This window comes from Streptomyces jumonjinensis, from assembly GCF_009600885.1.
Lineage (GTDB): Bacteria > Actinomycetota > Actinomycetes > Streptomycetales > Streptomycetaceae > Streptomyces > Streptomyces jumonjinensis.
In genome coordinates this window covers 1-91,474 of the sequence record NZ_VCLA01000117.1, presented here as the reverse complement: position 1 = coordinate 91,474, position 91,474 = coordinate 1, and the positions used below count along the sequence as shown (strand labels likewise).

76 protein-coding genes and 1 riboswitch are annotated in these 91,474 nt (G+C 70.7%); of the genes, 23 read left to right on the top strand and 53 right to left on the bottom strand.

The window, feature by feature from the left end:
• The 5 genes from FF041_RS13720 to FF041_RS13705 form a co-directional block, all read right to left on the bottom strand.
• Positions 1 to 2,889, bottom strand: a 2,889-nt coding sequence (locus FF041_RS13720; protein ID WP_153523091.1) for an ATP-binding protein, incomplete at its 3' end; no start/stop codon positions are given.
• A 60-nt stretch (positions 2,890 to 2,949) separates the two neighbouring features.
• Positions 2,950 to 3,120, bottom strand: coding sequence for a hypothetical protein (locus FF041_RS37835; RefSeq protein ID WP_194292016.1), 171 nt, complete (start codon positions 3,118 to 3,120; stop codon positions 2,950 to 2,952).
• Positions 3,121 to 3,415: 295 nt separating this feature from the next.
• A complete protein-coding gene (locus FF041_RS13715; RefSeq protein ID WP_153523090.1) occupies positions 3,416 to 4,036 on the bottom strand; it encodes a hypothetical protein in 621 nt (206 codons plus the stop codon).
• A gap of 48 nt (positions 4,037 to 4,084) precedes the next feature.
• Entirely contained in the window at positions 4,085 to 4,687 is a 603-nt protein-coding gene (locus FF041_RS13710) for a GNAT family N-acetyltransferase (protein WP_153523089.1), read from the bottom strand.
• A gap of 22 nt (positions 4,688 to 4,709) precedes the next feature.
• Entirely contained in the window at positions 4,710 to 6,932 is a 2,223-nt protein-coding gene (locus tag FF041_RS13705) for an MMPL family transporter (RefSeq protein WP_153523088.1), read from the bottom strand.
• A 224-nt stretch (positions 6,933 to 7,156) separates the two neighbouring features.
• On the opposite strand from FF041_RS13705, the gene FF041_RS13700 reads away from it, so the two are divergent.
• Entirely contained in the window at positions 7,157 to 8,071 is a 915-nt protein-coding gene (locus tag FF041_RS13700) for a hypothetical protein (protein WP_407698152.1), read from the top strand.
• 402 nt (positions 8,072 to 8,473) lie between these two features.
• On the opposite strand, the gene gatB is transcribed toward FF041_RS13700, so the two are convergent.
• The 9 genes from gatB to FF041_RS13655 all read right to left on the bottom strand — a co-directional run bounded on the left by gatB (position 8,474) and on the right by FF041_RS13655 (position 19,632).
• Entirely contained in the window at positions 8,474 to 9,985 is a 1,512-nt protein-coding gene (gene gatB / locus FF041_RS13695; protein ID WP_323391840.1) for an Asp-tRNA(Asn)/Glu-tRNA(Gln) amidotransferase subunit GatB, read from the bottom strand.
• A gap of 16 nt (positions 9,986 to 10,001) precedes the next feature.
• Positions 10,002 to 10,241, bottom strand: a complete 240-nt coding sequence (locus FF041_RS13690; protein ID WP_323371897.1) for a hypothetical protein — start codon at positions 10,239 to 10,241, stop codon at positions 10,002 to 10,004.
• Positions 10,238 to 11,731, bottom strand: a complete 1,494-nt coding sequence (gatA, locus tag FF041_RS13685) for an Asp-tRNA(Asn)/Glu-tRNA(Gln) amidotransferase subunit GatA (RefSeq protein ID WP_153523086.1) — start codon at positions 11,729 to 11,731, stop codon at positions 10,238 to 10,240. The genes FF041_RS13690 and gatA overlap by 4 nt, the downstream gene beginning before the upstream one ends.
• A 7-nt stretch (positions 11,732 to 11,738) precedes the next feature.
• Positions 11,739 to 12,035, bottom strand: coding sequence for an Asp-tRNA(Asn)/Glu-tRNA(Gln) amidotransferase subunit GatC (gatC, locus tag FF041_RS13680; RefSeq protein WP_153484617.1), 297 nt, complete (start codon positions 12,033 to 12,035; stop codon positions 11,739 to 11,741).
• 408 nt (positions 12,036 to 12,443) lie between these two features.
• Complete coding sequence (locus FF041_RS13675) at positions 12,444 to 14,612, bottom strand: putative bifunctional diguanylate cyclase/phosphodiesterase (protein ID WP_153523085.1); 2,169 nt, start codon at positions 14,610 to 14,612, stop codon at positions 12,444 to 12,446.
• A gap of 316 nt (positions 14,613 to 14,928) precedes the next feature.
• Positions 14,929 to 17,136, bottom strand: coding sequence for an NAD-dependent DNA ligase LigA (ligA, locus tag FF041_RS13670; RefSeq protein ID WP_323391839.1), 2,208 nt, complete (start codon positions 17,134 to 17,136; stop codon positions 14,929 to 14,931).
• Positions 17,137 to 17,166: 30 nt separating this feature from the next.
• A complete protein-coding gene (locus tag FF041_RS13665; protein WP_323391838.1) occupies positions 17,167 to 18,180 on the bottom strand; it encodes a methionine synthase in 1,014 nt (337 codons plus the stop codon).
• Between the two features lie 182 nt (positions 18,181 to 18,362).
• Positions 18,363 to 19,061 carry an SDR family oxidoreductase gene (locus FF041_RS13660; protein ID WP_153523084.1) on the bottom strand — a complete coding sequence of 233 codons (699 nt, stop codon included), beginning with the start codon at positions 19,059 to 19,061 and terminating at the stop codon, positions 18,363 to 18,365.
• Positions 19,062 to 19,092: 31 nt separating this feature from the next.
• On the bottom strand, positions 19,093 to 19,632 hold the full coding sequence (locus FF041_RS13655; protein ID WP_153523083.1) for an LOG family protein: 540 nt from the start codon (positions 19,630 to 19,632) through the stop codon (positions 19,093 to 19,095).
• Between the two features lie 118 nt (positions 19,633 to 19,750).
• Between FF041_RS13655 and FF041_RS13650 the strand changes: the two genes are divergently transcribed.
• Both FF041_RS13650 and FF041_RS13645 read left to right on the top strand, forming a co-directional pair.
• The gene (locus tag FF041_RS13650; RefSeq protein WP_153523082.1) at positions 19,751 to 20,548 is read left to right on the top strand and encodes an alpha/beta fold hydrolase; all 798 of its coding nucleotides are present in this window, start codon (positions 19,751 to 19,753) and stop codon (positions 20,546 to 20,548) included.
• A gap of 364 nt (positions 20,549 to 20,912) precedes the next feature.
• The gene (locus tag FF041_RS13645) at positions 20,913 to 21,764 is read left to right on the top strand and encodes a helix-turn-helix domain-containing protein (RefSeq protein WP_153523081.1); all 852 of its coding nucleotides are present in this window, start codon (positions 20,913 to 20,915) and stop codon (positions 21,762 to 21,764) included.
• Positions 21,765 to 21,892: 128 nt separating this feature from the next.
• On the opposite strand, the gene mnmA is transcribed toward FF041_RS13645, so the two are convergent.
• Positions 21,893 to 23,014: a tRNA 2-thiouridine(34) synthase MnmA gene (gene mnmA / locus FF041_RS13640; RefSeq protein ID WP_153523080.1), complete on the bottom strand. Its 1,122-nt coding sequence runs from the start codon at positions 23,012 to 23,014 to the stop codon at positions 21,893 to 21,895.
• 60 nt (positions 23,015 to 23,074) lie between these two features.
• Here mnmA and FF041_RS13635 point away from each other — a divergent pair, with 60 nt between their 5' ends.
• Positions 23,075 to 23,821: an N-acetylmuramoyl-L-alanine amidase gene (locus FF041_RS13635; RefSeq protein ID WP_153523079.1), complete on the top strand. Its 747-nt coding sequence runs from the start codon at positions 23,075 to 23,077 to the stop codon at positions 23,819 to 23,821.
• Positions 23,822 to 23,942: 121 nt separating this feature from the next.
• Here FF041_RS13635 and FF041_RS13630 read toward each other — a convergent pair whose 3' ends face one another.
• From FF041_RS13630 to FF041_RS13575, 12 genes are all read right to left on the bottom strand, one after another.
• Positions 23,943 to 25,106 carry a cysteine desulfurase family protein gene (locus FF041_RS13630; RefSeq protein WP_153523078.1) on the bottom strand — a complete coding sequence of 388 codons (1,164 nt, stop codon included), beginning with the start codon at positions 25,104 to 25,106 and terminating at the stop codon, positions 23,943 to 23,945.
• Positions 25,107 to 25,290: 184 nt separating this feature from the next.
• The gene (locus tag FF041_RS13625) at positions 25,291 to 26,145 is read right to left on the bottom strand and encodes an SRPBCC family protein (RefSeq protein ID WP_153523077.1); all 855 of its coding nucleotides are present in this window, start codon (positions 26,143 to 26,145) and stop codon (positions 25,291 to 25,293) included.
• Between the two features lie 149 nt (positions 26,146 to 26,294).
• Positions 26,295 to 27,140 carry a thioesterase family protein gene (locus tag FF041_RS13620; protein WP_153523076.1) on the bottom strand — a complete coding sequence of 282 codons (846 nt, stop codon included), beginning with the start codon at positions 27,138 to 27,140 and terminating at the stop codon, positions 26,295 to 26,297.
• Between the two features lie 111 nt (positions 27,141 to 27,251).
• On the bottom strand, positions 27,252 to 27,914 hold the full coding sequence (locus FF041_RS13615) for a trimeric intracellular cation channel family protein (protein WP_323391837.1): 663 nt from the start codon (positions 27,912 to 27,914) through the stop codon (positions 27,252 to 27,254).
• Between the two features lie 83 nt (positions 27,915 to 27,997).
• Positions 27,998 to 29,146, bottom strand: a complete 1,149-nt coding sequence (locus tag FF041_RS13610) for an ABC transporter ATP-binding protein (protein WP_323391836.1) — start codon at positions 29,144 to 29,146, stop codon at positions 27,998 to 28,000.
• 14 nt (positions 29,147 to 29,160) lie between these two features.
• Positions 29,161 to 30,315 carry an ABC transporter ATP-binding protein gene (locus FF041_RS13605; protein WP_228388187.1) on the bottom strand — a complete coding sequence of 385 codons (1,155 nt, stop codon included), beginning with the start codon at positions 30,313 to 30,315 and terminating at the stop codon, positions 29,161 to 29,163.
• The gene (locus FF041_RS13600; RefSeq protein ID WP_350802646.1) at positions 30,312 to 31,310 is read right to left on the bottom strand and encodes an ABC transporter permease; all 999 of its coding nucleotides are present in this window, start codon (positions 31,308 to 31,310) and stop codon (positions 30,312 to 30,314) included. Before FF041_RS13600 ends, FF041_RS13605 begins: the two co-directional genes overlap by 4 nt.
• A gap of 136 nt (positions 31,311 to 31,446) precedes the next feature.
• The gene (locus FF041_RS13595; protein WP_153523074.1) at positions 31,447 to 33,216 is read right to left on the bottom strand and encodes an ABC transporter substrate-binding protein; all 1,770 of its coding nucleotides are present in this window, start codon (positions 33,214 to 33,216) and stop codon (positions 31,447 to 31,449) included.
• Positions 33,217 to 33,468: 252 nt separating this feature from the next.
• Positions 33,469 to 34,473, bottom strand: coding sequence for an ABC transporter permease (locus FF041_RS13590; protein ID WP_153484636.1), 1,005 nt, complete (start codon positions 34,471 to 34,473; stop codon positions 33,469 to 33,471).
• Positions 34,474 to 35,170: 697 nt separating this feature from the next.
• On the bottom strand, positions 35,171 to 35,959 hold the full coding sequence (locus FF041_RS13585; protein ID WP_323391835.1) for an enhanced serine sensitivity protein SseB C-terminal domain-containing protein: 789 nt from the start codon (positions 35,957 to 35,959) through the stop codon (positions 35,171 to 35,173).
• Between the two features lie 116 nt (positions 35,960 to 36,075).
• Positions 36,076 to 36,849: an enhanced serine sensitivity protein SseB gene (locus FF041_RS13580; protein ID WP_153523073.1), complete on the bottom strand. Its 774-nt coding sequence runs from the start codon at positions 36,847 to 36,849 to the stop codon at positions 36,076 to 36,078.
• 318 nt (positions 36,850 to 37,167) lie between these two features.
• Positions 37,168 to 37,839: an AAA family ATPase gene (locus tag FF041_RS13575; RefSeq protein WP_153523072.1), complete on the bottom strand. Its 672-nt coding sequence runs from the start codon at positions 37,837 to 37,839 to the stop codon at positions 37,168 to 37,170.
• A 214-nt stretch (positions 37,840 to 38,053) separates the two neighbouring features.
• A riboswitch (glycine riboswitch) is annotated at positions 38,054 to 38,150 on the top strand.
• Between the two features lie 174 nt (positions 38,151 to 38,324).
• On the opposite strand from FF041_RS13575, the gene gcvT reads away from it, so the two are divergent.
• From gcvT to FF041_RS37830, 5 genes are all read left to right on the top strand, one after another.
• Positions 38,325 to 39,440 carry a glycine cleavage system aminomethyltransferase GcvT gene (gene gcvT, locus FF041_RS13570; protein WP_153523071.1) on the top strand — a complete coding sequence of 372 codons (1,116 nt, stop codon included), beginning with the start codon at positions 38,325 to 38,327 and terminating at the stop codon, positions 39,438 to 39,440.
• Positions 39,441 to 39,683: 243 nt separating this feature from the next.
• A complete protein-coding gene (gene gcvH / locus FF041_RS13565; RefSeq protein ID WP_153523070.1) occupies positions 39,684 to 40,061 on the top strand; it encodes a glycine cleavage system protein GcvH in 378 nt (125 codons plus the stop codon).
• Between the two features lie 47 nt (positions 40,062 to 40,108).
• Complete coding sequence (gene glyA, locus FF041_RS13560) at positions 40,109 to 41,368, top strand: serine hydroxymethyltransferase (protein ID WP_153523069.1); 1,260 nt, start codon at positions 40,109 to 40,111, stop codon at positions 41,366 to 41,368.
• 192 nt (positions 41,369 to 41,560) lie between these two features.
• Positions 41,561 to 42,928 (top strand): L-serine ammonia-lyase, encoded by a 1,368-nt coding sequence (locus tag FF041_RS13555; RefSeq protein WP_323391834.1) that lies wholly within the window; start codon positions 41,561 to 41,563, stop codon positions 42,926 to 42,928.
• Positions 42,929 to 43,211: 283 nt separating this feature from the next.
• Entirely contained in the window at positions 43,212 to 43,487 is a 276-nt protein-coding gene (locus FF041_RS37830; protein WP_194292015.1) for a hypothetical protein, read from the top strand.
• Positions 43,488 to 44,474: 987 nt separating this feature from the next.
• Here the strand turns inward: FF041_RS37830 and FF041_RS13550 are convergent.
• The 7 genes from FF041_RS13550 to FF041_RS13510 form a co-directional block, all read right to left on the bottom strand.
• Entirely contained in the window at positions 44,475 to 46,691 is a 2,217-nt protein-coding gene (locus FF041_RS13550; protein WP_194292014.1) for an AAA family ATPase, read from the bottom strand.
• A 1,429-nt stretch (positions 46,692 to 48,120) separates the two neighbouring features.
• A complete protein-coding gene (locus FF041_RS13535) occupies positions 48,121 to 49,140 on the bottom strand; it encodes a thiopeptide-type bacteriocin biosynthesis protein (RefSeq protein ID WP_153523067.1) in 1,020 nt (339 codons plus the stop codon).
• A complete protein-coding gene (locus FF041_RS13530) occupies positions 49,122 to 50,345 on the bottom strand; it encodes a lanthionine synthetase C family protein (RefSeq protein ID WP_153523066.1) in 1,224 nt (407 codons plus the stop codon). The genes FF041_RS13535 and FF041_RS13530 overlap by 19 nt, the downstream gene beginning before the upstream one ends.
• The gene (locus FF041_RS13525; RefSeq protein ID WP_153523065.1) at positions 50,342 to 53,401 is read right to left on the bottom strand and encodes a lantibiotic dehydratase; all 3,060 of its coding nucleotides are present in this window, start codon (positions 53,399 to 53,401) and stop codon (positions 50,342 to 50,344) included. Before FF041_RS13525 ends, FF041_RS13530 begins: the two co-directional genes overlap by 4 nt.
• A gap of 87 nt (positions 53,402 to 53,488) precedes the next feature.
• The gene (locus FF041_RS13520; RefSeq protein WP_153523064.1) at positions 53,489 to 53,683 is read right to left on the bottom strand and encodes an FxLD family lanthipeptide; all 195 of its coding nucleotides are present in this window, start codon (positions 53,681 to 53,683) and stop codon (positions 53,489 to 53,491) included.
• A 52-nt stretch (positions 53,684 to 53,735) separates the two neighbouring features.
• A complete protein-coding gene (gene fxlM / locus FF041_RS13515) occupies positions 53,736 to 54,959 on the bottom strand; it encodes a methyltransferase, FxLD system (RefSeq protein ID WP_153523063.1) in 1,224 nt (407 codons plus the stop codon).
• A gap of 263 nt (positions 54,960 to 55,222) precedes the next feature.
• Positions 55,223 to 55,816 (bottom strand): ATP-binding protein, encoded by a 594-nt coding sequence (locus FF041_RS13510; RefSeq protein ID WP_323391833.1) that lies wholly within the window; start codon positions 55,814 to 55,816, stop codon positions 55,223 to 55,225.
• Positions 55,817 to 56,000: 184 nt separating this feature from the next.
• On the opposite strand from FF041_RS13510, the gene FF041_RS13505 reads away from it, so the two are divergent.
• From FF041_RS13505 to FF041_RS13475, 6 genes are all read left to right on the top strand, one after another.
• Complete coding sequence (locus FF041_RS13505) at positions 56,001 to 57,491, top strand: helix-turn-helix domain-containing protein (RefSeq protein WP_153523062.1); 1,491 nt, start codon at positions 56,001 to 56,003, stop codon at positions 57,489 to 57,491.
• On the top strand, positions 57,488 to 58,192 hold the full coding sequence (locus FF041_RS13500) for an HAD family hydrolase (protein ID WP_153523061.1): 705 nt from the start codon (positions 57,488 to 57,490) through the stop codon (positions 58,190 to 58,192). The genes FF041_RS13505 and FF041_RS13500 overlap by 4 nt, the downstream gene beginning before the upstream one ends.
• A 512-nt stretch (positions 58,193 to 58,704) precedes the next feature.
• Positions 58,705 to 60,138, top strand: coding sequence for a tyrosine-type recombinase/integrase (locus FF041_RS13490; protein WP_153523060.1), 1,434 nt, complete (start codon positions 58,705 to 58,707; stop codon positions 60,136 to 60,138).
• A gap of 230 nt (positions 60,139 to 60,368) precedes the next feature.
• Positions 60,369 to 61,184 carry a hypothetical protein gene (locus FF041_RS13485; RefSeq protein ID WP_153523059.1) on the top strand — a complete coding sequence of 272 codons (816 nt, stop codon included), beginning with the start codon at positions 60,369 to 60,371 and terminating at the stop codon, positions 61,182 to 61,184.
• 254 nt (positions 61,185 to 61,438) lie between these two features.
• Entirely contained in the window at positions 61,439 to 62,713 is a 1,275-nt protein-coding gene (locus tag FF041_RS13480) for an MFS transporter (RefSeq protein ID WP_153523058.1), read from the top strand.
• Positions 62,714 to 62,827: 114 nt separating this feature from the next.
• A complete protein-coding gene (locus FF041_RS13475) occupies positions 62,828 to 64,276 on the top strand; it encodes an MFS transporter (protein WP_153523057.1) in 1,449 nt (482 codons plus the stop codon).
• A 208-nt stretch (positions 64,277 to 64,484) separates the two neighbouring features.
• Here the strand turns inward: FF041_RS13475 and FF041_RS37825 are convergent, their stop codons facing one another.
• From FF041_RS37825 to FF041_RS13425, 11 genes are all read right to left on the bottom strand, one after another.
• Positions 64,485 to 65,393 carry a phosphatase PAP2 family protein gene (locus FF041_RS37825; protein ID WP_228388186.1) on the bottom strand — a complete coding sequence of 303 codons (909 nt, stop codon included), beginning with the start codon at positions 65,391 to 65,393 and terminating at the stop codon, positions 64,485 to 64,487.
• A 95-nt stretch (positions 65,394 to 65,488) separates the two neighbouring features.
• Positions 65,489 to 66,448 carry a hypothetical protein gene (locus FF041_RS13465; protein WP_153523056.1) on the bottom strand — a complete coding sequence of 320 codons (960 nt, stop codon included), beginning with the start codon at positions 66,446 to 66,448 and terminating at the stop codon, positions 65,489 to 65,491.
• Entirely contained in the window at positions 66,445 to 66,786 is a 342-nt protein-coding gene (locus FF041_RS13460) for a PadR family transcriptional regulator (RefSeq protein WP_153523055.1), read from the bottom strand. The genes FF041_RS13465 and FF041_RS13460 overlap by 4 nt, the downstream gene beginning before the upstream one ends.
• Positions 66,787 to 66,939: 153 nt before the next feature.
• Complete coding sequence (locus FF041_RS13455) at positions 66,940 to 67,266, bottom strand: WYL domain-containing protein (RefSeq protein WP_153523095.1); 327 nt, start codon at positions 67,264 to 67,266, stop codon at positions 66,940 to 66,942.
• A 34-nt stretch (positions 67,267 to 67,300) separates the two neighbouring features.
• On the bottom strand, positions 67,301 to 68,149 hold the full coding sequence (locus tag FF041_RS13450; RefSeq protein ID WP_153523054.1) for an ABC transporter permease: 849 nt from the start codon (positions 68,147 to 68,149) through the stop codon (positions 67,301 to 67,303).
• Positions 68,146 to 69,051, bottom strand: coding sequence for an ABC transporter ATP-binding protein (locus FF041_RS13445; RefSeq protein WP_407698151.1), 906 nt, complete (start codon positions 69,049 to 69,051; stop codon positions 68,146 to 68,148). The genes FF041_RS13450 and FF041_RS13445 overlap by 4 nt, the downstream gene beginning before the upstream one ends.
• 47 nt (positions 69,052 to 69,098) lie before the next feature.
• Positions 69,099 to 69,938: a DUF4097 family beta strand repeat-containing protein gene (locus tag FF041_RS13440; RefSeq protein WP_153523053.1), complete on the bottom strand. Its 840-nt coding sequence runs from the start codon at positions 69,936 to 69,938 to the stop codon at positions 69,099 to 69,101.
• A gap of 42 nt (positions 69,939 to 69,980) precedes the next feature.
• Positions 69,981 to 70,481 (bottom strand): hypothetical protein, encoded by a 501-nt coding sequence (locus FF041_RS13435; RefSeq protein WP_194292013.1) that lies wholly within the window; start codon positions 70,479 to 70,481, stop codon positions 69,981 to 69,983.
• A gap of 159 nt (positions 70,482 to 70,640) precedes the next feature.
• Entirely contained in the window at positions 70,641 to 70,781 is a 141-nt protein-coding gene (locus FF041_RS37820; protein ID WP_194292012.1) for a hypothetical protein, read from the bottom strand.
• Positions 70,782 to 70,899: 118 nt separating this feature from the next.
• Complete coding sequence (locus FF041_RS13430; protein ID WP_153523052.1) at positions 70,900 to 71,919, bottom strand: CopD family protein; 1,020 nt, start codon at positions 71,917 to 71,919, stop codon at positions 70,900 to 70,902.
• 158 nt (positions 71,920 to 72,077) lie between these two features.
• Entirely contained in the window at positions 72,078 to 72,299 is a 222-nt protein-coding gene (locus tag FF041_RS13425) for an EF-hand domain-containing protein (RefSeq protein WP_323371910.1), read from the bottom strand.
• A gap of 103 nt (positions 72,300 to 72,402) precedes the next feature.
• Here FF041_RS13425 and FF041_RS13420 point away from each other — a divergent pair, with 103 nt between their 5' ends.
• Positions 72,403 to 73,059 carry a GNAT family N-acetyltransferase gene (locus tag FF041_RS13420; protein ID WP_153523051.1) on the top strand — a complete coding sequence of 219 codons (657 nt, stop codon included), beginning with the start codon at positions 72,403 to 72,405 and terminating at the stop codon, positions 73,057 to 73,059.
• 88 nt (positions 73,060 to 73,147) lie between these two features.
• Here the strand turns inward: FF041_RS13420 and FF041_RS13415 are convergent, their stop codons facing one another.
• The 7 genes from FF041_RS13415 to FF041_RS13385 form a co-directional block, all read right to left on the bottom strand.
• Entirely contained in the window at positions 73,148 to 73,816 is a 669-nt protein-coding gene (locus FF041_RS13415; RefSeq protein WP_153523050.1) for an ADP-ribosyltransferase, read from the bottom strand.
• Between the two features lie 122 nt (positions 73,817 to 73,938).
• On the bottom strand, positions 73,939 to 75,132 hold the full coding sequence (locus tag FF041_RS13410; RefSeq protein WP_153523049.1) for a YncE family protein: 1,194 nt from the start codon (positions 75,130 to 75,132) through the stop codon (positions 73,939 to 73,941).
• A complete protein-coding gene (locus tag FF041_RS13405; RefSeq protein ID WP_323391831.1) occupies positions 75,132 to 75,932 on the bottom strand; it encodes a polysaccharide deacetylase family protein in 801 nt (266 codons plus the stop codon). Before FF041_RS13405 ends, FF041_RS13410 begins: the two co-directional genes overlap by 1 nt.
• Positions 75,933 to 76,408: 476 nt before the next feature.
• Complete coding sequence (locus FF041_RS13400) at positions 76,409 to 76,930, bottom strand: ATP-binding protein (RefSeq protein WP_153523047.1); 522 nt, start codon at positions 76,928 to 76,930, stop codon at positions 76,409 to 76,411.
• A gap of 274 nt (positions 76,931 to 77,204) precedes the next feature.
• Positions 77,205 to 77,981, bottom strand: a complete 777-nt coding sequence (locus FF041_RS13395; RefSeq protein ID WP_153523046.1) for an enoyl-CoA hydratase/isomerase family protein — start codon at positions 77,979 to 77,981, stop codon at positions 77,205 to 77,207.
• A gap of 114 nt (positions 77,982 to 78,095) precedes the next feature.
• Positions 78,096 to 79,343, bottom strand: a complete 1,248-nt coding sequence (locus FF041_RS13390) for a L,D-transpeptidase (RefSeq protein ID WP_323391841.1) — start codon at positions 79,341 to 79,343, stop codon at positions 78,096 to 78,098.
• Positions 79,344 to 79,589: 246 nt separating this feature from the next.
• Positions 79,590 to 80,801 (bottom strand): L,D-transpeptidase, encoded by a 1,212-nt coding sequence (locus tag FF041_RS13385; protein WP_407698150.1) that lies wholly within the window; start codon positions 80,799 to 80,801, stop codon positions 79,590 to 79,592.
• Positions 80,802 to 81,129: 328 nt separating this feature from the next.
• Between FF041_RS13385 and FF041_RS13380 the strand changes: the two genes are divergently transcribed.
• The 3 genes from FF041_RS13380 (at position 81,130) to FF041_RS13370 (ending at position 87,445) form a co-directional block, all read left to right on the top strand.
• Positions 81,130 to 82,986 carry an ABC transporter ATP-binding protein gene (locus tag FF041_RS13380; protein WP_153523044.1) on the top strand — a complete coding sequence of 619 codons (1,857 nt, stop codon included), beginning with the start codon at positions 81,130 to 81,132 and terminating at the stop codon, positions 82,984 to 82,986.
• Positions 82,983 to 84,875, top strand: coding sequence for an ABC transporter ATP-binding protein (locus FF041_RS13375; protein ID WP_153523043.1), 1,893 nt, complete (start codon positions 82,983 to 82,985; stop codon positions 84,873 to 84,875). The genes FF041_RS13380 and FF041_RS13375 overlap by 4 nt, the downstream gene beginning before the upstream one ends.
• 539 nt (positions 84,876 to 85,414) lie before the next feature.
• Positions 85,415 to 87,445 (top strand): M4 family metallopeptidase, encoded by a 2,031-nt coding sequence (locus tag FF041_RS13370; RefSeq protein WP_323391830.1) that lies wholly within the window; start codon positions 85,415 to 85,417, stop codon positions 87,443 to 87,445.
• A 283-nt stretch (positions 87,446 to 87,728) separates the two neighbouring features.
• Here the strand turns inward: FF041_RS13370 and FF041_RS13365 are convergent, their stop codons facing one another.
• Positions 87,729 to 88,145 carry an ATP-binding protein gene (locus FF041_RS13365; protein WP_153523041.1) on the bottom strand — a complete coding sequence of 139 codons (417 nt, stop codon included), beginning with the start codon at positions 88,143 to 88,145 and terminating at the stop codon, positions 87,729 to 87,731.
• A 239-nt stretch (positions 88,146 to 88,384) separates the two neighbouring features.
• On the opposite strand from FF041_RS13365, the gene FF041_RS13360 reads away from it, so the two are divergent.
• From FF041_RS13360 to FF041_RS13345, 4 genes are all read left to right on the top strand, one after another.
• The gene (locus FF041_RS13360) at positions 88,385 to 89,248 is read left to right on the top strand and encodes a helix-turn-helix domain-containing protein (protein WP_153523040.1); all 864 of its coding nucleotides are present in this window, start codon (positions 88,385 to 88,387) and stop codon (positions 89,246 to 89,248) included.
• A gap of 15 nt (positions 89,249 to 89,263) precedes the next feature.
• Positions 89,264 to 89,467, top strand: coding sequence for a DUF397 domain-containing protein (locus tag FF041_RS13355; RefSeq protein WP_153523039.1), 204 nt, complete (start codon positions 89,264 to 89,266; stop codon positions 89,465 to 89,467).
• A gap of 78 nt (positions 89,468 to 89,545) precedes the next feature.
• Positions 89,546 to 90,238 (top strand): response regulator, encoded by a 693-nt coding sequence (locus FF041_RS13350; protein WP_153523038.1) that lies wholly within the window; start codon positions 89,546 to 89,548, stop codon positions 90,236 to 90,238.
• A 59-nt stretch (positions 90,239 to 90,297) separates the two neighbouring features.
• The coding region (locus tag FF041_RS13345; RefSeq protein WP_153523037.1) for a sensor histidine kinase at positions 90,298 to 91,474 on the top strand (1,177 nt) is incomplete at its 3' end.

Below are 91,474 nucleotides of genomic sequence, written 5' to 3'. Positions count from 1 at the left end.
CGGGGTCAGCCCCAGCGCCGGCCCGGGACGGTCCTTGGCCGGGGCAGCGGCCGGACCGGGGGCCGGACCGGCGGTCAGGGAGAGACGGGCGTGCTGCGCCAGCAGGGCTATGTCCTCCGCCAGCGGACGCGCGCCCAGCACGCGGGCGCTCTCCCCCGCCAGCCGCAGCAGCTCTCCGGCCAGCTCGCGGTCCGAGGGCAGGAGGGCCTGCGCCCGGCGTGCCCGTACCATCGCCCGCTCATGGGGGAAGTCGACGCTCTCGAAGGCCAGGGCCGCCTCCGCCCAGTCCCCGGCGGTGTCCCGGCCCTCCGCGCGGCTCAGTTCGGCCCGTACCCAGCGCTCATGGGCCGCCCAGACGGGTACGGCGGCGGCGAGCGGGCGTGCCCGCTCGCGGATGAGGTCCAGTGCCCCGGCGCGGCCCGCTTCCGCCGCGGGCAGGCCCCGGGTGTCGGCCTCCAGCGCCGCAGCGGCGCGCAGCAGCGGCCAGGCGTACCGCTGGCTGCCGGGCGGGAAGCCGTCCCGCGCCGCCCGCTCGAACTCGGCCCGGGCCTCCGCTATCCGCCCCTGCGCCGCCGCCACGCCGAGCCCGACGACGGCCAGCGGCAGCGAGGACTGCGGCATCGGATCGTGCTCCCCGAAGTGGGCGCGGGCCGCCGTCAGCCATTCGCCAGCCCCGGCCACATCGCCCCGGGCGAGCGCGAGGTGGGCGAGCTGGACGGCGGCGAAGCCCCGGGGCTTGGGGCTCAGACCGACCCGTAGCGCCCGCTCGGCGGCGGTGACGGCCTCGTCCCAGCGGCCCAGGCTGTAGTACGACTCGGACAGGTTGCCCAGAATCCACGCCTCGTAGTCCACCAGACCGTAGTGGTCGGCGAGCTCGATGCCCTCGGCCATCACATCCACGGCGTCCTGTGAGCGGCCGACGTTCTCCAGCAGGGCCGGGAGGTTCACATGGACGCGGCCGATGAGGGTGGGCAGTCCGAGGGAGATCGCCCGCTCCCGGACGGCGTGGAGCTCGGCTATCCCGGCGTCGATGTCGCCGGCGTCGGCCATCAGCACACCGAGCACGACCCGGGACCGCAGCTCGATCTCCTCCTCGCAGACCATCCGGGCGTACTCCACGGCGCGCTCGGCCGTCGCCAGGGTGTCGGGGCCGGGGGCGTGCAGCCGCTGCCAGCCCGCGGCCTCGGCGAGCACCTCCGCGTGCACGGCGGAGGGCGGAAGCCCGCGCACCAGCTCCTGCGCCTCCGCCAGTTCGGCCCAGCCGTCGCCCCGGCCGAGGGCGGAGACCAGCCGGGAGCGCTCCACGGCGAACCAGGCGGCCCGGAGCGGGTCCCCCTCGGCGGCGGCGAGCCGCTGACCGCGCTTGGTGATCTTCAGCGCCCGCTCCCGCTCGCTGCTGAGCCGCCCCGCGACGGTGGCCTCCGCCATCAGATCGAGAAAGCGCAGCGGGGTGGTCTCGGGGTCGCAGCCGCACGCCGGATACGCCTCCGCGTAATCGAGGGGCCGCAGTTGGGCCCGGATCTCGTCGGGGACGCACTCCCAGAGCTCCATGGCCCGCTCCAGCAGCCGGAGCTGCTCGGCGTAGGCATGGCGCAGCCGGGCCGCGACGGAGGCGCGGAGCACGGCGGGCAGGGCTTTGACCGGGACATGGGCCTGGTACCAGTAGCTGGCGAGGCGGGTGGCCCGCTCGTCCCTGCGCACCAGCCCGGGATCGGCCTCCAGCGCCTCCGCGTACCGCCGGTTGAGCCGGGAGCGCTCGCCGGGAAGGAGGTCGTCGCTGACGGCCTCGCGCGCGAGGGAGTGCCGGAAGCGGTAGCCGTCGCCGTCCGCTGTGGCCAGCAGGATGTTCGCGCCGACCGCGGCCCGCAGCGCCTCGATGAGGTCGTCCTCGGAGAGCCGGGCCACGGCGCGCAGCAGTCCGTACTCCACGGTGGAGCCGCCCTCGGCGACGATGCGGGCGACGCTCTGGGCGTCCTCGGAGAGCGCCTCCACGCGGACGAGCAGGATGTCGCGGAGCGAGTCGGAGAGTCCGCGGGTGCAGCCGTCCGCCATGCTGCGGGCGAGCTCCTCGACGAAGAAGGCGTTGCCGTCCGAGCGCTCGAACACGCGGTCCACCATGGCCGGTTCGGGTTCGGCGTCGAGGATGCCCGCGAGCTGGCGGTGGACCTCGGTCCGGCTGAACCGGGTCAGCTCGATGCGCTGGACCGTGCGCATCCGCTCCAGTTCGGCGAGGAAGGGCCGCAGCGGGTGACGGCGGTGCACATCGTCGGAGCGGTACGTCGCGACGAGGACGAGCCGCCCCCGGCGCAGCGTGCGGAAGAGATAGGCGAGCAGATGGCGGGTGGAGGCGTCCGCCCAGTGCATGTCCTCCAGGACCAGCACCACCGTACGGTCGGCGGCGATCCGCTCCAGCAGCCGCGCGGTCAGCTCGAAGAGGCGTGCCAGGCCCTCCTCGTCGTGCCTGCCGTGCTCGCTCCGGTGGTGCTCGCCCAGCTCGGGCAGCAGCCTGGCGAGCTCGCCCTCCTGGCCGGGGGCGGCGGCTGCCAGCTCTCCGGGCAGCCGGCGGTCGAGCGCCCGCAGCGCGCTGGAGAAGGGCGCGAACGGCAGTCCGTCCGCGCCGATCTCGACGCATCCGCCGACCGCGACGACGGCGTCCCTGCGGGCCGCCTCGGCGAGCAGCTCCTCGATGAGCCGGGTCTTGCCGACGCCCGCCTCGCCGCCGATGAGGAGGGCCTGGGGCGCTCCGGCGGACCGGACGCCCGCCGGGGCGTCCGCCGGGGCGTCCGGTGTGCCCGAGGCATGGATGAGCGCGTCGGTGAGCACGGACAGCTCACCGGCACGCCCCACGAACACGGGGCTGACGGATCTTGTCTCCACGGCGTCGAGCATGGCACAGCGGTCTGACAGCGCGGCAGCCGCCGCCGGGGCGATGGTGATCGGAACCCCTGGTCAGGCGGCCCGGGCGAACCGTTCACGGAGGCCGCTCACCCGGCCCTCCCCGTCCTGGGCCGGATGCTTCGCGGCACGGCGGGCCCGGCGTGCCTGCCGGGCCAGTCGGCGGGTCTCGGCCCGCTCGATCAGCTCGGCGCTGCGCAGCTCCTGAAGGCGGTACTGGAACATGTCGTTCTCCCTGGGGTCCGGATCGGTCCGGCGTTCTGCCGGATCACCAATCTCGTCCACCAGGCGGGCGGGCCGCATCGGGAGGCTGCCGCATCTTCGCGGGGGCGGGGGCCTTAGGACGCCGGAGGCGGCGGGGTCCCCGGGGCCTCGCCGCCCTAAGGCGGCCCTGGCCAGGGTCTTTCGTCCGGGTAAAGGCCCGGGTCGGGCCCGGTCGGGGTCGGGTCAGGCCCGGGTCGGGGTCGGGTCAGGCCCGGGTCGGGGTCGGATCGGGCCGGGTAAGGCCCGGGGACACGGCTTAGGAGCCGCCCTGGGGGAGCGCCAGGATGAGGTCGAAGTACATGCTGACGGAGGCGAGGATTCCGATGCCGCCGAGCACTGCTCCGGCGACGGCGCAGGCCCGTACCCAGCCGGGTCGGCCCGGCCGGGTGAGCACGGTGACTCCGACGATCAGCGCGAGGAGCGCGAAGATCCCGTTCACCAGGGCGGTGGTGTGCCAGGCGTCTCCGTAGACGGCGGAGATCTGCTCGGCGACGCTCCCCCCCTGGGAGCTCTCCAGCTGGCCGAGGAGGGTCTGGCGCTCCGCGGCGACCTGGCCGACCCAGCTTCCGCTGAGACCCACGACGCCGAGCGCGGTGGCGACGACGCCGGCCGCGGCGGACAGCAGACCGGAGGACTCCCGGGGCTTCTCCTCCGGTATCCCACCGTCGTCGGCGTCCTCGATGCCCTCGGCGCCGTCCTCGTCAGCGGGCGCGGCGGGGGCGTCAGCGGAGGCGTCGGGCCCGGCCGTCCGGTCCGCCGCGGCGGCGCCCGTGGCCTCCGGTTCCGCTACCGCTACCGCTTCCGTCGGCCGGGCGGTGTCCTCGGCGTCCTTCCGGTTCGTCGCGTCGGTGTTCTTCTCGGTCTCCGTGGGGTTCATTCGGCGCACGCTAGGCGGCCCGTCTGAGAGTCCCCTTAACAAAGAGCCTCAACGAGCGTCCGCCGCGATCGCGCGCGACTTCCGCCACTCGGGCCCCAGCACCGACCAGACCTCCATGTCGTGCCGTACGCCTCGGTAGGCGTAGGACTGGCGCAGCACGCCGTCCCGGGTCATCCCCAGCCGCTCGGCGACCTTGACGCTGGCGCCGTTCTCGCTGGAGACGACCCATTCGACCCGGTGGATGCCCCGCTCCACAACGGCCCAGTCGATGATCACCCGGGCGGCCCGGGTGATCAGTCCGCGCCCCACGGCGGCCGGCTCCAGCCAGCAGCCGACCTCGCAGGTGCCCGCAGCCGCGTCGAAGGTCCTGAAGAGAACCCCGCCGACCAGCGTTCCCGCCAGCCAGATGCCGTAGAGCCGTCCGCTGTCGGCGGCCTGCCGGTCCGCGTACAGCTGGAGGTAGCCGCGCGCCGAGTCGAGGTCGGCGACGACGTCCGGGAGGCCGATGTACTCGCCGATGTACTCCCGTCCCCGGTCCATATGGGCGAGGAACTCCTCAGCCTTCCAGGGCTCCAGAGGACGCAGTTCCGCGCTCTCGTCGCCGGCAGAGGCCGAGGTCGGACGCAGGGGTCCCAGGGGTATGGCGAACATCGTGGTCTTTCCTCCGGAGCTGTCACGGCACAAGCTGTTCGTTCCCACTTGTGCGCTGCTCAGGAATCCTCGCATGTCCCTCGCGGCGGGGCGCTTCGACGCTGATCCGGGGCAGCCGTCGCGCCAGCGACCGCGGCAGCCACCAGTTCGCTCCGCCGAGCAGATGCATCAGGGCGGGCACCAGCAGCGTACGCAGCACGAAGGCGTCCAGCGCCACGGCGGCGGCGAGCGCGATGCCGAACATGGCGATGACCCGGTCGCCGGTGAGGACGAAGGCGAGAAAGACCGCGATCATGATCACGGCGGCGGAGTTGATCACCCGGCTGGTCTCGGCGAGTCCGACCCGTACCGCCCTGCGGTTGTCGCCGGTCGCGAGCCACTCCTCGTACATCCGGCTGACCAGGAAGACCTGGTAGTCCATGGAGAGTCCGAAGAGCACGGAGACCATGATGACCGGCAGGAACGGTTCGATCGGGCCCGCGCTGCCGAGGCCGATCAGTTCGCTGCCCCAGCCCCACTGGAAGATCGCGACGACGACGCCGAAGGCGGCGGCCACGGCCGCCGCGTTCATCACGGCGGCCTTCAGGGGGACGGCTATCGAGCGGAAGGCGAGAAGCAGCAGCAGACAGCCGAGGGCGACGACGACGCCGACGAAGAGGGGCAGCTTGCCGACGATGACGTCCGCGAAGTCGTCGTAGCCCGCGGTCACACCGCCGACGTACACCTTCAGGGGGGCGTCGCCGACCGCGGCGGGCAGCAGGTCGCCGCGGAGCCGGTCGACGAGATCGCTGGTCGCGCGGGACTGGGGCGAGGAGTCCGGTACGACGGTGAGCAGCGCCGTATCGCCGTCGCGGTTGTAGACGACCGGGCCGGTCGACGCCACTCCCGGGGCGTCCCGGAGAGCGCCGGGCAGCCGGTCCATCGCCCTCCGGTCGCCGGCGCCGTCGATGCGGGCGACCAGCGTGAGCGGTCCGTTGACGCCGGGGCCGAAGCCCTCGCTCCGGGGGCCGCCGTGCGCCAGCAGGTCGTACGCCTTGCGGGTGGTGGCGGTGGCGGGGTCGTTGCCCTGGTCGGATGTGCCGAGGTGGAGGGAGAAGGCGGGCAGCGCCAGTACGGCGATGACGGCGGCGGCGACGGTCCCCAGCGCGGCGGGCCGTCTCGCCACGAACGCGGACCAGCGGGCGGCGAATCCGGTCGGGGTCTCGGACAGGGGCCCGTGGTCCCGCAGACGCCGTCGTTCGCGGGAGCTCAGAGCGCGCATGCCGATGAGGGAGAGCAGGGCGGGCAGCAGGGTGATCGACGCGGCGACGGTGAGCAGTACGGTCAGACAGGCGGCGATGGCCACGCCGTCGAGGAAGTCGAGGCGGAGGATGAGCATCCCGAGCAGGGCGATGCAGACGGTGGCTCCGGCGAAGACCACCGCACGGCCGGTGGTGGCGACGGCTTCGCGCACGGCTTCGGCGACCGGCAGTCCGGCGCGCAGGCCCTTGCGGTGCCGGGTGACGATGAAGAGGGCGTAGTCGATGCCGACGCCGAGCCCGATGAGCATGCCGAGCATCGGGGCGAAGTCGGCGACGGTCATGGCGTGGCCGAGGAGCACGGTGCCCGCGTAGGCCGTGCCGACGGAGACGAGAGCGGTGGCGATCGGGAGCAGACTGGCGGCGAGCGATCCGAAGGCGAGGAAGAGCACGACGGCGGCGACGGCGACGCCGACGATCTCGGCGGTGAATCCGCCGGGGGTCTCGGCGAGCCCGACCGCGGGGCCGCCCAGCTCGACCTGGATCCGGTCGGTGGCGGCGGACCGCGCGGTGTCGACGACCTTCTCGATCCGGGGTGCGGGTATGTCCTGAGCGGGCTCGTCGAAGGTGACGGTGGCGTACGCGGTCCGGCCGTCGGGGCTGACGCGGGCGGCACCGCCCGCCTCGTAGGGGCCGGTGACGGCGGCCACCGAGTCGAGTCCGGCGACGGCGTCCAGCATGCGGGTCATCCGCTCTCGGACCGCGGGCGCGCGGGCGTCGCCGTCCTCGGTGTGCCAGACGATGGTGTCGCCGTCCCCGGCGAGTTGGGGGAAGCCCTGGTCGAGGAGGCGGGCGGCGTGGCCGGACTCGGTGCCCGGGACGTCGTAGTCGTTGGAGTAGGCGGTTCCGGCGGCGACCGCGGCGAGGGAGACGCCCGCGCAGGCCAGTGCCCAGAGCAGTACGGTGACGAGTCGGTGCGTGATGCACCACCGGGCGATGGCTGCCAACGGACGTGCTCCCTGGGGGTTCGTGGATCTTCGGCCGGGAACACCCGCAAAGAACTCATGACCTGGTGGGGAACACTCTGTCAGCGAACGATGATCCTTTGTCCGCTGGCCGTTCTTTCGTGGGGATACTCACAGCGGTACGCGGTCCGGGGTACGGGTCGGGGGCGCACGCGGGCGGTGAACCCTGCGGCGGGCAGCGGCCGTTGTCGGTGCGGGCTGGCACGATGGACGGCATGGAGACCACGGGAGCCGCGGGCACCGGCCGGTTGCCGACGCCCGGCGAGGCCGCGGAGTTCGCCCGGGCGCTGTACGAGACGCCGGAGGCGTATGCGGGCCATGGACCGGTGCCGGTGCTCGCCCATGAGCCGGGTGCTTCGCTCCGGGAGCGGCGGGAGTCCTTCCGTGGGGTGTACGAGGCGGTGGTGGACCGGATCGGGGAGCCGACGCTCTACGGCGGCTCGGCTCATGGCCCCAATGTCCGCTGGCGGGACGAGCGGCGGATCGTCCTGCTCGCCGGGGACCGCCATCGCGCCCGGCTCTCCGTCCATGACACGGACGCCCTGGAGTCCGGGGAGATGCGCACCTTCGACTGGGGCGGCGCCTGGTCGGCGGACGAGCCGCACGACTTCGATCTGCTGCCGTACATCTGGCAGCTGGACCGCACCGGCCCCGGTGAGCGTCCGGCCCGGCGCACGGGCGGGCGGATGGCCCCTTCCCTCTGCCACTTCGAGAGCGCGCTGGAGCTGATGCTCGCGGCCTGGGTGGAGCAGCTGCCGGTGCAGGTGGGGGATGACTGGGCGGGGTTCTCACTGACCAGCGGGGCCGATCGGGGGCGTCAGCTGCAGATCTCGTACGCGCTGGCGGAGGGGCTCCATGTCTCGGTGGACGACCGGGACGGCGAGGACAGCCCGGAGCGCGCCCGGCTGATGCGCTCGCGCGGCTGGCAGTCGCGGGACCGGGGCTGGTGGCAGGCGGAGTTCCCGGATCCGGAGCGCCGGGAGACGGCGGAGGCGGCCCGGCTGGCGATAGCCGAGCTGCGGGCCAGGGGCACCAGCGACCCGAAGGAGCTGCGGGCGCGGGATGTGAGCTGCAAGGACCGGGGCGAGCTGCTGCTGCCGGGGTTGGGGATACGGCACTAGGGAGTGTCTTCAAAGTAGCGTCGTCCGCCCGGATGGGGGTCCCCCCGGGCCGCCAGGCCCAGGGGGCCATTGGCGACTGACGACAACGCTGGGGGCACCTCCCGTGCCCGCAGGGCTACGGGGGAGAGGTGCGGTGCCAGACCCCGCCAGGCAGACGGGACTTTGAAGACACGACCTAGGACGCACCGTGGGCGGCGGGGCCGTGGGGTGAGCGGGGACGGTCGGCGGCTGCGGGCGGGGTACGGGAGAGCAGTACGGGCGGGGCAGCGCGGGACGGCAGGGGCGGCGGGACGGCGGAGGCGGCCCGCACCGCGGTGGTGCGGGCCGCCTCGGCGGTTCCAGTCTGCCCGCGCCCCGGTCCTGGGACCGGGGCGGGGCGCGCTTCGGGGCGGGCGAGGGGCCTCAGCCCTCGCTCACTCCGAGCTTCTCCAGGATCAGCTCCTTGACGCGAGCGGCGTCGGCCTGGCCCCGGGTGGCCTTCATGACCGCGCCGACCAGCGCGCCCACGGCCGCCACCTTTCCACCACGGATCTTGTCCGCGATGCCCGCGTTCCCGGCGATGGCCTCGTCCACGGCCGTGCCGAGCGCGCCCTCGTCCGAGACGACCTTCAGTCCGCGCTTGTCGACCACGGTGTCCGGGTCGCCCTCGCCCGCGAGCACGCCTTCGATGACCTGACGGGCCAGCTTGTCGTTCAGATCGCCCGAGGCGACCAGCGCGGCCACCCGGGCGACCTGCTCCGGGGTGATGGGCAGCTCGTCCAGCGCACGGCCGGATTCATTGGCGTTACGCGCCAGCTCGCCCATCCACCACTTGCGGGCCTGGTCGGACGGGGCGCCCGCGCCGATCGTGGCGACGATCAGCTCGACCGCGCCCGCGTTGAGGATCGACTGCATGTCGTGCTCGGATACGCCCCACTCCTCGCGGAGCCGGTTGCGGCGCAGCCGCGGCAGCTCGGGCAGGGTCGTCCGCAGCTCCTCCACCCACTCACGGGCGGGGGCGACGGGGACCAGGTCGGGCTCCGGGAAGTACCGGTAGTCCTCGGCGTTGTCCTTGATGCGCCCGGCCGTGGTGGAGCCGTCCTCCTCGTGGAAGTGACGGGTCTCCTGGACGATCGTGCCGCCGGACTCCAGCACCGCCGCGTGCCGCTGGATCTCGAACCGGGCGGCGCGCTCGACGGAACGGAGCGAGTTGACGTTCTTGGTCTCGCTACGGGTGCCGAACGTGGTGGAGCCCTTGGGCATCAGCGACAGATTCACATCGCAGCGCATCTGGCCCATCTCCATCCGGGCCTCGGAGACGCCGAGCGCCTTGATGAGCTCGCGCAGTTCGGCGACGTACGCCTTGGCGACCTCGGGAGCGCGCTCGCCCGCACCGGTGATCGGCTTGGTGACGATCTCGATCAGCGGGATGCCGGCCCGGTTGTAGTCGAGCAGGGAGTGGGACGCGCCGTGGATACGGCCGGTGGCGCCGCCGACGTGGGTCGACTTGCCGGTGTCCTCCTCCATATGGGCGCGCTCGATCTCCACCCGGAAGATCTCACCGTCCTCCAGCTGGACGTCCAGATGGCCGTTGAAGGCGATGGGCTCGTCGTACTGGGAGGTCTGGAAGTTCTTCGGCATGTCCGGATAGAAGTAGTTCTTCCGGGCGAAGCGACACCATTCGGCGATCTCGCAGTTCAGCGCGAGACCGATCTTGATGGCGGACTCGATGCCGATCGCGTTGACGACCGGGAGAGATCCGGGCAGGCCAAGACAGGTCGGGCAGGTCTGCGAGTTGGGCTCGGCGCCCAGCTCGGTGGAGCAGCCGCAGAACATCTTGGTCTTGGTACCGAGTTCGACATGGACCTCAAGGCCCATGACCGGGTCGTAGCCGGCGAGGGCCGCCTCGTACGACACCAATTCAGTGACGGTCACGGTGAAACTTTCCCTCTCAGCCGAACAGGACGTCGTCGTCGCCGATGCGCTTCAACTCGCGCACCAGCAGGGCGACGCCCGTGACGATGGCGGCGGCGGAGATCGCGGCGTCGATCAGCCGGAGCGTGTCCTGCTCGGAGCGGGCCTTCTTCGCCTGCTTGAGGACACCGACCGCCCCGAAGGCGGTGGTGCCGATCGACAGATAGGTGCCGGTCTTCGACTTCTTGAAGCCCTTGGCCTTGGTCAGAGCGCTCACAGCGACGGTGCCTCCTCCAGCAGCGGGTGGCCCCACTTTTCCACGAAGGCGGCCTCGACGGCGGCACCGACCTGGTAAAGCCGGTCGTCCTTCATGGCGGGAGCGATGATCTGGAGCCCGACCGGGAGGTTGTCCTCCGGGGCCAGACCGCACGGCAGGGACATCGCCGCGTTGCCGGCCAGGTTGGTCGGGATGGTGCACAGGTCGGCGAGGTACATCGCCATCGGGTCGTCGGCGCGCTCGCCGATCGGGAAGGCGGTGGTCGGGGTCGTCGGCGAGACGATCACATCGACCTGCTCGAAGGACGTGTCGAAGTCCTGCTTGATGAGCGTACGGACCTTCTGGGCGCTGCCGTAGTACGCGTCGTAGTAGCCGGAGCTGAGCGCGTACGTGCCGAGCATGATGCGGCGCTTGACCTCGTCGCCGAAACCGGCCTCACGGGTGAGGGCGGTGACGTCCTCGGCGGACTTCGTGCCGTCGTCGCCGACGCGCAGGCCGTAGCGCATCGCGTCGAAGCGGGCGAGGTTCGAGGAGCACTCGGAGGGCGCGATCAGGTAGTACGCGGAGAGCGCCAGGTCGAAGGAGGGGCAGTCCACCTCGACGATCTCGGCGCCCAGCTCCTTGAGAAGGGTGACGGCCTCGTCGAACCGCTGCATCACTCCGGCCTGGTAGTGCTCGCCGCGGAACTGCTTGACCACGCCGACGCGCATACCCGCGACGCTGCCGTTGCGGGCGGCCTCCACCACCGGCGGGACCGGGGCGTCGATGGAGGTGGAGTCCAGCGGGTCATGGCCCGCGATGACCTCGTGGAGCAGGGCCGCGTCCAGGACCGTACGGGCGCAGGGGCCGCCCTGGTCCAGCGAGGACGAGAAGGCGACCATGCCGTAGCGGGAGACGCCGCCGTAGGTGGGCTTGACGCCGACCGTGCCGGTGACGGACGCGGGCTGGCGGATGGAGCCGCCGGTGTCCGTGCCGATGGCGAGCGGGGCCTGGTAGGCGGCGAGCGCGGCGCTGGAGCCGCCGCCGGAGCCGCCGGGGATCCGGGTCAGGTCCCAGGGGTTGCCGGTGGGGCCGTAGGCGCTGTTCTCGGTGGAGGACCCCATGGCGAACTCGTCCATGTTGGTCTTGCCGAGAATGACGACGTCGGCCTCCTTCAGCTTCCGCGTCAGGGTGGCGTCGTACGGCGGGATCCAGCCCTCAAGGATCTTGGAGCCCACGGTGGTGGGCACGCCCTCGGTGGTGAAGATGTCCTTCAGCGCGAGCGGCACGCCCGCGAGCGGGCCGAGCTTCTCGCCGGCGGCGCGCTTGGCGTCGACGGCACGGGCCTGAGCGAGCGCGCCCTCGCGGTCGATGTGCAGGAAGGCGTGGACCTTCTCGTCGACGGCGTCGATACGGGCGAGGTGGGCCTCGGTGACCGCGACGGCGGTGAGTTCACCGGCGGCGATCTTGGCGGCGATCTCGGCCGCGGTGAGCTTGATGATGTCCGTCATGATGGTGTTAGTCCTCCCCCAGGATCTGCGGCACCTTGAAACGCTGCTGCTCCTGGGCCGGGGCGCCGGAGAGCGCCTGCTCGGGGGTGAGCGACGGACGGACCTCGTCCGCGCGCATGACATTGGTCAGCGGCAGCGGGTGGGAGGTCGGGGGCACATCTTGCTCGGCGACCTCGGCGACGCGGGCGACCGCGCCGATGATGTCGTCGAGCTGACCGGCGAAGTGGTCGAGTTCATCGCCGGACAGCTCCAGACGCGCCAGCCGGGCGAGGTGGGCGACCTCCTCGCGCGTAATGCCAGGCATGCAGCGATCCTCAGGGGTGAGTGTGTGTGGTTTGGGGCCAATCCTATGGGGCGTGAGCGGCTCACCACGAAACGGATTGCCACGCCCCCCGTCGCGAGAGCGCTCCGTGCCCGTCCGACCACCGGGAGTGCCCGGGTCGGAGGGGCCGGAGGGGCCGGAGGGAGGGTCCGCGCGTCGGCGGGTCCAGGGGCTCGCGGCGGGGCCTGTGCGGCCAGGGGGCAGGACCTTCACCCGGCCTGACGGGCCTTGCGCAGACCTGGCGGGCCTGACGGGCCTCACGGACCTGCGCGGAGCTGCGGGCCTGTGCCGGAACCGCCGGGCCGCCGAGCCTGTGCCGGAACCGCCGGGCCTATGCCGGGCCTGTACCGGCCGCCGGGGGCCGCCAGACCGCCGGGTGCCGCCCGAGAATCAGGGCACTACCTGGCTCGACGGTTTGTCGGCGTCCGACGGGGCAGGGGCGGGCGGCTGGGGCGCAGGCGGCCCCGGCACGGCCGGGGGCGGTGTCCGGGGCTGCCGGTGCCAGCCCCGCTCACCGCGGGCCCGCAGCCAGGCCGTCGCCTCCTGCGGCGGCATCGCCGCGGCCACCAGCCACCCCTGCACCGCGTCGCACCCCAGGTCCCGCAGCCGCTCCCAGGTCTCGTCGTCCTCCACCCCCTCCGCCACCACCAGCAGACCCAGGGAGTGCGCCAGGTCCACCGTGCAGCGCACGATCTCCGCGTCCTCGGTGTCCACCGCCAGCCTGGCCACGAACGAGCGGTCGATCTTCAGCTCGCTCACCGGCAGCCGGCGCAGATGGACCAGCGACGAGTACCCGGTGCCGAAGTCGTCCAGGGACATCTTCACCCCGTGGTCGGTGAGCCCGGCCAGGGTGTCCGCCGCCCGCTGCGGGTCCTCCAGCAGCACATGCTCCGTAATCTCCAGTTGGAGCGCTCCCGCCGGCACCCCGTGCCGGGCGAGCCGGGCGGCGACCGCCCCCGCGAACCCGGGGGTGTGCACATCGCGCGGGGAGACGTTGACCGCGACGGGGACCTTCAGTCCCTGGGCCCGCCATTTGGCGACCTGGGCGAGCGCCGTGTCGAGGACGTACTCGGTGAGATGCGGCATCAGCCCGGAGGACTCGGCGATGGCGATGAACTCGTCCGGCGGCACCCGGCCCCGGTCCGGGTGGTCCCAGCGCACCAGGGCCTCCAGCCCGGCGACATGCCCGTCGAAGCGGACTTTGGGCTGGTAGTGGAGCTCCACCTCGCGGGCGTCCAGCGCCCGGCGCAGATCGCCGAGGAGCCCCAGCCGGTCCGGGGTGTTGCTGTCCCGCTTGGACTCGTACACCTCCACGCCCGTGCGGTCGCGCTTGGCCTGATACATCGCCACATCCGCGCGGCGCAGCAGCCCTTCGGCGTCCAGCGCGTGCTCCGGGAAGACGGCGACTCCCGCGCTGGCCTCCAGCACCAGGGTGAGCCCGTCCAGGTCCAGCGGCGAGGACAGTTCGATGGCGAGCTGGCGGGCGACGCGCTGGGCGCTGGTGATGGAGTCGGCCGTCGGCAGCAGTACCGCGAACTCGTCGCCGCCGAGTCTGGCGGCCTCCGCGCCGCGCGGCAGGGCGTGCCGCAGCCGTTGGGCTATCTGCAACAGCAGCCGGTCTCCGGCGAGATGGCCGAGAGTGTCGTTGACCGAGCGGAAGCGGTCGAGGTCGATGAGGACGAGCGCGGCCCGGGCCCCGTTGGTCTCCGCGTCCTCCAGCGCGGCCCAGGTCCGCTCCAGCAGCCACTGCCGGTTGGGCAGCCCGGTCAGCGGATCGCGCAACTGCTCCTCGGCTCTGGCGCGGGCGATCCACAGGGTGGAGTCGAGGGCGATCAGCGGTATGGCGAACAGCGGCAGCAGCACCGGCAGGGCCACGGCGACGACGCAGATCAGCGGGGCGATGCCCAGCAGCGCGACCGCGACAAGGCCCTGCCGCAGCAGGGCCGTACGGGCGATGGTGGGCAGTCCGCCGCCCTGCGGTGCGAGCACATACCACAGAAGCAGGCGGGTGACCGCGAGATAGGCGGCGGCAGCCAGGATCACTTCGGGCGCGGCCCCGATGCCCCAGTCGAGTGGCGCCCAGGGGTTCTCGACGCTCGGCGCGGCGCCGAAGGCGGAGAGGACCAGAGCCGCCGCGCCGATGCCGAGGATGTCGACGGAGCCATGGAGCACACCGTGCCGCCAGCGGTGTTTGCGTACGGTGCCGACCAGGGCGACGACGGCGAGGCTGATCAGTCCGGCGGGCACCCAGCCGTAGAGGAGGAGGACGGCGATGGTCAGGGCCGCGCCGGAGCCGGTCCCGCCCCACCAGCGGTCGCGGCCGAGCGCGACCAGATGCCCGACGATGATTCCGGTGAGCACGGCGAACGCCCAGCCCACGGTGGAGCCGGGGAAGATCGCTCGGTCCTGGCGTGCCGCTCCGCTGATCCCGGTGGCGAGGACGAGCGCGGCGGCGGCGACCACGGCGATATGCAGCCCAGGAGCCATGCCCGCCAGGCCCGCAAGGGCCGCGAAGCCACGCGGTCGTGGGACCGGGGCGGCGCTCTCGGTCGGTTCCATTCCCGTCCCTCTCACAGCCGGCGGTGCCGATGCCTGGCGATGTTCCCTTTTGTCATGCCACCACGACGGGAATCCCACCACGTAGCCGTGCACGACAGGCGCACGTCTCAACACTAGGCGGCGGGGCGCTTCGACGGGCAGCCCTCTACTGCTCTTGCCCGAATGCGACCGGACCACCCATATCCATCTGCTATGCGCTGAACGGGTGACCTGTACCGGTCGTTCCGCCTGTGCGGAAAGCGTCTTGTTCCCGCCCCGCGCACCTCCGGTCAGTGCTTCGGCAAGCTCTGTCCGCTCCCCGCGCACGCCCCCTCTGTCACGCCTCCGCAGGCACAGCCGCCTCACGGGCCGCATCCGGCCCCTGTTCGAGCAGAATGCGGAAGCCCGCCTCGTTCAATACGGGCACCTTCAACTGCATCGCCTTGTCGTACTTCGAGCCCGGGTTGTCTCCCACCACGACGAACCCCGTTTTCTTCGAAACAGAACCGGTCACTTTCGCGCCAAGGCTCTGAAGGGCCTCTTTTGCGCCATCCCTGGTGAAGTCGTCCAGCGTTCCCGTGACGACGACGGTCAGACCTTCGAGCGGCCGGGGCCCTTGTTCCTCACCCGCGCCCTCGTCTTCCATCCGGACTCCGGCGGCCCGCCATTTGCGCAGGATCTCCTGGTGCCATTCCTCCGCGAACCACTGCTTGAGCGAGGCGGCGATGATGTCGCCGACGCCGTCGGTGGCGGCGAGCTCCTCCTCGGTGGCCTCCTGGATCCGCTGGATGGAGCGGAACTCACGGGCCAGCGCCTCGGCCGCGACCGGGCCCACATGGCGGATGGAGAGCCCGGTGAGAATCCGGGCGAGCGGGCGGTTCTTGGCCGCGGCGATGTTCTCCAGCATCGCGACGGCGTTCTTCCTGGCCTCGCCCTCCTGGTTGGCGAAGACCGTCGCCGTCTTGTCCTCGCCCGTCTTCGGGTCGCGCTTGGGCAGCTTGCTGTCCTGGTCCAGGACATACGCCCGGATGGGCAGCAGCTGCTCGATGGTGAGGTCGAAGAGGTCGCCCTCGTCCGTCAGCGGCGGCTCGGCGGGCTCCAGGGGGCTGGTGAGCGCCGCCGCCGCGACATAGCCGAAGTGCTCGATGTCGAGGGACTTGCGGCCCGCGAGATAGAAGAGGCGCTCACGCAGCTGGGCCGGGCAGGAGCGGGCGTTGGGGCAGCGCAGATCGACGTCGCCCTCCTTCATGGGCCGCAGCGCCGTCCCGCACTCGGGGCACTCCGCGGGCATCACGAACTCGCGCTCGGTCCCGTCCCGCAGCTCGGCCACCGGCCCGAGGATCTCCGGGATGACGTCTCCGGCCTTGCGGATCACCACCGTGTCCCCGATGAGCACGCCCTTGGCCTTGACCACGTCCTGGTTGTGCAGGGTGGCGAACTCGACCTCGGAGCCCGCCACCTGGACCGGCTCGACCTGGGCGTAGGGGGTGACCCGGCCGGTGCGGCCGACGCCGACGCGGATGTTCACCAGCTTGGTGTTGACCTCCTCCGGCGGGTACTTCCAGGCGATCGCCCAGCGCGGCGCGCGCGCGGTGGAGCCGAGCCGTCCCTGGAGGGGGATCTCGTCGAGCTTGACGACCACGCCGTCGATCTCGTGCTCCATGGAGTGGCGGTCGGCGCCGAAGCGGGCGATGAACTCCCGCACCCCCTCCAGCGAGTCCACCACCTTGTTGTGGCGGGCGGTGGGCAGCCCCCACTCGCGGAGCAGCTCATAGGCGTGCGACAGACAGTCGATGTCGAAGCCCTCGCGGGCTCCGATGCCGTGCACCACCATATGGAGCGGGAGGGTCGCGGTGACCTTGGGGTCCTTCTGCCGCAGCGATCCTGACGCGGAGTTCCGGGGGTTGGCGTACGGCTGTTCGCCCGCGGCCACCCGTCTCTCGTTCAGCGCCAGGAACTGGTCCATCGGGAAGTAGACCTCGCCGCGGATCTCCACGAGCTCCGGGACGCGGTCGCCGCGCAGCCGGTCGGGGATCTCGGCGATGGTGCGGATGTTCGGGGTGATGTCCTCGCCGACCCGGCCGTCGCCGCGGGTCGCCGCCCGGATCAGCCGCCCCTTCTCGTACGTCAGGTTCACGGCGAGGCCGTCGACCTTCAGCTCGCACAGGAAGTGGAAGTCCTTGGTGCCGACGTCCCGCTCGACGCGCTCGGCCCAGGCGGTGAGCTCGTCCTCGGCGAAGGCGTTGTCCAGGGAGAGCATGCGCTCGCGGTGCTCGACCTTCGCCAGATCCGTCTCGTACTGACCGGCGACCTTCTGGGTCGGCGAATCGGGGGTGCGCAGCCCCGGATAGCGCTCCTCCAGCTCCTCCAGGGAGCGCAGCAGGGTGTCGAACTCGCCGTCGCTGATGACCGGCTGGTCCTTCACGTAGTACCGGAAGCGGTGCTCCTCGATCCGCTCGGCCAGCTCGGCATGGCGCTCCCGCGCCTGTGCGGGCAGCCCCGGATCGTCCTGTGCGGTCAGGTCCGTCCGCTCTTCGCCAGTCACCGTTTCGTCCTCCCGTTCCCCGGCACCCAATTACTCAGGGTTGTCTGCGAGCGATCTCGCTGCACGGGCGCAGTGGGCGAGCGCGGCCCGGGCGTACGCCGGAGACGCACCCGCCAGACCGCAGCTGGGAGTGATGACCACGGACTCGGCGAGAGTCCCCGGATTCAGCCCCAGCCTGCGCCACAGTGTCCGTACACCCATGACGCTACCTGCCGGGTCCGACAATGCGGCGTCGGTGGACGGCACGACGCCGGCGAAGAGCTTGGTACCGCCCTCGACGGCCTCGCCGATGAGCTCCTCATCACGCTCGGTGAGCAGTTGGAAGTCAAAGGAGATCGCCGCGGCGCCCGCGCGGCGCAGCAGGGCGAACGGGACGTCCGGGGCGCAGGAGTGGACGACGGTCTGCTCCTCCGCGATGAGTTCCCGCAGGGCGCCCTCGACGATCTGCCGGTCCACGGCCCGGTGGGTGCGGTAGCCGCTGGCGGTGCGGACGTGTCCGCGCAGCACGGCGGTGAGCGAGGGCTCGTCGAGCTGGAGCACCACCTGTGCGCCGGGCGCCCGGCGGCGTACCTCGGCCAGATGGGCGCGGAGTCCTTCCGCCAGCGAGGCGGCCAGATCGCGGCAGGCGCCGGGGTCGGCGAGGACCGACTCGCCGCCGCGCAGCTCCAGGGCGGCGGCGAGCGTCCAGGGGCCCACGGCCTGGACCTTGAGCGGGCCCTCGTATCCCTGGGTGAACTCCTCCAGGGCGTCGAGGTCCTCGCCGAGCCAGGAGCGGGCACGCCGGGTGTCGCGGCCGGGGCGGTCGCTGATCCGCCAGCCGCTGGGCTCGACATGGGCGTACATCTCGACCAGCAGTCCGAGGGTCCGGCCGATCATGTCGGAGCCGGGGCCGCGGGCGGGCAGCTCGGGCAGATGGGGGAAGCCCTCGAAGGACCCGGTGACGGTGTTCGCGGCCTCCCGCGCGTCCCCGCCGGGCATGGACCCGACGCCGGTGGCGGGGCCCCAGGCGAACTCGTTCGTCTCGCTCTTCACTGGATCGGTCACCCGGGAAGACTACGTGCCGGCCGGGCGGTGACCGGCGCACGCCCCGGGCGGGCGATGACCGGTCCGGAGCCCGGTCCGGAGCGGGGCCGAGGGCGGCCCTGCCCGGCGGTCGACGCGGAGGTCGGCGCTCGCCGCGGAGGTCAGCGGCCGGGGGCGGAGGTCGGCGGCCAAGGGGGCGGAGGTCAGTGGCCGGGGCGCACCGTCAGATCCTTGATCAGGGCGTCGCGCGGCAGATCGATCGCGGTGATGATCGCGGTCGCCACCGACTCGGGGTCGATCCAGCGGGTCTCGTCGTACTCCCGGCCCTCCTGGGAGTGCACCTTGGCCTGCATGGGGCTCGCCGTGCGCCCGGGGTAGACCGAGGTGACCCGTACGCCGTTGCCGTGCTCCTCGTGGCGCAGGGCGTCGGCAAGGGCCTTGAGCCCGTGCTTGGAGGCGGCGTACGCGCTCCACTCGGCGTGGGCGTCGAGGCCGGCGCCCGAGTTCACGAAGACCACGTTTCCCCGGGCGGCGCGCAGCTGCGGCAGCATCAGCCGGGTCAGCTCGGCGGGCGAGATCAGATTGGCGTTGAGCTGCTGGTGCCAGGTCTTGGGGCGCAGCTCGCCGACCGGGCCGAGGTCGACGACGCCCGCGATGTGGAGCAGGGAGTCCAGCCGGTCCGGCATCGGCTGGTGCGAGAACGCCCAGGAGATGCGGTCGGGGTCGGCGAGGTCGGCGACCAGGGTGCGGGCTCCGGGGTACAGACCGGCCAGCTGCTTGGCGCGTCCGGCGTCCCGCGCCAGGAGTACGAGGTCGTCTCCGCGGCCGTGCAGTCGGCGGGCGACGGCCGCGCCGATGCCGGAGCCCGCTCCGGTGATCAGATGTGTTGGCATGACGACCATGGTCGCATCCCGGGCCGCGCCCCCGTCCGGATCATCGGGTTCCGGCCGACTCCTCCAGATACGCGAGCGCCGCGGCGCCGTCCTCCGCGAAGAACACGAGGTCGCTGAGGGGCAGCGGCAGAAAGCCCTCGGCCTCCATCCGCCGGAACTGTTCCTTCAGGCCGTCGTAGAAACCCTCGGTGTTCAGCACGACGACGGGCTTGGTGTGCTTGCCGTGCTTCTTCAGCTCAAGGATCTCGGTGGCCTCGTCCAGCGTGCCCGTGCCTCCGACCATGACGACGATCGCGTCGGACCTGGCGAGCAGCAGCGCCTTCCTCTCCCCCAGATCGCCCGCTATGACCATCTCGTCCGCGTCGGCCCGCGCCACATGGGCGAGGAAGTCCACCGAGACGCCGACCAGCCGCCCGCCGGAGGCGCTCACCCCGTCGGCGACGACCTTCATCAGCCCGCTCTCGGACCCGCCCCAGACGAGCGTGTGACCGCCCTTGCCGAGCAGTTCGGCGAAGGCGCGGGCGGGCCGGGTGTAGCGGTCGTCGAGATCGGCGGCGGAGAGGAAGACGCAGATGTTCATGGAGTCACCGTACGGGCCGGCGCCGACAACGGTGAACAGTCCCCATTTCAACCGAAGTTCGGGGAAAAAATCCCGTGCCGGGCGATGAGTTCCGCGACGGCGGCCGGTCAGCTCTCTCATGGACCATATGAGCCGGACGCTCAGTAAGGCGCAGTCGCGGGACGGCACGCTCATCGCGTATGAGCAGTGGGGCGAGGGACCGCCGGTGGTGCTGGTGGGCGGCGCGCTGTGCACGGCGGCCTCGGACGCGCCGCTCGCCGCGCTGCTCGCGTCGCGTTTCCGTGTCGTCGCCTACGACCGGCGCGGCCGGGGGGCGAGCGGCGACGCCTTCCCGTACGCGGTCGAGCGGGAGATCGAGGATCTGGCGGCGGTGATCGCGGAGGTCGGCGACGGCGCCTGTGTGCACGGGATGTCATCGGGCGGGGGGCTGGCGCTGAGAGCGGCGGCGGCGGGAGTTCCGATCACTCAGCTCTCCGTGTACGAGCCGCCCTTCCATCCGACGGCGCGGCCCGGCCGGCGGCCCGCGGAGCGCCTCGCGCTGATGCGGCTGCTCCTGGCCGCGGGCCGGCGCGCGGAGGCGCTCGCGGTCTTCCTCGACGAGGCCGGGACGCCCGAGCGGACGGTGGCGGACCTGCGCCGCTCCCCCCTCTGGGCCGGGCTGGAGTCGGTGGCGCACACCCTGCCCTATGACCACGAGGTGATGGGCGACGGCACGGTGCCCACCGGTCTGCTGCACCGGATCGGCGTCCGGGTGCTGGTGGTCGACGGGGGCGCGAGCCCGCCGTGGACGCGGGAGGCGGCCCGGCTGGTGGCCGGCGCGCTGCCCCGGGGCCGGCACCGCACCCTCACGGGCCAGACGCACGAGGTGGCGCCGCATGTGCTCGCGCCGACGCTGGAGGACTTCTTCACCGGATGACCGGATGACCGGACGACCGGATGAGACGCGGCGGCGGCGAGAATCCAGGGGCCCACGGGTCGACGGGTCGACGGGTCGACGGGACCAGCGCGCGAGCCGGGCTCCGGGGGAGGGTGGCGTCCGGCGGGCGAGCCGGGCCCACGGGTCGGCGGCACCAGCGCGCGAGCCGGGCTCCGGGGGGCGTCCAGCGAGGGAGCCGGAGGCACCGTCCGGCGGGCGCGGGCGGAGACCGGAGGGGATCCGGCGCACGCCGTGTGCACGAACTCGTGCCACCCGCCTCACCAGAACGAGTGGTCGTTTGAGTTCCGGCGGCCGGGAGGTGCGCTGAGATCGGCAAACTGTGCGCGCAAGCAAGGAGTTGACCATGGCACCCAGGCCCCGTCCCACCATCCGCCAACGCCGTTTCGGCGCCGAATTGCGCCGGCTGCGGGAGAACGCGGGACTCTCCGCACCCGTGGCGGCGGAACGCCTCGGGGCGGACCGCACGATGATCTCCAATATCGAAGCGGGCCGTTTCGGCATCAGCGAGGAACGGCTGCGGCGGCTCGCGAGCATCTACGAATGCGGTGACGCCCGGCTCATCGACGCTCTGGCGTCCATGACCGGAGGGCGTACAAAAGGCTGGTGGGACGAGTACCGGGGAAAGATCCCGCCGGATTTCCTGGATGTGGCGGAGCTGGAGCATCACGCCGCCGCCCTGACCACACTCCAGACGGCGCACATTCCCGGCCTGTTCCAGACGGAGGACCACGCCCGCGCGCTCTTCCGCCTCTTCGTTCCGGCGCTGCCGAGGCTGGAGATCGAATTGCGGATCGCCCACCGGCTGGCCCGGCACGGGGTGCTCACCCGCACCCCGGCCATACCGTACGTGGGAATGATCCATGAGGCGGCCCTCAGAATGCGGGTGGGCGGCAGACCGGTCGCCAAAGCCCAGTTGAACCGGCTGCTGGAGGAGAGCGTACGGCCGAATGTGCGGCTGCTCGTCATTCCGCTCACGGTCGAGGGCTTTCCCATGGCCGGGGACACGATGATGTACGCCTCGGCGGCCAATCCCTATCTGGACACGGCGGAGGTGGATTCTCCGATCGGCGCGGTCTTCTTCGACTCGCCCACGCAACTCGCCAACTTCCGTCACCGCCTGGACGCGGTGGAGCGGGTCGCGCTGACTCCGGAGAGATCGAGGGACCTCATCCTCGACATCGCCGGAAGCCTCTGACCGCGATCCCTCAGAGGCGTCCCGTGCCGAAACGCCTGAGCGGGGCCGGGTGCGCTACCGGAGCACCCGGGCCCCGTCCGGGTCCACCCAGGCCCCGTCCGGTCCCGAGGACACGGCCTGAGCCTGGCCTAAGCCATCGCCGCCGCGCGCCGGGTGGCGGAGATCGTCGCCGAGCCCACCACACGGGTGCCGTCGTAGAGCACGATCGCCTGACCGGGCGCGACGCCGCGCACCGGCTCCTCGAAGTCCACCCGCAGGCCGTCGCCCTCCGGGCGGGCCGTCACCGCGGTCTCGCCGCCGTGGGCGCGCAGCTGGGCCGTGTAGACGCCGGGCCCCGCGGGGGCCGCGCCGCACCAGCGGGGCCTGATCGCGGTCAGCGAGGTGACGTCCAGCGCCTCGGCCGGGCCGACCGTCACCGTGTTGTTCACCGGTGAGATGTCCAGCACATAGCGCGGCTTGCCGTCAGGGGCCGGATGGCCGATCCGCAGGCCCTTGCGCTGGCCGATGGTGAAGCCGAAGGCCCCCTCATGGGTGCCCACCTTCGCGCCCGCCTCGTCGACGATGTCGCCCTCGGACGCGCCGAGGCGGGAGGCGAGAAAGCCCTGGGTGTCGCCGTCGGCGATGAAGCAGATGTCATGGCTGTCCGGCTTCTTCGCGACCGCGAGACCGCGCCGCTCCGCCTCTGCCCGGATCTCGTCCTTGGTGGTGAGGGTGTCGCCGAGCGGGAACATCGCGTGGGCGAGCTGGCGCTCGTCCAGCACCCCGAGGACATACGACTGGTCCTTGGCCATGTCGCTGGCCCGGTGGAGCTCCCGGCTGCCGTCCTCCAGGGTCACCACGGTCGCGTAGTGGCCGGTGCAGACCGCGTCGAAGCCGAGCGCGAGCGCCTTGTCGAGCAGCGCCGCGAACTTGATCTTCTCGTTGCAGCGCAGACAGGGGTTGGGGGTGCGGCCCGCCTCGTACTCCGCGATGAAGTCCTCGACCACGTCCTCGCGGAAACGTTCGGCGAGGTCCCATACGTAGAAGGGGATGCCGATCACATCGGCGGCGCGGCGGGCGTCGCGCGAGTCCTCGATGGTGCAGCAGCCGCGCGCGCCCGTCCGGAAGGACTGCGGATTGGCGGAGAGCGCCAGATGGACGCCGGTCACATCGTGTCCGGCCTCGGCGGCGCGGGCGGCGGCGACGGCGGAGTCCACGCCGCCCGACATGGCGGCGAGCACGCGGAGGGGGCGCTGGGAAGTCTGAGTCATAGCCCTACCAGAGTACGGGCCCGGGGAACCAGGAGCTCGCGGGTGTGCGTTGAAGAGCGCATGGGAAGCGATACGGAGCACGGCGGCGGGACCGGAGCCGCCACAGGCGGCGAGGGCGGGGCGCACCGGGGGCGCCGGGGCCGTGGTGCGCCGCGGATCGGCAGGCGGGGCATGCTGATCGGGGGCACGGCGGCCGTGCTGGGCGGCGCCGTGCTGGCGCGGGACGAGCTGGCGCGGCTGTGGTGGCGGGTGCCGGGGATGGCCAAGCCGCGCAAGGAGGGTGAGCTGGACCACCCGGGGGCGGAGTGGACGGCCGCCTCGCGGGCGAACTGGCGGCTGGCGGACCGTCCCGACGACTACCGCATAGACCGGGTGATCATCCATGTGGTGCAGGGCAGCTATCCGACGGCGCTGAGGGTGTTCAAGAACCCGGGGCACGGCGCGGCGACGCACTATGTGGTGCGCAAGGACGGGCATGTGGCGCAGATGATCCGTGAGCTGGACGTGGCCTTCCACGCGGGGAACCGTTCGTTCAACGAACGCAGCATCGGGATCGAGCACGAGGGGTTCGTGGACCGTCCGCAGGACTTCACCGCGGCGATGTACGAAGGGTCGGCCGGGCTCACGGCGGGCATCTGCGCGCGGTACGGCCTGCCGGTGGACCGCGAGCACGTCATCGGGCATGTGGAGGTCCCGGGGACGGATCACACGGACCCGGGGCCGCACTGGGACTGGGACCGCTATCTGAAGCTGGTGCGCGCGGCGATGCCCTCGGCGCGGAAGGCCGCGGGGAAGGCCACGGGGTAGGCGGTACGGGGCGGCGGGCGCAGGGCCTTCGCGACCGGCTGCATGAGGTCGGCCGGGCGCGGCGGTGGCGCAAGGTCGCCGACCGCCGTCCCGGGGCCGTGGCCGTACGGGCGTGCCGGCCCTACATCAGTCCCGCCGTACGGGCCCGTTCCACCACCGGGCCGATGGCCTCGGCGACGGCCGCCACATCCGCCCGGGTGGAGGTATGGCCGAGGCTGAATCGGAGAGTCCCGCGCGCCAGGTCCGGGTCGGTGCCCGTCGCGAGGAGCACATGACTGGGCTGTGCGACTCCCGCCGTGCAGGCCGACCCCGTGGAGCACTCGATGCCCTGGGCGTCCAGGAGAAGGAGGAGGGAGTCGCCTTCGCAGCCGGGGAAGGTGAAGTGCGCGTTGGCCGGGAGCCGGTCATCGGGGTCGCCGCCGAGGATCGCGTCCGGGACCGCCGTGCGGACGGCCCGGACCAGTTCGTCGCGGAGCGCGCCGACCTCGCGGGCGAACGACTCATGGCGCTCGGCGGCGAGCCTGCCCGCCACCGCGAAGGAGGCGATCGCAGGGGCGTCGAGGGTGCCGGAGCGGACATGCCGTTCCTGGCCGCCTCCGTGCAGCACCGGGACGGGCTCGTACTCCCGGCCGAGCAGCAGCGCCCCGATGCCGTACGGGCCGCCGATCTTATGGCTGGAGACGGTCATGGCGGCGAGCCCGGAGTCGGCGAAGCTCACCTCGGTCTGACCGAATGCCTGGACGGCGTCGGAATGCAGCGGTACGCCGAACTCCCTCGCCACCGAGGAGAGCCGGTCGATCGGCATGATCGTGCCGATCTCGTTGTTGGCCCACATCACGGTGGCGAGCGCGACATCGCCGGGGTCGCGCTCGATCGCCTCCCGGAGCGCCTCGGGGTGCACCCTGCCGTAGGAGTCCACCGGGAGGTACTCGACGGTCGCGCCCTCGTGCTCGCGGAGCCACTCGACCGTGTCGAGCACGGCATGGTGTTCGACGGGGCTGGCGATCACCCGGGTCCTGGCCGGGTCGGCGTCGCGGCGCTGCCAGTACAGGCCCTTGACGGCGAGATTGTCGGCCTCGGTGCCGCCGGAGGTGAAGACCACCTCGCTGGGCCGGGCCCCGAGCGCCTCGGCGAGCGCTTCGCGGGCCTCCTCGACGGTCCGCCGGGCCCGCCGCCCTGCGGCGTGCAGCGCCGAGGCGTTGCCGGTGACGGTGAGCTGCGCGGTCATCGCCTCGACGGCCTCCGGCAGCATCGGAGTGGTCGCAGCGTGGTCGAGGTATGCCATGGTGGCCACGATTCTACGAGGCTGGTCGCGGCGCGGGCGGGGTAGAGGGGGGTACGGGCCTACCGGAGCGGGCCCGAGCGCACGAGTACGGGGCTGACGGACCGCTCCTGCCTGGGCGCGGGCCCTTCCCTGCCCCTGCCCCTGCCCCTGCCCCTGCCCGATGGACCGGTCCCGGCCCCCCGGGTCATCTCCGGCGCAGTCGCGCCGCCAGTTCGGCGATACGGGTCCCCCACGCCTCCAGCGCGGACTGCGGCGACACGGTGCCGGGGCCGGTCTGGGTCAGGATCAGCCGGGGGCCGTGACCGGTGCCCTCGGTGAGCTCCCAGCGGACCTCTCCGGGCGGGGCGCACGCGTAGGCGAGCAGCCGGGGCGGGCGCAGGGCGGTGATCCGCCCCGGCGGGGTGGCGGGAGTGGTGAAGCCCCTCGGCGCGGGCCCGCCGAGCAGCGGGGTGGAGCCCGCCGCCAGCTCGGCCCACACCGTTTCGGCGGGGCGTACCAGCTGGCGTTCGAAGCGGATGCGCCAGCCGTCCCCGATGGCGTCCACCGTGCCCCGGTCCAGACCGAACCGGGCGACGTACTCCTCATGGACTTCGCCGTCGGCATCGCGCATGGTCGTGGGCCGCTCGCCGTCGAGCAGCTGGCCCAGCACGGTGAGGCACCCGTGCCACCCGGAGGCGAAGCTCGCCGCGCCGAACCGGTCGCCGAAGGTGTGCACCAGAGTCAGCCGGGAGCCCTGCCGCTCGGGGGCGATCTCCCAGCGCAGCAGGTCGCCGTCCCAGGTGTAGGCGAACAGACGCGGCTCGTCGGCGTCGGTGACCGTGCCGGCGCCCATCGGCCCGCCCGCCCCGGGGGCGTGGAACTCCACGGTCCCGCCGGGCCGCGGGTCCGCCCTCATCTCCGCGGGGAACCACCCCGCCAGCCGCTCGGGCCGGGTGAGCGCGTCCCAGACCTCCTGCGGCGGGTGCGCCAGATGGCGTTCCATCCGCAGCACGGTGCGGCCGTCGTCGGCGGTGGTGAGGGTGTCGTGGTGCGGGTCCATGGGGAGTCGTCCTCCATCGCGTCACGCGGACGCGTCGAGATGATCCCCGCCCGGCTTCGCGGGCCCCGCGACGGGCGGGGGCACATCTCGAACATAAGGCTCTGCCCGGTCGACCGCGAAGGCGCGCCCCGTACGGCGGGGGCCGCAGGTCAGCGCGGGGCCTTCGCCAGCTGGCGCGACTGCGCCACCAGCCGGTCCCGGCTGTCCCAGACCTCCGCGTCCTCCTCCAGGAAGCCGCCGGCGAGATTGCGGGTGGTGATCGCGACCCGCAGCGGCCCCGGCGCGGGACGGCAGCGGACATGGGCGGTCAGTTCCACCGTGGGCGTCCACCCCTTCAGCCCCAGCTCGAACGAGGTCGGCGGCAGCGCGTCCACCGTCAGCAGCAGGGAGAGCGGATCGGCGTCCCGCCCGTCCGCGAGGCCGAACCAGCCGCGCATCTCCCCCTTGCCGGAGGGCGCGCCCACCGCCCAGCCGACGGTGGCCGGGTCGAGCCTGAGGTTCAGCCGGTCCAGGATCGCCGAGCTGCCGGGCACGGGCGGCGGCGGGCCGTCCGAGGCGCCGAGGCACCGCTCGTACGGGGGCATCCGCGGCGGGACCGCGGAGGTGTGCACGTCGTCGGTCAGACCGTCCAGATCGCCGTAGGCGGCGAGGACGCGGATCCGCTCGACCTCGGCGCCGTTCTCGTCGTACTGGAGCAGCGACGCCTGTCCGGTGGAGAGGGTGCGGCCGGTGCGGACGACATCGGTGCGGATCACCGCGGGACCCGGCACGGAAGCGCTCAGATAGTGCGCCGAGACCGTGAAGGGGTCGGAGTGCGGGAGCGCGTCGGCCAGCGCCCGGCCGAGCAGGGCGAGCAGATATCCGCCGTTGACGGCCTGGATGATCGTCCAGCCCGCCGAGAGCTCCGCGTCGTAGACGCCCGGTGCACGCCGGGTGACGGCGGTGTCGCGGTCGAACTCGCTGTCCCCGATGGTTGCCTGAACTGCCTGTGCCATAGCGGTACCGTACAAGAACAGCATACTGAGCGGTAGCTTTCTGCCTCGGCGGACTCAGCGGACTCATCCGCCCCAGCCGTACCGCAGACCGCTGGGACCGTCGCCTGTGGCTCACTGACCGTCGTCGGCCGTCGCCGAGCGGCGATTCCAGGCGCGCGGGGCCCGCCAGTGGTAGCGCATCGCCAGCAGCCGCAGCGAGAACGCGGTGATCGCGGCCAGCCCGCTGGTGAACGCGTTCAGGGTGTCGAAGCGGATGCAGAGGACCGCGATGGTCGCGCCGACGATCGCGGGGACGGCGTACAGATCACGGTCCCAGCGCAGCAGCGACGGCACCTCATTGGCCAGCACATCCCGCAGTACGCCGCCGCCGACCGCCGTCGCGAGGCCCAGCACGGCCGATGAGGTCAGGCCGAGACCGTACTCGTACGCCTTGACCGTCCCGGTGACGCAGAACAGTCCGAGGCCCGCCGCGTCGAAGACGTTGACGCCCGTCTGGATGCGCTCGACCTCCGGGTGGAGGAAGAAGACCAGGGCGGTCGCCACCAGGGGCATCAGAAAGTAGCCGAGATCGGTGAAAGCGGCCGGGGGCACGGCCCCGATGACCAGATCGCGGAAGAGTCCTCCGCCCAGCGCGGTCACCTCGGCGAGCACGGCGATGCCGAAGACATCGAAGTTCTTGCGTACGGCGAGGAGTGCGCCGGAGATCGCGAAGACGAAGATTCCGGCGAGGTCGAGCGCATGCTGGACGGAGGGATTGAACAGTTCTTGGAGCACCGCACGATTGTGCCGGTTCCCCGGACCTCCCCCGGCCGTCCCCCACCGGAAGCGGAACCAGGCGCTCCGGGGACCCGGGTACGTTACTTCCCCGCGCCGCCCTCGCTCTCCGGCGCGGAACCGGCCGCCTCCCCCGAAGGCCCCGGCGCGGAACCGGCCGCCTCCCCCGCCGACGCCGGAGCCGGATCCCCGGGCGCCTGGTCCGCCGCGTTCTCCGGGTGGTGGCAGGCCACCTGCCGCCCCGCCGCCAGCGCGATCAGCGGCGGCTCCTGCTCCTTGCAGAGTTCCGTCGCCTTCCAGCACCGGGTGTGGAACCGGCACCCCGAGGGCGGCGAGATCGGCGACGGCACATCGCCCGTCAGCAGAATCCGCTCACTCCTGACCCCGCGCCGGCGCGGATCCGGAATGGGCACGGCGGAGAGCAGCGCCTTCGTATACGGGTGCATCGGCGACTCGTACAGCGAGGCCCGGTCCGCCAGCTCCACGATCTTGCCCAGATACATCACCGCGATCCGGTCCGAGACATGCCGGATCACCGAGAGGTCGTGGGCGATGATCACATAGGTGAGCCCCAGCTCGTCCTGGAGATCGTCCAGCAGATTGACCACCTGCGCCTGGATGGAGACGTCCAGCGCGGACACCGGCTCATCGGCCACCACGAGCTTCGGCTTCAGCGCGAGCGCCCGCGCGATGCCGATGCGCTGGCGCTGGCCGCCGGAGAACTCGTGCGGATAGCGGTTGTAGTGCTCCGGATTGAGCCCCACCAGCTCCAGCAGCTGCTGGACCTCCTTCTTCACCCCGCCCTCGGGCGTGATGCCCTGGAGCCGGAAGGGGGCCGAGACGATGGTGCCGATGGTGTGCCGGGGGTTCAGCGAGGAGTACGGATCCTGGAAGATCATCTGAACGTCGCGGCGGAGCGGTCGCATCGCGCCGACGCCCAGATGGGTGATGTCGTGCCCCTGGAACTCGATCTTCCCGCCGGTCGGTTCGAGCAGCCGGGTGATCAGCCGCCCCATGGTGGACTTCCCACAGCCCGACTCGCCCACCACGCCCAGCGTCTCCCCGGGGCGTACGTCGAAGGTCAGCCCGTCGACCGCCTGCACCGCCCCGGTCTCCCGGCGCAGCAGCCCCTTGCGGATGGGGAAGTGCTTGACCAGCCCCTCGACCTTCAGCAGCGCGTCCGGGGGCTCCGGGGGCGAGGACTGCTCGGGAATCTTCACGTTCTCACTCACCGCTCGGGCATCGCTCACAGCTTGGGCGCAATCTCTTCGGTCCAGATCCGCGTCCGCTCCTCCTGCGCCATATGGCAGGCGGAGAAGTGCCGCTCCCCCACCGGCCGCAGTTCGGGCCGGACGGTACGCGTCCGGTCGCCGTCCGGCACATCGGCGTAGGGGCACCGCGGATTGAAGGCACAGCCGTCGGGGATGTTGATCAGGCTGGGCGGGGAGCCCTTGACCGGGATGAGCCGTTCGGTCTGGTCCCGGTCGATCCGGGGCATCGAGCCGAGCAGACCCCAGGTGTAGGGGTGCTGGGGCTCGTAGAAGACCTTCTCGGCCGGCCCCCGCTCCACACAGCGTCCGCCGTACATCACCAGGATGTCGTCGGCGAGCTCGGCGACGACGCCCAGGTCGTGGGTGATGACGATGACCGCGGAGCCGAACTCCTTCTGGAGATCGCGGATCAGATCGAGGATCTGGGCCTGGACGGTGACGTCCAGCGCGGTCGTCGGCTCATCGGCGATCAGCAGCTCGGGATTGTTGACCAGCGACATCGCGATCATCGCGCGCTGGCGCATCCCGCCGGAGAACTCATGGGGGTAGCTGTCCACCCGCTTGTCGGGCTGGGGGATGCCCACCCGGTCGAGCATCTCGACCGCCCGCTTGCGCGCGGTCTTCTTGTCGACGTCGTGGTGGACCCGGTACGCCTCCACGATCTGCCGGCCGATCGTGTAGTACGGATGGAGCGCGGAGAGCGGGTCCTGGAAGATCATCGCCATGTACCGGCCGCCGAGCCTGCGCACCTCGTCCGGGTCGGCCGTGAGCAGCTCCTTGCCGTCGAGCCAGACCTCGCCCGAGATCCGCGCCTTGCGGCGGCCGTACTGACCGGCGGTGTGCAGACCCATGATGCCGAGCGAGGTGACGGACTTCCCGGAGCCGGACTCGCCGACGATGCCGAGCGTCCTGCCCTTCTCCAGCTGGAAGCTGAGGCCGTCGACGGACTTGACCAGTCCGTCGTCGGTGGGGAAGTGGACCCGCAGATCGCGGACTTCGAGGAAGGCGGACGGGGCGGCGGAACCGGCCTCGGCGACCTCGCCGGGCACGAGGCCGGACAGCGGCGCCTCAGGCGCCTCAGGCGCCGCCGGGCCGGACTGCGCGGCCCCGGTCTTGTCTGGGTTGCTCATCCGATCCTCACTCGCGGGTCGACGACGGCGTACAGCAGGTCCACGAGGAGATTCGCGATGCAGATGAACAGCGCCGCGAAGAGGGTGACGCCGAGGATCACCGGAAGGTCCTTGGCGCTGATGGACTCGATCGCGAGCCGTCCGAGTCCCGGCAGGTTGTAGGTGGACTCGGTGAGCACCGCCCCGCCGAGGAGCGCTCCGAGGTCCAGGCCCAGCAGGGTCAGCACGGGCGTCCAGGTGGAGCGCATCGCGTGCCGTCCGATCACCACCCGCTCGGTGAGTCCCTTGGCGCGGGCCGTGCGGATGTAGTCCTCGCCCATGATCTCCAGCATGGTGGCCCGGGTGAGCCGCGCGTACATCGCCGCGTACAGGAAGGCCAGGGTGATCCAGGGCAGCACCAGCGTCTGGAACCACTGGGCGAAGTCCTCTTCGAGAGGCGCGTACTCGCCGCTGATCCAGTCCAGCTGATAGCTGAAGACCGCCAGCGAGAGCAGACCGGTGAAGTAGATGGGGAGGGAGACCCCGGCGAGGGCGACGGTCATCGCGGTCCGGTCCCACAGGGTGCCCCGGCGCAGCGCGGAGACGACGCCCGCGGCCACCCCGCCGACGACCCAGAGCAGACAGGCGCCCGCCGCGAGCGAGAGCGTGACCGGGATCGCCTCGGTGAGCTGCGGCCAGACGTCCTGTTCGGTACGGAAGGAGTAGCCGAAGCAGGGGGCCGGGCAGTTGGTGACATCCGCGCCGTTGGCGTACTCCCGGCCGACGAACAGACCCTGGACGAAGTTCCAGAACTGCACCAGCACCGGATCGGCGAGGCCCAGCTTCTGCCGGATGCCCTCGATCGCGGCCGGGTCTGTCTGCTTTCCGGCGAAGAGATACGCCGGGTCGGAGCCCGCCCACTTGGGGAGCACGAAGAAGATGACGAAGGTCGTCAGAGTCACGACCATCAGCATCATGGCGACGGCGAACAAGCGCCGGATGACATAAGCAAGCACTGTGCGCGGCCCGGCGGCGGTCCGCGCCCCCCTCACGGAGGGTGCGGACCGCCGCCCGAGGCCATCACCTGCCCTTCGGGACTGGCGGGTTGGGCGATGGTGGGGTGTGACGGGTGTGACGGGTCACCGCGAACGGTTACTTGACGACGCCCAGGGAGACGTAGTCGTACCGGCCGTTGTACGCCGCCGTGGAGTAGGCGTTCGTCACCCGCGAGCTGCGCCAGGTGAAGTTCTTCTCGTAGATGAACGGCATCTGGACGGCGAGGTCCGCGACAGCGTGGTTCATCTCCTTGTAGATCTCGCCGGCCTTCGCCGGGTCGGTCTCCTTGAGCGCGTCGTCGAAGAACTTGTTGATCTTCGGGTCATTGGTCTCGGAGACGTTGAAGTTGCCGTTGGGGACGATGAAGCGGCCGTCCACCAGCGGCTGCGAGAAGCCCTGGCCAGTCGGGAAGTCGGGGCCCCAGCCGGTCATGATCAGACCCAGACCGCGCTTCTTCACCATGGCGGGAGAGCCGGTGATGCTGGCGGCCTCGGCGCCGTCGATGGTGTCGACCTCGGCCTTGATGCCCACGGCCTGGAGGGACTGCTGGAGCGCCTCGGCGGTCTGGACCTCGCCCGGGTTGTTGATGCGGGCGCTGATGTTGGTGGAGAAGCCGTCGGGCTTGCCGCACGCCTTCAGCGCCGCCTTGGCCTTGGCGATGTCCGGCTTGCCCTCGCGGGCGAGGATGCCGTACGGGTCGTAGCCGTCCGAGCCCTTGATGGACTTGGGCAGCATGTTGGTGGCGATGTCGCCGCCCGCGTCGGGGCCGCCGCGGACCTTCTGCATCGACTGGTAGTCGGCGGCGTAGATCACGGCCTTGCGGCACTCGATGTCGTCGAACGGCTTCACCTTGGTGGCGATGTCGACATACCGGATGAAGCTGGTCTCGATGTTGTCGACGTTGTCCTTGTGCTGCTTGAGCGCCTTGGTGCGGCCGGCCTGGGACATGCCGGTGGCGTTCATGTCGACGTCGTACTCGCCCTTGATCAGCAGCTCGTCGATCGCCTCGATGTTGGAGTTGACCGTGATCGTGACCTTGTCCGGCAGCGCGGCCCGGATCGGGTCGGAGGACTTCTGCCACTTGTCGTTGCGGACCAGGACGGCGCTCTTCTTCGGGGTGTACGACTCGAACTTGTACGGGCCCGAGGAGAACGGCTTGAGCTGGTACTTGGCCGCCGTGTCCTTCTCCTTCTTCACCGGGGACCCGGCGGGCATCGCGAGCATCTGCTCGAAGTCGCCGTTGGGGCTCGCCAGATTGAAGACGATGGTCTTGGCGTCCGGGGTCTCGATGGCCTTCAGACCGGCCGCGGACTTGTCCTTGTAGGGGCCCTTGTACGTGGTCTTGGGGTCGAGGACCTGCCGCAGATAGCCCGGTCCGCCGGTGATGACGTCCGTGGCCCAGAGGCGCTCGATGCCGTACTTGATGTCCTGGGCGGTGATCGGCGAGCCGTCCTCCCAGGTGATGTCGTCGCGCAGCTCGTAGGTGTAGGTCTTGCCGCCGTTGGAGACCACGCCCTTGGCCTTGGCGAGGTCGGGCACCAGCTCCGCGCCCGCGGCGCCCGGCTTGGGCGCGTAGGAGACCAGCTGACGGGCGTAGAACCGGGAGAGGTCCCAGGCGAAGCCGTAGTACTGGCGCTGGGGGTCGGTCGAGTCGAAGTCCTGCTTGCCGATGAACTTCAGCGTGCCGCCCTTTTTGGCGGAGGGGTTCGCGATGCCCTTGACCCCGGCGTTGTAGCCGGCGGCCTTGCCGTCGCCGCCGTCCCCGTCCTTGGAACCGCCGCCGCACGCCGCGGTGGCCGTGAGGGCGGCCACGACGAGCGCCGCTCCGGCGATACGCCTGGTCCTCGACGAGCGTTGGGGTGTCATTCCTGCAACCTCCGGGATAGCGCGGTTCCCCGCCGTGGTGCCGGGGACCATCGGGTGCCGCCGGGCCTTCGGTGGCCGGGGGCGCGTTCAGTTGGGTGACGGTCGGTGTCCGTCAGGGGTCGGTGGGCGGCGGGCGGTGGGCGGTGCGGACGCGCGGTCCGGGCCTCATCGGGATCGGTCGCCCTCGGTCATCGGGCGCCCTCACGGAGCCGGGTGAGGCTCATCGGGTGCCCTTGGGGAGCCGGCCAGCGCTCATCGGGTGCCCTTGGGATCCAGCGCGTCCCGCACCCCGTCGCCGAAGAGGTTGAAGGCCAGCACCGTTATGAAGATCGCGACGCCGGGCACGATCATGAAAGTGGGGTTGGACTCGTAGGTGTCCACGGCGGTGGAGAGCATCTGCCCCCAGGAGGCGGTCGGGGGCCGCACCCCCGCGCCGAGGAAGCTGAGCGCGGCCTCGGTGAGAATGTTGGTGGGGATCATCAGCGTGGTGTAGACGGTGATCGGGGCCACCAGATTGGGCAGCAGCTCCTTGAAGAGCACATACCGCTGACCGGCGCCGAGGCTGCGGGCGGCCTCGACGTACTCCTTCTCCCGCAGCGAGAGGGTCTGCCCGCGCACGATGCGTCCGACGTACGGCCAGCCGAAGAAGCCGATGACCCCGACCAGGATCATGATCCGGACATTGCTGCCGGTCATGCCCAGCAGATCGTTCGGGAGGACCGAGACCAGCGAGATGATGAAGAGCAGCTGCGGGAAGGCCAGCAGCATGTCCATCACCCGGCTGATGACGGAGTCGACCCAGCCGCCGAAGTAACCGGCGACGATGCCGAGGACGGTGCCGAAGAGCACGGCGACGAGGGCGGCGAGGAAGGCCACGAGCAGCGAGATCCGCGCGCCGTAGACGATCCGGCTGAACACATCGCGGCCGTTGTTGGGTTCGACGCCGAGCAGATGCTCCGAGCTGATGCCGCCGAAGGAGCCGATGGGAGTGCCGAACAGCGGGTCGATCTCGTCCTGGTGGAACTTGTCGGGCGGGTGCCCCAGCAGGGAGACGATCACCGGCGCGAAGACCGCGACGATCACCAGGAAGAGCACGACGACACCGCCGGCGAGGGCGAACTTGTCCCGCTTCAGCCGCGACCAGGCGATCTGCCGCAGCGATCGGCCCTCGACCGGCTTGCCTGCCGAGCCCGATGGGACGTCGGCGGTCCGGGACCGCTCGGTGTCCACGCTCGTGTCGTGCGATGGTGCCGTCATCGTGGTGGGGACCCCTCTCGGCCGGAAGTGACCGGCCCGTACCCGCCGCTGGAGCGGCTTCTTTCACAACATCTGGTGTACGTGGGGCACTTGGTACGAGATGTACACGTGAAGCGCGCCGTACACGGGGGCGAAATCCTCCCTTGCTGCGGGAGTCTTCAATGGCCGCGCGACCAGCCGCCAGACCCCTCGGTGAATGTTTGCTCAAACGTGATGCGTGTAGACGGGTTCCGTTATCCGGACGACATCGATGACTGAGCGGGGTTTCATCTGGCTTATATCGCCCGATAGTTGAGGTAATTCCCGCCCTGTGGACGCCGAGGAGGATCTGGATTTCCCAGGCGGGTGCGGGGATGTGAGAGCGCTTTCACCGGGTGCCGCCGGGAACGGCTCATGGAACGGGGGCGTGGATGCCATCCGGGCCCTTGATATCGGTGATCACGCCATCAGGGGCGGGGATCTGGCGCGATCACGCTTCGGGCGGGTGCGCCCGCGGGTGCGCCCGCCACCCGGCCGTACGTCAGCGGGTGAGGCCGGGGAGCCGCTCGCCGTCCGGGCGCACGCCGGCGGGCGGGACGGCTGGACCGCACGCCGTCCGGGCGCACGCCGGCGGGTGCGACGGCTGGACCGCACGCCGTCCGGGCGCACGCTGGCGGGTGCGACGGCTGGACCGCACGCCGTCCGGCCGTACGTCAGCTCAGCGGGTGGGGGCCGCCGGGTAGCCGTAGCCGCCGGCCTGCTCGGGGGCGCCGTGCGCGTCGCGGTCGTAGAACGGCCGGGCGTTGGCCCGCAGCCACATCGCCACCGGGTCGTACTCGTCCGACATGGCGACCGTCGAGACCGGCAGCCCGTCGGGGACCGCCGCGATCGACTGCTGCATCATCGCCCGCACCGCGTCCACGGAGGGCCGGCTGGTGTCATACAGATCCAGCCCGATGGCCAGATAGGGAGCGCCCAGCGCGGGCTGCACCCAGGCGCGGCGCAGCGAGCGGATCGCGAGGGTGCGATGGGCGTTCTGCGAGAGCAGGGCGTAGAAGTGGGGGATCTCGATGGCGGGCTCGGACAGCCGCAGCGGTCCGGCGGGCATCCGGTCGAGTCCGGTGGCGATCCGGCGCAGATCCGGCCAGGGGATGCCGACACCGCCGCCCGGGGCATGGGGATTGAGCCAGATCCCCCAGCGCTCGGGGAACAGGGTGCGGGCGATGTCGGGACCGGTGACCACCTCGTGCGCACGGCTCCAGCCGGAGACGGCGAGCTCGCGCGCGGAGGTGACGCAGGGGGCGTAGCCGACGCCGTCGATCTCCATGTTCCCGTACTGGGCGTCGGCGGAACCGGGGCTGCCGTGCCAGAGCAGCATCCAGACCTTGCCGCCCGCCGGATCGGCGAGTGCCGTGAGCAATGCCTCGTACGCGTCGTAGCGTCCGGGCGTCACCTGGCGCAGCATGTGCTCGACCTGCCCGGCCGCCGCGGTGCCTGACGCGCTCACCCTGGTTCCGCCCCTCTCCCGACTCGGTATTCGGCTCAGCCTCCGGACCGGTGGGAGGTCAGGCCGTGCCGCCAGCTTAATCGGCCGCCTTGACGCATAGTTGACGATCGCGACCGTTATCGGTGATCGCGCTGGTAGAACGGCCGTACCTTCGCCAGCATCCAGTCGGCGACCGGGTCCTGCGCGATGTCGAGAAGTATGAGGCTGACCGGCCAGCCGACCGCGGCCCGGCCCAGCGCCCGGCCGAGGGCGTCGAGCGGGGCGGTGCCCTCCGAGCCGTCGCGGGACGAGAGCTGGACGCCGATGAAGAGGGCGGGGGGCTCGCCCTCGACCGAGCCGAGCGCGCGGCGGGCGGTGTGGACGACCCCGCACTCCTCGAACTCTCCGGCCGCCGCGGCGAGGAAGTCGACGGGTTCGTCCTGCCAGTCCGGCTCGAACAGCCGCACCCGGCCGCCGGTGGCCGGGCCGTCCAGCGGGGTGCTCCCGGCGCGGCACAGCTCGGCGACGGCGGGCGGGGGCAGCGGGACGCCGACCGTGCCGCCCGGGTTCACGGCGATGCCGAGCTGCGGGGGCAGTCCCCGGGCGAAGTCGCGGGCGGGCGCGACGGTGAAGGGCATGGGGCCGCCGACGCAGGTCATGAACTGCTGTTCGGAGCTGAAGACCGGGACATAGGCGGCCCCGGCTATCTCCATGGTGGGCAGATCGAGGTTCCGGCTCTCCGGGGTGCCGCCGTTGGGCAGGGGCACCCAGACCGGGCTGCGGCCGAGGACCTCCACGAGCCGGGCTCCGGCGGAGGGGTTGCCGAGGGAGGCGGCGAGGGCTTCTTCGAGCTCGTTCGCGGGCCAGCCGCCGCTGTACGGATGCGGATGTGCCTGCTCCGGAATGGTCATGAAACTGGCCCTCTCCCCCGGCTCTGCCGGTCGTCCCCACGGCTTGCCCCACAGACCCTAATGCCGTGCGGGCCGGACGGGGGACGGGGAGCCGCCCGGATCGGGCATATACGGGCGAATTTCCCGGTCGGGGGCGCGCTCGGGGGCATCCCGGGGCCGGGGTGCGCTCGGGCCGGTTCGGCACGCCGGGGCCGGGTTCAGCGCTCCGGTCCCGGGGCGGCCGGCACCGGGGCATCCCGGCGACCCCCACCCCGCCCCACCCCGCCCCCGCGACTCCCGAGGTCCCGGCGACTCCCGCGACCCCCGAGCAAACCAGGCTCACCCCTCCAGGAACCCCACCCGGCTCAGCACCGTCGCCGCGTCGCGGTCCAGCAGAACCACCGATGAGACACCGCTCGGCACCCGCCCGGACTCCGCGTCCCCGATCAGCCGGCCGACCCCGCGCCGGTGCCTGGCGAAGGCGTACCCGGAGACGTCCCGGCCGCGCTCGCGCTGCCCCTGCCGGGCCACCTTCGGCGGTACGTCCAGCAGCACCAGATGGAGCGCACGGCCCCGGCGGCGTGCCTCGCGGGCCAGCCAGCGCCGCACCCACGCCTGCGTACCGCAGTCGTGCACCACCACGCTCTCGCCGGAGCGCAGCGCCCGCCGCAGCCCGGTGTAGTGGGCGATGCGGACCAGGGGGCGGTAGACCCCGTACGGCAGAAACGCCGGCATCCGCGCGTCCCAGCGGTCGCGGGTGTCCTGGGAATCGATGCGCCGCCCGCTCGCCGCCCGCCGGATCAGGGTCGACTTCCCGCTGCCGGGCAGGCCGGACACCACCACCACGTCTCCCGCCGCGAACATCAGCCGCCGGGGGCTGCGCCCCGAGCGGTCCCTCAGATCGCGGAGCACGGGCACGCCCAGCGCCTTGCGAAGCCCCCGGACGGGCATCTGCGGCTGTGCGGGCACGCCCGCGGTCGTGGCGTAGGCACCGGAGTGCTGCAACGTCATCACACCCTCCCCCTTGTCAGGTCACCCAGACACTTGCCCAAGAAGCGTAAAGAAATGGTAATGCGGCACAACCGATTTGCGGCTGAGGCGCGTCCGGCGGGTGTCGGTCCGCTCTCCGGCGCCCGCGCACGCCGTCGCAGAACGTCCAGGGCCGCACCCCCCATCGCACCCCGATGCGTGCAATGATGTGCCCGCCAACTGCATACCGGCCGCTTGAATCCACGCGGGAGAGTCCCGGGCACCCCTGTGCCGGGCGCCGAAGGAGCAAGTTCCTCCCTTGAATCTCTCAGGCCCCGTACCGCGTGCGATGAGGCAGATCTGAAAAGCGGGCCGCCGCCGGGCGGCTCCACCCAAGGTGCAAGTCGCGACCAGCCCGTCCCTACGGTCATCCGTACACACGGTCGCGATGAACCTCTCAGGTTCCGATGACAGATGGGGAGGATTGTCCTCGCCAGCATGCCCTGGGACCCTGGGAGCCGTAATCCATGAGCAACGCACCCCGCCGTACCGCCCTCGACGCACTGCATCGCTCGCTGGGCGCGACCATGACCGACTTCGCGGGCTGGGACATGCCGCTGCGGTACGGCAGTGAGCGCGACGAGCACCACGCCGTCCGCACCCGTGCCGGGCTCTTCGACCTCTCCCACATGGGCGAGATCACCGTCACCGGCCCCGGGGCCGCCGCTCTGCTCGACTACGCCCTGGTCGGCAATATCGGCTCCGTCGGCACGGGCCGCGCCCGCTACACCATGATCTGCCGCGAGGACGGCGGCATCCTGGACGATCTGATCGTCTACCGGCTCGGCGAGACCGAGTACATGGTCGTCGCCAACGCCGGAAACGCCCAGATCGTGCTGGACGCCATCACCGAGCGATCGGCCGGCTTCGACGCCGAGGTACGGGACGACCGGGACGCCTACGCCCTGATCGCCGTCCAGGGGCCCGAGTCCCCCGGCATCCTGAAGTCCGTCACCGACGCCGACCTGGACGGCCTGAAGTACTACGCCGGTCTCCCCGGCACGGTCGCCGGCGTGCCCGCCCTGATCGCCCGCACCGGCTACACCGGCGAGGACGGCTTCGAGCTGTTCGTCGCCCCGGAGCACGCGGAGGCGCTGTGGCAGGCGCTCACCGAGGCGGGCCGGGACGCCGGTCTGGTCCCCTGCGGCCTCTCCTGCCGTGACACGCTCCGCCTGGAGGCGGGCATGCCGCTGTACGGGCATGAGCTGACCACCGCGCTGACCCCCTTCGACGCCGGTCTCGGCCGGGTCGTGAAGTTCGACAAGGCCGGCGACTTCGTCGGGCGCGAGGCCCTGGCCGCCGCCGCCGAGCGCGCCGAGAGCCGCCCGCCGCGGAAGCTGGTGGGCCTGATCGCCCAGGGCCGCCGGGTGCCGAGGGCCGGATACCCGGTGGTGGCGGGCGGTGAGGTCATCGGCGAGGTCACCTCCGGCGCGCCGTCCCCCACCCTGGGAAAGCCCCTGGCCATCGCCTATGTGGACGCGGCGCACTCCGCACCGGGCACCGAGGGCGTCGGCGTCGACATCCGTGGCGCGCAGGAGCCGTACGACGTCGTCGCGCTGCCCTTCTACAAGCGCCGGAAGTAACGGTCCGCCGGACCGCGACGACGCACCGTACCGGCACCGGCGCACGCACCGTACCGGCACCGACACACGCGCACCACGCCCCGCCCGGCCCGCGCACCCCACGGAACCCACGCGCTCACCGCCCCGGAACCCACGCGCCAAAAGCCCCGGAAGGGGCGTTTCGGCGCCGGAAGTGACCAGCGGCACCCCGTACCACCCCCCGCCCGTCCATTCGCCCTTCCCGCGTACAGGAGAATTCAGGCCATGAGCAACCCGCAGCAGCTGCGCTACAGCAAGGAGCACGAGTGGCTGTCGACCGCCGAGGACGGCGTCTCGACGGTCGGCATCACGGAATTCGCGGCCAACGCGCTCGGTGATGTCGTCTTCGCCCAGCTTCCCGAGGTGGGCGACACCGTGACCGCGGGCGAGACCTGCGGTGAGCTGGAGTCGACCAAGTCCGTCAGCGATCTGTACTCCCCCGTGACCGGCGAGGTCACCGAGATCAACCAGAACGTCGTGGACGATCCGTCGCTGGTGAACTCCGCCCCCTTCGAGGGCGGCTGGCTGTTCAAGGTACGCATCGGCGAGGAGCCCGGGGACCTGCTCTCCGCGGACGAGTACGCCGAGTTCTCCGCCAACTGACCCCGCCCCCGGCACCCGCCCACGACCGACCACGACAGGGACCCGAGATGTCGCTTCTCAACACCCCTCTCCATGAGCTGGACCCCGATGTCGCCGCCGCCGTCGACGCCGAGCTCCACCGTCAGCAGTCCACCCTGGAAATGATCGCCTCGGAGAATTTCGCTCCGGTCGCGGTGATGGAGGCCCAGGGCTCGGTCCTCACCAACAAGTACGCCGAGGGCTACCCCGGCCGCCGCTACTACGGCGGCTGTGAGCACGTCGACGTGGTCGAGCAGATCGCGATCGACCGCATCAAGGAGCTCTTCGGCGCCGAGCACGCCAATGTGCAGCCCCACTCGGGCGCCCAGGCGAACGCGGCGGCGATGTTCGCGCTGCTCAAGCCCGGCGACACGATCATGGGCCTGAATCTCGCGCACGGCGGGCATCTGACCCACGGCATGAAGATCAACTTCTCCGGCAAGCTCTACAACGTGGTCGCCTACCACGTGGACGACGCCACCGGTCAGGTCGACATGGCCGAGGTCGAGAAGCTCGCCAAGGAGTCCCGGCCCAAGCTGATCGTGGCCGGCTGGTCCGCCTACCCGCGCCAGCTGGACTTCGCCGCCTTCCGCCGGATCGCGGACGAGGTCGGCGCGTATCTGATGGTCGACATGGCCCACTTCGCGGGCCTGGTCGCGGCCGGGCTGCACCCCAACCCGGTGCCGCACGCCCATGTCGTGACCACGACCACCCACAAGACGCTGGGCGGCCCGCGCGGCGGTGTGATCCTCTCGGTCCAGGAGCTGGCCAAGAAGATCAACTCCGCGGTCTTCCCCGGTCAGCAGGGCGGCCCGCTGGAGCATGTCATCGCGGCGAAGGCGGTCTCCTTCAAGGTGGCGGCCTCCGACGAGTTCAAGGAGCGCCAGCAGCGCACCCTGGACGGCGCGCGGATCCTGGCCGAGCGCCTGGTGCGGGACGATGTCACCGAGCACGGCGTCTCGGTGCTCTCCGGCGGCACCGACGTCCATCTGGTTCTGGTCGATCTCCGCGACTCGGAGCTGGACGGCCAGCAGGCCGAGGACCGCCTCCACGAGGTGGGCATCACGGTCAACCGCAACGCCGTCCCGAACGACCCGAGGCCGCCCATGGTCACCTCGGGTCTGCGGATCGGCACCCCGGCGCTCGCCACCCGCGGCTTCCAGGCCGAGGACTTCCGCGAGGTCGCCGACATCATCGCCGAGACGCTGAAGCCGTCGTACGACACCGAGGCGCTGCGCGCCCGGGTGTCCGAGCTGGCGGCGAAGCACCCGCTGTACCCCGGGCTGTAAAGCCCGTCTGAAGCGAAGACGTACACCTGTACGAAACTTCGGGGGGCATCGCGCACACTGGAGTGGGCGCGATGCCCCCGCCCGTACCACCGCACAGCCCGCTCGTCTCCCAGCACCACCCTCAATCGACGCGCTTCGCGCCACTGAGTCCTTGGCAGACAACGGCGTCTACCACCTCCTAGGAGTACTCCCGTGGCCATCTCGGTCTTCGACCTGTTCTCGATCGGCATCGGTCCTTCCAGCTCGCACACGGTCGGCCCGATGCGCGCGGCCCGTATGTTCTCCCGTCGGCTGAAGAACGAGGGGCTCCTCGCCCACACCGCCTCCGTCCGGGCCGAGCTGTACGGCTCGCTCGGCGCGACCGGGCACGGCCATGGCACGCCCAAGGCGGTGCTGCTGGGCCTTGAGGGCAGCTCCCCGCGCACGGTCGACGTGGAGACGGCGGACGAGCAGGTCGAGCGGATCAAGGAGTCCGGGCGGATCAGTCTGCTCGGGATGCACGAGATCCCCTTCGACTTCGACGCGGATCTGGTCCTGCACCGCCGCAAGACCCTCCCGTACCACGCCAACGGCATGACCGTCTTCGCGTACGACGCCGAGGGCACGCCGCTGCTGGAGAAGACGTACTACTCGGTCGGCGGCGGCTTCGTGGTGGACGACGACGCGGTCGGCGAGGACCGGATCAAGCTCGACGACACCGTGCTGAAGTACCCCTTCCGCACCGGCGACGAGCTGCTGCGGCTGGCCGGCGAGACCGGGCTCTCGATCTCCGCGCTGATGCTGGAGAACGAGAAGGCCTGGCGCACCGAGGACGAGATCCGCTCCGGTCTGCTGGACATCTGGCGGGTGATGCAGACCTGTGTCGCGCGCGGCATGTCCCGTGAGGGCATCCTGCCCGGCGGCCTCAAGGTCCGCCGCCGCGCCGCCAACTCCGCCCGCCAGCTGCGGGCCGAGGGCGATGCGCTGGCCCGCTCGATGGAGTGGATCACGCTGTACGCGATGGCCGTGAACGAGGAGAACGCGGCGGGCGGCCGAGTGGTGACCGCCCCCACCAACGGCGCGGCGGGCATCATCCCGGCGGTGCTGCACTACTACATGAACTTCGTGCCCGGCGCCGACGACGAGGGCGTGGTCCGCTTCCTGCTGGCGGCGGGCGCGATCGGCATGCTCTTCAAGGAGAACGCCTCGATCTCGGGCGCCGAGGTCGGCTGCCAGGGCGAGGTGGGCTCCGCCTGCTCGATGGCGGCGGGCGCCCTCGCCGAGGTCCTGGGCGGCACCCCCGAGCAGGTGGAGAACGCGGCGGAGATCGGGATGGAGCACAACCTCGGCCTGACCTGCGACCCGGTCGGCGGCCTCGTCCAGATCCCCTGCATCGAGCGGAACGGCATGGCGGCGGTCAAGGCCGTGACGGCGGCCCGGATGGCGATGCGCGGCGACGGCAGCCACAAGGTGTCCCTCGACAAGGTCATCAAGACGATGAAGGAGACCGGCGCGGATATGTCGGTGAAGTACAAGGAGACGGCGCGGGGCGGGCTCGCGGTGAACATCATCGAGTGCTGAGCCAGTCGCGACGGGTGGGCCCTGACCAGCGCGTTTTCATCTTTCGGCGTTGTCAGGGCCTTGCCAGCTTGCACGGCGGAAGGTCCCTGGATCGGGCCTGAGGCGGGCGTGAGAGTCCCTGAAAAGTCCCTGGGGTGCCCCCTCGTAGACGGCCACCCACACGAGTGAATCGGCATGGCATTCCCCTGGTGCTGGAACCAGGTCTGTAGCGCTCCCACCGGCCGCTCACAGTCCGCTTGCGCCCGATGAACAGCAGCCACTGGGCAACGAACGGGGAGACGCCATGAGTGCCCTTTCGGCCGACAGCCGCCGGCTCCTCCTGGAGGACAGGCCGCCGGGTACCCCCACGTCGCGACGGCTTCCCGGCAAAGCCAGACCATGCCAGGAGGTGCTGCGGGAGTGCGAAGCAGAGGTCACCAAAATGCGCGGGTACATCCCGGGGGTGCTCTGGGACTTCCTGATTCCGGATCTGACGCGGGCATTCCGGTGGCGCGTTCAGCTCGACTGCGGCTGCATCACCAAGGTACTCACGCGCGAAGGCGGCACCCCAACCACATGAGCTGCAATGGAAGGAGCACGTTCACAGCTCAGTACTGCCTCTTGGGCAGATGATCTGCAGGCACGACGATTCCCCGCCGGTGCCGTATCGAGTGATCGCCGAGTGGGGCGAGCGGAGGGAGGTGACGTTTCCCGCTGACCCTGTCGAACCGCCGGATGACATCGACCCCAAGACGTGGTCGGTGATCCGCCACGACGAACCGCACACTTCTACCTTCTGGGAGACAACGCTGTCTTGCGGTCACGTGGAGGAAACCATTGCCCCAAGTCTCGGCTGGACGCCTGCCTCAGAGCCTCACCAGCCAACTCCGCGAAGAGTCCAGCAGATATCCGCCGAGGTCGAGAAAGCCTGGCGAACGAACCCGGAACTGCAGACCGAGCGGGATCGGGAGCACACCCGACGGATGCTTGCAGACGGCTGGCCTTCGCCGGAGCCTGAGCAGCTGTGCTACTCCTGCCCTCAAGTACGAATGATCTTGGCCTACGGGCGCATCGGTTGACTTGTTCCCAAGCAGCGGAAGACCGAGAAGACCATAAGCACCACGCCTACGCCCTCGCGGTCCACTTTGGAGAGAAAGCTGCGAAGAACCGAAGCCGAGGCCGAACGTCTCCGGGCTGAGCTGAACCAGCTCGAATAGGGGACATCTGCCCGAACTCGATGTCTCCCACGCCACCTGGGCCGCACCCCCTCGTCCGTCTTGCCCCTGCGCTCTGTTTATCGCCTGCCCCGTCGCCCTCAGCCGGCAAGCGGCAAGCGGCAAGCGGCAAGCGGCAACAACACTGATCACGGCGAGGGCCGTCCGGAAACCCGGACGGCCCTCGCCATCGTGACTCCAGGCACCTGCCACCATGCACAGAGGCGGCTACTTCTGAAGCGGGACACGACCTCCGCCACCCGAACCGCCTGTACCGTCTACGAGAGCCCGTGGGCGGAAGCAGCGCACAAACCTCTTGATGTCAGCCACGATGCCTGCAGCTCACACCCGTTCTAGCGCGGCCCCTGGACCGCGGGCGAGATAGGGGCCACAGGTCCGCTGTTGTCTGCCGTGGCCTGCTGAGGGATCTCAACTGTTCCTGGCTGCAGTGGTGATGTTCCAAAGAAGGCCTCGAAGATGAGGTCGAACTCGCATGCAGCCGAACCCTTGAACACCGGTAGCCCACGGATGGCATCGGCGGTGGTGTAGCGCTCACAGAACATGCGAGCCCGGTCGTTCTTGTTGTTCGACTCGTTGGCCTGGAGCTCGGGGTAGTAGGCCTCGATCGCCCCGCGCTCCCAGACGTAGATATCTTCGTGGCGAAGCATCCTCAGCAGATCCAGCTTCATCTTCTCCAGCTCCAGGTCCTCGGCATCTTCGAGAATCCGCCGGGCGGTGCCGGAAGCGGAGCGGGCGAAGAACACTTTCACCGCTGCGTCCAGTTCCTCGAACTCGCACAGACCTTGGGCGTGCTCTTCGCCCTTGAGCTGCGCATGCTCCCACAGAGTGCGTGCACTACCGCTCCTGCCGAGGCTCTTGAGAGTGCTGGAGGATACCTTGATGTCCTCGTCCTTCACCAGTTCGTTGACTTTCGAGACCACCCGGTCACGCAGCTGGCGACATTCGTCGCTCGCGCCTAGTTTGTCGAACCCGTCGAGCACCGCGTCCAGGTCCGCGACGACCGCGACCCTCATCTCGAAGCGCTGGAAGAAGCTGCGGTACCGCTCGATGCTGCCTTTACCTTCAACCTTCGCGATCGCAGCACCATGCTTGTCAAAGTCCCACTGCGGGCTGAGGCTACGCGCGATGTGAGGGATGAGAGTGCGGTCACTCGGACCTTCCACAAGGAGCACGGAGGTGGCGAAGAAAGCCGCCTCGTTGTTCTCGTGCGTGATGATCTCGAACTGATCTCGGGCGTCCATGTCGGACAGGTCGATCACGCAGGTCCGGCTGGCGGGCGGCTCCAGCGTGTGGTCCTTAACGACCTTCACGAAGGTGCCGGTCGCTCCGGGCGCGCAGAAGGACGATGAGTGTGTGCTGACCAGAACGTCGTTGTAGCCGGAGAAGACGGTCAAAGCATCGAAGAGCTGGCGCTGCGCCTGCGGATGCAGGAACACCTCAGGCTCCTCGAACATCAGCAGACAGGGCTGTTGAGCACTGTCTGGCTTAGTAGGCTTCGCGGTCTTCATGTCCACGTAAGCTCGCAGGATGGCGAAAGCCACCGACCGGCGCAGGCCGTCGCCCTTGGTCTTGAACGGGCCGTTGATGCCGTCGTTGACGGTGATCTGCGCCCCCTCCAGCAGGCTACGCAAGCGTGGCGGGGGAATCTCCAGGCGAACGCTTGCGCGGGGGAAAGACTCCTGGAGGTTGCGCTGGATCAGCGATTCAATCTCGCGCACCTCCGGCAGCCGACCGTCCGACTCGCCGCCATCCTCCTGTGACACGACGTTCAGCTGGCTGCGAAGCTGTTCGAAGGATGCTTCCAGCTGTGGTAGCTGATGCTCGATATCCTCGAACAGGATGGACAGTAGGCGTCCGAACGTTGCTGTCGAGCTGGTCTTAAGGTCGTCGTTGAGTTCCTTCACGGCCGGGATGTAGATCGGCTCCGGCAGCAGGGGAGCCACCGACTTGTCCAAGCCGGTCATCAGTGCTTCGTCGCCCGTGGTGTACTCGTCGTCCCTGAGATTGGCGACGCATTCGGCCCATTCCCGTTTCACGGCGGTACGGGTGATCTTGCCGGATAGTTTGGCAAAGATCTCCGGGTAGGTGTACTTAACGTTCTCCTCAAGCTCCTCGGTGGAGATCTTGGGCCTGAGTACCTTCTCCAGGGCTTCCTTGCGGAAGCGCAGATCTCTCGGCACCTTCCCGACTACCCACATCGTGCCCTTGCCGACTCCCTCGTAGGTCCGCGCCAGGGTCAGGCGTCCGTCCGCGACCACGGGTTCGATGCGTGAGCGGTGACTCTCCTCAAGACGCTCCAGATCTGCCGCACCGATGCCGGTGAAGGTGAGCCGGATGCGAATGGGCCGCGCCGGGCTCAAGAAGTCCGTGTCGACTGCGGAGCCTGAGCGAAGGAACATGTTGAGGGCCTGGAACACCGAGGACTTCCCCGCGTTGTTCTCGCCGATGAGACAGCCGAATCGGGAGAACGACATGTCTACGTGGCTCAGTCCGCGGAAGTTGTCGATCATGATGTGTTCGAGACGCATGGTGCTCCAGAGGATGGTCAAGCCGAGCGAACATCGTAGAGGCCCACGTGACATCGCCGCCGGGCTTAGCGGAGATCGGCCGACGTGTCGGGAGCGAACAGGTTCTGGCCCTCACCAGGCTGAAGGGAAGTCGCATGTCCTTGGCGTCAGCAACAGACGGTGAAGTTGATGAGCCCTGGCCTGGAGCCGTCGCACGTGGCCGGGCAGGGGCTGCCATCCGTTCTGGCTGCGGTCCCGCCCCCAATCGCAGCCTTTCCTCCCAGCGCCCCAGGAGGCCGGGAGGTCCTCCCGCCCCGTCCGGGGCGGGCAAGCGCGTCCGAAACTCCTCAGCAGCCGTGGCTGCTGAGGAGTTTCGGACGCTATAGCTTGCTCGGCCTCGCGCCGGGCAGTCACCTCCGCACACGGCGATGGTGGGGTCGGCCGGTTCGGCGCAAGTCCCGCAGGATCTCGGCGGCGTAGTCGAGGGCGAGGGCCCGGTGGTGCAGGGTCGACGGCCGGCTGGTGGCCGTTCGGCGGACGGCCCAGGTCCCGTCCGGGTCGCGTTCGGCGTGGTGGAGGTGACCGTGCCGGTGTGCCGGTGGAAGGTGGTGCTCCAGGCGTCGGCTTCGGTCGGGGTGACCGGGGTGGTGCACGCAGGGGCCTCCGGTACGAGCAAGGGCGGTTGCTCGGTGTCCTGGTGCCCCGGGCGGGGGTGACCGGCACCGGTCGGTCCCCAGTGCGGAGCTGGGTGACCAGGGCGGTCAGCCGGTCGTTGGCCAGCAGGATGCCTTGTCCTCGGATAGCCTCCGCGACGATCTGGCGGGTGACCTTGTCCGCCTGGGTGACCGCCTCGCGAGCGATGGGGAGAAGTTCGTCCTCCAGGCCGGTCAGCCCGGTGTCCGGATTGAGCGGTCTACAGCGTGGGGCCCCGGACAAGGCCGCCTCGTCGCGGCCGGTTGCTCAGGCTCTGGGTCGGGGAAGATGGCCGGCTGTCCGCTCCGGTCGGCCGGAGTGTCCCCGACCGGAGTGACCGGGTGGGTGCCCGGGGCCGAGACTGGCGCGGTCTGGAGCCAACGGGGCGGCTGTGGAGTTGATGCCCCGACGTGGGCAGCTGCGGAGGAACTGGGCATCGTGGGCGTGCATCACAGCTCCTCGGCGTAGGCGGCGAACAGGGTCGGCGAGGATGGCCCAGGACGGTGACCAGGGACGATAACCGAGAAGTCCGGCCGGTCCAATCCGTTTCCGTGTTCGTCCAGACACTTTTGCCGTCTCACGGGGACGACATACCGGCAGGCAACCAGACGGTGAGGAGGTGTGGGGGCGCTCGCGCCCCGCAGTAGTAGTTCCTAGATCCAGGATCCTAGGTCCTAGATCCGGACCATGAGCCCTCACGGAGTACTCACTGAGGGCTCAGTGAGCCCTCACCGCATCCTCCGTGAGTCCTCATGGCCAGCTTCGGGCGGCGACACCCTCACTCTCCGGAAGAGGGCCGTGATGAATCCTGCGAATGGCCCAGGATCACGGTGCGGGCGGTCAGCGCCAGGACGCCCTGGGAGTGCATGGTCAGCCCCATCCGGTTCCAGTGGAAGATCACGTGGAGACTGAGGATCCGGCGCAGTCCACGGTCGAGTGTGCCGAGTCGGACGGCTTCGGCGAGCGATCTGCCGGTCTCCGCGAAGGCAGCGGCCCATTCCTTAACGGGTTCGAGTGACCCGCCGGGGCGCAGCAGGCTGTCGTGGTCAGCTCGGAGGAGGGTTCCGATGGCCTCCGAGATGGCTTCGAGCTTCTCCGGGGACATGGGGTTGACCGGGGTGCGATGTTCCTCGGTGATGACGCGGTGCCAGACGTCGGCCTGTTCGTACCATTCGAGGCCGGCGGCGCGCATCATCAGGGTGCAGAGGAGGACGGACAGTTCGCGGCGGCCGAGAGGGATGTCGTGGCGGTCGTCGATGCGGGGGATCTCCCGGCTGTCCACGACGAACAGTCGGTGCGCGGCCGTCATGCCGACCGGGCCGCCGAAGGCCGTGGTCTCCGGTTCGTAGATGCCAGCCCACCACCGTTCGAGAAAACTCCCGCCCGGGGCTGCGAGCCGGTCGAAGCCTTCCATCAGCGCGGCCCTTGCCATCGGCTTCGTGGAGGTGAGCCGGATACGGAGGCGCCAGCAGGGATGTTTGCGTGTGTACCACCAGCCGTCGATGTCCCCTGCGGCCTCAGCGGCACGCAGGAGCGGCATGATCATGGCCAGGAAGTGGAACTCGGCCATCCGCCACTCGGCGAAGTGGAGGTTCACCTGCCACCACTCGGAGTCGGTCGAGCTGCTCCGGAGGGCCTCGGTCCCCGCGTGCCGGAAGAGCTCGACCGCGTCGGTGAGGTCGGACGGGTCCATCTCCGCCTTGCGGGCAGCATTGGAGACCGCAGTCCCGGCCAGCACGTCGAGGACCGCTTCCGTGGCCTGGAACGGATCGGTCCGGGTCAGTCGATCAGAAGGCATGCGTCCCATCCCGAGGTCGGGGTCTGCTGCGCGGTAAGGGTGGTCAGGGCGAGCGCCGTACCCGCGTCGCCGTTCAGAAAGCCTAGATTCCGGTCTCCGGCAGGGTGCGCGCGAGCCCGGAAGGCGGTGCCGAGGAGAGCGGGCAGAGTGCGGAGGCGGGGGTCGTGCGCGTCGTGGGCGGCCCGGACAGCTGTTTGGTAGATGCCGGCCCATCCGTGGCAGAGACCGTTGTCCGTGATGCTCGCGAGCTGGGTGGGGTCAGTCAGCGCCCGGTGGAGAGCGTCTTCATAGGCGGCTTGAAGTTTCGCGTCGTTCAAGGCGATGCCTGCAAGCTGTCCGGCGCGGGCGATGCCGGTGGTGCCGTAGCACCAGCTCGGGCGGGCGGGTCCCGGCTGGTGGGGGCGGCCGGTGGCGAGGTCGTGGCGGGTGAGGTGCTCCGGCCACCAGGGGCCCGTTTCGCCCTGCTGCTGCCAGGTGTCGAGGTGATCGCAGATCGTGCGGATGGCCTCGGGCTGGTCGGGGACAGCGACGCCCCGGCGGAGGGCCTGGGCAAGGAGGAGCAGCGGGCCGGTGATGCCGTGGGCGACGCCGAGGTTGCCGTGCCCGCCCGGGAAGTCGGCGGAGTGCTCGCGGTTCGGGCCGTGGTCGACCCACCATCCGGGGAGGCCACGGTGGTCTTCGCCGAGCGGACGGGTCAGAGCGACCAGGTAGCCGAGGATTCGTTCCAGGGCCGCTCCCCCGGGGTCGGTGCGCAGGAGGTAGGCGCCGATTCCGGTGAGGCCGTAGAAGACGTCGTACTCGGCGAACGAGGCTGGGTCTCCCCGGTGGATTCGTTCGAGCGCGGCGTCGGTCCGGCGGTGGGCGAGCTCCGTGATGTGCCGGTGCAGGGTGGCCCGCGCGTCGGCGTAGAGGTGCTCGGCCGACGGGGGTGTGGTGCTGAGGAGGAAGGCAACGGCCGGCGCCCCGAGGAAGAGGCCGGTGGTGTCGGCTGCGCTGACCTCTCCGGCCACCGCTTGGGTGATCCAGCGATGGGCGTGCTTCCAGGGTGCCAGGCCGAGGCGGGCGCGTTCGATGTGGAGGAGGGCGATTCCCGCTGCTCCTTCGGCGAGGGACTGGGCTCGCCAGGGTTCGTCCGCGGGCGGCGGGACGGGGTCGGCCAGGCGGTCGGTGAGCCGCTGGAGGAGTTCGGTGGCCGGGGCAGTCATCGCGTTCCCCTCCGGTGCTGGTGGTGCAGGGCTGCGGTTCGGGCGAGTCGTAGTGTGGCGGCTTCGGTGGTGGGGTCCGGTCCGAGGGCGCGGGCGTGGTGCTGGCGGATCAGCAGGCGAGCGGTGGTCAGGGGGTGCCGCTGGCCGGTCAAGGATCGCCGGTAGTCCCGGATGGCGGTGGCACGGGTGGTCCATGCCTCGGTGACCCCGGTGCCGCCCGGGAAAGCTGTGAGCGCGGTCCGGTTGCCCAGGGTGGCGAGATCGAGGGTCTGTTCGCGCAGGTGCCGGTCCAGTCGCCCGCTTCCCTGGGGTGTCTGTTCGATCAGCCAGTCCTCCCCCTCTTCGGGGGTGGGGGCAATGTGTCGTACGAGGTCGAGGATGCTGGCCGCCGCCAAGGCTTGGGGTGAGTGGTTGGGGTTCTGGTCGGTGAGTCGGATCTGGGCGAGGGCTGCCGCTGAGTCGGCGGCAAAAAGCCGGTGGGCGGCGGCCAGCGCTGGCCCATGCCCGTACTCACCCGGATGCGGGCGGAAATCGGTCAGGGCGAGCTTGGAGGCCAGGGACTTCTCATGGAGAGCGCGGGACCACGCATGAACGTGCTCGGCCGCTGTCCCGTACGTGCCTGGTTCGATGTGGAGCACCAAGTCCAGGTACGGCGAGGTGTCGTGGTGACGGGTGAACCACCACGTCGGCGGGGTGGCGCCGAAGCGTTCGAAGAGGCGAGGCAGGTGCCGGTCGAGGATCTCGTCCTGGCGCCGTGGGTGGGCATGGAGCTGGGCGCGCAGGACTGTACCGGCGCCGGGTAAGTCGAGTTCTCCCCTGTCGACCAGGACGGTCGAGGTCAGTGCGGAGCACTCGGAGTCGCCGTCGTCCTTATGGGTGGAGTGGAGCGGCAGCCAGACCTCATGGGCGCGGCCAAGCCAACCGTGGGCGTCGGGGTCCGGTGCTTCGCGCAGGACCAGGCGACCGGCTCCGTTGAGGTGCATGCGGAGGATGTGGCGGTGGACGCTGTGGGTCAGGTCCAGCAGGAGGCGCTGGTCGTGTTCGGCCATGGTGACGCGTTCCGGGACCCGGAGCCGGTCCCTCCAGGCGTCGAGGGCGTGGTCCCACTCCTTCGTTGTGGCCGTCTGGCCTGGAAGGTCCTGGGCGTTCAGTAGCCAGCGGGCCGGGGTGAGGATGGTGCGTCGGTAGCGCACCCGGGGCAAGTACGGCAGGCGGGCAGCGGCCCCGTAGTCGAACGGCTTGTAGACGGCGTGCCGGGCGGTGGCGATCTCGGCGAGGAACCGGGTCAGCGGTGGGGTCTGGACCGCCGCTTCAAGGGCGTGCGGCACCCGTACGGTGATCGGCCTGCCGGTGGAGACCTGAACGAGACGGAAGCTGCGGTCATCGGCGGTGATGGCGAGATCGGTGAGGGGGATCGTGCCATCGTCCCGCTCGCGGTGCTCGGCGAGCGGGATGACGTGGGAGAGCAGGCGCGGGACGCGGGCGACGTTCTCGTTGCGCCGTCGGCGGGGAGCGAAACTGAGCTGCGCGGCGACCCCGCCGGTGTTGTCCGTGTACGTAGCGGCCAGCGCGGCCCGGTGCTCTGCGGGGAGCAGGTGGGCGAAGCGGCCGGCCATGCTGCTGCCCGGTCTCGGCACGCCGGTGATCACGAGCTGGAAGTCGCCCCGGGCGAGTGCCGCAGTAGATGCGGAGTGGATCTCGAAGGCGGCCTCCACCCGAGGTACGAGTGTCCGGTCGTCGGTGCCCGCGGCCTCGGCCAAGGCAGCGATCACGGTGTCGGTGAGGACCAGTTCGTCGCGGCCCGCCATGACGGCTTCCTGCGCCAAAGAGAGAAGGATCCCGTCCCGGTCCGTCAGTTGCTTCGGTGCCCGCTCGCGGACGGATCCGGTGTAGCCGGCGGGCAGCCCGAGGCCCGTGTCCGACAGCAGATCCAGAACTGGGACGAGCGTTCCGGTGCCGTATTCGGCCAGGAACTCGTGGTGGTAGTCGCGCCAGTGCTGGTAGCCGTACGGCTGCGGGGTGGTCCGGTACAGCGCCGCGACGGCGCGCTGGGCCTCGTCCACCACCGACTGAGGGATCCGGACCTCGCAGTCGAAGGCCGTGTCGACGAGAACCGGGGTCGCGGTGATTGAGGAGGCCGCTCGCATCCGCTCGACCGTGGCGCCGAGCGTCGTACGGTCAGACCGCGCCCCGGACAGCTCCTGGTAAATCGCGTACAGCTCCCGCACCAAGTCCCCGACCTCGTCCACCGTCTCCGCGTCGGCTTTCCTCAGCTCCGTGCAGAGGTGTCCGAAGGCGTCGACGGTGGTCATGGGTGCCCACAGGCTCGTGATGAGGAGGTGGTGCGAGACGAGCTCCTGGAGCAGGGTGTCGATCTGCTCGACGGCGGCCCGTGGGAACCGGGTATGGAGGTGGGAGCGCAGGTCTCCGTACGAGATGGGGTGCCGGGCCGCGTCCATCGCGGCGGCGAGTGAGCGCGTGTTCCATACGGCTATCTCTTCCGGCGCCAGGTGCGTCGCATGGGCGTCGGCGGGCTGGCCGGGGGCGACGAGCCGGTCATCACGAATCTGAACCGGCGCATTGGCGATCACGGGCAGCCGGTCACGGAGCCCGGAGCTGGCCTGGAGGCGCTGGATGATCTCAGTGAGCCACTCGGCATCCGCTCGTACGGTCGCTGTCGGCTTCGTACCCCATCGGACCGAAGGCTCCGACCCGACGAGGAGTGGGGCCGTACCGGCGAACAGCCCAAGAGGGGTGGGGCGGTGCTGCCAGCGCAGAAGGTAGGAGGCGACCGAGAGCACGGCCCGGCGGATCTTCCGGGGCTGGGTCTGTTGTCCCTGGACGGCGGCTTCGACGGTCTCGCACAGCACCGGCGCGGCGAGTCGCAGCGCCTCCCGTACGTCATCGCGCTGCCAGGTCCGGGCGAGCCAGCCTCGGAGGAGCACAGTGTTGTCCAGGTCCAGCGAGCGGGGCAGGTCGGCGGTGCCCGTGCTCGTGGTGGCGCGGAGCAGAGCCACGCCCTGCCACCGGTATCCGACCTCGGTGTTGGCGGTCATGGAGAGGAACCCCTTCGGTCGGCGCGGACGCAGGAAGCGGTTCGGTGGACCGGACCGAGGCCGGTCCGATCCACCGAAAGCGCCTGATCAGGCGGAGTCCTCCACGAACGAGTTGCAGGCGGAGGCCCCACCCTGACACGTCGGTCCGCAGCCGTCACCGGTGGAGCACATGAGCTTGCCGTACGGGTGTTCCGCGACGACGACCCTCACGTCGAGCGGGGCGAAGTCGTCCTCATCGAAGGCCATAGGCGGTTCGGCCTGGGCCAGAGTGGCGTTCGTCATGCCGTGCCTTTCCTTTCTTCTGGAATGGTGCGGGACGACCTGGTCTCCGCGGCTATGCCGGGGGCCAGGCGAGTGAGATCCGGCTGTGCACCTTGTCGATGACCCGGTCGGCCGGGATCTGCTCGTCGGGGGTGCCGGCCGGATGGACGCGGATGACCGGGTTGGGGCCGCCGCGCCGGTCGCGGGCCCAGTCACGGACGTGGTCCGCGACGATCTTGGCGAAGCCGGAGGCCGTGGGGCCGAGGGCGTGGACGCCGTACTCGACGCCCTTGTCGTCCTCAGTCCGGCGGACGGTGAGATAGGCGAAGTCGGCGCCGTCTACGGCCGCCAGGGAGAAGGACTTGTTCGAGGGGGCGACGATGCCGGTGTCCAAGTCAGGGTCGACCGTCATCACGCAGAAGCCGGGCAGTGTGATCGCCAGGTGCATCTGGAGGGTGTCGACGAGTTCGCCGCGACCGACCTCGACCCCGGTCCACAGCTCCACCCGGGGCGTGGTGACAGCGTTGTCGAGCAGGCTCGGGTCAGCGGGCAGACCGTCGTCGAACCGCAGCCCGATCTCCGGTGTCCCGGCGACGAGCAGCAGTTCCTCCTGGTGCGCGGTCGAGCCCTGCATGGGGACGAAGCCGCAGACGAACGCGGACTCGCTCTCCAGGTGACCGCCGACGCGGACGAAGGCCACGGACCGGGTCAGCCCTCGCATCCGCAGCGGTACCACCAGACGCCCGCCGGAGGTGAGCCGCTCGGTCCACGCGGGCGGGATGTCCCACGCACCGGCGGTCACCATGACGAGATCGAACGCGCCGAGGTCGTCCAGGGGTTCCGCCGCGTCGACGCAGACCACGCGGACCCGGCCATAGCCGTGCTCGTCGAGCAGCCTGCGGGCCCGGTCCGTGACGGTGGAGTCGATGTCCACGGTGACCACGTCACCGGCTTCCCCGACCAACTCGGCGAGGTAGGCCGCGTTCAGACCTCCCGAGCCGATCTCCAGCACCCTCATTCCGGGGCGGACCCGGGCCTGCTCCAGCATCATCGCCTGGATTTGTGGCGCGGATACCGAGCTGAGCTGGACGCCGTGCGCGTCCGTCTTGGTGATGACGGCCGCGTACGGGGCGTACGCCTTCTCCAGGGTCGCTTCGGGGGCGAACGCGTGCCGGGGGACCTTCCGCATCACGGCCTCGACCTCCGGGGAGGAGATCGCGCCGTCCGCGACCAACCGGTCCACGACCTCGTTGCGGAGCCGTGCGGCCTCGTCGGAGTCGACCGTCGTGTGGGTCATGAGGAGTGTCCTTCGTTCGTACTGTTCGGGGCGGGAAGACCGCCCGGCGGGGCGCCGTCGGTGCCACCACGCCGGGACGCTATCGGCGGCCGTCGGCCTTCCCCGGAAAACGACAGGGGCTGGCCGGAATGCGCTGCGTCGGGTCGTGCGGTCTCCTGTGGGTCACGAGGTCTTCCCATCGCCGCAGGGGACGACAGCTGCCTCGGGAGCCGGACGGCAGGATGTCCGAAACCTGCTGCGGAGGGATTGGCCCGATAGCGGCGTCAATCAGCGGGCATCGCCTCCTTGGTGGATTCGCCTTCAGGAGTCAGAAGCGAGCACCACACCCAAGTGCGGTCATCCGACAGTCCCCAGGAATCGGCGAACGCATCGACCAGCAGCAGACCCCTACCGGTCTGGGCGAGATCTTCGTCCAGCGCTTCGAGCCAGCCTCCGTCGATCTCGATCCGTGAGCCACTGCCGACCCTGAGCCAGAAGCGGCTGGCCGTGCACCACAGGCACACCTCGACCGGGCCACGTCCATGCTCGAAGGCGTTGGTGACCAGTTCGGTGACCAGGAGGTCGGCAGTTCCGACAAGACGGTCAGCTCCCCAGAGCCGCAGATGCGCTCGTTCGATTCGCCGGACCTCTCCGGGGCGCGACCGGTCCTCATCGGTGAGGGGGCGGCCTGGAGCCGTGGTCCGGTCGTAGTCGACCGCGAAGCCCTGCGTTTTCGGGTTCCGGAGGTTCCAGCACCTCACCCCTCGTCCGAGTGAGCACACCAACGCGGCCGGCTTCGTGAGGACGGACGACTGTGAAGCCTGTTCGTCGGTCAGCAGGGCGACGCGCTTCGAGCGCTGAGCCGTACGTGTGGTCACTGTCCCCCCTCGGACTCGGTATCGCGGTGCTTCCGGACGGCGCGTTCGGTGCGCCGTGGGAGGAGTCTTGAGGTCGCCCGGGTTCAAAGGGACCGCTGGAGCGATATCGCTCCAGCGATATCGACCTACGCCTAGCCTGGTGCCGTCGGTTGGCCGCGGTGAGGCAGTGCAGGAAGGACCGCTCATGAAGTCGTCGTTTCGTGTGTGCGGCAAGTGCGGTCACGGGCTGAGCCAGTACAACCCCGACCCTCTGTGCGCTCCTTGCTCCCGGGGCGGCGACATCGCGCATATTCCCGACCGGGCATGGCGTGATGAACAGGTCTGCAGGGCCCTGTCCGCCTGGGACTTCGGCGAGTTACTACGGCTGCTGCGCAGGCGGTCCGGCCTCTCTCAGATGGCCGTCCGCTCGCTGACGGGCCTCACCCAGTCGTTCATCTCCGACCTGGAACGCGGCCGGAAACACCTGGGAGGAGGCGAGGCCATCATCGACTTCCTCAACGGCCTCGGGCTTCCCGCGGACCTTCGTCCCCTGCTGTTGACCCCGTTCGGTGAACCGGACCGGGGGGCGTCGAACGGGCCTCTCGACCCCGCTCTGCCGTGGAACACGGACCGTATGGTGACCTCACTTGAGTTCGCTGTCGGAGGTGTCATGAAACGCCGTGGGGTGCTGGCTCTCAGCGGGGCCAGCCTGACGCACTACATGCTGCAATCCACCATCGCGGCCCCTGAGGCCATGGCCTCGATGTCTCCGAACGGCACCAGAGTCACCATCCCGCTGATTACCTCTCTGGAGGCGACGACCGACGCTCTCCGGCACATGGACGCCAGTAGCGGCAGCGGCAGTCTGGCGGCGACGTCGGTGGGACACCTGAAGATCCTCGTCAGGCTGCTGAAGCACGGTTCGTACGACGAGGCCCGGGGACGCCGGCTGGCGGCGGCGACCGCAGACGCGGCAACTCAGGCCGGCTGGTACATGTTCGATGGCGGCAACCACGCGAAGGCACAGAGGCTGTTCCTCGCCGCGCTGCGAGCCGCACACTCCTCCGGAGACTCCCGCCTTACCGCAGCGGCCCTCTCCTTCCTGGCCATCCATGGGTACTCCGTCGGAGATCCACGGGACGCGGTCACCGCCGCCAGGACCGCGCGGCTGAGTATCAGCGACCGCGACGCTCCGGCCCTCCAGGCGATGCTTCTGACCCGACAGGCCCGAGGCCACGCACGGCTGCGCGAGGAGTCAGCCGCCCGAGCGGCCCTTGAGGAAGCCAGGGTGCTGTGTGCACAGGGCCGTGGGGAAGACGATCCGGACTGGCTGTACTGGATCAAGCCGGGCGAGATCCTCGGTCAGACGGCAAGCTGCCTTCTCGATCTCGGTCGGCCCGCCGAAGCGGCGGAGTCGTTCGACGCCGCTCGTCATGAGTTGCGCCAGGAGGAGATCCGTACGACTGCCCAGTTCCTCTCCCGAGCGGCGACCGCTCACATGCAGACGAAGAACCCCGACGCCGGATGGGGTATCGCCCAGGATGTCCTCAGCCTGGTGGACGGTGTGCACTCCGCTCGCCTGGACGATCACCTCCGCTCCATGCTCGGGGAGGTCCGGCGGTTCGAGGACTCCCCTGCGGCGCGCGACCTCCTGGAACGCGGCGAATCCGTCATGAAGGGGCGTGCGGCGGCATGATCCTGGTCCTGTGGGACATCGACCGGACTCTTCTCTACGTCGGCGATGTCGACCGGCTCGTCTACCGCACCGTCTTCGAGAAGGTGGTCGGCCGCGCCCCGGAGCGGCTTCCGGCAAAGGGTACGGGCGTCACCATGCCGGTCGCGGTGAAGGAACTCCTCACCGTGAACGGTGTCCCCGCAGAGCAGGTGGACGCATTCGCCCAGCGGATCATCGGTCTCATGCCCGGGGAGTTGGAGTGGCACCGAGAAAGAATGCTGACAGATGGGCTGCTGCTCCCCGGTGCGGTCGATTCGCTCACCGCGGTACGGAAGTCTCCCCATCTTCTGCCGACCGTCGTCACCGGAAATCTTCAGGCCAGCGCGGAAATCAAACTCTCGACATTCGACCTGATCGACCTTGTCGATCCGGCGGTCGGCGGGTACGCATCGGACGATCCTCATCGCCCGGCCCTGGTGAGCGTTGCACAGCAGCGGGCCGGGGCCGTGTACGGCCGCAGCTTCGACCGGAGCAACACCGTCATCGTCGGGGACTCTCTGGAGGACGTCCGCACGGGACGTGAAGGCGGAGCCCGGGTGATCGGCGTCTCCTCCGGGACCACCTCGGCAGCCGATCTGGCCGACGCAGGCGCGGATCATGTGATCACCGACCTCACCGACCCTTCGCAGCTTCTGCGGCTGATCGGAACTGAGGTCACGTAGAAGGGGCGCATACCGGGGAGCTACCGAAGGACCCTCTATCACCGGCGGCCCGGCTCATCCAAGCCTCTCTTTCTCCGGACCATCCTCCTGTCACCTCAAGGCCGGACGACAGGAACACAGCCATGCCTCAGACAACCCCACAGCACGAAACGGCCTTCTTGAGCCTCCCTCAGGCAGCCACATATCTGGGGCTCTACCCGAACACCCTGTATGTCTGGCGTCACCGTCGCCAGGGCCGCCGAGCTTCCGCATGGGCCGTCGCGTCATGTATCGGATCACAGTGCTTGACGAGTGGGTGCGCGCTCAAGAGCTGTCCGATTCACGGTCGAATCCCTCCCTTGACCCGCTTCTCCAGAAGCCTCAGGCCCGCACACGCAGGGTCGCATAGCGCAACTCCCCCTCGAAAAATCCTTCAAAGAAATCTCCGGATACGGGATAAGGACCGGCTCCGGCCAGCGTTCTCAACACCCACTCGGAAGGAATCACCGCACCACAAAGGGAGCACCAAGCGCATGGCCGGTTACGTAGAGGACCGATGGCTGAAGAAGCGGCCAAACAAGGAGACCGGCAAGCGCGAGCGCACCGCCCTGTACGGCACGGGTATGCGGTACCGCGTCAAGGGGATACCTGGCGTCCAGGACCGCTCGTTCACCACCAGCGAGGACGCCAAGAAGTGGCTGGCGACCGCCACGACCGACTCCCGCCGGGGCGAGTTCATCGACCCCCGCGACGGCGCGATCTCGGTCGGCGACTACATCGTGGAGCACTGGTGGCCGGGACGGACCGATGAGCCCTCGACCGCCGGCCCCATGGCCAGCCGGATCAACAACCACCTCATCCCGCTGCTCGGCGACGTGGCGCTGCGGGACATCGACGCGTCCACCCTGCGCACCTTCAAGGCGATCCTGCTGACGCGGGTCGAGGACTCGACCGCAGAGGTGATCTGGGGACACCTCTCGTCCATCCTCAACAGCGCCGTGGACGACCAGCGGCTGCTGCGGAACCCGCTCAAGGTCCACAAGAGCGTCAAGGCCCCACGCGCCAAGGAGAAGAAGGCCAAGGCGTGGGCCCGTACAACCGTCGACGCAGTCCGGGAACACCTTCAGGAGCGCTACCGGTTCGCCGTGGATCTGGGCCTCGGGCTCGGTCTGCGCCAGGGCGAGGCGTTCGGCCTGGCCGAGGAGGACTTCGACTTCACGAACATGGTCGTGCGCATCCGGCGTCAGCTCCGGTGGGACACAAAAGGGCGTCCGTACTTTTGTCTGCCGAAGGGCGGCAAGACACGAGAGGTACCCCTCTCCCCCAAACTGGCGGCTCGCGCCCGCGCGCACTTCCACCAGTTCCCCTCGACGGCGTGCACCCTCCCCTGGCGGAACCCGGAGCCGCCGACCAACGCTCTGGAGGAGCGACAGCGGCGCCCGATCACCGTGCAGCTCGTCCTCACGACCTCCCACGGGAACCGGATCTACTACAAGACCTGGAACGAGCGGAGCTGGCGGCCCGCCCTCGCGGCCGTCGGACTGCTCACCGTAACCGGGGAGAAGGTCCAGCAGTACGGCGGCCGAGTCCGCCGCTACCCGGTCTACGCGTCGTCGCGGTCGGACATGTTCCACGTCCTGCGGCACACCTACGCCAGCGTGCAGCTGGAGGCCGGCGAGTCCGTGGTGAGCCTCGCGGCCTGGCTCGGGCACTCCTCCCCCAAGATCACGCTCGACCACTACGCTCACTTCATGCCCGGAGCCGGGCGTCGCGGTCTGGCCGCCATGGACTCCTGGCTCGCCGACGCCGGGCGCAAAGTCCCTGAGAAGTCCCTGGCGGCCGGACGGGCCTCTGGTCTCAGCCTGAAACCACAGCTCAGGACCATGATCAGCATGGCGGACGCCGTGAAGGTGAAGTACAAGGAGACGGCCCGGGGCGGGCTCGCGGTGAACATCATCGAGTGCTGAGCCCTCACTCTCCCAGGCGGCCCTGACCAGCGCTTCTCTATCCTCCGGCGCGGTCGGGGCCTTTCCTGTCCGTACGGCTGAACGTCCCGGACCCTCGCCCACCGGCACCACCCCTCCCCAGAGAACTCCCGCATCTGGATACCCCTGGGGGGTATGTTGTTCTGGCGGATGTCCGACGGACAAACGCCAGACACGCATCGCTCAGCACGCAGCAGACGGGTGGAGAAACGATGAAGAGGACCTCCGGCCACGACATGACCGACCACAGCGGGCACGGCGGAGCCCGTCCGGGTGGGCTGTCGGTCTCCGAGGGCGGGTACACCCTGGAGTTCGACTCGACGATCCTTTCCGCCGGGGCGCAGACGGTCACCCTCCGGGTGACCGGTCCCGATGGGCGGCCGGTGACCGGGTTCACGCCCGAGCACGGGAAGAAGCTGCACCTCATCGGCGTCCGGCGCGACACGACCGGTTTCCAGCATGTGCACCCGGTGATGGACGAGAAGGGCACCTGGAGTGTCGAGGTGACCCTGACACCGGGGGACTGGAGGTTCTTCGCCGACATCCACCCGGCAGGCCACGACGGAACCATGACGCTGGGGATCGACGCCTCGGTCGCCGGACCGTACGACCCGCAGCCGCTTCCCGGGGACACCCGCACCGCTCACGTCGGCGGGTACACCGTCACCCTCGACGGTGAACTCGTGCCCGGCGAGATGGGCGAACTGACGCTCACCGTCAGCCGGAACGGGGAGCCTGTCACCGACCTGGAGCCCTACCTGGAGGCGTACGGGCACCTGGTGGCGCTGCGCGTCGGCGACCTGGGGTACCTCCATGTCCACCCGGAGGGTGAGCCCGGTGACGGCGCCACCGAGCCGGGGCCCGGGATCACCTTCCTGGCCGCCGCGCCATCGGGCGGCACGTACCGCCTCTACCTGGACTTCCAGCACAACGACACGGTCCGGACCGCCGAGTTCACAGTACGGGCGTCCCAGGCCGCGCCCGAGCACACGGGCCACCACCACGGCCACCACGCGCACCACCACTGACCGTGGCAGAACCCAGGGGCGCTCGACCCGTCGAGCGCCCCGCCGACCCCGACCCCCGCCCGCCCTGGAAGGACCGTCATGCCCCGTCCGACACCCACCATCCCGGTCCAGCAGGGCTGCGGGCCCTGTCCCTGTCCGCCGGCCTCACCCCTGAGGGCGGCACCGCCGCACAGCGACACCCGGGCCTCCCTCCGCGAGGCCCGGTCTCCCGCCCGAGGGCGGGCCCCGCCGCACGGACATGGAAGGAACCCGCCATGCGCCTCTTCGCCAACCGCAACTACCGCCTCCTGTTCAGCGCCCAGATCATCGCCCTGTTCGGCACCGGGCTGACCACAGTGGCCCTCGGGCTGCTCGCCTACGACCTCGCCGGCCCGCGCGCCGGCGCCGTCCTCGGCACCGCGCTGACCATCAAGATGGTCATGTACGTGGTCATCGCCCCCCTCACCGCCGCGTACGTCGACCGCTTCCCCCGAAGAACCTTCCTGGTCCTCCTCGACGTGGTGCGCGCCGCGGTGGTCCTGGCACTGCCGCTCGTCACCGAGGTCTGGCACATCTACCTGCTGATCGGCCTGCTCCAAGCCGCGTCCGCGGCGTTCACCCCGACGTTCCAGGCCGTCATTCCCGACATCGTCACCGACGGGTCCGACTACACGCGTGCCCTTTCCGCCTCTCAGGTCGCCTCCACCATGGAGAGCCTGCTCAGCCCCGTACTGGCGGCGGTCGCCCTGGCGTTCATGAGCTTCGACCGGCTGTTCCTGGGCACCTCCGCCGGATTCCTCCTCTCCGGCCTGCTGGTCCTGGCGGCCCGTGTCCCCGACGCCCGCCCCAGTGCGCACACCCGGGCCTGGGACAAGGTGGCGGCGGGGATCAGGACCTTCCTCAGGACACCGCGGCTGCGCGGCGTCCTGGCGCTCAACCTCGTGGTCGCGGCGGCAGGGTCGATCGTCGTCGTCAACACCGTCAACCATGTCCGCGACGGGCTCGGCGGCTCGCAGTCGGATGTGGCGTGGATGCTCGCCGCCTCCGGTGGCGGAACCCTCCTGGCCGCCCTCGCGCTGCCCCGCGCACTCGACCGGATCGCCGCCCGCACCGTCATGGTGACCGGTGCCGGGGTCCTCGTCGGCGGTACGGTCGCCGCCGCGGCCCTCGCCGCCACCGGCGTGACCACCTGGACCGGTACGGCGATCGTCTGGACCGTGATCGGCGTCGGCATGGCGCTGATCATCACACCGACCGGCAAGGTCCTGCGCGCCTCCGTCGAGCCGAACGCCATCCCCGAGACCTTCGCGGCCCAGTTCTCCCTGTCGCACCTGGCCTGGCTGATCACCTACCCCATCGCGGGATGGATCGGTACGGACGTCGGCCTCACCCTCGCCTGGACCGTCCTCGCGGCCCTCGCCGGGGCGGGCGCCATCGGCGTCCTCCTCCTCTGGCCACGCCACGACGGACGGCGAGCCGTGACCGCGCCCCCGACGCCCGGCCCGACCGCAACCCGGACGGACAGGTCCACTTTGTCCAAAGTCGCGTAGACCGCGCCGATTTGAACCGCACTCCCGACACAGGGACGGGGCAGCGTGAAATACCGGAGGGGGGTATATTGCTGAGCCGAGGGAAGATACCCCCCTCCGGTATAGGAGATAGCCATGTCCACCCCAGCCACCCCGCCAAATCCGCGCCGCTGGACGGCGCTTGTCCTCATAGCCCTGGCCCAGTTCACGGTCATCATGGACACGTCCATCATCGGCGTGGCTCTCCCCAAGATGCAGGTCGACCTGGGCTTCTCCCCGGAGGGGCTGTCCTGGGTCTTCAACGCCTATGTCATCGCCTTCGGCGGACTGCTCCTCCTCGGCGGGCGGCTGTCCGATCTGTTCGGCGCCAAGACGATCTTCACCGCCGGCTGGGCCGTGATGGCCGGGGGATCCCTGGTCGCCGGCCTCGCGTCCGAGGTCTGGGTCGAACTGACCGGCCGTGCCCTCCAGGGTGTCGGAGCCGCGCTGATCGCCCCGTCCGCCCTGACCCTGCTGATGATGCTCTTCGGCTCCCGCCCCAAGGAACTGACCAAGGCGCTGGCCCTGTACGGCGCGGCGGCCCCGGCGGGCGGCACCGCCGGAGTCTTCCTCGGCGGTGTCATCACCGAGTACGCCAGCTGGCCCTGGGTGTTCTACATCAACATCCCGATCGCGCTGGTCGTGCTGGCCTTCACCCCGGGCGTCATGCCCTCGGCCCCGATCCGCCGCGGCTCCGTCGACCTCGCGGGAGCGGCCACCGTCACGCTGGGACTGGCCGTCGCCGTCTACGCCATCGTCCGCGCTCCCGAAACCGGTTGGGGCTCGGCCGAGACCTGGCTCGTGCTGCTGGCTGGCGTGGCCCTGATCGCCGCGTTCGTCACCATCCAGTCCAAGCGCCGCGAGCCGCTGATGCGGCTGGGCATCTGGCGGGCCCCCAACCTGGCCGGAGCGAACATCGCCCAGCTGCTGATGGCCGCCGCGTGGATCCCGATGTGGTTCTTCCTCAACCTCTACCTCCAGCAGGTCCTGGGGCTGGGCGCCTTCGCCTCCGGCGCGGCCCTGCTGCCCATGACGGTCGCCATCATGATCATGATGATCGTCCTGGCGCCCCGTCTGATGGCCCGCTTCGGGACCAAGCCGCTGATCGTCACCGGTCTGCTGGCCCTCGCGGCAGGCATGCTGTGGCTGTCCTTCGCCCGGCCGGACGGCACCTTCTGGGTCGACGTCCTGCCCGCCTCCCTGCTGGCCGCGGCCGGTATGTCGCTGGCGTTCATCCCGTCCCTCGGCACCGCGCTGTCCAGCGCCCGCCCCGAGGAGGGCGGCTTGGCCTCCGGCATCGTCAACACCAGCTACCAGGTGGGATCCGCCCTCGGACTGGCCGCGATGACCGCGGTCTCCGCGGCCTACGGAGCAACCGAACTCGGCAATCCCGACGCCCTCACCGACGGCTTCTCCGCCGCCTTCCTCGGCGCGGCGGCCCTCGCCGCCGTCGGCGCCCTCGCGTCACTGCTCACCCTGCGCACCGCCCCCGCACCGGACGCCCCGCGCGACGGGGAACGGCCCGCCAAGGCGAACGCGGCCTGAACCCACCGCCGCATCGCGCGCACGCACCGCCCGCGTCGCCCGACAGGGGCCCCTTCCCCTGCCGGGCGACGCGGGCTGACGGCCATGGACTTCTGGCTCGCGGGCGATCAGCACAAAGTCCCTGAGAGGTCCCCCGGCGGCTGGACGGTGGCGTCGGACCGCCGCTTTGCCAGGATGCGCCGGTTCCCGCCCGGAGCCGGCCGGGTGGTCAGCCCAGTGCGGGGCGTGTGCGGCGTGCGGTGTGTGCTGGCCCCTGCGCTGTGGTGAACCAGAACAGGGCCGCGCACAGGAAGGCCGCCGCCGCGAAGACCAGCGATTGTGTGAGGGAGTCGGTCCGCGCGCCGGCGACGAGCGCGCCGGCCGCTGACAGCGTCAGGGCGACCGCCGGCAGCGCACGAGGGTGCCGTGTGAGGTCCGGTGCGTCGGCCGGCGGCAGAAATCGGATCGCGAGGCTGTAGCAGGCGCAGGCCAGCAGTGCGGAGCCCAGTACGTCGCTGGGCCGGTGGTGGTAGGTGGCCTGGACGGCGGCGGCGGTGACGGCGAGCCACAGCATGCCGGCCGCGAGGACGTAGGGGCGGACGCGGGGGGAGGCGACGAGGGCGGCGCCGAGGGCCAGCGCGATGGGGACGGCCGCGTGTCCACTGGGGAAGCTCGGATCGAGGAGCGAGACATGCGCGTCCACCAGGTGGGGGCGGGGCAGGATCGTCCTGGTGAGTTCCTTGCTCGCGATCGTGGCAACGACGATCGCGGTCGCCGCGCACCCCTGCCACCAGCACCTCCGCGCCAGGGTGACGGCCGCGATGACCGCGATGCCCACAAGCAGGGTGGGCAGGGCGGTGTGGTTCAGGGGCGGCATGGCCGACGACTGGAAGGCCGTCCCCGACCAGTCGTAGATCCATGCCTGCATGGCGTCGCCTTCGCCGAACAGGGCGTTCTCCGCCCGTTGCCCGAACGGCGTGCAGACGGCGATCAGATAGACCGCCAGGAACCCCAGGAGGCACAGCGGAGCCGAGACCCGTAGCCGTGCCGTCCGCGGAGGGCCGGGTTCGATCGTGGTGCCAGGGGCCCGGCTGGGGTCCCGGTGCGTGGACAGGGTGGAGGAATCTTGCCGAGTCATTGCTTTCTCTGTCTTCGTGGGGCGCGGTGCGGTCACGCGCCGCTTGGGGCGCGAGGTGGGCCGGGAGGTCCGGTCGGCCCACCGGGGATCCGCTCCTATTCGAGGAGCGCCCGGCTCTGCCGGCGCTGGGCGGCGATCGCCAGGGCCGGGAGGGGGGCGACGAGGAGGACGAGGACGACCAGGTCCGGCAGGGACTGCATGAACCCGTTCGGCTGGATGACGATCGCCTGGGTGCGGATGAACGCGAACGCCGCGACGGGGATCAGCCACCGGTGGTCACCGGTGGCAGCCGTCGCTGCCCACGCGGCGATCAGCGCGGCGACTTCGAGGGCGAACATGCCGCGCTGGAAGGCCGGGCTGATGGCGATGATGTGCAGGGACCCGGCCATGAACATGGCGAACACAACGGGGACCAGCCAGCCGTACGAGCGGCGCCGCAGCCGCCCGGGACGACAGGCCGCCAACACGGCGCACGCGGTGCACAGCGCCCCGGACAGCACCAGGTCACGGGCGGTTATCGGGGCGCCGAGACCGTAGTAGCCCAGACCGGCCTTGCCCTCGTCGCCGAAGAGCGTACTGCTGTTGAACGCGGCACCGGCGTAGATCATCGCCGCTGCGGCCGGCAGGGCGATCCACGGCTTGCCGCGCAGCAGGGCGATCAGACAGACCAGCGGAAGCAGGCCGTAGGGCAGGAGCCGTGTCCGTGTGTCGGGGCCGTGCGCCCACGGGTACCAGCCGGAGAAGTCGAAGGCGATGGCATGCCCACCGGGATCGATGCGCAGCGCCCAGTGCCACACATCCTGGAGGTACGGCACCAGCGCCAGCGCGGCGAGGACGAGAGCGGTCAGATGGATGCCGTCCAGCCACCACGGCCGGGCCGTGTCGTCGACGACGGCACGGGCGCGGGCCTGCACCCCGGCACGCGCCACGGCGACGACCTCCCTCGGCGGGGGCCAGGAGCGGCCGGGATACGCCTCGGACAGGCAGGCCAGCAACTCCTCTCCCTGCCGGGAACGGTAGGGCTCGGGGTAGGCCGCGAGCAGCAGACGGTTCATGCCGGGGCCACCCCGGCATCCCGCGAGCGCCCGAGGACGACAGCCGCCGCCTGCCGCATCCGCAGCGCCTCCCGGCCGAGCGCCCCGGTGCCGTCCTCCGTGAGCCGGTAGTAGCGCCGCGCCCGCCCGTCCACGATCTCCTCGTCACCGGCGGCCACCAGCCCGGCCCGCTCCAACCGCTCCAGCGCGCCATAGAGAGTGCCGACAGCGATCCGGAGCCGCCCATCGGTGGCCTGCTCGGCGGCCTTGATGATGCCGTAGCCGTGCAACGGCCCGTCCATGAGCGCAGCAAGGATGAAGTACTGCGATTCCGTCAAGGACGGGTTCTGTCGTGTCATACGCCAAGCATATATCGAGCTACGATATATATCCGACGATCTTGGGCACCCACCGGCAGCGCCTCCACGCCCGCGGCGAGCGTCACCCTCCCCCGGCCGGCAGGCGCGACGGCGGTCCCCTCGACGTACCCGCGGGGAACCTCCTGTCCCGGATCACCCCTCGTAGCGGGTGGCCAGGGTTCGTGCCGTCTCGGCGATGCGGTCGCCGAGTTCGGCCGGTGCCATGACCTCGACGTCGGCGCCCAGCCGCAGGAACTCTCCGTGAGCGTGGTCGATCGGCTCGATGGGCACCCGGGCCTCCGCCCAACCGTCACCCATGTGTGTCACGCCGAGGCGGCGGGCGCCCTCCGGGGTGATCCGCACCAGGGCGTCTCCGGTGTGCAGTCGCGCTCGGAAGTCGGCCAGGTAGCCGTTCCAGTGCCCCCGATGCCGGTGATATCGGTACTCCAGGCGGGGTGTTGGGGCCGTCCCCGCCCGCATCGTGACGCGGCACCCGTTCAGATGCGGCACCCGTTCAACCGATGCGCTGAAGGGCCCTCTCCCGGCGCTCGGCCACCCTCGACCCCGACTCCCGGCGGGCCATCCGGCGGAGCACGATCGGCGCCAGGACCAGACCGAGCACGGTCCAGACGCCCAGTACCCCGATCATCTCGGCCTGCCGCCACGACTCGCCGATCTCCACGGCGACGGCGCTGTCCGGCAGCAGCGCCGACCGCATGCCCAGCCCCAGCCAGTAGACCGGGAAGAGCTGGGCGATCCACTGCGTCCACTCCGGAAGCGAGGTGATCGGGTAGAAGACGCCGGAGATCGCGATCACGCCGAGGACCGGCAACAGCAGCAGCCCCTGGGCGCGGGCGTTGGTGAACACCGAGCCCAGCACCGCGCCGATCGGCAGCGTCGCCACGAGTCCCAGCGCCAGCACCCAGGCCAGGGTCAGCCATGCCTCGGCGCTGCCGATCGTCAGCCCGGGGACGATCAGCAGACCGGGGATCAGGAAGATGGCGAGGTCCGCGATGAGTCCGCCGGACACCGAGACGATCTTGCCGACCAGATAGCCCGCCATCCCATGGGGCGTCGCCTTCGCCCGCAGCAGGGTGCCGTCCTCGCGTTCGGCCGTGAGCAGGTGACTCATGGCGATCATGGCCATCGCCGCGTTCATCCCCAGGACGCTGGGCAGCATCAGGGTGCCGAGCTCGAAGCCGCTGGACCCGAAGGACACATCCCGCATGAGGAAGGTGACGATCAGCATCAGCACGGGCCAGAAGAAGTGATTGAACAGATCGCCGCCGTTGGTGAAGGACTGCCGGAGCTCGATCAGACCCCGGGACCAGCCCGCGCGCAGCGCCGTCCCCAGGGGGCTCATCGGGCCGCCTCCGCCGGTTCGGCCGCCGTCGTCCGTACCAGGGAGAGATAGGTGTCCTCCAGCGAGGCCCGGCGGACCTCAAGATCGGCGATCGCCTCTCCATGCCGCTGGAACAGCTCGTGGACGAACCGGGTCGACTCAGGGGTGGACTTCACGAAGCGCTCTCCTCCCTGGGACCAGCGCACCTCGTCCTCGCCCGCTATCCGCTGGGCGAGCTCCCGCGCCGTGCCGTCGGCGACGATCCGCCCGCCGGTGAGTATCACGATCCGGTCCGCCAGCTTCTGCGCCTCGTGCAGATCGTGGGTGGTGAGCAGGATCGTGGTGTGCTGCTCACCGGCGAGCTGGTCCACCAGATCGTGGAACTCCCGCCGGGCCACCGGGTCGAGACCGGCCGTCGGCTCATCGAGGAAGAGCAGTTCGGGACGGCCGACGATGCCCACCGCCACATCGAGTCTGCGCCGCTGTCCGCCGGAGAGGGTTCTGACCCGGTGCTCCGCCTGGGCGGTCAGACCCACCGCGGCGATGAGCTCGCCGATGTCCCAGGGGCGCTCGATCTCCTCGGTGGAGTAGCAGGTGTAGTAGGCGCCGAGCTGCGCCAGTAACTCGCGCACCCGCCAGTTGCCGTGGTCGCGCCAGGACTGGAGGACCACGCCCACCCGGGCCCGCCAGCGCTCGTCGCCGTGCGCGGGGTCGGCGCCCAGCACCTCGACCCGGCCGGCCGACCGCGTACGGAAGCCCTCCAGTATTTCGAGTGCGGTGGTCTTGCCGGCGCCGTTCGGGCCCAGCAGACAGAGCACCTCCCCTTGGCGCACCTGAAGGTTCACATCGCGCAGGACTTCGTTGGTGCCGTAGCTCATACGCAGGCCCTCTACGTCGAGCACGACCTGCCCGCTCCTCATCATTGCGGCTCCCTCGTCTCACGTTCACCGGATGTACGGGACCGACGGGATCAGGCGCGGCGGATCACGATGTCCCCGCTGAAGGTGCGGGCACGCACCTCGGCGATCTCATCGGACGCGGCGGGCCCGTCCACGGTCTTCAGGGAGTTGCGTACGGAGCCGGACACCGTGCTCACATCGAGCCTGGCCGAGGTGCCCTCGCGGATGCCGACCGCGATCTCGGCGGAAACAGCCGTGATCGCGACCGAGCCGCGCACGACATCGCCGATCCATACGCTGCCGTGCGCCGTCTTGACCTCGACGCTGCCGTGCGGGCGGTCGACACGGAAGTCGCCGTCCATCCCGGTCATCCGCAGACTGCCGGTGATCTCCCCGATCCTGATCTCGCCGTGATCGTTCCCGATCACCGCGGCGCCGTCGATCTCTTCGATCCGTACGCTCCCCGAGCCGTTGCCGACCTTGGCCTGACCCGCCACCCGGCCCACGGAGATCTCACCGCGGGCCGCGGCCAGCCGGAGCGGGCCGGTGTGGTCGAGCCGGATGTCGCCGTGCGCGGTGTCGATCCGGCACTCGCCGAGGCGGCCCTCTCCTCTGATGGTCGCCCAGGGAGCGCCGACCCGGACCTGGGAGCCCTCCGGCACCTCGATCCGCAGATCGACCGAGGCCATGCCGCCGCGATGGAGCGACGGGGCGGGCACCTTGACCGTCAGCCTGCCGCGGGAGCAGTCGATCCTCGCCTGCGCGGCGGCCTTGACGTCGGCCGCGCTGGAGCCGTCGGTCGGCCGTACGGTGACGACCGTGTCCAGGCGCTCGCTCGCGACGATCGAGATATCGCCCGAGGCGAGCTCGATCCTGACGGAGACGGGTTCCGGGGTGTCGAACGTGGCCATGCCGGCCCTCCCTGATAAGCCGTTCAGATCTGTCACGGCGCGCTACCGCACCCATCCGTTCCACTGCCGGGTGCCGGACGGCGCCTTCCGCTCGTCGCGCTTCGCACCGGAGCTGAGGGTGGCGGCGACGGCTCGTACGAGCCAGGCGTTCACCGACAGGCCCTCCCGGCCCGCGGCCTCCTCGATCCGTTCCTTGAGGTGCTCGGGCGGGCGGAAGTTGATACGCGCCGTGGTGCCGTCGCCGTCGCCGATCAACTGCTCGGCGCCGCCGTCGTCCACCGGTGCGTACCCGGCGTCGGGCGACGGCCGCGTCACCGCGAAACCCGGGTCGAGGCCGCGCAGCCGGACCTCGACCGACCCGGGGGCGAGCTCACGGGAGATCTCGTCCGCGGCGGTCGACAGCGCGTGGAGCAGGGTGAGCCGCACCGCCGAGTCGAGTGCCGGGACAAGGCGCTCCGCGATCTGGAGCGTCTCCTCGCCGGCCGCCTCCGCCGCGGCCAGGAACTCCTGGCGGAGGCTGTCGACATAGGGCGTCAAGTTCATGGCGTCATGGTGGCGCATATTTGGCGCCATACGCAAGGGCCTCTACCGCCGTGATGGGCTATCGCGCACATCCCTCAGGGAGACTCGGCCCGCCAGGGCGCTGATGCGATAGCGCCATCATGGCGCACGCATGGCCCCATAAGTCGGCAGAGGGATCGCTCAGACCTCGTCGTCCGCGATGGGCTCGCCCTCCGCCTGGGACGGGGTCGTCCGCTGCACATCGGGATGCTGTTCCTCGGCCGGTTCCTCGGCCTCGCCCTCGGCCTGCGAGGGGGTGGGGTACTCGTCGTACTCGCTCATGACGCCGCTCCTCACGTTCGGTGCGTATCCGCGTGCGGATCGTAACGTGGCGTCGGGGGCGGCGCTCGGCGCCGGGCAGGGCGGTGCGGGTGCCGTGCGGGTGCGGGCGCGGGTGCGGTCAGCGGATGCCGAGCCGGACGCTCACCCAGTGCGGATCGGGCACCACCGTCAGGACCGCCGACACCACCACGATTCCCGCGAGCACCGCGAGCTCCGCGCGCGCCGGGGTCCAGGCGTCCAGCCGGCCGCGCAGCAGCCGGCGGCGGGCGGCCAGCGCCAGCGCGCACACCACCGCGACCAGCAGGCCCTTGACGATCAGCACCCTCCCGTACGCCGAGGTGAGGATGGCGTCCGAGGGCAGCTTCCGCAGAGTGGAGGCGGTACCGGTGACGGCGAGCACCGCCAGCGTCCAGGCCGCCATCCGGGCGTAGCGGCCGAGCACCGCGAGCGCGTCGGCCCGGTCCGCGCGGCGCAGCCACATCAGCCGGAGCGTATAGAGCAGTCCCCCGGCCCACAGCGACGCGGCGGGCAGATGGAGCAGGGTCAGCGCGGTGCCGATCTCCGGCGTGTACTGCTCCGGGTGGGCGCGCAGCGCCTCCGCTCCGATCACCAGGGCCAGCGGCAGCAGGGCGAGGGCCGGGCGGCGCAGGGCGACACAGCCGGCGGCGGCGAAGAAACCATTCGCCATCAGCAGCAACAGCCGTCCGTCACCGGTGGCGTAGGCCGTGGCCAGATCGATGTCGCTGACCTGGGCCAGCACCGCGATCTGTCCCGCCGCACCGGCCGCTCCGGCGAGCGCGGCCGGAGCCGACCAGCCGCGCGGGCGCGCTCCACCGCCCGCCAGCCGGGCTCCGGCGAGCTCACCGAGCTGGACCGCGAGCGCGGCGAAGACGACGGTACGGAGCAGAGTGGTCGTACCGGCGGCGGGTACGCGGAGCTCCCCCGTGCCGCGGGCCGCGAGCTGACCGCCGAACAGCGCGGCGCAGAGCGCGACGACGGCGCCCGCGAGGGCGAGCACGGCGAGCTTGCGGGTGGATCTGCGGGCGGCCCGGCGGCGGGCGGCCCTACCGGGGGTCCGACCGGGGGCCAGGGTTCCGGGGCTGGTCACTTCATGATCGTCACTGGGAGCGGCATTCATGGCAACTCGGGGCGATCTCAGCACTCTCGGACATCCGGCCAGGTCTCTTCGTCCCCGGTTGCCGGGTACGGTCTCTTCGCTTCCGGGCATCCGGGACGGCACCTTCCGGATGTCCGGGACGACGCCCCGGCGATCGGCCGGGGAGCCGCTCCGGCGGATCAGGCCGTGTTCTTGTTCAGCGAGTCCCAGAACTCCTCGAAGGTCAGCTGACCGTCTCCGTTGGCGTCCTTGGTCTTGATGACCGCCTCGGCGACCGTCTCGGTGACATGGAAGTCGCCCAGCTGCGCCATGACGCTCTTGTACTCCGCAGCCGTGATCAGGCCGTCGCCGTCCAGGTCGTACCGGTCGAACGCCCTGCGCGCCTCTTCGATGTCCGCCACTGTTTCCACCCCTCCTAGGTGCACTACCGCACTACTGATGGAGATCAGATTATCGGCTCTCCCCGCCCGTCCGGTGCCAGGGGCGGTGGGCGACGATGACGGTATGAGCGACGAGCTGAGCGGGATTCTGCGGGCCGCGGCGCGTGGGGAGTTCCCCCCGCCCGACGGCCGTACGACCGTGATCGGGCAGCACGGCGCCCGGGACGCGGGGGTGTTCGCGTTCACCGCGCACTCGGTGATCTGTACGGACGAGGACCCCGCGTGGGTACGGGAGCGGCTGGCCGCCGCGCCGTCGGATGAGCTGGCCGCCGCGATGCACCCGGTCTTCCTGGCCGCGATGCTGACGCGTACGGGCCGGGCGATGGACACCATCGATCTGGTGACGGTGGCCGACGCGCTGCCGGGAGCCCCGGAGACGGCGCTGCGTGAGATCACGGACCGGGAGCATCCCCGGGTGACCCGGGCTCTTCACCACCGCGACGAGGTACGGGTGTGGGTCGCGGACGGCGGAGTGCTGGTACTCGGCCGGGGTGTCGCCGGGCGCTGGGAGGCCGCCGTCGAGGTGGAGCGGGAGGCGCAGGGCCGGGGGCTCGGCCGGGCGCTGGCGCTGGCGGCCCGGCATCTGGTGCCGGACGCGGCGGTGTGGGCGCAGCAGGCGCCGGGGAACGCCCGCAGTGTGCGGGCGTTCCAGACGGCGGGCTTCCGGCCGGTCGGGTCGGAAGCCCTTTTCGCGGGCGGCCAGGGTCCGCCGTCCGCGTAGGACCGGATCGGGCCGGGTCAGGCGGAGCCGGATGGTTGCCGGACCGGGGCGGATGAAGCCGGACCGGATGAGGCGGGACGAGGCCGGGTCAGCTCGCGACGGGGTAGGACTCGCGCCAGGGCTCGTAGTACGGGTTGTCCCGGCATTCGTTCATGATCTCGATCTTCCGGGTGGTGTCGACCGGACAGACCCCGACGATGAACTCGCGGGACACTCCGCCGGGGAACGCCACCTCGACCTGGCCGGCGTACTTATGGGTGTCGCCGATGGTCCGGTTGACGTCGATGCCGCCAGGGGCGTCGATGTAGTAGTTCCAGCCGCTCTTCCACGACTTGTACAGATCGTGGTCGTAGGACGTGGAGACAAAGGGAGAGGGCTGGTTGACCAGCACATACTTCTCGATGTCGTACTGCCCGTCGATGGGGGCCTTGGGGTGGAAGCCCTGCTCGAAGACGATCTCGGGTCCGCGGCCGTCCGAGCGGTAGAGCTGACGGCAGTCGGTGCGCCAGGCGGGGGACGGGGTGATCCGGTCGACGGCCACCCGGTCGTCGGCGGCGGCGTAGAGCCTGGCCTCCACCCTGGGGCAGGAGTTGGGCGGTGCGGCGGCCCTCAGAGCCGTCGCCGTGGTCAGGGCGGCGGCGGGAGCGGCGGCGGGCTCGGCGGGGGTGGCGGCCGAGGTGGCGGCGGCCGGGAGCAGGGCGGCGGTCAGCGCGAGAACGAGCACGGCGGCCCGTCGCCGCAGGCGTGTTGTGATCATAGGGATCACCCTCGCGGAGCTGCGGCGACGGCTCTCGTTCCGTCACTCGTGGGTGGGCGGGTCGATGTTCCGCGTTGACCTCGGGTCTCCCGTACAGGCACGCCGGGGGCCTGCCGTCGGCGTCAGCGGAAGACCCCCGTGTGCCCGAGCGAGTAGCGGCCGGGCTGCGGGTAGACCGCGAGTCCGTGCGGGCCGTCGCCCACCGGGATGCGCGCCAGCTGCTCCCCGCTGCTGGTGTCGATCGCGTACACCTCGGCGTCATAGCGTCCGGAGAGCCAGAGCACTCTGCCGTCCGCCGAGACGCCGCCCATGTCGGGGCTGCCGCCGTCCGGCAGCCACCACTTCTTCGTCAGCTCGTTCCTGGTGAAGTCGAAGACGGAGATGGAGCCCTCGCCCCGGTTGGGGATGTACATCTCCTTGGAGTCGCGGCTGATGTAGAGGCCGTGGGCGCCCTCGCCGGTCGGCATGAGCGTGGGGGTGGTGAACTTCTCCCCGTCGAGCACCCAGACGCCGTGCGCCATCATGTCGGCGATGTAGAAGGTCTTGCCGTCCGGCGAGATCTTCACGTCCTGGGGCATCGCCCCGTCGAACGGCAGCGTCTGCTGGCCGACGACCTCCATCTTCTCGGTGTCGACCTTCAGCAGTTCGGCGGAGAACTCGCAGGACACGATGAAGTACCGGCCGTCGGCGGAGAAGTCCGCGTGGTTGACGCCGTAACAGGACACCGGGGTGGTCTTCACCCGGTCCATGGTGTGCGGATCGCGGAAGACGAGTTCGCGGTCGAGCGACGCCATGACGACGGCGTGCTTGCCGTTGGGGGTGAAGTAGAGGTTGTACGGGTCGTGCACCTCGACCGGCTCGCCCGCCTCGCCGTTCGCCGGGTTGATGGGGGTGAGGGTGTGGCCCCGGTTGTTGTTGACCCAGAGGGTCTTCAGATCCCAGGAGGGCACCACGTGCTGCGGCTGGACGCCGACCTCGATGGTCTCGACGATCTCATAGGTCTTGGGGTCGATGACGGAGACGGTGTTGTCGTTGGTGTTGGGCACATACACCCGTGACGGGAACTTCCGCACCACGGGCGAGAGCTGCCCCGGCCGGTCGGCGGCGTAGATGTCCTTGGGGTCGAGCACCGGGGGCATGCCCGGCAGCCCGGCGGGGACCGGCTGGACCGACGGCGCCGGGGCTCTGGTGCGGTCCGCCTTGGCGGCCTTGGTTCCGCTCTCCGTGCCGCAGCCCGCGAGCAGGGCGATCAGGGCCCCGGCGGCCAGCGCGCCGGCCCGCCGGGTGATTCTCAGTGGAGTGGTTCCTTGGTGCATCAGCTCAGCAGCTCCGTGGTGGTCACCGCGCGCAGTCCGCGGCGGTCGAGATCGTCGAGGAGGGCGGGCAGTGCGGCGACCGTGTCCGCGTAGCCGAAGTGCAGACTCACCACCGATCCGCGCTGGATCAGCCCGGTGACAGTGCGGGTCACGGCCGTGGCCCCGGGCGAGGTGAAGTCGAGGGAGTCGAGGTCGTACGAGAGGACGTGCGGATACCCCGCCCGGCGGGCGAGCCGGGTGACCAGGGGGGTCGAGTACTGCGTACGGGAGGGGCGGAACCAGGTGCCGATGGAGCCGGTGAGCCGGCGCAGCCGGTCCGCGCAGCCGGTGATCTCGGCATACGCCTCGGCCTCGGGCAGTTCGGTGACGCTGAGATGGCGCTGGGTGTGATTGCCGAGGTCATGGCCGCCGTCGAGGATCCGGCGGGCGAGGTCCGGATGGCTGTCGAGCCAGCTGCCCACGGCGAGCACGGTGATCCTCGCCCCGGCCCGTTCGGCCTCGGCGAGCACGGCCCTGGCGGTGGCCGGGTCGCCCGCGCCGTGGAAGGTGAGGGCGACCCGGTCCCGGTTCCGGGGGCCATGGGTGATCTCCACGGGCTGCCCGGGGAAGCGGCGGGCCGCCGGAGCGGGACGTGTCGGGGCGGCGGACGGCGAGGCGGCGGGCGCGGGCCGGTCCTGGGCAACACGGTCCTGGGCCGTACGGTCCGGGCCGGCGTCGGCGGCGCAGCCGGCGGCGAGGGCGCCCGCCACGGCTGCACCCGCTCCCGCGCGCAGCGCGCGACGGCGATCGATCGAGGTCACGGGGGAAGAGCGTAGGGGCGAAATGACCAAAAGATAATGATTAGACCGTTTGATAACACCTTCGGGTCGCGAGGATCTGAAGGGTACAGATCAAGGAAACATTCGCCGCCAGCGAACCTCAACCCCCATTTACCAGGTAGAAATCCCACCCCACCTGGGATTCACAAAAGATCTATCATTATTTGTCGCTTATGTCCGAGTGACGGATTTTGGCGTAGAGGGCCCCGTCTGCCATAGTCGATGCCACGACCCCCCTTGACCCGGGCCAGGTCGTCTTCGGCTGCCGTGGCAACACCCCCCCTGACCCGCGGCGGCCCTCAGAAGCCCCCGGCGCGACGACACCCTCGACCGCACGGGGGCTTCTGCGTGCCGGCAGTACGAGAGGTCCGGGCGCGGCTCAGGAAGGGGCCCGGCTCAGGAAGGGGCCCGGCTCAGAAAGGGGCCCGGCTCAAGAGGGAGCGGGGCGGCGGCGCGGCTCAGGAAGAGGGAGCGGAGTGGCGCTCGGCGATCCGCATCTCGAACCAGGTCGTCTTACCGCGCGGCAGCAGATCCACGCCCCACCGGTCCGAGAGCTTGTCGACCAGGAAGAGTCCCCGCCCGCTGACGTCCATCGGCTGGACCGGCAGCAGACAGGGCAGCCCCCGCGAGGGGTCGCGCACCTCCACCCGGATCCAGCCGCGGCGGCGCAGCATCCGCAGGCCGAAGACCCGGGCCCCGGTGTGCCGCACGGCGTTTCCCACCAGCTCCGAGACCAGTAACACCGCGTGCTCGGCGGTCTGCGCGGAGAGGTCCCACTGGCGCACCACCACACAGTGGGTCAGCCTGCGGGCGACGGCGGCCGACTCGGGGCGGGACGGAAGCCGGACCTCGTCATCGGTCGGGCTGCCGTACAACTCCAGTGCTTTCAGGGCCTGTTCGTCCTCGGTGGCGCCCGCCCACCGGGTGGCGACCGCACTGCCGTGCTGCCACGGCTGTTCCACACCTTCGAGGCCCGCCATGCCCCCATCATCGCTCCAATGAGGGGCTTCCGTGACCGTTCCCGTGGAAGAGGGGGGTGGGAGCACCCCCGTCCGGGGGTGCCCTCCGGCATATGACTGTGGCCTCATACGCACTTATGTGCCCCTGCTGAGCTGCGTTGACACCCCGTCAATAGGGGACGGCGGCCCGTCTCGCCTCCGGATTCCTTAAGGCTCCCTTAAGGAAAACAGGAGCCGCACGGCGGGTTGACGCGGGCCTCCCGGCGGGAGAGCGGGCCGCCTGCCGGGGCGGCGATCAGCGGAATACGGCCTTCCCGGGCCCGTCTTCGACGAAGCTGCGCATCCCGCGCTCGCGGTCCTCGGTGGCGAACAGCCCCGCGAACCAGCTCCGCTCGACCGCAAGCCCCGACTCGATGTCCGTCTCCATGCCCGCGTCGACGCACTCCTTGGCGGCGCGCAGCGCCAGGGCGGGCCCCTGGGCGAGCTTCGAGGCCCAGGCGTGGGCCTGCTCGTACACCTCGGCGGCGGGCACGACCCGGTCCACCAGTCCGATGGCGAGCGCCTCGTCGGCCCGCACCTGACGGCCGGTGAAGATCAGGTCCTTGGCCCGGGAGGGGCCGATCAGCCGGGCGAGCCGCTGGGTGCCGCCCGCGCCCGGGATCAGCCCGAGCAGGATCTCCGGCTGGCCGAGCTTGGCGTTGTCGGCCGCGAGCCGGAAGTACGCGCAGAGCGCCAGCTCACAGCCGCCGCCGAGGGCGTAGCCGGTGACGGCGGCGACCACGGGCTTGGGGATCCGGGCGACGGCGGTGAACGACTCCTGGAGCGCGCGGGAGCGCAGCACCATCGCCGTATGGTCCATCTCCCGCATCTCCTTGATGTCCGCACCGGCCGCGAACGCCCGCTCGCCGCCGTACAGAATCACCGCCCGGACGTCTTCGCGGCGGGTCGCCTCCCCGGCGAGTTCGAGAATTCTGTCCTGGATCGCGATGTCCAGCGCGTTCATCGGGGGACGGTCCAGCCGAAGAGTGGCGACACCGTCCTGGACCTCGAAATGCACATGCTCAGTCGTCATGGAGGCAGGTTAACCGCCGCTAACGGCGGCGGACCCGGTGCTGTAGAAACACAGCACCGGGTCCGCGGCGTGAAGCCAACGGGTCCGCAGGGCATGAAGTGAACAGGCTCCCGGTTACTTCTTCCACTCGGCCCAGGGCATGTTCCAGCCGTTGAGACCGTTGTCCGGGGCTATCCGCTTGTCCTTGGAGTTCTTCACGACGACCACGTCTCCGAGGATCGAGTTGTCGTAGAACCACGCGGCGGGGGTCTTCCCGTCATAGCCGCCGCGCACATCGCGCAGTCCCACACAGCCGTGGCTGACATTGGCGCGGCCGAAGGTGCCGGCGGCGGCCCAGTAGTTGCCGTGGATGAAGGTGCCCGAGGTGGAGAGGCGCATCGCGTGCGGCACGTCCTTGATGTCGTACTCCCCGCCGAAGCCGACGGTGGCCCCGTTCATCCGGGTCACCTTGTGCTTCTCGCTGATCACCATCTGGCCGTTGTAGGTGGTGGTGGCCGGGGCTCCGGCGGTGACCGGGATGCTCTTGATCCGCTTGCCGTCCCGGACGACTTTCATCTGTCTGGTCTTGGCGTCCACGGTGGAGATCTGGCTGCGGCCGATGGTGAACGACACCTTCTTGGCCTGCTTGCCGTAGACCCCGGGACGGCCCTCGACCCCGTCCAGATCGAGTTCCACGGTGACCTTGGTGCCGGGCGCCCAGTATTTCTCGGGGCGGAAGTCGAGCCGGTCGTTGCCGAACCAGTGGCTCTCGATCGGCACCGGCGGATCGGCGGTCACCGTGATGGCCTTCTCCACCGCCTCGGGCTCGGTGATGCCCCGGGTGAAGTTGAGCGAGACCGGCATGCCGACGCCGACCGTGCTCCGGTCCTCGGGGGTGTAGTACCCGATGAAGGTGTTCTCCGGCACGAGCGTGGTGAAGACGGTGTCCTTGGCGGACTCCCGGCCGTCGGCGTCCTCGGCGACGGCGTGCACCCGGTACTTGGACGAAGCGGCCAGATGCTGAAGCGGCTTCCAGGAGCGGCCGTCGGCGGCCAGCTCGCCCTCGACCGCCACGCCCTTGTCGTCCTGGACGGTGACCGTGGTGAGCTCGCCCCGCTCGGCGGTGACCTTCAGCGCACCGCTGGTGGCGACCGACACCGAGCCGTCCTTGGGGGTCACGGTGACCACGGCCCGCGATTCCGCGCTCTCGACCCGGCCGCCCCCGCTGTCCGGCTCGCCGTCCGTGGAGTCCTTGTCCCCGCCCCCGCCCCCGCAGGCGGTCAGCAGCACCAGCAGTGCCGCGACGGCGCCGGCCGTCGGTCCGCGGCTTCGGCGCCCGCGTGCGGCAACGGCCGGCGCCCCCGGTATCGGAAGCCCGTTCACCATGGTCTCTCCCCTCGCACGGCCTGGCCCCGCCACGGCCCGCACCCCCGCGCGTCGTGCGTACGCGCCTGACCAGAAAATCACACGGGGGGTTCGGGGGACTTCCCTCCGCTGTAACCGTTCGGCACCGACTTGTCCGGTGCGGCAGGGTACTTCCAGCGCTACCGGCGCTACCGGCGCTACCGGCACTTCCGGCACTTCCGGACGCGCGGGGAAAGGAGCGGTGCGAGGGGTGCGAGGGGTGCGTCAGCGCAGCGCGGAACCCTCCTTCCAGCGCTTCCACGGAACGTTCCAGCCGCTCAGACCGTTGTCCGGCGCGACCTGGGTGTCCGCCGAGTTGACCACCTCGACCACATCGCCGATCAGGGTCCGGTCGAAGAACCAGCCGGCCGGGGTGTCGCCGCTGCCGCCCTTCTCGTCCCGCAGCCCCACACAGCCATGGCTGATGTTGACCTGCCCGAAGATCTCGGGAGCGGCCCAGTAATTGCCGTGCAGAAAGGTGCCCGTCTTGGTCAGCCGGATGGCGTGCGGCACGTCCTTGATGTCGTACTCCCCGCCGAAGCCGACCGTCCGGCCGTCCATCCGGGTCATCTCGTGCATCTCGCTCACCACCATCTTCCCGTTGTAGGTGGTGTTCTTGGGAGCTCCCGCGGTGACCGGAAGGGTCGCCAGCAGCTCTCCCTCCCGCCGTACCTCCATCGTCTTCGCCGTGGCGTCGACCACGGACCGCTGGGAGCGGCCCACGGTGAACGAGATCGTCTTGTGCTGGATGCCGTACGCGCCGGGGGCGGCCTGGACGTCGCGCAGCCGCAGTGCGACGGTGACCTTGGTGCCGGGCTCCCAGTACTCCCGCGGGCGGAAGTCCAGCCGGTTCGCGCCGAACCAGTGGCCCGCGATCTCGACGGGCGGGTCGGAGGTGACCTTGATGGCACGCTCCACGGCCGCGCGGTCGGCGATCTGCTGATTGAAGTCGAAGGAGACGATCATCCCGGTGCCGACGACGGCCCGGTTCTCCGGCTTGAAGTAGCCGATGAAGCGGTGGCCTGGGACCTCGGTGGTGAAGGTGGTGTGGCGGGCCGAGCGGCGGCCGTGCCCGTCGAGGGCGACCACGTCGACGCTGTACTTGGCCGCGAGGGCCAGCCGGACGCCGTCCTCGGGCGTCCAGCGCAGACCGTCGTCGGAGACGGCGCCGGGGACCTTCGCGGGGGTCTCGTTCTCGATCCGGGTGACGGTGACCCGCTCCAGCCGCCCGCTGGGCAGTCGTACTTCCAGGGGTCCGCCCGGGTCCACCCCTTTCGCGCCGTCGTCGGGCACGATCCGGATCGAGTCCTCGGGCGGACGGTTCTTGCTGCCGGTGTGGAGGGCGCGGCCGGCGCAGCCGGTGAGCCCGGCCGTCAGCGCCATCGCCGTCAGGGCGACCGTCGCGCCCCGCCCTGCCCGTCTCAGTAGATGTCTCACGATCACCCAACGACCCGGGGCCTCGGGGAGAAACGTGGGCCGATGCCGGGAAGGTCCGTTAGGGGCGGAACCGAGGGGAAGCGAGGGGAACCGAGGGGAGGGCCCGTACTCCGCTCGGACGGGCCCGAGGCAGCACAGGGAGGGCCGGCGGATGCCGAGCGCGGCCGGCCCGCCGTCCGGGGATCTGCTCAGGGATCCACCCGGAGGTCTGCCTGGGGATCTGCCCGGAGGTCTGCCTGGGGATCTGCCCGGAAGATCGTCCGAACCGTGCCGGAACGGCCGCAAATTGAGGTGAGACCGTCAGGGATGAATCGTAGGCTCGCTCCTGATGCCCACTACACCTGTCCCCGCCAAGGCCCCCTCCAGCGCCCGCTCCCTGCTCCGGCTATGGCCGTACGTACGGCCGGTGCGGGCGCGACTGCTGCTCGCCGCCGTCATCGCGATCACGGCCTCCTGCCTCAGCCTGGTCATCCCCCTGGTGCTGAAGTGGATGGTGGACGGGCCGGTCGCGGACCGCGACCCCGGCGGGGTGTGGCTGGGGGCGCTCGTCCTGCTGCTGCTCGGCATCGCCGAGGCCGTGCTCTTCGGCATCCGGCGCTGGCTGGTGTCCCGGCCGCTGGCCCGGCTCGAAGCGGCGATGCGGGGTGATCTCTACGCCCACCTCCAGCGGCTGCCGGTGGCCTTCCACGACCGCTGGGCGTCGGGGCAGCTGCTCTCGCGCGGTACGACGGATCTGATGCTGGTCCGGATGTTCCTCCAGTTCCCGCTGACCTTTCTGGTGGTCAACGGGACGACGATTCTGGTCGGTTTCATCATTCTCTTCGCGCAGGACTGGCTGCTGGCGCTGGTACTGCTGATCCCGGTGGTGCCGCTGACGGTGCTCATCTCGTACTTCGAGTCGCGTTACGCGCTCGCGGCCCGCCGGGCCCAGGACCAGATCGGCGATCTGACGACGCTGGTCGAGGAGAGCGTGCTCGGCATCCGGGTCGTCAAGGGCTTCGGCCGCCACCGCAGCCAGGCCCGCGCCTTCAAGGAGCTCTCGCAGGAACTGCGCGGCACCGAGCTGGTCAAGGCCCGGCTGCTGGCGGGCATCTGGTCGGCAATCACCGTGATACCCGAGATCGCGATCGGCGCGGCGCTGGTGCTGGGCACGGTCCAGGTCGCGGACGGGGACATCTCGGCGGGGACCCTGGTGGCGTTTCTGTCGATCGCGCTGGCGCTGCGGTGGCCGGTGGAGTCGATCGGCTTTCTGCTGGCGATGAGCCAGGAGGCGGCGACGGCGACGGACCGCTACTTCGAGGTGCTGGACGAGGAGCGGGAGCGGGACACTCCGGTGGGCGGCGGCTCCCCGGAACGGGCGGAACCAACGAACCCGGCGGAACCAACGAACCCGGCGGAACCGGCCGACCCGGCGGACCGCGGCGGACTCCGGTTCGAGGGGGTCTCCTTCCGCTACCCCGACAGCGCCGAGGGCGTCCCGCCCGTACTCGACCGGATCGATCTGCGCATACGCCCGGGCGAGACGCTGGCCCTGGTCGGCTCCACCGGCAGCGGGAAGACCACGCTCACCGCGCTCGTACCCCGGCTGCACGAAGTGACGGCGGGCCGGATCACCCTGGACGGCGAGGACATCGCCACGATGCCCCGGGAGCGGCTGCGCGCCCTGGTGTCGGTGGCGTTCGAGGAGCCGACGCTGTTCTCCGCGAGCGTCGGCGAGAACGTGCTGATGGGCGCGGCGGACGGGACCGCAGCGCCCGCGGCGGAGCTGGACCGCGCGCTGGCGGTGGCGCAGGCCGGGTTCGTCCGCTCGCTGCCGGACGGGGTGGACACCGGGGTAGGCGAGCAGGGGCTGAGCCTGTCGGGCGGTCAGCGCCAGCGGCTCGCGCTGGCCCGCGCGGTGGTCGGCAGACCCCGCTTCCTGGTGCTCGACGATCCGCTGTCGGCGCTCGACGTGCATACGGAGGCGCTGGTGGAGGCGGCCCTGCGGGAGGTGCTGCGGGAGACCACGGCCCTGGTGGTCGCCCACCGGCCGTCGACGGTGCTGCTGGCCGACCGGGTGGCGCTGCTGTCCGGGGGCCGGATAGCGGCCGTGGGAACGCATCAGGAGCTGATGCGGACGAACGCGGAGTACGCCTGGCTGATGTCCGGGTCGACCGGAACCGGGGAAGGGAACCACCCACGATGACCACCGCCACGACCTCCTCCGGCGCCGCCGGGGACACGGCCCGCGACGACGACCCGGCGGCCGGCTCCGGCGCACCGGGCGGCCGGGAGCCCGGGGCGGGGGACCCCTTCGACCAGGACGATCTCCCCGTCCCCCCGGGGGCCACCGGGGCGCTGCTGCGGTCGCTGCTCTCCCCTCACCGCGCCCGGGTGCTGCGGGTGGCCCTGATCCTGCTGTTCCAGCAGGCCGCCGTCCAGGCCGGTCCGCTGCTGGTCGCCTATGCCATCGACCGGGGGGTGCCCGCGTTCCGCGAGCGGGACTACGGCCCGCTGATCGCCGTGGCCGCCGGATACGCGGTGTGCGCCTTCGGCGCGGGGCTGCTCCAGTATCTGTTCATCTCCGTCTCCGGACGGCTCAGCCAGGATGTGCTGCTGGAGCTGCGGGGCCGGATCTTCCGCCACTCCCAGGCCCTGAGCGTCGACTTCCACGACCGCTACACCTCCGGGCGGCTGATATCCCGCTCCACCACGGACGTGGAGTCGCTGCGCGAGCTGCTCGAAGAGGGGCTTCAGGAGCTGATCGACGTCATCCTGGCCTTCGTCTACATCTCGGTGCTGCTGCTCTGGCTCGATCTGAGCATGGGCGGGGTCGCCGTGGCCTCCTTCGTTCCGCTGTATCTGCTGGTACGGGTCTACCGGCGGCGCGTGGGGGCCGTCTACGCCGAGCGCTCGACCGCGATCGCCGGGGTCGTCGTGAAGTTCTCGGAGACGCTCAACGGCATCAGGCCGGTACGGGCGTTCCGCCGCGAGCGGGCCAACGACACCGAGTTCCAGCGGCTCAACGCACGCCATGAGCGGAGCAACGGCGATGTCATGCTGGAGCTGGCGCGGTATGTGGTCGGCTCCCGGCTGGTCGCCAACGTCTCGGTCGCGGCCATGGTGCTGTGGGGCGCGTGGCGGGTCGCCGACGGGACGCTGGCGCTCGGGGTGCTGGCGGCGGCCGTGCTCTATCTGCGGCGGCTGTACGACCCGATCGACCGGCTCGGGATGTTCCTCAACTCCTATGAGAGCGCTGCCGCCTCGCTGGCGAAGATAGCCGGGCTGCTGGCGCAGACCCCGTCCGTGCCGGAGCCGGCGCACCCGGTGGAGCTGCCGCCGGCGCCGGGCGGGCAGCCGGGGCGCGAGGTCGTCTTCGACGGGGTGCGGTTCACCTATCGCACGGGCGGCGAGGTGCTGCCCCGGTTCGGTCTGACGATCCCGGCGGGGCAGACGATCGCCGTCGTCGGCTCGACCGGCGCGGGCAAGTCGACGCTGGCGAAGCTGCTGGCCCGGTTCTACGACCCGACCGAGGGCCGGGTGCTGCTCGACGGGGTCGACATCCGGGAGCTGTCCACGGCCGGGCTGCGGCGCGGGGTGGTGATGGTGACCCAGGAGTCGTTCCTGTTCTCCGGCACGGTCGCGGAGAACATCGCCATCGGGGCGCCGGACGCGACGCGCGAGCAGATCGAGGACGCGGCGCGGGCGATCGGCGCGCATGAGTTCATCAGCGGTCTGCCGGACGGCTACGACACGGATGTACGGAAGCGGGGCGGGCGGATCTCGGCGGGCCAGCGTCAGCTGGTCGCCTTCGCCCGGGCCCTGCTGGCGGACCCGTCCGTACTGATCCTGGACGAGGCGACCAGCTCGCTGGACGTGCCGGGCGAGCGGGCGGTGCAGCGGGCGATGGACACGGTGCTGCGCGGGCGTACGGCGGTGGTGATCGCCCACCGGCTCTCCACGGTGGAGGTGGCGGACCGGGTGCTGGTGATGGAGCACGGCCGGATCGTGGAGGACGGCGCACCCGCCGAACTGATCGGCGGGACGGGGCGTTTCGCGGAGCTGCACCGGGCGTGGCGGGAGAGTCTGGTGTGAGGGGAGCCGGTCGGGGCGGGGGCCGGGTGACCCGCAGGGGGGCGTGACGGCGGACGGCCTTCACCGGCCGGGGCGCCTCCTCGGGCGCCTCGGCCCGTACCGCCCGGCGCACCGGGCATCCTGACGACCCCCGTCGAGGCCGCCGCCTCCGACGATTGGCCCGTCCCGCCCGGCACACCGGATACTCCGACGCCCCCATCGACGCCTCGGCCCCCGCGCCGCGGGCGGGCCGCCATGGCCGGATCCGTGAACCGCCGGCCGGCGCTCCAGCGCGACCGTGACGCCGCTCCGGGCCGGAGGCGATCCGGCCGGACGCCTGGCGGCCAGGGCGGGCCGAACTCCCGCAACACCCCCGCAATGTCCGCTCAACGAACATGACATCTCGGTCAACGGACGACTTCCGGCCAACTTCTTGACGCGCTCCTGACAGGGACTGCTCACTCCTGTCACTGTTCCCTCCATTCCACGCACCAACCGCTCCAGCTCAGCCCGGACGGCCTGTTACCGCCGTCCGGCACCCCACAGCAGAAGGAGTCCGCGTGAGATCCACCCCTCGCCGTCGCGCCACGGCGACCGGCGCGCTCATAGCCACCGCCGCTGTCATAGCCGTCGGCCTCCAGGCCGGCGGCCCGGCCGCCGCCGCCCCGGCCCAGTCCCCCGCCGCCGCGCAGCCGGGCAAGGCTTCGCCCGGGGCGCTGCCCGCCGCGCTCACCCCCGCCCAGCGGGCCGAGCTGATACGCGAGCGGAGCGCCGTCACCGCCGCCACCGCCGGTGAACTGGGCTTGGGCGCACGGGAGAAGCTCGTCGTACGGGATGTCGCCCGCGACCGCGACGGCACCGTCCACACCCGCTATGAGCGCACCTACAGCGGCCTTCCGGTGCTCGGCGGCGATCTGGTGGTCTCCGAGACCCGGTCGGGCCGGACCTCCTCCGTCGCCAAGGCGTCGAAGACGGCCCTCAAGGGCGTCGGCACCAGCGCCCGGATCGCCCCCTCCGCCGCCGAGAAGCAGGCCGTGGGCCGGGCGAAGGCGGCGGGCTCGACGCGCGCCGAGGCGGAGCGCGCGCCGCGCCGGGTGGTCTGGCTGGCGACGGGCGGCAAGCCGGTGCTGGCGTACGAAACGGTCGTCGGCGGCCTCCAGGACGACGGCACCCCCAACGAGCTGCACGTCGTCACCGACGCCGCCACCGGCAAGAAGATCCATGAGTGGCAGGCCGTCCACAACGGCACCGGCAACACCCAGTACAGCGGGCAGGTGACGCTGGGCAGCACCCCGTCCGGGAGCTCGTTCAACCTCACCGACGGGGGCCGCGGCAACCACCGTACGTACAACCTCAACCGCGGCACCTCCGGCACCGGGACCCTCTTCTCCGGCCCGGACGACGTCTGGGGCGACGGACAGCCGTCCACCGCCGAGACCGCGGGCGCGGACGCCGCCTATGGCGCGGGGCTGACCTGGGACTACCTCAAGAACGTGCACGGCCGCAACGGCATCAAGGGCGACGGCGTCGGCGCGTACTCCCGGGTCCACTACGGCAACAACTACGTCAACGCCTTCTGGACCGACAGCTGCTTCTGCATGACCTACGGCGACGGCGCGGGCAACGCCAAGCCGCTGACCTCGATCGACGTGGCGGCGCACGAGATGACGCACGGCCTCACCTCGGCCACCGCCAAGCTCGTCTACAGCGGCGAGTCCGGCGGGCTGAACGAGGCCACCTCCGACATCTTCGCCGCGGCCGTGGAGTTCCACGCGGCCAACGGGCAGGACCTGGGCGACTATCTCGTCGGCGAGAAGATCGACATCCGGGGCAACGGCACCCCGCTGCGGTACATGGACAAGCCGAGCAAGGACGGATCGTCGAAGGACTACTGGTACTCGGGCATCGGCGGGGTCGACGTCCACTACTCCTCGGGCCCGGCGAACCACTGGTTCTATCTGCTCTCCGAGGGCAGCGGCGCCAAGACCCTCAACGGCGTGAACTACGACTCGCCGACCTCCGACGGGCTGCCGGTCACCGGCATCGGCCGGGAGAAGGCCGCGCTGATCTGGTACAAGGCGCTGACGACCAAGTTCACCTCCACGACCAACTACGCGGGCGCGCGCACCGGGACGATCGCGGTGGCGACGGAGCTGTACGGGGCGGGCAGCCCCGAGGTCAAGTCGGTGACCGACGCCTGGGCCGGTGTGAACGTCGGCGCCCGCCCCGGCGGCGGCAACCCGGGCCCGAGCTTCGAGAACACCGCTGACGTCGCCATCCCGGACAACGGTGCGGCGGTCAACTCCCCGGTGACGGTGACCGGTGTGGCGGGCAACGCGCCCTCGACGCTCCAGGCCGAAGTGGACATCATCCACACCTGGCGGGGCGATCTGGCGGTGGATCTGGTGGCCCCGGACGGGACGGTGTACCCGCTGAAGCCGGTCAGCTCGGGCGACTCGGCGGACAACGTCCAGGAGACCTACACGGTCAACGCCTCCTCCGAGGTCGCCAACGGCGTCTGGCAGCTGCGGGCGCAGGACCGGGCGGCACGGGACACCGGCTACATCAACAACATCAAGCTGACGTTCTGAGCGTCCGGCGCCACCACGGCTGACCGCGCTCGCCTGACCAGCTGATCGCGCCCGGAGGAGAATCGCTTCCCTCCGGGCGCTTTCCTGTGCGCCGGTCACTGACGCCGCCCCATCGGCGGTACGCCCCCCAGGGGCGCCGGGTCCGGTCCTCCGGGCCCGGGCGCTCCGTCTCCCCGGTGTACGTGACGGGTGCCGTACGCGAGGCAGGCGATGACGTACTCCCTGGTCCGCCGGTCACGCAACCAGGCGACCAAGGACCCCCGGTACACCTCGCCCTCCCCGCTCATCCGCCGCCCGCCCCCGGCTCGGCACGGATCTCGCACCACACGTCCTTCCCCCCGGGAGCCGGCGCGGCGCCCCAGGAGTCGGCCATGCTCTCCAGCAGCGCCATCCCGCGCCCGCTCTCCGCGACCCAGTCCGGCTCCCGGAGCACGGGCAGCCGCGCGCTGGTGTCACGGACGACGACGCGTACGCCGCCGGGGCGGCGCTCCAGGGTGAGAACGCAGCGCGGCGAATCCGTGTGCTTGTCCACATTGGCCAGCAGCTCATGGGCGCAGAGCACGGCGGTCTCCGTGAGCGACCCGAGGCCCCAGTGCCGCAGATGGGCGCGGATGATCCGGCGGATGCGGGCGAGGGCCCGGGGGTGGGCGGTGAGTTCCTGCCGGTAGTGGGTGCTGCCTGTTTCCGCCATGGCGCTCATGGCTCCTCCAGCGCCGAGTCCGGCGCATCGCGAAGTGGAGAGACGCTCGGTCACTGCACGAGCGCCGTCTGTGATGCGCAACAGAGTGGACCCATTCACTCCTTGACCGCAACCTGAACGGCTGCAACATTGCAGATTTCTGGTTACACCTCGAACTTCCTTGCGTATTAAGACGATTGGAGTAATGGTCGGCCTGTACGACACACTGGGCTGTCAACGCATCTGGAAAGGGGCCTACGTTGGCAGGTCACCCACGCCCGACTGTGCGCCGTCGCAGGCTGGGCAGCGAACTCAAGCGGCTGCGCGAAGCGGCCGATGTCACGATGGACCAGGCGGCCGAGCGCATCGGCGGCGACAAGTCGAAGATCTCGCGCCAGGAGAACGGCCGGCAGAGCGTCAGCAAGCTGGAGATCGAGGCGCTGCTGATCCTCTACGGCGTCGATGACCCGCGATTGCAGACGGCGCTGACGACGATGTCGCGGGAGAGCCGCCGTAAGAGCTGGTGGACGCAGTACAGCGGCATACTGCCCGCGCTGTTCCAGGAGCGGCTGAGCGTGGAGTCCGACGCGGCAAGGATGTTCGTCTTCCAGCCGTTGCTCGTGCCGGGGCTGCTCCAGACCCGCGAGTACGCCGAGGAAGTCATCCGAAGCGCGGGCACTTCCGCCTCCGAAGAGGAGATCGAGTCGTTCCTCTCCGTCCGCATGAACCGGCAGGAGATCTTCCGGAAGGAGAACCCGCCTCAGTACGTATGTCTGCTCGACGAGGCCGTACTGCGCCGTGTGATCGGCAGCCCCGGGATGATGGCCGCCCAGCTGCAACGGCTGATCGAGCTGAACAAACCGCCCCGGTTGTCGATTCAGATCGTCCCGTTCGGCCAGGGTTGGCACGCCGGGCTGGACGGCCCCTTCGCCATCTACTCCTACCCGGACCCGATGGATCTGGACGTGGTCAATCTGGATTACCTCGACGGAGCGCTCTACCTGGAGGAGGATGGCCCCGTCGATCAGTACCGACTGGCCTTCGACCAACTCCGGTCCAGCGCCCTACCGTCACGGCAGTCCATGGAACTGATCGCGCGAGTGGCCAAAAATCTCAGCACCTAGAGGCAGGTACACCAGATGATGCGGCACAACCTCCCTGAGGGCGCCTGGCAGAAATCCTCGTACAGCGGCGACAACAGGGGGACCTGCATCGAGACCCAGCCGACCGATGACCACCGCGTCGCGGTCGGCGACAGCAAGGCCCGCGCCCTGGGGGCCCACACCTTCGCCCCCGGACCGTGGCAATCCTTCGTCACAGCCGTCAGCGAAGGCACTCTCTGAGCGCCGCTCCCGTCAAGAGCGGGCCCCGACAGAAGCCTGCACCCGCACCCGCCCCGGGCTCCCCCGTAATCTGACCGCATGACGACCTCCCCCGCCGAGCCCCGTTCCGAGCGTCCCGTGCGCGTCGTTCTCGCCGATGACGAGGCCATGATCCGCGCCGGGGTGTGCGCCATCCTCGGGTCGGACCCCGGGATCGAGGTCGTTGCCGAGGCCGGGGACGGGCGGGAGGCGGTCGAGATGGCGATCGGGCACCGGCCCGATGTCGCGCTGCTCGACATCCGGATGCCGGGGCTGGACGGGCTGCGGGCCGCCGAGGAGCTGCGGCGGGTGCTGCCCGGCACGGCGCTGATGATGCTGACGACGTTCTCGGAGGACGAGTACATCGCCCGCGCCCTGGACGCGGGGGTGAGCGGCTTTCTGCTCAAGTCCGGCGATCCGCGCGAGCTCATCGCCGGGGTGCGGGCCGTCGCGGGCGGGGCCGCCTTTCTCTCGCCCGAGGTGGCGCGGCGCGTCATCGCCCACCTCGGCGACGGACGGATGTCCCGCGCCGCCGAGGCCCGCCGGAGGCTGGAGCCGCTGACGGCGCGCGAGAGCGAGGTGGTCGCGCTGGTCGGGGCCGGGCTGTCCAACGCCGAGATAGCCGGGCGGCTCCATGTGGTGGAGGGCACCGTGAAAGCCCATGTGAGCGCCGTCCTCGCCCGGCTTCAGCTGCGTAACCGGGTGCAGCTGGCCGTCCTCGCCCATGAGGCGGGCATGATGACCGAGGCGTAGCGGCACCGTCTTACTTTCGTCGGGGGACCCGGACCGGGGCCGTCCGGCAGAGTGGGGGCATGCGCGCGGAACGGACCCGGATCATCGTCGTCGACCTGGTGCTCTGGGCCCTGCTCAGCTGCCCCGTGCTGCTCAAGGGCGATCCTGACGACGGGGGTTCCTGGGCGGGCGTCGCCTTCGGAGTTGCGGCCCTCGCCGTCGCCGTACTGGTGTGGCGGCGCGCACCGCTCGCCTCCCTGAGCCTGGTCACCGCGCTGTCCGCCGTCGAGAACCTCGAACTGGTCACCGTCCAGTACTCGCTCGCGATGGCCGTCTTCGGCGGTCTCCTCGGCTGGCGCTCACCCGGCGCCCGGCCCGCGCTCCTGGCCTTCGGAGGCATCACCGCCGCCGGGCTGGTGCTCGTTCTCGCCGTCGAGGCCGACCTCTGGACCTGGCCCGCCCAGCTCAGTTCGCTCCTCTTCACCGTGGTGGTGCCCTGGCTGGTGGGGCGGTACATACGGCAGTACGCCGAGCTGGTGCGCACCGGCTGGGAGCTCGCCGACCGGATGGAGCGCGAGCAGCGGGCCGTCGCCGACCGGGCGCGGATACGGGAGCGGTCCCGGATCGCGGGCGATATGCACGACTCGCTCGGGCACGATCTGTCGCTGATCGCGGTGCGGGCCGCCGCTCTGGAGGTCGACCGTACGCTGAGCGAGCGGCAGCGGGCCTCGGCCGGGGAGCTGCGGCAGTCGGCGGCCGATGCCACGGCCCGGCTGCGGGACATCGTCGGGGTGCTGCGCGCCGATGACGAGCGGGCCCCGACCGTCCCGGCGGACGAACCGGTCGGCGCGCTGGTGGAGCGGGCCCGGCAGTCCGGGCTCAGGGTCGAGCTGCGCGAGGAGCGGCGCCCCGGGGCGCTGCCCCCGATGACGGACCGCGCGGTGTACCGGGTCGTCCAGGAGGCCCTGACCAACGCGGCCAAGCACGCCCCGGGCGCGGCCGTCGTCGTCACCGTGGCGGGCGAGCCAGGGTCAAAGGACGCGCAGGAGTCGGTCGTCGTGGCGGTCGGCAATGGTCCGGCGGCGGGGCCGCCGTCCGGGCTCGTCGGCGGCGGCAGCGGGCTGGTGGGGCTCGACGAGCGGGTCCGGCTGGCGGGCGGGGAGCTGGCACACGGCCCCCGGCCGGACGGCGGGTTCGCCCTCACGGCCCGGCTGCCCACGACCGGCCCGGCGGCGGCCGGGACGACGGCCGCCGGGG

What these genes read in the sequence shown, in the direction of transcription:
- FF041_RS13500 (WP_153523061.1), top strand. Translation starts at nt 57,488, where the DNA reads ATGATCCTGGTCCTGTGGGACATCGACCGGACTCTTCTCTACGTCGGC.
- FF041_RS13525 (WP_153523065.1), bottom strand. Translation starts at nt 53,401, where the DNA reads ATGACCGCCAACACCGAGGTCGGATACCGGTGGCAGGGCGTGGCTCTG.
- FF041_RS37825 (WP_228388186.1), bottom strand. Translation starts at nt 65,393, where the DNA reads ATGACTCGGCAAGATTCCTCCACCCTGTCCACGCACCGGGACCCCAGC.
- FF041_RS13675 (WP_153523085.1), bottom strand. Translation starts at nt 14,612, where the DNA reads ATGGAACCGACCGAGAGCGCCGCCCCGGTCCCACGACCGCGTGGCTTC.
- FF041_RS13430 (WP_153523052.1), bottom strand. Translation starts at nt 71,919, where the DNA reads ATGAATGCCGCTCCCAGTGACGATCATGAAGTGACCAGCCCCGGAACC.
- FF041_RS13365 (WP_153523041.1), bottom strand. Translation starts at nt 88,145, where the DNA reads ATGAGCGCCATGGCGGAAACAGGCAGCACCCACTACCGGCAGGAACTC.
- FF041_RS13520 (WP_153523064.1), bottom strand. Translation starts at nt 53,683, where the DNA reads ATGACGAACGCCACTCTGGCCCAGGCCGAACCGCCTATGGCCTTCGAT.
- glyA (WP_153523069.1), top strand. Translation starts at nt 40,109, where the DNA reads ATGTCGCTTCTCAACACCCCTCTCCATGAGCTGGACCCCGATGTCGCC.
- FF041_RS37830 (WP_194292015.1), top strand. Translation starts at nt 43,212, where the DNA reads ATGAGTGCCCTTTCGGCCGACAGCCGCCGGCTCCTCCTGGAGGACAGG.
- gatA (WP_153523086.1), bottom strand. Translation starts at nt 11,731, where the DNA reads ATGACGGACATCATCAAGCTCACCGCGGCCGAGATCGCCGCCAAGATC.
- FF041_RS13380 (WP_153523044.1), top strand. Translation starts at nt 81,130, where the DNA reads ATGCCCACTACACCTGTCCCCGCCAAGGCCCCCTCCAGCGCCCGCTCC.
- mnmA (WP_153523080.1), bottom strand. Translation starts at nt 23,014, where the DNA reads ATGACTCAGACTTCCCAGCGCCCCCTCCGCGTGCTCGCCGCCATGTCG.
- FF041_RS13630 (WP_153523078.1), bottom strand. Translation starts at nt 25,106, where the DNA reads ATGGCATACCTCGACCACGCTGCGACCACTCCGATGCTGCCGGAGGCC.
- FF041_RS13715 (WP_153523090.1), bottom strand. Translation starts at nt 4,036, where the DNA reads ATGAACCCCACGGAGACCGAGAAGAACACCGACGCGACGAACCGGAAG.
- FF041_RS13710 (WP_153523089.1), bottom strand. Translation starts at nt 4,687, where the DNA reads ATGTTCGCCATACCCCTGGGACCCCTGCGTCCGACCTCGGCCTCTGCC.
- FF041_RS13535 (WP_153523067.1), bottom strand. Translation starts at nt 49,140, where the DNA reads ATGCCTTCTGATCGACTGACCCGGACCGATCCGTTCCAGGCCACGGAA.
- FF041_RS13625 (WP_153523077.1), bottom strand. Translation starts at nt 26,145, where the DNA reads ATGGACCCGCACCACGACACCCTCACCACCGCCGACGACGGCCGCACC.
- FF041_RS13700 (WP_407698152.1), top strand. Translation starts at nt 7,157, where the DNA reads ATGGACGGCATGGAGACCACGGGAGCCGCGGGCACCGGCCGGTTGCCG.
- fxlM (WP_153523063.1), bottom strand. Translation starts at nt 54,959, where the DNA reads ATGACCCACACGACGGTCGACTCCGACGAGGCCGCACGGCTCCGCAAC.
- FF041_RS37835 (WP_194292016.1), bottom strand. Translation starts at nt 3,120, where the DNA reads ATGTTCCAGTACCGCCTTCAGGAGCTGCGCAGCGCCGAGCTGATCGAG.
- FF041_RS13645 (WP_153523081.1), top strand. Translation starts at nt 20,913, where the DNA reads ATGGCACCCAGGCCCCGTCCCACCATCCGCCAACGCCGTTTCGGCGCC.
- FF041_RS13445 (WP_407698151.1), bottom strand. Translation starts at nt 69,051, where the DNA reads ATGATGAGGAGCGGGCAGGTCGTGCTCGACGTAGAGGGCCTGCGTATG.
- FF041_RS13605 (WP_228388187.1), bottom strand. Translation starts at nt 30,315, where the DNA reads ATGAGCAACCCAGACAAGACCGGGGCCGCGCAGTCCGGCCCGGCGGCG.
- gcvH (WP_153523070.1), top strand. Translation starts at nt 39,684, where the DNA reads ATGAGCAACCCGCAGCAGCTGCGCTACAGCAAGGAGCACGAGTGGCTG.
- FF041_RS13350 (WP_153523038.1), top strand. Translation starts at nt 89,546, where the DNA reads ATGACGACCTCCCCCGCCGAGCCCCGTTCCGAGCGTCCCGTGCGCGTC.
- gatC (WP_153484617.1), bottom strand. Translation starts at nt 12,035, where the DNA reads ATGCCTGGCATTACGCGCGAGGAGGTCGCCCACCTCGCCCGGCTGGCG.
- FF041_RS13530 (WP_153523066.1), bottom strand. Translation starts at nt 50,345, where the DNA reads ATGACTGCCCCGGCCACCGAACTCCTCCAGCGGCTCACCGACCGCCTG.
- FF041_RS13420 (WP_153523051.1), top strand. Translation starts at nt 72,403, where the DNA reads ATGAGCGACGAGCTGAGCGGGATTCTGCGGGCCGCGGCGCGTGGGGAG.
- FF041_RS13650 (WP_153523082.1), top strand. Translation starts at nt 19,751, where the DNA reads ATGGACCATATGAGCCGGACGCTCAGTAAGGCGCAGTCGCGGGACGGC.
- FF041_RS13355 (WP_153523039.1), top strand. Translation starts at nt 89,264, where the DNA reads ATGATGCGGCACAACCTCCCTGAGGGCGCCTGGCAGAAATCCTCGTAC.
- FF041_RS13635 (WP_153523079.1), top strand. Translation starts at nt 23,075, where the DNA reads ATGGGAAGCGATACGGAGCACGGCGGCGGGACCGGAGCCGCCACAGGC.
- FF041_RS13490 (WP_153523060.1), top strand. Translation starts at nt 58,705, where the DNA reads ATGGCCGGTTACGTAGAGGACCGATGGCTGAAGAAGCGGCCAAACAAG.
- FF041_RS13440 (WP_153523053.1), bottom strand. Translation starts at nt 69,938, where the DNA reads ATGGCCACGTTCGACACCCCGGAACCCGTCTCCGTCAGGATCGAGCTC.
- FF041_RS13620 (WP_153523076.1), bottom strand. Translation starts at nt 27,140, where the DNA reads ATGGCACAGGCAGTTCAGGCAACCATCGGGGACAGCGAGTTCGACCGC.
- FF041_RS13465 (WP_153523056.1), bottom strand. Translation starts at nt 66,448, where the DNA reads ATGAACCGTCTGCTGCTCGCGGCCTACCCCGAGCCCTACCGTTCCCGG.
- FF041_RS13455 (WP_153523095.1), bottom strand. Translation starts at nt 67,266, where the DNA reads ATGCGGGCGGGGACGGCCCCAACACCCCGCCTGGAGTACCGATATCAC.
- FF041_RS13460 (WP_153523055.1), bottom strand. Translation starts at nt 66,786, where the DNA reads ATGACACGACAGAACCCGTCCTTGACGGAATCGCAGTACTTCATCCTT.
- FF041_RS13410 (WP_153523049.1), bottom strand. Translation starts at nt 75,132, where the DNA reads ATGCACCAAGGAACCACTCCACTGAGAATCACCCGGCGGGCCGGCGCG.
- FF041_RS13660 (WP_153523084.1), bottom strand. Translation starts at nt 19,061, where the DNA reads ATGGTCGTCATGCCAACACATCTGATCACCGGAGCGGGCTCCGGCATC.
- FF041_RS13450 (WP_153523054.1), bottom strand. Translation starts at nt 68,149, where the DNA reads ATGAGCCCCCTGGGGACGGCGCTGCGCGCGGGCTGGTCCCGGGGTCTG.
- FF041_RS13395 (WP_153523046.1), bottom strand. Translation starts at nt 77,981, where the DNA reads ATGACGACTGAGCATGTGCATTTCGAGGTCCAGGACGGTGTCGCCACT.
- FF041_RS13505 (WP_153523062.1), top strand. Translation starts at nt 56,001, where the DNA reads ATGAAGTCGTCGTTTCGTGTGTGCGGCAAGTGCGGTCACGGGCTGAGC.
- FF041_RS13375 (WP_153523043.1), top strand. Translation starts at nt 82,983, where the DNA reads ATGACCACCGCCACGACCTCCTCCGGCGCCGCCGGGGACACGGCCCGC.
- FF041_RS13655 (WP_153523083.1), bottom strand. Translation starts at nt 19,632, where the DNA reads ATGAACATCTGCGTCTTCCTCTCCGCCGCCGATCTCGACGACCGCTAC.
- FF041_RS13485 (WP_153523059.1), top strand. Translation starts at nt 60,369, where the DNA reads ATGAAGAGGACCTCCGGCCACGACATGACCGACCACAGCGGGCACGGC.
- gcvT (WP_153523071.1), top strand. Translation starts at nt 38,325, where the DNA reads ATGAGCAACGCACCCCGCCGTACCGCCCTCGACGCACTGCATCGCTCG.
- FF041_RS13590 (WP_153484636.1), bottom strand. Translation starts at nt 34,473, where the DNA reads ATGACGGCACCATCGCACGACACGAGCGTGGACACCGAGCGGTCCCGG.
- FF041_RS13595 (WP_153523074.1), bottom strand. Translation starts at nt 33,216, where the DNA reads ATGACACCCCAACGCTCGTCGAGGACCAGGCGTATCGCCGGAGCGGCG.
- FF041_RS13415 (WP_153523050.1), bottom strand. Translation starts at nt 73,816, where the DNA reads ATGATCACAACACGCCTGCGGCGACGGGCCGCCGTGCTCGTTCTCGCG.
- FF041_RS13475 (WP_153523057.1), top strand. Translation starts at nt 62,828, where the DNA reads ATGTCCACCCCAGCCACCCCGCCAAATCCGCGCCGCTGGACGGCGCTT.
- FF041_RS13575 (WP_153523072.1), bottom strand. Translation starts at nt 37,839, where the DNA reads ATGACGTTGCAGCACTCCGGTGCCTACGCCACGACCGCGGGCGTGCCC.
- FF041_RS37820 (WP_194292012.1), bottom strand. Translation starts at nt 70,781, where the DNA reads ATGAGCGAGTACGACGAGTACCCCACCCCCTCGCAGGCCGAGGGCGAG.
- FF041_RS13480 (WP_153523058.1), top strand. Translation starts at nt 61,439, where the DNA reads ATGCGCCTCTTCGCCAACCGCAACTACCGCCTCCTGTTCAGCGCCCAG.
- FF041_RS13435 (WP_194292013.1), bottom strand. Translation starts at nt 70,481, where the DNA reads ATGAACTTGACGCCCTATGTCGACAGCCTCCGCCAGGAGTTCCTGGCC.
- FF041_RS13580 (WP_153523073.1), bottom strand. Translation starts at nt 36,849, where the DNA reads ATGACCATTCCGGAGCAGGCACATCCGCATCCGTACAGCGGCGGCTGG.
- FF041_RS13400 (WP_153523047.1), bottom strand. Translation starts at nt 76,930, where the DNA reads ATGGCGGGCCTCGAAGGTGTGGAACAGCCGTGGCAGCACGGCAGTGCG.